Origin of the sequence: Candidatus Thiodiazotropha endoloripes (assembly GCF_001708965.1) — a bacterium.
GTDB classification, from domain to species: Bacteria; Pseudomonadota; Gammaproteobacteria; order Chromatiales; family Chromatiaceae; genus Thiodiazotropha; species Thiodiazotropha endoloripes.
Genome location: NZ_LVJW01000003.1, coordinates 1,152,289 through 1,267,631, shown reverse-complemented (window position 1 = coordinate 1,267,631; position 115,343 = coordinate 1,152,289). Strand labels below are relative to the sequence as shown.

The 115,343-nt window shown below is 50.6% G+C and carries 102 protein-coding genes and 2 tRNA genes (2 of these 104 only partly in view); 44 read left to right on the top strand and 60 right to left on the bottom strand.

The window, feature by feature from the left end:
• The 5 genes from A3193_RS05740 to nadE form a co-directional block, all read left to right on the top strand.
• Positions 1-1,153: the 3' portion of a xanthine dehydrogenase family protein molybdopterin-binding subunit gene (locus tag A3193_RS05740; RefSeq protein ID WP_069014290.1), read on the top strand. The gene continues 947 nt to the left of window position 1, outside the view; only the last 1,153 of its 2,100 coding nucleotides appear in the window; its start codon lies beyond the left edge, outside the window; its stop codon occupies positions 1,151-1,153.
• Between the two features lie 228 nt (positions 1,154-1,381).
• On the top strand, positions 1,382-3,310 hold the full coding sequence (gene asnB / locus A3193_RS05735; RefSeq protein ID WP_069005212.1) for an asparagine synthase (glutamine-hydrolyzing): 1,929 nt from the start codon (positions 1,382-1,384) through the stop codon (positions 3,308-3,310).
• Positions 3,311-3,487: 177 nt separating this feature from the next.
• Positions 3,488-3,733, top strand: a complete 246-nt coding sequence (locus A3193_RS05730) for an acyl carrier protein (RefSeq protein WP_068995575.1) — start codon at positions 3,488-3,490, stop codon at positions 3,731-3,733.
• 1 nt (position 3,734) lies between these two features.
• A complete protein-coding gene (locus A3193_RS05725; RefSeq protein WP_139116975.1) occupies positions 3,735-5,276 on the top strand; it encodes a class I adenylate-forming enzyme family protein in 1,542 nt (513 codons plus the stop codon).
• Positions 5,277-5,431: 155 nt separating this feature from the next.
• Complete coding sequence (gene nadE / locus A3193_RS05720) at positions 5,432-6,427, top strand: NAD(+) synthase (RefSeq protein WP_069005211.1); 996 nt, start codon at positions 5,432-5,434, stop codon at positions 6,425-6,427.
• Positions 6,428-6,504: 77 nt separating this feature from the next.
• Here the strand turns inward: nadE and A3193_RS05715 are convergent, their stop codons facing one another.
• The 5 genes from A3193_RS05715 to A3193_RS05695 form a co-directional block, all read right to left on the bottom strand.
• Positions 6,505-6,945: a glutaredoxin family protein gene (locus A3193_RS05715; RefSeq protein WP_139116974.1), complete on the bottom strand. Its 441-nt coding sequence runs from the start codon at positions 6,943-6,945 to the stop codon at positions 6,505-6,507.
• A gap of 168 nt (positions 6,946-7,113) precedes the next feature.
• Complete coding sequence (locus A3193_RS05710) at positions 7,114-7,998, bottom strand: AraC family transcriptional regulator (RefSeq protein ID WP_069005210.1); 885 nt, start codon at positions 7,996-7,998, stop codon at positions 7,114-7,116.
• Between the two features lie 327 nt (positions 7,999-8,325).
• Positions 8,326-9,204 (bottom strand): polysaccharide deacetylase family protein, encoded by an 879-nt coding sequence (locus A3193_RS05705; protein ID WP_069005209.1) that lies wholly within the window; start codon positions 9,202-9,204, stop codon positions 8,326-8,328.
• Positions 9,201-10,508, bottom strand: a complete 1,308-nt coding sequence (trhP, locus tag A3193_RS05700; protein WP_069005208.1) for a prephenate-dependent tRNA uridine(34) hydroxylase TrhP — start codon at positions 10,506-10,508, stop codon at positions 9,201-9,203. The genes A3193_RS05705 and trhP overlap by 4 nt, the downstream gene beginning before the upstream one ends.
• A gap of 137 nt (positions 10,509-10,645) precedes the next feature.
• The gene (locus tag A3193_RS05695) at positions 10,646-11,761 is read right to left on the bottom strand and encodes a ChaN family lipoprotein (RefSeq protein WP_069014289.1); all 1,116 of its coding nucleotides are present in this window, start codon (positions 11,759-11,761) and stop codon (positions 10,646-10,648) included.
• Positions 11,762-12,031: 270 nt separating this feature from the next.
• Here A3193_RS05695 and A3193_RS05690 point away from each other — a divergent pair, with 270 nt between their 5' ends.
• The gene (locus tag A3193_RS05690; protein WP_235614908.1) at positions 12,032-13,303 is read left to right on the top strand and encodes a TIGR03790 family protein; all 1,272 of its coding nucleotides are present in this window, start codon (positions 12,032-12,034) and stop codon (positions 13,301-13,303) included.
• 62 nt (positions 13,304-13,365) lie between these two features.
• Here A3193_RS05690 and A3193_RS05685 read toward each other — a convergent pair whose 3' ends face one another.
• Positions 13,366-14,340 carry a glycosyltransferase gene (locus A3193_RS05685; protein ID WP_141694590.1) on the bottom strand — a complete coding sequence of 325 codons (975 nt, stop codon included), beginning with the start codon at positions 14,338-14,340 and terminating at the stop codon, positions 13,366-13,368.
• A 239-nt stretch (positions 14,341-14,579) separates the two neighbouring features.
• On the opposite strand from A3193_RS05685, the gene A3193_RS05680 reads away from it, so the two are divergent.
• The gene (locus A3193_RS05680) at positions 14,580-15,446 is read left to right on the top strand and encodes a ferredoxin reductase domain-containing protein (protein WP_083218578.1); all 867 of its coding nucleotides are present in this window, start codon (positions 14,580-14,582) and stop codon (positions 15,444-15,446) included.
• On the opposite strand, the gene A3193_RS20000 is transcribed toward A3193_RS05680, so the two are convergent.
• From A3193_RS20000 to A3193_RS05600, 16 genes are all read right to left on the bottom strand, one after another.
• The gene (locus A3193_RS20000; RefSeq protein ID WP_305782005.1) at positions 15,343-15,999 is read right to left on the bottom strand and encodes a GNAT family N-acetyltransferase; all 657 of its coding nucleotides are present in this window, start codon (positions 15,997-15,999) and stop codon (positions 15,343-15,345) included. The two genes, A3193_RS05680 and A3193_RS20000, sit on opposite strands and share 104 nt — an antisense overlap.
• A gap of 43 nt (positions 16,000-16,042) precedes the next feature.
• On the bottom strand, positions 16,043-16,489 hold the full coding sequence (locus A3193_RS20355) for a hypothetical protein (protein WP_141694688.1): 447 nt from the start codon (positions 16,487-16,489) through the stop codon (positions 16,043-16,045).
• 541 nt (positions 16,490-17,030) lie between these two features.
• The gene (locus A3193_RS05665; RefSeq protein WP_069014286.1) at positions 17,031-18,140 is read right to left on the bottom strand and encodes a hypothetical protein; all 1,110 of its coding nucleotides are present in this window, start codon (positions 18,138-18,140) and stop codon (positions 17,031-17,033) included.
• Between the two features lie 360 nt (positions 18,141-18,500).
• A complete protein-coding gene (gene queC / locus A3193_RS05660) occupies positions 18,501-19,178 on the bottom strand; it encodes a 7-cyano-7-deazaguanine synthase QueC (protein WP_069014285.1) in 678 nt (225 codons plus the stop codon).
• Positions 19,175-19,816: a 7-carboxy-7-deazaguanine synthase QueE gene (gene queE, locus A3193_RS05655; protein WP_069014284.1), complete on the bottom strand. Its 642-nt coding sequence runs from the start codon at positions 19,814-19,816 to the stop codon at positions 19,175-19,177. The genes queC and queE overlap by 4 nt, the downstream gene beginning before the upstream one ends.
• Before the next feature lie 179 nt (positions 19,817-19,995).
• Complete coding sequence (gene ybgF, locus A3193_RS05650) at positions 19,996-20,811, bottom strand: tol-pal system protein YbgF (RefSeq protein ID WP_083218320.1); 816 nt, start codon at positions 20,809-20,811, stop codon at positions 19,996-19,998.
• Positions 20,812-20,825: 14 nt separating this feature from the next.
• A complete protein-coding gene (pal, locus tag A3193_RS05645; RefSeq protein WP_069005199.1) occupies positions 20,826-21,371 on the bottom strand; it encodes a peptidoglycan-associated lipoprotein Pal in 546 nt (181 codons plus the stop codon).
• A 26-nt stretch (positions 21,372-21,397) separates the two neighbouring features.
• Positions 21,398-22,690, bottom strand: coding sequence for a Tol-Pal system beta propeller repeat protein TolB (gene tolB, locus A3193_RS05640; protein ID WP_069005198.1), 1,293 nt, complete (start codon positions 22,688-22,690; stop codon positions 21,398-21,400).
• A gap of 12 nt (positions 22,691-22,702) precedes the next feature.
• Entirely contained in the window at positions 22,703-23,575 is an 873-nt protein-coding gene (gene tolA, locus A3193_RS05635) for a cell envelope integrity protein TolA (RefSeq protein ID WP_235614907.1), read from the bottom strand.
• A gap of 2 nt (positions 23,576-23,577) precedes the next feature.
• Positions 23,578-24,003: a protein TolR gene (gene tolR / locus A3193_RS05630; protein WP_068995559.1), complete on the bottom strand. Its 426-nt coding sequence runs from the start codon at positions 24,001-24,003 to the stop codon at positions 23,578-23,580.
• A 16-nt stretch (positions 24,004-24,019) separates the two neighbouring features.
• Positions 24,020-24,694, bottom strand: a complete 675-nt coding sequence (gene tolQ, locus A3193_RS05625; protein WP_069005197.1) for a protein TolQ — start codon at positions 24,692-24,694, stop codon at positions 24,020-24,022.
• Positions 24,684-25,106 carry a tol-pal system-associated acyl-CoA thioesterase gene (ybgC, locus tag A3193_RS05620; RefSeq protein WP_069005196.1) on the bottom strand — a complete coding sequence of 141 codons (423 nt, stop codon included), beginning with the start codon at positions 25,104-25,106 and terminating at the stop codon, positions 24,684-24,686. The genes tolQ and ybgC overlap by 11 nt, the downstream gene beginning before the upstream one ends.
• A gap of 112 nt (positions 25,107-25,218) precedes the next feature.
• The gene (ruvB, locus tag A3193_RS05615; RefSeq protein ID WP_139116971.1) at positions 25,219-26,271 is read right to left on the bottom strand and encodes a Holliday junction branch migration DNA helicase RuvB; all 1,053 of its coding nucleotides are present in this window, start codon (positions 26,269-26,271) and stop codon (positions 25,219-25,221) included.
• Entirely contained in the window at positions 26,268-26,876 is a 609-nt protein-coding gene (ruvA, locus tag A3193_RS05610) for a Holliday junction branch migration protein RuvA (RefSeq protein WP_069005195.1), read from the bottom strand. Before ruvA ends, ruvB begins: the two co-directional genes overlap by 4 nt.
• Complete coding sequence (ruvC, locus tag A3193_RS05605) at positions 26,873-27,385, bottom strand: crossover junction endodeoxyribonuclease RuvC (RefSeq protein ID WP_069005194.1); 513 nt, start codon at positions 27,383-27,385, stop codon at positions 26,873-26,875. Before ruvC ends, ruvA begins: the two co-directional genes overlap by 4 nt.
• Entirely contained in the window at positions 27,386-28,132 is a 747-nt protein-coding gene (locus A3193_RS05600) for a YebC/PmpR family DNA-binding transcriptional regulator (RefSeq protein WP_069014283.1), read from the bottom strand.
• A gap of 223 nt (positions 28,133-28,355) precedes the next feature.
• Between A3193_RS05600 and A3193_RS05595 the strand changes: the two genes are divergently transcribed.
• From A3193_RS05595 to murI, 9 genes are all read left to right on the top strand, one after another.
• On the top strand, positions 28,356-29,870 hold the full coding sequence (locus tag A3193_RS05595; RefSeq protein WP_069014282.1) for an HDOD domain-containing protein: 1,515 nt from the start codon (positions 28,356-28,358) through the stop codon (positions 29,868-29,870).
• A gap of 180 nt (positions 29,871-30,050) precedes the next feature.
• Complete coding sequence (locus A3193_RS05590; protein ID WP_069005191.1) at positions 30,051-30,650, top strand: TatD family nuclease-associated radical SAM protein; 600 nt, start codon at positions 30,051-30,053, stop codon at positions 30,648-30,650.
• 5 nt (positions 30,651-30,655) lie between these two features.
• Complete coding sequence (gene mnmL, locus A3193_RS05585; RefSeq protein ID WP_069014281.1) at positions 30,656-31,573, top strand: tRNA modification radical SAM protein MnmL/YtqA; 918 nt, start codon at positions 30,656-30,658, stop codon at positions 31,571-31,573.
• Positions 31,574-31,617: 44 nt separating this feature from the next.
• A complete protein-coding gene (gene ubiU / locus A3193_RS05580; RefSeq protein WP_069005189.1) occupies positions 31,618-32,613 on the top strand; it encodes a ubiquinone anaerobic biosynthesis protein UbiU in 996 nt (331 codons plus the stop codon).
• A 3-nt stretch (positions 32,614-32,616) separates the two neighbouring features.
• The gene (locus A3193_RS05575) at positions 32,617-33,498 is read left to right on the top strand and encodes a U32 family peptidase (RefSeq protein WP_069014280.1); all 882 of its coding nucleotides are present in this window, start codon (positions 32,617-32,619) and stop codon (positions 33,496-33,498) included.
• A gap of 323 nt (positions 33,499-33,821) precedes the next feature.
• On the top strand, positions 33,822-36,050 hold the full coding sequence (locus tag A3193_RS05570; RefSeq protein WP_069014279.1) for a TonB-dependent receptor plug domain-containing protein: 2,229 nt from the start codon (positions 33,822-33,824) through the stop codon (positions 36,048-36,050).
• 16 nt (positions 36,051-36,066) lie between these two features.
• A complete protein-coding gene (locus A3193_RS05565) occupies positions 36,067-37,128 on the top strand; it encodes an ABC transporter substrate-binding protein (protein ID WP_069014278.1) in 1,062 nt (353 codons plus the stop codon).
• Complete coding sequence (locus A3193_RS05560) at positions 37,115-39,856, top strand: response regulator (RefSeq protein ID WP_069014277.1); 2,742 nt, start codon at positions 37,115-37,117, stop codon at positions 39,854-39,856. Before A3193_RS05565 ends, A3193_RS05560 begins: the two co-directional genes overlap by 14 nt.
• A complete protein-coding gene (gene murI / locus A3193_RS05555) occupies positions 39,846-40,646 on the top strand; it encodes a glutamate racemase (RefSeq protein WP_069014276.1) in 801 nt (266 codons plus the stop codon). Before A3193_RS05560 ends, murI begins: the two co-directional genes overlap by 11 nt.
• A gap of 59 nt (positions 40,647-40,705) precedes the next feature.
• On the opposite strand, the gene ubiT is transcribed toward murI, so the two are convergent.
• Positions 40,706-41,197 carry a ubiquinone anaerobic biosynthesis accessory factor UbiT gene (gene ubiT / locus A3193_RS05550; RefSeq protein WP_235614906.1) on the bottom strand — a complete coding sequence of 164 codons (492 nt, stop codon included), beginning with the start codon at positions 41,195-41,197 and terminating at the stop codon, positions 40,706-40,708.
• 111 nt (positions 41,198-41,308) lie between these two features.
• On the opposite strand from ubiT, the gene A3193_RS05545 reads away from it, so the two are divergent.
• Positions 41,309-42,238 (top strand): TauD/TfdA family dioxygenase, encoded by a 930-nt coding sequence (locus A3193_RS05545; protein ID WP_069005182.1) that lies wholly within the window; start codon positions 41,309-41,311, stop codon positions 42,236-42,238.
• A 59-nt stretch (positions 42,239-42,297) separates the two neighbouring features.
• On the opposite strand, the gene purF is transcribed toward A3193_RS05545, so the two are convergent.
• The 5 genes from purF to gltX form a co-directional block, all read right to left on the bottom strand.
• Entirely contained in the window at positions 42,298-43,812 is a 1,515-nt protein-coding gene (gene purF, locus A3193_RS05540) for an amidophosphoribosyltransferase (protein ID WP_069005181.1), read from the bottom strand.
• Between the two features lie 108 nt (positions 43,813-43,920).
• The gene (locus A3193_RS05535) at positions 43,921-44,457 is read right to left on the bottom strand and encodes a CvpA family protein (protein ID WP_305782004.1); all 537 of its coding nucleotides are present in this window, start codon (positions 44,455-44,457) and stop codon (positions 43,921-43,923) included.
• A 51-nt stretch (positions 44,458-44,508) separates the two neighbouring features.
• Positions 44,509-44,584: transfer RNA gene (locus A3193_RS05530), tRNA-Ala, on the bottom strand.
• A gap of 220 nt (positions 44,585-44,804) precedes the next feature.
• On the bottom strand, positions 44,805-46,508 hold the full coding sequence (locus A3193_RS05525) for a glutamine--tRNA ligase/YqeY domain fusion protein (RefSeq protein WP_069005180.1): 1,704 nt from the start codon (positions 46,506-46,508) through the stop codon (positions 44,805-44,807).
• A gap of 58 nt (positions 46,509-46,566) precedes the next feature.
• Positions 46,567-47,979: a glutamate--tRNA ligase gene (gene gltX / locus A3193_RS05520; protein ID WP_069014275.1), complete on the bottom strand. Its 1,413-nt coding sequence runs from the start codon at positions 47,977-47,979 to the stop codon at positions 46,567-46,569.
• Positions 47,980-48,129: 150 nt separating this feature from the next.
• On the opposite strand from gltX, the gene A3193_RS05515 reads away from it, so the two are divergent.
• Positions 48,130-48,205: transfer RNA gene (locus A3193_RS05515), tRNA-Val, on the top strand.
• 75 nt (positions 48,206-48,280) lie between these two features.
• Here A3193_RS05515 and A3193_RS05510 read toward each other — a convergent pair.
• Both A3193_RS05510 and A3193_RS05505 read right to left on the bottom strand, forming a co-directional pair.
• Positions 48,281-49,060 (bottom strand): HEAT repeat domain-containing protein, encoded by a 780-nt coding sequence (locus tag A3193_RS05510; RefSeq protein WP_141694765.1) that lies wholly within the window; start codon positions 49,058-49,060, stop codon positions 48,281-48,283.
• Positions 49,061-49,104: 44 nt separating this feature from the next.
• Complete coding sequence (locus tag A3193_RS05505; protein WP_069014273.1) at positions 49,105-49,866, bottom strand: hypothetical protein; 762 nt, start codon at positions 49,864-49,866, stop codon at positions 49,105-49,107.
• Between the two features lie 159 nt (positions 49,867-50,025).
• On the opposite strand from A3193_RS05505, the gene A3193_RS05500 reads away from it, so the two are divergent.
• Both A3193_RS05500 and A3193_RS05495 read left to right on the top strand, forming a co-directional pair.
• Positions 50,026-50,271: a PepSY domain-containing protein gene (locus A3193_RS05500; protein WP_069014272.1), complete on the top strand. Its 246-nt coding sequence runs from the start codon at positions 50,026-50,028 to the stop codon at positions 50,269-50,271.
• A 509-nt stretch (positions 50,272-50,780) separates the two neighbouring features.
• On the top strand, positions 50,781-51,884 hold the full coding sequence (locus A3193_RS05495) for an alginate export family protein (protein WP_235614905.1): 1,104 nt from the start codon (positions 50,781-50,783) through the stop codon (positions 51,882-51,884).
• 50 nt (positions 51,885-51,934) lie between these two features.
• On the opposite strand, the gene A3193_RS05490 is transcribed toward A3193_RS05495, so the two are convergent.
• From A3193_RS05490 to A3193_RS05455, 8 genes are all read right to left on the bottom strand, one after another.
• Complete coding sequence (locus A3193_RS05490; RefSeq protein ID WP_141694764.1) at positions 51,935-53,314, bottom strand: ATP-binding protein; 1,380 nt, start codon at positions 53,312-53,314, stop codon at positions 51,935-51,937.
• Between the two features lie 54 nt (positions 53,315-53,368).
• Positions 53,369-54,034, bottom strand: coding sequence for a response regulator transcription factor (locus A3193_RS05485; RefSeq protein WP_069005173.1), 666 nt, complete (start codon positions 54,032-54,034; stop codon positions 53,369-53,371).
• A 324-nt stretch (positions 54,035-54,358) separates the two neighbouring features.
• Positions 54,359-55,933: a methyl-accepting chemotaxis protein gene (locus A3193_RS05480; RefSeq protein WP_069014269.1), complete on the bottom strand. Its 1,575-nt coding sequence runs from the start codon at positions 55,931-55,933 to the stop codon at positions 54,359-54,361.
• 465 nt (positions 55,934-56,398) lie between these two features.
• Entirely contained in the window at positions 56,399-57,121 is a 723-nt protein-coding gene (phbB, locus tag A3193_RS05475) for an acetoacetyl-CoA reductase (protein WP_069005171.1), read from the bottom strand.
• A gap of 377 nt (positions 57,122-57,498) precedes the next feature.
• The gene (locus tag A3193_RS05470) at positions 57,499-58,353 is read right to left on the bottom strand and encodes a MotY family protein (protein ID WP_162273689.1); all 855 of its coding nucleotides are present in this window, start codon (positions 58,351-58,353) and stop codon (positions 57,499-57,501) included.
• 297 nt (positions 58,354-58,650) lie between these two features.
• On the bottom strand, positions 58,651-59,208 hold the full coding sequence (locus tag A3193_RS05465; protein WP_069005169.1) for a hemerythrin domain-containing protein: 558 nt from the start codon (positions 59,206-59,208) through the stop codon (positions 58,651-58,653).
• Positions 59,205-60,908: a potassium channel family protein gene (locus A3193_RS05460; protein ID WP_069005168.1), complete on the bottom strand. Its 1,704-nt coding sequence runs from the start codon at positions 60,906-60,908 to the stop codon at positions 59,205-59,207. Before A3193_RS05460 ends, A3193_RS05465 begins: the two co-directional genes overlap by 4 nt.
• A gap of 12 nt (positions 60,909-60,920) precedes the next feature.
• The gene (locus A3193_RS05455) at positions 60,921-61,304 is read right to left on the bottom strand and encodes a DUF6394 family protein (RefSeq protein ID WP_069005327.1); all 384 of its coding nucleotides are present in this window, start codon (positions 61,302-61,304) and stop codon (positions 60,921-60,923) included.
• Positions 61,305-61,673: 369 nt separating this feature from the next.
• Between A3193_RS05455 and A3193_RS05450 the strand changes: the two genes are divergently transcribed.
• From A3193_RS05450 to A3193_RS05435, 4 genes are all read left to right on the top strand, one after another.
• On the top strand, positions 61,674-62,636 hold the full coding sequence (locus A3193_RS05450) for a chemotaxis protein (RefSeq protein WP_069005167.1): 963 nt from the start codon (positions 61,674-61,676) through the stop codon (positions 62,634-62,636).
• A 125-nt stretch (positions 62,637-62,761) separates the two neighbouring features.
• The gene (locus A3193_RS05445; protein ID WP_069005166.1) at positions 62,762-62,953 is read left to right on the top strand and encodes a hypothetical protein; all 192 of its coding nucleotides are present in this window, start codon (positions 62,762-62,764) and stop codon (positions 62,951-62,953) included.
• Complete coding sequence (locus A3193_RS05440) at positions 62,943-65,891, top strand: ATP-binding protein (RefSeq protein WP_069014267.1); 2,949 nt, start codon at positions 62,943-62,945, stop codon at positions 65,889-65,891. The genes A3193_RS05445 and A3193_RS05440 overlap by 11 nt, the downstream gene beginning before the upstream one ends.
• A gap of 296 nt (positions 65,892-66,187) precedes the next feature.
• A complete protein-coding gene (locus A3193_RS05435) occupies positions 66,188-67,525 on the top strand; it encodes a sigma-54-dependent transcriptional regulator (protein ID WP_069014266.1) in 1,338 nt (445 codons plus the stop codon).
• A 26-nt stretch (positions 67,526-67,551) separates the two neighbouring features.
• On the opposite strand, the gene A3193_RS05430 is transcribed toward A3193_RS05435, so the two are convergent.
• Complete coding sequence (locus A3193_RS05430; RefSeq protein WP_069014265.1) at positions 67,552-68,946, bottom strand: diguanylate cyclase; 1,395 nt, start codon at positions 68,944-68,946, stop codon at positions 67,552-67,554.
• 108 nt (positions 68,947-69,054) lie between these two features.
• Positions 69,055-69,510, bottom strand: coding sequence for a tellurite resistance TerB family protein (locus tag A3193_RS05425; RefSeq protein ID WP_069005162.1), 456 nt, complete (start codon positions 69,508-69,510; stop codon positions 69,055-69,057).
• Between the two features lie 523 nt (positions 69,511-70,033).
• Here A3193_RS05425 and A3193_RS05420 point away from each other — a divergent pair.
• The 6 genes from A3193_RS05420 (at position 70,034) to A3193_RS05390 (ending at position 77,596) form a co-directional block, all read left to right on the top strand.
• Positions 70,034-70,288 (top strand): DUF4212 domain-containing protein, encoded by a 255-nt coding sequence (locus A3193_RS05420; protein WP_068995522.1) that lies wholly within the window; start codon positions 70,034-70,036, stop codon positions 70,286-70,288.
• 16 nt (positions 70,289-70,304) lie between these two features.
• Complete coding sequence (locus tag A3193_RS05415) at positions 70,305-72,089, top strand: sodium:solute symporter family protein (RefSeq protein WP_069005161.1); 1,785 nt, start codon at positions 70,305-70,307, stop codon at positions 72,087-72,089.
• Positions 72,090-72,250: 161 nt separating this feature from the next.
• The gene (locus A3193_RS05405; RefSeq protein WP_069014264.1) at positions 72,251-74,119 is read left to right on the top strand and encodes a putative nucleotidyltransferase substrate binding domain-containing protein; all 1,869 of its coding nucleotides are present in this window, start codon (positions 72,251-72,253) and stop codon (positions 74,117-74,119) included.
• 2 nt (positions 74,120-74,121) lie between these two features.
• Positions 74,122-74,814, top strand: a complete 693-nt coding sequence (locus A3193_RS05400; RefSeq protein ID WP_069014263.1) for an exonuclease domain-containing protein — start codon at positions 74,122-74,124, stop codon at positions 74,812-74,814.
• A 177-nt stretch (positions 74,815-74,991) separates the two neighbouring features.
• Positions 74,992-76,938: an acetate--CoA ligase gene (acs, locus tag A3193_RS05395; RefSeq protein ID WP_069005157.1), complete on the top strand. Its 1,947-nt coding sequence runs from the start codon at positions 74,992-74,994 to the stop codon at positions 76,936-76,938.
• Positions 76,939-77,020: 82 nt separating this feature from the next.
• Positions 77,021-77,596 (top strand): hypothetical protein, encoded by a 576-nt coding sequence (locus tag A3193_RS05390; protein WP_069014262.1) that lies wholly within the window; start codon positions 77,021-77,023, stop codon positions 77,594-77,596.
• A gap of 589 nt (positions 77,597-78,185) precedes the next feature.
• On the opposite strand, the gene A3193_RS05380 is transcribed toward A3193_RS05390, so the two are convergent.
• Both A3193_RS05380 and A3193_RS20525 read right to left on the bottom strand, forming a co-directional pair.
• Complete coding sequence (locus tag A3193_RS05380; RefSeq protein WP_069005154.1) at positions 78,186-78,761, bottom strand: hypothetical protein; 576 nt, start codon at positions 78,759-78,761, stop codon at positions 78,186-78,188.
• Between the two features lie 170 nt (positions 78,762-78,931).
• Complete coding sequence (locus A3193_RS20525; RefSeq protein ID WP_069014261.1) at positions 78,932-79,198, bottom strand: hypothetical protein; 267 nt, start codon at positions 79,196-79,198, stop codon at positions 78,932-78,934.
• Positions 79,199-79,328: 130 nt separating this feature from the next.
• Between A3193_RS20525 and A3193_RS20520 the strand changes: the two genes are divergently transcribed.
• On the top strand, positions 79,329-79,913 hold the full coding sequence (locus A3193_RS20520) for a DUF1521 domain-containing protein (protein WP_069005152.1): 585 nt from the start codon (positions 79,329-79,331) through the stop codon (positions 79,911-79,913).
• 353 nt (positions 79,914-80,266) lie between these two features.
• Here the strand turns inward: A3193_RS20520 and A3193_RS05365 are convergent, their stop codons facing one another.
• From A3193_RS05365 to A3193_RS05350, 4 genes are all read right to left on the bottom strand, one after another.
• Complete coding sequence (locus A3193_RS05365) at positions 80,267-80,668, bottom strand: hypothetical protein (RefSeq protein WP_069005151.1); 402 nt, start codon at positions 80,666-80,668, stop codon at positions 80,267-80,269.
• Between the two features lie 208 nt (positions 80,669-80,876).
• Positions 80,877-81,335, bottom strand: coding sequence for a GNAT family N-acetyltransferase (locus tag A3193_RS05360; RefSeq protein ID WP_071933780.1), 459 nt, complete (start codon positions 81,333-81,335; stop codon positions 80,877-80,879).
• A 458-nt stretch (positions 81,336-81,793) separates the two neighbouring features.
• A complete protein-coding gene (locus A3193_RS05355) occupies positions 81,794-82,288 on the bottom strand; it encodes a protease complex subunit PrcB family protein (protein WP_069005149.1) in 495 nt (164 codons plus the stop codon).
• Positions 82,289-82,300: 12 nt separating this feature from the next.
• Positions 82,301-84,898, bottom strand: coding sequence for a S8 family serine peptidase (locus A3193_RS05350; RefSeq protein WP_069014260.1), 2,598 nt, complete (start codon positions 84,896-84,898; stop codon positions 82,301-82,303).
• A 226-nt stretch (positions 84,899-85,124) separates the two neighbouring features.
• Between A3193_RS05350 and greB the strand changes: the two genes are divergently transcribed.
• A complete protein-coding gene (greB, locus tag A3193_RS05345; protein WP_349675612.1) occupies positions 85,125-85,676 on the top strand; it encodes a transcription elongation factor GreB in 552 nt (183 codons plus the stop codon).
• A 125-nt stretch (positions 85,677-85,801) separates the two neighbouring features.
• On the opposite strand, the gene A3193_RS05340 is transcribed toward greB, so the two are convergent.
• From A3193_RS05340 to mtoX, 4 genes are all read right to left on the bottom strand, one after another.
• Positions 85,802-86,353: a TlpA disulfide reductase family protein gene (locus tag A3193_RS05340; protein WP_235614904.1), complete on the bottom strand. Its 552-nt coding sequence runs from the start codon at positions 86,351-86,353 to the stop codon at positions 85,802-85,804.
• A gap of 106 nt (positions 86,354-86,459) precedes the next feature.
• Positions 86,460-87,026: an SCO family protein gene (locus tag A3193_RS05335; protein ID WP_083218570.1), complete on the bottom strand. Its 567-nt coding sequence runs from the start codon at positions 87,024-87,026 to the stop codon at positions 86,460-86,462.
• Complete coding sequence (locus A3193_RS05330; protein WP_069014258.1) at positions 87,027-88,985, bottom strand: cytochrome c peroxidase; 1,959 nt, start codon at positions 88,983-88,985, stop codon at positions 87,027-87,029. It abuts the gene before it with no gap.
• 93 nt (positions 88,986-89,078) lie between these two features.
• A complete protein-coding gene (mtoX, locus tag A3193_RS05325) occupies positions 89,079-90,467 on the bottom strand; it encodes a methanethiol oxidase (RefSeq protein WP_069005145.1) in 1,389 nt (462 codons plus the stop codon).
• 825 nt (positions 90,468-91,292) lie between these two features.
• On the opposite strand from mtoX, the gene A3193_RS05320 reads away from it, so the two are divergent.
• Positions 91,293-91,910, top strand: coding sequence for a TetR/AcrR family transcriptional regulator (locus tag A3193_RS05320; protein ID WP_069014257.1), 618 nt, complete (start codon positions 91,293-91,295; stop codon positions 91,908-91,910).
• A 67-nt stretch (positions 91,911-91,977) separates the two neighbouring features.
• Here A3193_RS05320 and A3193_RS05315 read toward each other — a convergent pair whose 3' ends face one another.
• The gene (locus A3193_RS05315) at positions 91,978-92,973 is read right to left on the bottom strand and encodes a serine/threonine protein kinase (RefSeq protein ID WP_069005143.1); all 996 of its coding nucleotides are present in this window, start codon (positions 92,971-92,973) and stop codon (positions 91,978-91,980) included.
• Between the two features lie 89 nt (positions 92,974-93,062).
• Complete coding sequence (locus tag A3193_RS05310; RefSeq protein WP_069005324.1) at positions 93,063-93,944, bottom strand: class I SAM-dependent methyltransferase; 882 nt, start codon at positions 93,942-93,944, stop codon at positions 93,063-93,065.
• A 363-nt stretch (positions 93,945-94,307) separates the two neighbouring features.
• Between A3193_RS05310 and A3193_RS05305 the strand changes: the two genes are divergently transcribed.
• The gene (locus A3193_RS05305) at positions 94,308-94,919 is read left to right on the top strand and encodes a thiopurine S-methyltransferase (RefSeq protein ID WP_414630434.1); all 612 of its coding nucleotides are present in this window, start codon (positions 94,308-94,310) and stop codon (positions 94,917-94,919) included.
• 31 nt (positions 94,920-94,950) lie between these two features.
• Here A3193_RS05305 and A3193_RS05300 read toward each other — a convergent pair whose 3' ends face one another.
• Together A3193_RS05300 and arfB are read right to left on the bottom strand one after the other, a co-directional pair.
• Complete coding sequence (locus tag A3193_RS05300; protein WP_069014256.1) at positions 94,951-95,487, bottom strand: YaeQ family protein; 537 nt, start codon at positions 95,485-95,487, stop codon at positions 94,951-94,953.
• A 134-nt stretch (positions 95,488-95,621) separates the two neighbouring features.
• On the bottom strand, positions 95,622-96,038 hold the full coding sequence (gene arfB, locus A3193_RS05295) for an alternative ribosome rescue aminoacyl-tRNA hydrolase ArfB (protein ID WP_069005140.1): 417 nt from the start codon (positions 96,036-96,038) through the stop codon (positions 95,622-95,624).
• A 350-nt stretch (positions 96,039-96,388) separates the two neighbouring features.
• Here arfB and A3193_RS05290 point away from each other — a divergent pair, with 350 nt between their 5' ends.
• Both A3193_RS05290 and A3193_RS05285 read left to right on the top strand, forming a co-directional pair.
• Entirely contained in the window at positions 96,389-97,525 is a 1,137-nt protein-coding gene (locus A3193_RS05290; protein ID WP_235614903.1) for a PQQ-dependent sugar dehydrogenase, read from the top strand.
• Between the two features lie 234 nt (positions 97,526-97,759).
• Positions 97,760-99,931: an ATP-binding protein gene (locus A3193_RS05285; RefSeq protein WP_069014255.1), complete on the top strand. Its 2,172-nt coding sequence runs from the start codon at positions 97,760-97,762 to the stop codon at positions 99,929-99,931.
• Between the two features lie 128 nt (positions 99,932-100,059).
• Here A3193_RS05285 and A3193_RS05280 read toward each other — a convergent pair whose 3' ends face one another.
• Positions 100,060-100,692 (bottom strand): YdbL family probable chaperone protein, encoded by a 633-nt coding sequence (locus A3193_RS05280; RefSeq protein ID WP_069005138.1) that lies wholly within the window; start codon positions 100,690-100,692, stop codon positions 100,060-100,062.
• Positions 100,693-100,860: 168 nt separating this feature from the next.
• A complete protein-coding gene (locus A3193_RS05275) occupies positions 100,861-102,915 on the bottom strand; it encodes a hypothetical protein (protein WP_139116969.1) in 2,055 nt (684 codons plus the stop codon).
• Between the two features lie 529 nt (positions 102,916-103,444).
• On the opposite strand from A3193_RS05275, the gene A3193_RS05270 reads away from it, so the two are divergent.
• The 3 genes from A3193_RS05270 to A3193_RS05260 all read left to right on the top strand — a co-directional run bounded on the left by A3193_RS05270 (position 103,445) and on the right by A3193_RS05260 (position 106,789).
• On the top strand, positions 103,445-104,986 hold the full coding sequence (locus A3193_RS05270; RefSeq protein WP_141694761.1) for a hypothetical protein: 1,542 nt from the start codon (positions 103,445-103,447) through the stop codon (positions 104,984-104,986).
• Positions 104,987-105,272: 286 nt separating this feature from the next.
• Complete coding sequence (locus A3193_RS05265) at positions 105,273-106,184, top strand: sulfurtransferase (RefSeq protein ID WP_069005135.1); 912 nt, start codon at positions 105,273-105,275, stop codon at positions 106,182-106,184.
• Between the two features lie 182 nt (positions 106,185-106,366).
• Positions 106,367-106,789 carry a hypothetical protein gene (locus A3193_RS05260; protein WP_069014720.1) on the top strand — a complete coding sequence of 141 codons (423 nt, stop codon included), beginning with the start codon at positions 106,367-106,369 and terminating at the stop codon, positions 106,787-106,789.
• 122 nt (positions 106,790-106,911) lie between these two features.
• Here the strand turns inward: A3193_RS05260 and A3193_RS05255 are convergent, their stop codons facing one another.
• On the bottom strand, positions 106,912-107,301 hold the full coding sequence (locus A3193_RS05255) for a group II truncated hemoglobin (RefSeq protein WP_069014719.1): 390 nt from the start codon (positions 107,299-107,301) through the stop codon (positions 106,912-106,914).
• Between the two features lie 328 nt (positions 107,302-107,629).
• Here A3193_RS05255 and A3193_RS05250 point away from each other — a divergent pair, with 328 nt between their 5' ends.
• From A3193_RS05250 to A3193_RS05240, 3 genes are read left to right on the top strand one after another with little or no spacing between them, the layout of a single operon-like run.
• Entirely contained in the window at positions 107,630-108,556 is a 927-nt protein-coding gene (locus A3193_RS05250) for a MerR family transcriptional regulator (protein ID WP_069014253.1), read from the top strand.
• A 2-nt stretch (positions 108,557-108,558) separates the two neighbouring features.
• Complete coding sequence (locus A3193_RS05245; protein ID WP_069014252.1) at positions 108,559-110,034, top strand: cryptochrome/photolyase family protein; 1,476 nt, start codon at positions 108,559-108,561, stop codon at positions 110,032-110,034.
• Positions 110,034-110,996 (top strand): YbgA family protein, encoded by a 963-nt coding sequence (locus A3193_RS05240; protein ID WP_069005132.1) that lies wholly within the window; start codon positions 110,034-110,036, stop codon positions 110,994-110,996. Before A3193_RS05245 ends, A3193_RS05240 begins: the two co-directional genes overlap by 1 nt.
• A 628-nt stretch (positions 110,997-111,624) precedes the next feature.
• Here A3193_RS05240 and A3193_RS05235 read toward each other — a convergent pair.
• The 3 genes from A3193_RS05235 to A3193_RS05225 all read right to left on the bottom strand — a co-directional run bounded on the left by A3193_RS05235 (position 111,625) and on the right by A3193_RS05225 (position 113,433).
• The gene (locus A3193_RS05235; protein WP_069005131.1) at positions 111,625-112,131 is read right to left on the bottom strand and encodes a Crp/Fnr family transcriptional regulator; all 507 of its coding nucleotides are present in this window, start codon (positions 112,129-112,131) and stop codon (positions 111,625-111,627) included.
• Positions 112,132-112,222: 91 nt separating this feature from the next.
• Positions 112,223-112,660, bottom strand: coding sequence for a nuclear transport factor 2 family protein (locus A3193_RS05230; RefSeq protein ID WP_069005130.1), 438 nt, complete (start codon positions 112,658-112,660; stop codon positions 112,223-112,225).
• A complete protein-coding gene (locus A3193_RS05225) occupies positions 112,657-113,433 on the bottom strand; it encodes an SDR family NAD(P)-dependent oxidoreductase (protein WP_069005129.1) in 777 nt (258 codons plus the stop codon). The genes A3193_RS05230 and A3193_RS05225 overlap by 4 nt, the downstream gene beginning before the upstream one ends.
• 198 nt (positions 113,434-113,631) lie before the next feature.
• On the opposite strand from A3193_RS05225, the gene A3193_RS05220 reads away from it, so the two are divergent.
• A complete protein-coding gene (locus tag A3193_RS05220; protein WP_235614902.1) occupies positions 113,632-114,984 on the top strand; it encodes an NAD(P)/FAD-dependent oxidoreductase in 1,353 nt (450 codons plus the stop codon).
• Positions 114,985-114,988: 4 nt separating this feature from the next.
• Positions 114,989-115,343, top strand: the 5' end (the start) of a protein-coding gene (locus A3193_RS05215; RefSeq protein ID WP_069014717.1) for a DUF1365 domain-containing protein. Its footprint extends 416 nt past the window's final position; the window shows 355 of its 771 coding nt (coding positions 1-355); its start codon is at positions 114,989-114,991; its stop codon lies off the right edge, out of view.

Here is a 115,343-nt window from a genome sequence, read left to right as displayed (position 1 = left end):
TTCCGCACTGAATGCTATTACCTCGGAGTATCAACTCCCCTTCCAGGCCCATATGACTCCGGAGCCGATGAACTGCACGGTGGGGATTGAAGATGGGCAATACAGAATCTGGGCCCCGACCCAATCTCCCACCAGCGCTATGGCCACTGCAGTCAAGGCACTGAAACCGCTGATGCCGCAGGTCAGTGAGGCAGAGCTCGAGGCGAGGATTGAAATTGTAACCCCCCTGCTGGGCGGTGGATTTGGGCGACGAATCAAACAGGATTATGTGACTCAGGCGGTTAAGATCGCCCATCGTATCAAGCGGTCGGTGCAACTGATCTGGCCGCGTGAGGAAGATGTCCAGCACGATCACTATCATCCGCTGACCCAGCATCGCCTGAGTGGCCGCCTGGATGAAGCCGGCAATCCTCAGGCCTGGTACCACCTGATCACCGGTCTGCAGTCCGGTAAATATGGTGCAGACTCGCTGGCCTATGATATTCCCCATGTACGGGTAGAGTTGCTGAGACTCAACTCGCCTGTACCGATCGGCCCCTGGCGCTCTGTCTCCAATCACTACAACGCCTACGCCATTGAACACTTTTTTGATGAACTTGCCCGGGCTGGCGGGCAGAGCCCGCTGGAACTGCGCCTGAAACTGCTGATGGAACCCAGATTGAGAGCGGTTCTGCAAAGGGCAGCCGAGGCCGCCTCCTGGCATCGGCAGGATCAACAGCGACGATTGGGATGCGCTGTACACTCAAGTTTCGGTAGCCATGTAGCCGAGATCGTTGAATTGATCAGACAGGACGAGCATACGCTCAAGCTGGGTAAGATCACCTGTGTGGTCGACTGCGGTATTGCGATCAATCCGGATACCATCAAAGCTCAGCTGGAGGGTTCGGTGATCTATGCTTTGGGTGCTGCACTTAAACCGCCGATCATGTTGAAAAACGGTCGCGTCGAGCAGCACAATTTTCATGACACGCCAATCCTGAGCTTTAAGGAGACACCACCCATCGAGGTAATCATCAGCAACAGCCGGCTGGATCCAGGCGGTGTCGGTGAACCTGGGGTACCTCCACTGGCTCCGGCACTGGCCAATGCCTTGTTGTCCGCTCATGGAAAACCGGTGACCCGCATGCCGATGAAACTGAATGGTGCCTCCTAAAGCCGGAATCAGCGTTTACTGATTACATACCAGCAGTGCTTTCCACGGCCGAATAACTGCCCCTATCCTACTGATTTTGTAAAGATTGCCTCTCATATACCGGATTTAACAACTCACCCTATCGGCAACACCCTGCGGAGCATGTTAAAGTCCATGACGCAGGGCTGTCAGGCATCCTCAACAAACCACCCTGTAACACCCGATTGATAAAGGACCGAAAAAGAAACAATGTGCGGTATAGCAGGTATTCTGAATCTCACCGACGCTGCATCACCCTCCAGAGATGAACTGGAGCGCATGATCCATGCAGTCCATCACCGCGGGCCTGACGGATATGGCTTCTTTTGCCATAACCGGGTTGGTTTGGCCCATGCGCGACTTAGCATCATCGACCTGGCCGGGGGTGATCAGCCGATCCATAACGAGGATCAAACCATCCAGGTTGTCTTCAACGGTGAGATCTTCAACTACCTGGAGCTACGAGACGAGCTGGAGAAACTGGGCCACAAGTTCTATACCCATTCGGATACCGAGGTTATCGTCCACCTCTATGAACAATATGGCGACAAGTTCGTCGACTCTCTCAACGGACAATTCGCCATCGCACTTTGGGACAACAACAGACAACGATTGGTGATTGCCCGGGACCGGGCCGGCATCAGACCGCTGTTCTACACTGAAACCGCAGGCAGACTCTATTTCGCCTCAGAGGTAAAATCCCTTTTCGCACATCCGGCGATCAGTAAGCGGGTCAATCTCACCGCACTGCAGGAGGTTTTCACATTCTGGAGCGCCCTGCCGCCAAACTCCCTGTTCGACAACATACAGGTGTTGCCACCCGGCTGCATGATGGTCATCGAACAGGGTGAGATCCGCATCGATCGCTACTGGGACTGGGATTTTCCCAACGATCAGATCGATCACGACAAATCTGCCGATGAATGGGCTGAAGAGCTGCGCACACTGATGATCGACTCGGTGCGACTGCAACTGCGCTCCGATGTCCCGGTCGGCGCCTATCTGAGTGGCGGACTCGACTCCTCCGTACTGACTTCACTGATCAAAAACTACACCGACACGCCACTGCGAACCTTCTCCATCGGTTTTGAGGATGAGGAGTTCGATGAGAGTGGTTTCCAGAAGGATCTGGTGGATTACCTGGGCACACACCATACCCATGTGTTATGCAAACGCTCCGATATCGGTGAGGCTTTTCCCAGAGTCATAAGACACGCTGAAACAGCGATTGTCCGCACCGCGCCCACTCCACTGATGCTGCTCTCAGGTGCTGTGCGGGAAGCGGATTACAAGGTGGTTTTGACCGGCGAAGGAGCAGATGAGGTATTCGGCGGCTACGATATATTCAAGGAGGCCAAAGTCAGGCGCTTCTGGAGCCACGCTCCTGAATCCGAGTGGCGTCCGCTTATCCTGCAACGCCTCTACCCCTATCTCAAGCACTCACCGACTGCCAGCGGGGCTTTCACCCAGCGCTTTTTTCAGCAGGGACTGGAGCATCTGAAAAAACCTTTCTTTGCCCACATCCCCCGTTGGGCGACGACCCAACGCATCATGCAGTTCTTCTCTGATGAAGCCCGGGCAGCCGTACCTGCCGTGGGTTACTCCAACATCGAAAGGATTCTGCCGGAGGGCATTGAGCAGTGGAAACCGCTTAACCAGGATCAGTATATTGAAGCTCATACCCTGCTGGCCGGCTACCTGCTCTGCTCTCAGGGTGACCGGGTCGCAATGGCCAACTCCATCGAAGGCCGTTTCCCGTTTCTCGACCATCGGGTGATTGAGTTTGCTGCGAAACTGCCCAGCCGCTACAAAATCATGGGATTGAACGAGAAGTACATGCTCAAAAAAACCATGAAAGGCCTGATACCGGAGAGCATCAGGAGTCGCAGCAAGCAGCCCTATCGGGCGCCGGACAGCCAATCCTTTTTCAAGGATGGCAAACCCCTGGACTATGTGGAAGAGCTGTTCAGTGAATCGCGCATCAAACAGGCGGGCTATTTCAATCCCAAAGCGACCAATATGCTGCTGAAGAAGTGTGCCAGAGGCAAGGCATTGGGATTTGGCGACAATATGGCATTTGTCGGCATCCTCTCAACCATGCTGGTCGATGAGCAGTTTATTCGAGGCAATCCCGAGTAGGGATCCCGGGGAGACTTCAGTTAGCACGAGACTGTCCGATAAGGATTAGTGTTAACAGGCCCTGGTTACCAGGGTACACGTACAGGACATGCACGTGTGATTATTTAACGTTTTTTTGAGCTTTTTAATAAAGTATCATTCCGACATCAATCTATTATCAGACCTTTAGGAATTCCCATGTCAGCAGAAGCGCAGATCAGAAACTATATCCTGGAAAACTATTTGTTCACCGATGACCAATCAGCTCTGGATAGTGGGGACTCCTTCCTGGATAAGGGCATCCTCGACTCAACCGGTATTCTGGAAGTGATCTATTTTCTGGAAGATGAATTCAGTATCAAGGTCGAAGATACTGAGATGGTCCCGGAAAACCTTGATTCTGTGAATAATATCGTCGCTTTCATTGGACGTAAGAGCCAATAGAGTGACAACTGCTGCATTGCCACTGATCGATCGTTTCAAGACGATCGCAGAAAGCTACCCGGAAAAGCTTGCGATTGCGGATGCCTCCGGGCAATACAGCTACCGTCAGCTTCTGGAGCGTATTTCCCAGGTTGCCGGTTATCTGGCCGAATCCGGCCTGAACAAGGGTGACAGGGTGGCCATGGTGGTCACCAATTCGGCAAATTATGCAGCCATATTCTACGGTATCTGGGCGGCTGGCGGCGTCACAGTGGCGCTCAATACCCAGGCCAAAGCCCGGGATATCCTCAATTGGACCGGTCACTCCAATGCCAAATGGCTGTTTATCGATCAGGGGCATGGTGAACTAAGCGAGATCATCAACAAGCTCGACCAGGGCGTTGAACTTGTCGGTGTTGGAGCGTCGAAACCGGCACAATCGACACAGAGCCATACGCCCTGGACGACAATTACCCAAACCCGCAGAGCCATGCCGGAGATGGCACTCTCACCATCTGATCTGGCCTCGATCATCTACACCTCCGGAACCACTGGCAGCCCCAAAGGGGTGACGCTCAGTCACGCCAATCTCAGCGCCAATATCGAATCCATCCAGAAATATCTGCAGTTGAGCAGCGAGGACAGTATTCTCAACGTATTGCCCTTCTACTACTCCTACGGCAACTCAGTGCTGCATACCCATCTTGCGGTGGGTGGATCGCTGATTCTGGAGAACAACCTGGTCTATCCACACCGGGTCGTGGAGCGTATTGCAAACGAAGCTGTAAGCGGCTTTTCCGGGGTACCGTCCACCTTTGCCCTGCTGCTCGGTCGGGTCAACCTGAGTGACTATGATCTCAGTAATCTGAGATACCTGACCCAGGCCGGTGGCGCCATGGCCCCGGCACTCACCGATAAGCTGCTGGCCGCATTGCCCAAAACCGAGATCTTCATCATGTATGGTCAGACCGAGGCGAGTGCGCGCCTTACCTATCTGCCGCCTGCACAGATCTGTGAAAAACGGGGGTCGATCGGCATCGCCATACCCGATACCAGGATCGAGGTGCGCGACAAACAGGGCAAGGTAAACCCACCAGGGGTGACAGGCGAGATCTGTGCTTCCGGTGAAAACATCATGCAGGGCTATTGGCGCGATACGGAAAAGAGTGCCCAGGTATTGAAGGACGGCTGGCTCTATACCGGCGATCTGGCGCATACCGATGAGGATGGCTATCTCTACATCGACGGCCGCTCTTCCGACATGATCAAGAGTGGCGCCAACCGCATCAGTCCAAAAGAGATTGAAGAGGTGATACAGGAGCTCGACTGTGTCATGGAAGTCGCCGTTGTTGGGGTACCGGATGAGATGCTGGGTGAGATCATCAAGGCATTCATCGTTCCCAAGGGCGACCAGCAGACAGACAAAAAAGCGATTCAGCGACACTGCAAGCAGAACCTCGCTATCTATAAGATCCCAAAGAGCATTGAGTTTATTTCAGAGCTCCCGAAAACAGCCTCGGGAAAGATCCAGAAATTTCAGCTGCAATCTAAAGAGAAATCGTAAACAGGCAGCAGACGCCCAGGAGTTTGGGCAGCCGGTAGAGACACCGACAACCGGCAACTTGAATTTTTACGCAATTGGAAATTAGCATAACCTAACCTGTAGCGCTGTCAGTCGCATAGCGGATAGGCAAAAACAGAATCAAGGGGAGAAACAGCATGCAATCCTTTTCAGAGCGGTACGAAGCCGAGGTTCTCAATTTCGACCGTGAACAAGCCGCGGAGCATATCTGCCAAACCATACGTGAACTACTGCGCAGTAAACTCAGAAAGCGTGGTCTGGTGGTGGCCGTTTCCGGCGGCATCGACAGCTCAGTCTCCGCAGCGCTGGCCGTACGGGCGATTGGCCCAAAGAAGTGTTTCTTCATGCAACTTCCCGAGATGGATTCCGCCGAAGACACCCAATCCAGAAGCAGCCAGCTGATCGAGCACCTTGGTGTTGAGAGCACCCAACACAACATCGCAGCCACCCTGGAGGCGATCGGCTGTTACGATGCACGTGACGAAGCAATCAAAAAGACCTTTCCGGAATATACGGATGGCTGGAAAAACAAGATTGTGATCAAAGGCGGCATCGATGGCCAGGTCAACCATTTCATGCTGGTGGTACAGGATCCGTCAGGCAATCTGCAGGAGAAGCGTCTGGATCTTCGCGAGTATCTGCAGATCGTCGCCGCCACCAACTACAAACAGCGTATTCGTAAAACCATCGAATACTATCACGCAGACCGATTGAACTATGCAGTGGTCGGTACCCCCAACCGGCTCGAATATGACCAGGGCTTTTTCGTCAAGAACGGTGATGGCTCGGCCGATGTGAAACCGATCGCCCATCTCTACAAAACCCAGGTCTATGCCCTGGCGAAACACCTGGGACTGCCGGACTCGATCTGCGATGCAATTCCAACCACCGACACCTACAGCCTGCCCCAGGGCCAGGATGAATTCTACTTCGCCCTACCCTACCAGGAGATGGATAAGGCATTGTGGGCACATAACCATGGGGCCACAGCGGAGGAGCTGGCCGAAATGTTGGGGATCAGCGAAGATCAGGCGAAATTCGTCAAGCAGGACATCGATAATAAACGCAAGACCACCCACTACCTGCATGCCAAGCCCTATTTGATCGATCCAATCGCAGAGTTGGATCTGTAATAGCTGTCAGGCGTTTAATAAAGGATGGGTATTGGCTTGTTTGAGCCTGCCCATCCTCAGTTACACAGCAACATTGGCTATGGGTTGTTATAGACCTTCTCAAAGCCAGCTTCACTGAATCCATTCATCCGTCGTTTACCGACCAGAATAACCGGCACACCGGTTGCACCCATCTTTTTATACTGCCTTCTTGCCTTGCTACTCTTTTCAATATCGTATTCGGTATATTTGATCTTTTTCCGCTTGAAATATCGTTTGGCTCTCTCACAATAGCTACACCATTCCGTACTGTAGATCACCACCTTCTTTCCAAAATTGAAAATTGAGCTGTCAAAGCTGACACTTTTGATGGTATTGATCTTCAGCTTAACTTCACTGGCTTCAGCATCGGCTGGTTGTTTATCGGAGAAATGTACCTTTCCATGCTCATCGGTCCACTTGAATATCTCCGCTTCAACGGCTGCAACTGACAACAGCAGAACGGGAAGTAAAATCCAGTTTATCTTGGCTGACTTCATATACATGATGACCTATTGGAATTAACCACTATCTTGGCGAATTAGCGGCCATAAGCAATAGATCTTTGGTTTAGGACTTGAATTACCTTAGCGACATGATGCGGTTAGACCGCACCATCTTTGACCTTCACTCTGCACTGTTTTGAGATCTTCGGATCAGACGCAACCTCAAGCGCGGGTAACGATGCAGTTGATACGCGTCAACAACTCATTGGGTGGCGTATCCTTTGGATCATTAAGATACTCTTCAAAGGGTGGAAAGTCTGCCGCCTCGTAGCCACTTTGTGGCAGCCAGTGACCAAACAGCCAGTCATAGGGTTTCTCCAGCTCTGCATAGGATCCTTTGAACAGCAGGCTCACACAAGTCCCACCCGGAATCCGATTCGATTCGGGCACTTCACCAGTTTCCGGCAGATCCATCTGATCAGCAACTGAAATGGCGGCAAACGCCCTAAGCTGTTTTGACTCCACACTCTTCGGATCATCAAAATAGAGACCGATTGAACGTGTGCTGTCACTTAACAGATTGTGGCTGGAGGCATAGACAAACAACTTTTCAAAAGTTCTGCCTATCTCCATGTAGTCACCCTGATGGGAATAACCAATCAGATTGACCGGTTTGAAATCAACAATTTCAACATTGTACATGTCACGATACTCCTCTCTCGCAGTTGGCAGCATAGCCACAAAGGGTTCGTTCGCCTTACTGTGACGTCTTGCACTTCTGTACTCGGTGGGTGTTTCACCGAACTGATTTGTGAACGCACGGGTGAAAGCTTCAGGGCTGCCGTAGGTGGCGGAAGTGGCTATGCGGAGAATCGGCTTGGTTGAACTGATTAATTCAACAGCCGCACGTTGGAGGCGCAGACGCCGGATGGTTGCATTCAGGGTCTCCCTGGCCATTTCCCGATAGATGCGGTGAAAATGGTAGGGTGACATGAAGGCGACATCCGCCAGCAGGTTGATATTGAGATCATCATCCAGGTGGTCGTGGATATATTCGATCACCCGGATAACCCGTTGCCGGTAGTTCTCTGCTGTTGTCTTCTTCATGTTGTTACCTCCTGTGATTCAGCGTAATCAATCCGGTCTGATAATGTTTGCGGTTTTCAGGGTTGATGAGAGAGGTGATCGTGTTTCTGAGAAAAAGTGTTACAAACAAACACTCTTAACGTGGATACAGAATTCCTGCTTAGCCCCTCTCCCTTTACGGGAGAGGGTTTGGGGAGAGGGTGTACGCGTAGCGTTTCACCATGTTGAATTTTAACGTTATCTAACTCATCCAGCTTTAAACAACTGACTACTGAGAAATATATCGTTGATTGTTATCCCCCTCTCCCCCGGCCCCTCTCCCACAAGGGGAGATGGGGGTAGACTCGTTCATATTTGCTTAAGACTCTGGGTCGCCTGGTAGACCTCCCCTGTCATCTCATCTGACCAACCGATCAGGTGCCTGTTGAGCTGTGCTCTGTTGTGTTCATCCAGAAAGTTATGCAAAGGCTGAATCCCCTCATCCAGATTGCGCCACATCACCAACAGCTTCTCAAGAACATCAAGGTGGATGATCCCCTCCACCTCCGCATCACAGGCATAGATATGTCCATGAGGCAGAATATGCTGGCTCTCCGCATAGAGATACTCATGCACATTCTGCAGCTTGATATCTCCCCCCTGTTTGAGTAGCTCACTGATCGTAGGCAGTGTGGTTGGCAGTTGCGGGCAGCTGGATTCAATATCCTGTAGCTGCGGTAAAAAAGCACTCTTGCCCCTGACATCGCTGGCATAATCGAAGCCGAGCTCCTGTTGCAGGCGCAGCAGATAGGGGTTGGTTTGCCAGCCGGCGGACGCCATGCATTTTGGCCGATCACCAAACAGCTCAGCGTAACTGTCGACAGCCATCAGCAATTCACTGCGGGTCCAGGCTTCATCGGCATGGGCCAACCCCGCCAACCAACGGCCACGATCATGACAAAGGATGCCTGTCTCATGACCTGCAGCAGCCACTGCGCGCATCCGCTCCCCGGCCTCATCGACAATCTGAGGTGGCTTTAGCAGCAAACCGTAGAGGCGTGAGCTCAGAGGTAGATGTGGATACCAGGGCTGCTGGCTCCGATTGATCAGCCGGCCGCTTTTATCCGGACCTGTGGCAAAGAAGAAACTGGCCTTGACCTGGTACTGATCGAACAGCTCGAGCAGAGCGGGTACACCCTGAACCGCGCCAACCAGTGTGTTGACCGCAATCCTCAGCCCAAGCTTCATACGGATTCTAAATATCGGCAGAGCAGCCCGTTGGTCACCGCTTCGGCAGGTAACTTAACCCGTACCTGATAACCCCCACCAGGCGCTTCATGCATCTGGTTGCCATGTCTGTCTTCCATTCTCTCCAGCACGAAATCCCGGTTACCATCGGGTGTCATCAGCTCAAGCCGGTCTCCGACACGGATTTTGTTTTTAACATCCATTTCCACCAGACCACTCTCCAGATCGATGCCTGTTATCTCCCCGACAAACTGCTGTCGCTCAGTCTGGGAACTGCCGAATCGGTAGTTCTGCAGCTCATCAGACTCGTGCCTCTGGTAGAATCCATCGGTGTATCCCCGATTGGCCAGGCTCTCCAGATCCGCCATCAATGCAGGTTGAAACGGGCGTCCCGCCACCGCATCATCGATTGCCTTGCGATAGACCTGGGTGGTACGGGCCGTGTAGTAATGGGATTTGGTGCGACCCTCGATCTTAAGACAATCGACACCGATCTCCACCAGCCTGGCCACATGCTCAACGGCACGCAGATCCTTTGAATTCATGATATAGGTGCCATGCTCATCCTCGAACACCGGCATCTGTTCCCCGGGACGTCCTCCCTCCTCCAGATAGTAGACCTGATCAGCGTCGTTGTGTCTGGTCACGTCGGCCGGTCCGGTGCTGAGTTCAGGTCCGGCGACCGGCTGGGAGAGCTTGTAATCCCAGCGGCAGCTGTTGGTGCAGGTTCCCTGATTGGCATCACGATGATTGAAGTAGCCCGACAGCAGACAGCGCCCTGAGTAGGCGATACAGAGCGCGCCGTGGATAAACACCTCCAGCTCCATATCCGGACAGTGTTGACGAACCTCGGCCACTTCATCCAGTGACAGCTCCCGGGAGAGGATCACCCGGCTCACCCCCTGCTGCTGCCAGAATCGTACCGCCTCCCCATTCACTGTATTCGCCTGCACCGAAAGGTGAATCGGCATCTCCGGCCAACGCTCCCGGACCATCAGAATCAAGCCGGGATCTGACATGATCAAGGCATCCGGACCCATGGCGATGATCGGTTCTAGATCCTTGATGAAGGTCTTCAGCTTGGCATTGTGGGGCATCACATTGCAGGCCAGATAGAATAGGCGCTGCAATGCATGCGCCTCGGCAATCCCGGTGGCCAGGTTTTGCTCCAGAAAATCGTTGTTTCTGACCCGCAGGCTGTATCGAGGCAAACCTGCATAGACCGCATCAGCGCCATAGGCAAAAGCATAACGGGCGTTTTTAAGGGTGCCGGCTGGTGCCAGCAGTTCTGGTTGTTTAGCCATAATTGGTTTGATCAGCTTAAAGAATTTGTGAACAGGTCCAGGGCGAACAGAGTGACAATCAGAATCTGACGACTGATGGGGTTTGAGCGGTGCATTGTGGCATCAACAGGTCGGCTCATGACCGGTTCAGTGACTCCTCAGCGCAGTGTGACTTGATAGGTCTCTACAATGGTGCCCAGAATCAGCCGCTCCCTTTTGACTGACAATTTGACGACCTCACCGACCTCCCGGTCCATCAGGGCAATGCGCAGATCCGCATAGCTCTCAATCGGTTGATCATCAACGGATACCAGAAGGTCTTTCTCTTTGATACCGGCTTCCGCGGCACCGCTGTTCTCAACGAATCCATTGACACTGGGCGGTGAACTCTCCACATCCAGGAATACCCCCAGTTTACCACTGGGCGGCAGCTTATGTTGATCGGCCAGAATCAGATAATCCGCCAGCTCAGGATTCAGCTCGGGGACTGAATTCACATTCAGTACAATCGCCTGACTCGCATCGACCCGACGTGACAGACGGCTTGGGATGCCATCCCCATAGATCAGATGCCCAGCCCCGGCCAGAATCACCAGATGGCCCTGAGGATTTTCCTCGATCCACTCAGCCGCTCGTTCCGCCATCGATTCATCCCACAACAGCTGGACGTCGAGAAAACGTTCAAAGTCCCGCCCTTCCCGATGTGGGTGTGCCTCATAGATGGTTTGCAGACGTTCACGATAGCTCTCGTTATCCCGGGCGATCTCAGCCGGCAGTCTGGCCTGCTGCTCAGGGCTCAGACTCTCGATCCCCTCCCGGCTCACCTGGTCTGTGATTTCACGCTCCAGATTGAGTGCAATCATGGGAATCCCGTGCTCTCTTGCAAAGCTGAATATCGGACGATAGAGCCGATAGTCGAAGCGCCAGCGATTGAAATAGTCTGTGCCGCGGATCAGACCGGCTTCGTCAATCTCTCCGGCGATATATTGGTCCAACACGTTCTGGTAGGGTTGAAAAAAGAACTCCAGGCCGATAGCCAGGTCTGAATGCTTGGCATGCAGGCCCTTGATGATCGCCAGCTGGTTGAGATGGTGCTGATACTGGTCGTGGGTTTCACCCACATATACCACACGTTTATCCGAGACTTTTTCAATCAGTCCGGAGACATCGATCAGAGCGGACATATCGACAACAGAATCCTGGTGTTTCTCCCCGGCCAGGGATCCTGTCACCAGGCCAGTGAGAAGAATGAAAAACAGATAGTTACGCAGCACGATGATCTCCGGCAGCAGAAGGCTGTTTAAATTGTTGTCAAACCACTTTTTCAGTTGAACAATGTTGCGCCTCAGAGGATTCTATCCTACTGCTGCTCCAGTACAACTCGTGCCCGGTTCAGACGAATCGCCCAATCATAGCAAAGTAGTTGGGAAAATATGGGGATATGACCAATAAATGAACAATACGTTTCATACCCCTACCCCGCTAAAGGCAGCTTCAGAGGATTTGGCCCAGCCCTGATTCGCTTATGTAAGTCACACTCATCTATGGAAAAAAGTCAGTTTGTTATGGATATAGGTTTCGACGCAAATTATTCAACATGGAATCTGGTCGGGTTTTTCCTGCTGCTCTCCCTGTCGCTCGGCCTGTCGGCGGAAATACTCGAGATTGATCTGCCCAGACAGCGCCTAACAGCAGAACAGCTGGCTGTGGTTGTCAACGATCAGGATCCCCTCAGCCAGCGCATCGGCAACTACTATGTAGAGGCCCGGGGCATCCCTGCCGCCAACCTGCTGCATGTCAGCTTCAAGCCCGGAAAGAAAAATCTCCCGCCACAGCAATTCCAACAGATCCGGCAAAAGCTGCTGAAAATCACACCACAGAACATCCAGGCCTACGCCATCACCTGGATTGCTCCCTTCCGGGTCGGCTGCATGTCGGTTACATCCGCACTCACCTTCGGCTATGACAAGGCTTGGTGCTCAGATCACACCTGCGCCTCGACCCGACACAGCCCCTACTACGACTACCGGGGGGTGACTCCCTATAACGACCTTTCGATTCGCCCCAGTATCAGTATTGCCGCTAACAGCTTTGCCGAAGCCAAAGCCCTGATCGAACGGGGCATCGCTGCCGATGGAACCCTCCCTGAGGGGACGGCCTATCTGATGAGCACCCAGGACAAACAACGCAATGTCAGGGCCAAGGATTATCTGATGACCCGCCGTCTGATGCACAACTGGATCGATACCGTGGTGTTAAGAGGCAACACTCTGCGTGACCGCAAGGATGTGCTGTTCTATTTTACCGGTCGTACCCATATCGATGGGCTGGAGACCCTGACGTTTCTGCCGGGCGCCATTGCCGACCATCTCACCTCCACGGGCGGCGTACTCAGCGGCAGTAAGCAGATGAGCGCTCTGCGTTGGCTGGAGGCGGGTGCCACTGGCAGTTTTGGTACGGTGGTAGAGCCCTGCAATCATCTGGGCAAATTCCCCAATCCCCGACTGGTGATGGAGCACTACAGTCATGGTCAGACCCTGCTGGAGGCCTATTGGCGAAGCGTTCAACAACCCGGGGAAGGCTTGTTCATCGGCGAGCCCCTGGCTGCACCATACGATAAGGTTGTTTTCAACAAAAGCGCAACCGGTACCCGGCTCATCACCAGAAACCTCACAGCCGGTCTCTATCGGCTGAGCCACTCAACCACACCGATCGGGCCGTTTCGGCAAATTCAGCGTTTCCGGGTCAAGCCCCATCAGCAGCAGTTTAATCTGTCAGGTGGAGAGCCGGGCTACTACCGGATTGAGTCTCTGTAACTCAAATCTATGATCGATCAACCGGATCCTTAGCCTCATTGATCCGGTGACGAAACAGTCGCTCAATCCGATGCTGTGTTGGCAGAGGAATTGATAGCCTGTTTTCTCAATCCCGAGCCAAACAGACCCAGCCCCACGCCCTTCAGCACTGACTTGAGTTTTGCTGATTTCTGTTGTTCAAACATAACGATTCTGAACAGATCCATCAGTGCGGCCATGAAATCGAACAAAACAAAGCCCGGAAAGCGAAACAGGTGCTCCCGCCAGATACGGGTGCGGTTGCGATAGATGGTAAAGCGGCGTCTGGCAGAGTGGTTCCAGGCAAAGAAATGTCGGCCGAGGAAGTGGTGTTTGGTCTGTTCTCCAAGATTGTGCCGCAATACAGCATCCCGGACGGCAACGATTCTGTATCCAGCCTCAATGGCTCTCAGACAGAAATCCACATCCAGATAGTCGATGTCGAAGGACTCCCGGATCATACCGATCTCATCAAACAGTTTCGCCTTGATCAGGCTGCCGGAACTGATGGCAATGAAGATGTTCTGCAACACAGGCTGGCCGGTAAATCCGACCTTGGCAAACCTGGGCCAATGGTATTTTCCACCAGGGGCCGTGACAAACAGAGCCTCTCTGTTAACACTCTGTTCCAGGTATTTGGGAACAACAATCCCGGTACCAGGACCGGTTTGATAATCCTGGCTTGCACGAACGAGTTGCTCAACCATTTGTGGATCGGCACTGCTGTCATCGTCCATCAGCAGCACCCAGTCAGCATCCTCGTCAAGTGCACGTCTTATCCCCAGGTTCTGCGCTTTCGCCAACCCCAGATTGTGCCCATTCTGAATCAGAATAATCTGCTCTGGGTGAGCTTGTGCAATCGCATTGACCCGGTTTTGCGCATCCGTCTCGGTACTGTTATCGACAATCACCACCAAGGCGAGCTGCAACAGGTAGCTCTGCAGCGACGCTTCGAAACTATGATCGATATTGAAGGTAACCGTGACAGCGACTATTTTTGAAGCAGAAGATTCAGACATCAGACTATTATCGCTGATCTTGGTAAGCTGAGTCACATTGGAATTTCTGGTGCAAGGATTTCACTCAGTTAGCAGGCTTTTGCTTGCCGATTTGCTTACTGGGCTTATAAATAGATGAAGTTTAAAAAACCAATGCTGAAGCACTGGAGAGCGGCGATTATTACAACTATAATGCTAGTCTGAGACAATACCAATACAACCTAATCCATTGATAAACCTAGAATTCTGAGAGAGTGAAAATGCCTGAAAGCACAGACGATATGCATCTGGAAAGCAGTTGTGATGCTGTCATCAAATCGAGCACCAGAATCAGCCCCGAATCAGCGGACGAGGTCCGCCAACTGGTATTGCAGATCGACGACCCGACCTTTCGCTATGCAGCCGGTCAATCCATTGGAGTACTGGTCCCAGGTCCTCATGCCTTCGGCAATGAATATCACCACCGCCGCTACTCGATTGCCAATCCGATCCAGACCGGCAACAGCGAAGCCCTCGAACTGGAAATCCTGGTGAGACGCTGTTTCTACCTGGATGAGATCTCCGGTGAGCAGTATCCGGGTATTGCCTCCAACTATCTTTGTGACGCGAAAATCGGTGACAAACTGAAGATTACCGGTCCATTCCGCAGCCCCTTCAAGATCCCGGCAAACAAAAGCAGCAATCTCCTGATGATCGGTACCGGTACCGGTATTGCCCCGTTCCGTGCTTTTGTCCGTCAGATCTACGATCAGCACGGCAGCTGGGATGGTCAGGTACGCCTCTTCTACGGTGATAACGGCGGCATGAATCTGCTCTATATGAACGATGAGAAAAAAGATCTCGGTCAATACTATGACGACGAGACCTTCAAGGCATTCAGCGCGCTGACCGACAGACCCCTGACCGGTGTGGAATCGGGCCTGCAGGACAGCCTGACCGACAATGCGGAAGAGTGTAAAAAACTGATCACCGATCCCAATACCTATGTCTTTCTGGGTGGCCAGGAGAAAGCCGCCGAGGTCTTCAACAAGGTGATGGAGGAGACCTTTGGATCGGCGGATGCCTGGAATCAGCAGAAGCAGTCATTGATCGAGAAGGACCGCTGGGCGGAACTGCTCTATCACTGAGAGACCTGCCAGGCCGCTTTAGAAATGCGGTAGAGACAATGTTGTCGTAAATGATGCCGGGGGGTATCGCCGGATGTTCAAACGTCTCGGTGCTATCCCCCATCCCCAATCGCTCCATGACCCGTCGTGATCGACGATTTTCCACGCTGGTAAAAGAGACCACTTCCTCTAAACTCAATTGATCGAAAGCCACCTGCAGAGCGGCCCTGCCCCCCTCTGTGGCATAGCCATTTCCCCAGTGGGATTGGGCCAGTCTCCAACCGATCTCGACACAGGGTGAAAAAGGCAGATCAGCTCTGGGTATGTGAAGTCCGAGAAAACCGATGAATGCACAGCTACTCTTGAGCTCGACCGCCCAGAATCCCCAGCCTCGCTGTTGAATCAGTTGCTGGCAGCGTTGGGCTAAATCATCGCTCTGCTTACGACTCAAGGTATCTGGAAAATGGCTCATGACTTCGGGATCGGCATTGAGCTGGGCAAAGGGTTCCAGATCCGTGCTACGCCACTGCCTGAGAAACAGACGTTGAGTGGAAATCTCAATTGGATTTACCATGTTATTCCAAGTCTCTTCCTCAGACTGCTATTGTTAACAGGCCCTAGTTGAAAATGTGGCACTCATCTTCTGTTGACTGCCACTCAAATATTTTATTGATACTCTGATAGAGAGAAAGAAGCAGCAAAACATACCAGACTTCTTTACCTGAATTTTGAGGCAGATTGTCCGGTATCTCTGAGGATAGAATCTTTTCTCTGTGTCGATAGCCCTGTATCCAGAGCACGATGGTTGGAACAACAGCAAATCCCATAAAATACATTAATGTGGTCAGGCCATAACATACGACCAGACTACCCTGAAATGTAGTATTTATGATGGCAAAGGTACAACTGACCGCCAAGCTGAAAACAACAAGCGAACCGAACAAGATAAAGACAAGAAAACGAAACGGATGGGGATGCCTTGCTGCATGATAGTAGTGTCGGATATCTCCTAAATAGTGGTACCGACGGATACGTTCTAGATAGTTTTTAATGACCTGACACATACTACACTCCAATAAGACTAATAATTGAACTGCCGTGATACCAGACGCTTGCTTTGACTCTCAATCGCTGATAACTATCAATCAATTAGTATTCTTACAATCTGATAGATAGATAGAAAAAGTAGTATGTACCAAATCTCACTACCCGAATTCTGAGGAAGATTGTCCGGAATCTCTGAGGATAGTATTTTCTCCCGGTGTCGATAACCCTGTATCCAGAGCACGATGGTCGGAACAACTGCAAACCCTATCAGATACATGAATGCAGTCAGGCCATAAAAATAGATCGGATTACCCTCAAACGTATTATTCACGATGGCCAGGGTACTATAAATTGCCAGGCTGAAAACGACCAAGGATCCAAACAAAAGAAAAGCAAGGAAACGAAATGGATGGGGATGCCTTGCCGCATTATAGTAGTGCCTGAGATACCCTAAATAGTGGTATTTACGGAAGCGTTCAAAATACTCTCTAACGATGTGACTCATACATCATTCCAATCACATTTGCAGACAGGCTAATCCTAATCAATTGCTGCATTTTAAGGCCGTACACTTCGATCATTTTCACCAAACAGATCATTATGATATCCGCTTGCTGTTTGTTGGATATCGTTTACCAGTTGTGAGCTGAATTCGACAGTTGAATCGACGATATCCAGACCTACCTCGATCCCGGATTGCACAACAGGAGCGACAGAGTTATCGACAAAATCATCAAACTGCTTATCAGCGCCCACCTTTTGATACATTTCATCTGCCACAAAACCAGCAGCTAATCCAGTGGCAACAGCTCCAGGACCAGTATATGAAGTTAACCCACCTGCGACTGTACCAACCACACCACCAACGACTGCATTGTCTACGGTTTTCACGGCGCCAACTATGCCTGCAGTTATCTGCTCTGCAGTCGTTGCATTTTCATCCAGTTTGGCCACTTCCGATATAGAACCTATGACAGGCCCAGCAACTGTACCAACAATACCGGCCTTTTTAGCGACCGACTCTGCCATATCGATGCTCTTTGAGGCTTTGTTGAGATCGTTGGTCAGTTTGTTCCCGATGACTGATTTGTCACTCAGCACCTGATTTCTGGCAGCCAGGGTTTTATCCACATCATACTCAACTGCATCCGGGTGCAGCGCCCCCTTCAGACCGCCAGGCCTGTTCGCTTCGCGCAGTGTCTCGGCTTGTGTCATTTGCACCGGATCTTTGCTCGCCTCGAGGCGGCCGATCGCTTGCTCCACAGGTTGCTGGATCACATTTTGTTTTAGGCCGACGGCCACTGCAGTGACTGTGGAGGTGCTGACCGTTGTCAGTGTACCGGCAATACTTGCTGCCGTATCAATCTTACTGTGGTCAACCTCTGCCGGCTTGGCTTGAGTTGGTGTTGCCTGGTGTTCTGCTAGTGCTTCTGCGGTTGTCGGAGACCCGAGAGCCGAGCCCAGTGCGGTTTGCGAACCCTTCAGGCCATCTTCTGTGGTCGGGCTGCCAGCAAGCTGTTCACCGGTCGTCATGGAGTCGGATAGGGAGGCACCGCCCGACAGGTCTCCGCCCATTGATGAGTTGGAATCCGATCCGCCGATATCCGATCCACCACCCATAGAACCGGCTGAATCACCACCACCTACACCACCTGCTGAATCGGTCATAACCATTAACTCCCTTTACTGTCAGTCCCAAGGCATTGCTATCCGAGTCAGTTGTTTAAAATGTCAACTGCTCTGTGTGCTCAATATAGCAACTGCACATCACCATTTAACACTAGTGATTACCCTAGCGCCTGCGACCTCGATCAACAATTCTCATCCCTTGCGACCACTTCATCAAGGGATAAAAACTAAAACATGGTTGAATTGATTTGGAGCGCCGGCATGGCTGATTCAAGTTCATCGAACGGATGCCTGCATCCTGTTGGAAGCGGATGAATAGATCGACCACAGCGGGCCTGATCAAGGGTCTCGCAATTTGTGTTGATACAGGTTCTTTTGCGAAGTGATTGAAACCGCAATTCAGCTTTTGCAGTATCGTGTGGGATCGGCAATCCCGGCTTCCTCAAATCCCCGCGCTCTCAAGCGGCAGGAGTCGCAACTGCCACAAGCCTCTCCCTGCTCATTCGCCTGGTAGCAGGATACGGTCAGACTGTAGTCGAGTCCCAGCTTGATCCCCTGCTGAATGATCTCGCCTTTGGTCAGATCGATCAAAGGTGTGTGGATTATAAAAGCCTTGCCTTCCACGCCAGCCTTGGTTGCCAGATTGGCCAACTGTTCGAAGGCGCGGATAAATTCAGGTCGGCAGTCGGGATAACCGGAATAGTCCACCGCATTGACGCCAATGAAGATCTCCTGGGCATCAAGCACTTCCGCCCAACCCAGGGCCAGTGAGAGGAAGACGGTATTTCTTGCCGGCACATAGGTCACCGGGATGCCATCAGCGAGTTGCTCTGGAACCTCGATGGAGGTATCGGTCAATGCCGAACCACCGATTGAATCGAGCCCGATGGACATCACCTTGTGATCGGCAGCTCCGAGCGAGCTGGCAATATTGGCTGCGGCACTCAGTTCAGCGGCATGGCGCTGACCATAGGCCATGCTCAGTGCATAGCACTCATAACCCTGACTTCGGGCGATCGCCAGCACAGTGGCGGAGTCGAGACCACCTGAGAGTAAAACTACGGCTTTCTTATTCATCGCCCTGGTTGATCATCCCATAACAGTTTGTGGAGTTGCATTTGAAACCTGACATTCAATCTATCCTGCAGAATCCACTCCGCCAGTTGAGTTGGATTCTGTTTACCATGTACGGGTGAGAAGAGGATTTCACACCTGCTTTCCAGCTCATGATCCTTCAGCATCGCCCTGCTCCACTCATAGTCATCCCTGTCACTGATGACAAATTTGAGCTGATCACCCTCTCTCAAACAGTCCAGATTGGTGAGGCGGTTTTTGCTCACTTCACCGGAACCCGGCGTCTTAAGATCGATGACCCGCACCACTCTTGGATCAACCGTGCTGATATCCAATGCACCACTGGTCTCCAGTGAGACCTCATATCCAGCATCACAGAGTCGGCTCATCAGTTCCGTGCATGCCGCCTGGGCCAGTGGCTCGCCACCGGTGACGCAGACCCGATTGATCCGTAGATTCGAGAGTTGCTGCAGTATCGATTCGATCGGCATTTTTTCGCCACCACTGAAGGCATATTCAGTATCACAGTAGACGCAGCGCAGAGGGCAGCCGGTCAAACGGATGAAAACGGTCGGCAAGCCGACCGTGTTTGACTCCCCCTGCAGGGAAACAAAGATCTCAGTGATACGTAATTGTGACATTTCCAGGTTGAGCCAAATGGGTTTGAGAGATGATCGACCGGTAGGATGGATAGATTTTTTTAACAGTTGGTGGTGATAAATGCAAAAAGGGTGCGGAGAACCGCACCCTATGGATCGAACCACGCATCAATTCAGCGATTAGCGAGTAAAGGTTGAATCAATCAGAGAGCTGACCTGTCTCAGCGCCCCTCTTTTGTGATTCGTTGAATCCGCTTTTCAGCAAGTCGGGCCTCGGTGGTGGCAGGATAGTTCAACTGAAGTTCACGCAGTACCTTTTTCGCTTCATCCCACTGCTTTTTCTCGTAATGGATATACCCCATCTTCAGCATCGCACCGGGAACCTTCGGACTCTGGGCATACCTTTCCCTCACCTTGGTGAACTCTGCCAGGGCGGTATCGAAATCCCGGTTCACATAACTCGCTTCCGCCAGCCAGTACTGGGCATTATCCTCATAACTGCCACCGGAGTAATCTTTGAGAAATGCGCTAAAGGCGGTAATCGACTCCGGGTAGCGCCCCTGCTTCAACAGATTGAATGCCTCCTGGTAGACCATCTCCTCCTGTTGAGGATCCGGGGGTGTTACCACGGAGCTGGTTGACTCAATCGATGCGATCGGCGGCTCACCACTCTGCTGGTTTGCAGTGGGTAGTGCTGATACCGGAGGTGGTGCGGAAACCGGTGGGGGTGTAACCGCGCCGCCAGATTGAAAGCGTGACAACCGCTGATCGATGTCCAGGTAGAGATCCCGTTGCCGGCGGCTCATGGCGTCCATGGTGTGTTTCTGCAACTCCACATCGCCACGCAACTGCTGTACCTCTCTCTGTAACTGCTGCAGTTGCAGCACCAGATCCGCCAGACTCTGATTTTGCAGCATCCGCTCAATCCGCTGCAGACGCTGTTCCATGTTTGGACCATTCTCTGCTGCCAGAATCGGAGTGCTAACCCCCAGCCCGATCGCCAGGCTGATTATCGCCAGTCTGAAGCGTGAGTTCATGAACCTCTCCCCAATCAGTAGACCAATTCAACACGTCGATTGAGAGCCATTGCCTCATCGGTGTTTTCGAAGGCAGATGGTCTCTCTTCACCATAACTGACGACCACCATCTGGTTATCCGCCACGCCTTGAGCCATCATCAGGCTGCGTACCGAGTTGGCCCGGTTTTCACCCAGACCAAGATTGTATTCACGGGTTCCCCGCTCATCCGCATGACCTTCCAGGCGGACAACGGCCTGTGGATTGGCGGCGAGATAGTCTGCATGAGCCTGGATCACTTCCAGGTAGTCAGATCGCACAACACTCTGGTCGTAGTCAAAATAGATCACTCGGGTAGCCAGCAGGCTGTTGGGATTCTCAAGTGGATCGCCGTACCACTCTTCGCCCTGTGAGGCAGCAGAGGTGGACGCTTCACTGCCTTCTGCTCCCATTTCGCTTGCAGCGCCGGTGGATTGCTCAGAGACCTCGGCCCCGCCTTCAGTGGTTGGGGTGGAGGAACAGCCGATCATCAACAGCAGAGAGAGTGTGATGGTGGCAGATAGTGACAGCACTTTTTTCATGGAAGTTCTCCTAATTCACTCGTGCATTATTTTTTAAAAGGTGACCAATCCGGTTCGCGTACATCCCCTTCCTGCAAGGCAAGACGCTGTCTGACCCGCCCATCGGTCGAGACTGCAGCGAGTACGCCACGGCGTCCAGCTTTGGCGCCGTAGATAATCATACTGCCATTGGGTGCAAAGCTGGGTGACTCATCCAGTCTCCCCTGACTCAAGACCTGCATTACGCCGGTTTTGAGATCCTGCACCGCAATCCGATAGTTACCCTCGTCCTGGGTGACAAAGGTCAGCAGTTTTCCATCGGGTGAGAACGAAGCCCGGGCATTGTAACTGTTTTCAAAGGTAACACGTTGCGCCTTGCCGCCAAAAGCGGATACCCGGTAGATCTGGGGTTTGCCTCCGCGATCCGAGGTAAACACCAGACTCTTACCGTCCGGAGACCAGGCAGGCTCGGTGTCGATCGAGTAGTGACGGGTGATCTGCTGCAGCTTGCGGCTGCGCATATCGAAGATATAGATATCCGGATTGCCTCCCTTCGACAGGGTAAGGGCCAGTTTGCGGCCATCCGGGGACCAGGCTGGCGCCCCGTTGATGCCTTTGAAGGAGGTGACTTTCTGACGCTTGCCGGTGTAGACACCCTGAACATAGACCGCCGACTGTCCTCCTTCGAAAGAGACATAGGCGATTTTCATCCCGTCCGGGGACCAGGCCGGTGACATCAGAGGCTCGCTGGAGTTGACGATGGTCTCCGGATTATGACCATCCGCGTCCGCAACATTCAGACCGATCCGGCTCTTGCCATCAGCCAGCCGGGTTGAGGTGATGTAGGCGACCCGGGTGGAAAATGCACCGGGAATTCCCAACAGATTCTCATAGATGATATCGGCAATCCGGTGAGCTGTACTGCGCAGGTTGGATGCCGTGGTGGGGATGCTGTAACCGGTGAGTTGTTGACCCCGATAGACATCGAGTAGTTGAAACTGAACCTGATAGGTTCCCGCTCCGGTGGACTCCACCTGACCGACCACCAGATTCTCCACACCCAGTGCCCGCCAGTCTTTGAATTCCACTTCACGATCGGAGGTGGGACGGGAGAGCATATCAGCCCGCGGGATGGTCTTGAAACGTCCGCTCCGCTGCAGATCCGCATTGATCACCTCAGCCAGATCCACCGCCGGCTGTCCCCTGCCCGGCATACCGAAAGGTACCACAGCAATCGGCAGCGCACCTTCCACACCTTCGGTTATCTCGATGGTCAATTCGGCTTTCACCACGGAATGACAAGCCAAAAACACCAGCAACATCAAAACTATTTTTTTCATATTAACAATTAGTTATTTATTCGGCTTAAAGTTTAATCTTAATGAGCGGAACGATTCAAACAGAGCACCACTGGGTACCGGAAGCGGCGCCGCCTTGTAGACCGCAGCCTCAACCGAACGATCGAAAGCCGCATTACCACTGCTGCGGACAATGCTGACTCCGCCGGGTACCACATCCCCACCGGGTATCAGCCTGACCTGCACCACACACGAGAGTCCTTCCGTGTTTTGGGCCGGTTTCAGCCAGTTACGCTCAATCTGCTGCTTGATAACCGCACCATAACGATCGATTTCACGACTGTTCTGCTCAGCGGCGATCTGCGCCTGAAGCGCCCTTTCCCGTTCAGCCTGAGCACGACGCATCGCTTCTGCTTCCGCCTTGCGCTTGGCCTCGGCTTTGCGTTTTGCCTCGGCTTCTGCTTTGCGTTTCGCCTCAGCTTTCCGTTTCGCTTCTGCTTCCGCCTTACGCTTGGCTTCTGCCTTTCGTTTGGCTTCCGCTTTTCGTTTGGCCTCCGCCTTACGCTTGGCTTCCGCTTTTCGCTTTGCCTCTGCTTTCCGTTTGGCTTCCGCCTCACGTTTCTGTTTAGCTTTCTGTTCAGCGACCCGTTTCTTTTCAAGCGCCTGCTGACGTTTCTTCTCTTCAGCCTGACGCCGCTTTTTCTCCTGCTGCTGTTTCTTCAGCTGCTGAGCCTTTTTCTCCTCGGCCTTTTTCTCATTGATCTTGTCCAGATCGATGGTGTGCGCCTGTACCACATTGGCCTGGGAGGCAATCGGTTTCGGTTTTTTCTCCCAATCGACGCCAAACACCAGAAAGAATACGATCACAAAATGCAGCAACAGTGCCAGCATCACCGAAAATGGATTGCGTTTGAGCACCCCTAACACGACTACTTCTCCGGTGATTCAGTAACCAGACCTACACTTGGTGCACCCCCTGCCTGAAGCAGCACCATCGCTTCCACAACCCGACCATAGGGTACGCCTCTGTCACCACGTACCATGATCGGGGTCTTGGGTTTGTACTTGAGTACAGCCCGCACCCGCTCGACCAGGGCATCCTCTTCCACCGGTTGATCCTTATCCTCACCAATGTCGATAAAAAGGTCCCCTGCCTGATTTACCGTCACCACCAGGGGCTCGTCCACTTCACTGGAGAGGGGTTCCGCATCGGCCTGGGGCAGCTCCACCTGTACCCCCTGGGTCAGTAGTGGTGCCGTGATCATAAAAATAACCAGCAGCACCAGCATAACATCAATGTAGGGGACCACATTGATCTCAGACATCGGACGACGACGATTTTTGCTGCGACTCATCTGTTCATAAACCCGATCAGGATACAGCCTGCCGTTGCAGGATGGTTGCAAACTCTTCCACGAAGTCGTCGTAACGGTTGTTCAGGCGTTCCACATCGTTGGAGTAGCGGTTATAGGCGATGACGGCAGGAATCGCGGCAAACAGACCGATCGCTGTGGCGATCAGGGCCTCTGCGATACCCGGGGCGACCAGCGCCAGGGTGGCCTGCTTGACGTTACCCAGCGCGGTAAATGAGTTCATGATTCCCCAGACGGTACCGAAGAGTCCCACATAGGGGCTGGTGGAACCGATGGTTGCCAGGGTTGAAAGATGACTCTCCAGGCGATCGACCTCCCGGTTCAAAGAGACCCGCATCGAGCGTTGCGCCCCCTGCACCATAGCCATCGGGTCCTTGTGCCCCTTGGTGCGCAGGCGGGCAAATTCACGAAACCCGGCCCGAAACACCGAGGCCATGCCCGATTCATCATCGGTTTCACGCTCCAGCTGGCGGTAGAGTTCCGCCAGGTCACCACCCGACCAGAAACGGCTTTCGAATTCATCCGCATCTTTCATGGCACTCTTCAGCACCCGCATGCGATCGAAGATCATGCTCCAGGAGCTGAGTGAGGCAAACACCAGCAAGGCGATGACGAACTGTACGACCGGGCTGGCGTTCAGAATCAGATGGGTAATGGAGAGGTCAGTCGACATCCGCAATCTCCAGCAAAATATGTTTTGGAATAGGTGTTGGGCGCATCGTCTTCATATTCACACAAGCAATCTTGATCTCTCCCTGGCAAAGTAGGTGTGTATCCTGAGCGCGCACCACCTCCTGGTAGAAAGTCAGGCTGGCTCGCCCCTTCCGTGAAACAGTGGCAGAGACCTCCAGCGCATCGTTAAAGCGGGCGGGATGATGGTATCCCACATCGACATGACGAACTGCGAAGATGATCCCGTCTTTCTGCAGTAACTCGTCTTGCTCGAAGCCTTTACTCCGCAACCATTCGGTTCGGGCCCGCTCCATGAATTTCAGGTAGTTGGCGTAATAGACCACACCACCGGCATCGGTATCTTCGTAGTAGACCCTGACCGGCCAGAGAAATCGATTTTGACTGCTGTTCATACCCCAAGACCGTTATTCGACCGATTACGCTGCCGAAACTAACCTACTATGATTGTGTGATGTTATCCGAGTTCCCTGATCAATCCGTATTCGCTATTCATGTGAACAGCCCCTAAAACAGGTCATCCTCAGATGGCATCTTATCCCCGGACCTGGGGGTCAAGCCAAAATGCAGATAGGCCGCCTGTGTGGCGACTCTACCCCTTGGCGTTCGCATCATAAACCCCTGCTGTATCAGATAGGGCTCGAGTACATCCTCAATCGTGCCCTTCTCCTCACCGATTGCCGCAGCCAGATTATCAACCCCTACCGGTCCGCCATCAAACTTCTCAATGACTGCCAGCAGCAGTCGACGATCCATGCTGTCGAATCCATTACTGTCCACCTTGAGCATCTTCAACGCCTTGTCTGCAAGCTCTGCCGAAATATGACCATCCCCTTTGACCTGGGCATAGTCGCGAACTCTTCTCAACAGACGGTTGGCGATTCTGGGGGTTCCCCGCGAGCGTCGAGCAACTTCCCCGGAACCTGGAGCGTCGATACCGATATTCAGGATTCCCGCAGATCGACTGACGATTCGTGCCAGATCCTCAGCATCATAGAACTCCAGGCGTTGTACGATCCCGAAACGGTCCCGCAGCGGTGAGGTCAGCAGTCCCGCCCTGGTGGTTGCACCGACCAGGGTGAAGGGAGGCAGATCGAGCTTGATGGAACGGGCGGCAGGGCCTTCACCGATCATGATATCGAGCTGAAAATCCTCCATCGCCGGATAGAGCACCTCTTCCACCACCGGACTGAGGCGATGAATCTCATCGACAAACAGCACATCATGGGGTTCCAGATTGGTCAACAGGGCAGCCAGGTCCCCGGGTTTCTCAAGTACCGGCCCGGATGTCTGTCGAAGATTGACCCCCATTTCGTTGGCGATGATATGCGCTAAAGTGGTCTTGCCCAATCCGGGGGGACCAAAAATCAGTACGTGATCGAGGGCCTCTTCGCGCCCCCTTGCCGCAGTTATGAAGATCTCCATCTGCTCACAGACAGCCGCCTGCCCCACATAGTCGGACAACTGTTTGGGCCGGATGGCCCGCTCCAGTAGATCATCATCTCCTGTCGCCGCACCATCGATCAGTCTGGGTTCTTCGTTCACCGGTGATCCTGTCATTTTTTAGCCGCACCCTGAAGGGCCGCCCTGATAAGTGCTTCACTGTCCATATCCTGCTGTTCCACACTTTTAACCATACGGCTGGCATCCTGTGGTTTGTATCCAAGTGCCACCAGTGCCGACACGGCATCCGCATTGGCTGAGGCGGGCTGATCCGCTGTCACGGATTGAGTCCCTGAACCGGAGACACTGAAAGCGGACAATTTCGCTAATCGGTCACGCATTTCGATGATCAGCCGCTCGGCAGTCTTTTTACCGATACCCGGCAGTTTGACCAGTGCAGCGACATCCTCGAACTCGACACAGCGGGCAAACTCATCGGCACTCATGCCGGAGAGAATCGTCAATGCCATCTTGGCTCCCACACCATTTACTTTCAGAAGGTTACGAAACAAAGTTCGCTCTGTTTCATTACTGAAGCCATACAGTACATGGGCATCTTCCCGAACGATCAAATGGGTCAGCAAGGTGACCTTCTGACCGATTTCCGGGAGTGAGAATATGGTCGAAAGTGGCGCTTCGATTTCATATCCGACACCACCCACATCCAGCAACAGATGGGGTGCCTGCTTAGCGGCGAGTTCGCCTCTTAGACGACCGATCACGGCTGAAAACCTCTCATACCATTGTTACGCTTTGCATATCCAATCCTGCTACTGTGGGCATGGCTCAATGCCACTGCCAAGGCATCTGCTGCGTCGGCCTGTGGCTTTTTCTGCAGCTTCAGCAACATCTGCACCATGTGTTGGACCTGGGTTTTTTCAGCCCGACCGGTGCCCACGACAGCCTGCTTGATACCTCTGGGTGAGTATTCCGCCACCGATAGTCCCTGATTGACCGCAGCACAGATCGCCGCGCCTCTGGCCTGGCCCAGTTTGAGTGCCGATGAAGGATTCTTCGAAACGAAGACCTGCTCAATCGCCATCACTTCAGGTTGGTACTCGTTGATCACTTCACTGATGCCGGTAAATATCTGTCCCAGTCTGGGCGCCAGGGCTTCGCCCTCCAGGCGTAACACACCATGAAACAGATGGGTGGTGTGTACACCATCGGATTCGATCAATCCAAACCCGGTAATCCGGGAACCCGGATCAATGCCGATTATCCTTAGCATTCAGCCAACTGCATCGAGAATTTCGTCTGAAATCTCTGCATTGGTGTAGACATTCTGCACATCGTCGAGATCTTCAAGCATATCGATCATGCGCAGCAGTTTGTCCGCATCCCCCTCATCCAGCTCCGCCTGGGTCGAAGCCACATAGGTAACCTCATCATTTTCCGGTTCTAATCCCGCCTGAATCAGGGCATCCTTCACCTCGGAGAAACTCTCCGGTGTGGCGATCACATCGATGGAGCCGTCACCATTGGTGACCACATCCTCAGCGCCGGCCTCAAGCGCCGCATCCATAACCTGTTCTTCATCGGAGCCGCTTGCAAAACTGATGATGCCCTGTTTGGTGAACAGATAGGCGACCGATCCATCCGTTCCAAGGTTACCACCCAGCTTGCTGAATGCGTGACGTACTTCAGAGGCTGTGCGATTGCGATTGTCGGTCATACAATCCACCATGACGGCCGTACCACCGGGCCCATAACCTTCATAGCGAATCTCATCGTAGTTCTCGCCATCGCTGCCGCCGGCACCCCGTTTGATCGCACGTTCAATGGTATCTTTGGGCATGTTGGCGCCAAGGCCCTTGTCCATTGCCAGACGCAATCGGGGATTGGCATTGGGATCACCGCCCCCCATGCGGGCAGCGACTGTGATCTCACGGATCAATTTGGTCCAGATCTTGCCGCGCTTTTTATCATTTGCAGCCTTTTTATGCTTGATATTGGCCCACTTACTGTGTCCTGCCATACAAACCTCTCAATACCGAATATTCAAACCGGTTAGTTTAACACCCCCCCGTTCCCGCAGAAACCAAGTAATTTCCCCTACCGGCCGAGAGGCGGATTGGGTGTTGTAGTGCCAATCAGACCTTGCCAGCGCACCACATAGGTTTTATCTTGGAGCGATAAACGATTAACCCAGGGGTGTTTCTGAATGCAGAAAACCTCATCAACCATAATACTTGCAGGCTATGTCCCAGACCGTTGAAGAGTGGGTACGGCAGATCTCGTCCGAATCCATCCCCGTCATGCAGCGCACCCTGACCCAGGTCAGAGACCTACTCAACAAATCCAGCGTTAACCATACCCGGCTTTCGGAAGTGATCTCGCGAGATCCGGGATTCAGCCTGTATGTGATGCAAAAGCTCAGTCAGCTTCCCAATCAACCCAAGGAGCCGATCACCCGAATCACACTGGCGATCCCGATGCTGGGGATGGAGTTGATCGAACAGGCCAGTAAAACCCTGCCTTCCCTCGAGGATAAACTGAAAGGTCCCCCAAGACGCGGTCTCTACAATTGCTACAGTCGGGCGGCTCATGCAGCACTTTATGTCCGCAGTCTGGCCAAGATGCGTAATCTGCCGGACACGGATGGACTCTATACCGGGGCCCTGCTGCACGATATCGGCGAGATGGCCCTGTGGTCTGTGGTTCCGGATGAGATGCAGCGTGTGCAAAACAAAATTCTCAGCGGGGATGACCGGGAGAGTGTTGCCAAAGCCGAGTTGGGCTGCACATTCGAGACACTCAATATCCACTTGAGCGAACGCTGGCAACTGCCGGATCTGATCAAAGAGTCACAGGGTATCTCCAACAGTTTTCTGCCCAAACCCCTCTCGGTGATGCTCTCCTCTGCAATCGCCCGGGAAACCAGCCTGGGTTGGCAGCGGGAAAAGACCTTAGGGGATATGGAACTGCTGGCCGAGTTCCTGGAAATCCCCCAGGAAAATGCCATTTCAGCGCTACACCGATTGGCCGCAGAGGCCGCGCGGGATCTGCATGCCCTCCCCCTGCCACTGCCGGGCTTCTATATCATCAGCGGCGATCCGAAGCCCGTCACAAAGTCTGCCAGTAGAAAAGCGGAACAACCGACCAAGCACACACCCCCGTCCCAAAAGGCTGCGCTGGAAAAACCTCAACCGGCGCCAGATCAGAAGACACAACCCAGCACCAGCAAATCGCCCCCTGAAACAGAAACACCTGCAGTGAAACAGCAAAAACCCGCAGCTGTCAGCGACACGCCACCGGCACAAAAGAGCAACCCATTACAGGAGATGCTCAACAGCGCCCTGCAACAGATGCACGAGGATCTTGGCCTGAGCCGCACCATGTTTGCCATGCTTACACCCGATCGCGCCATGATCAGATCCCGCCTGGTCATAGAGTCAGAACAGCAGCTGTCCCTGAAAGGCTTTGCGCTTGACACAAAAAAACCTAGTTTATTCAAGATATTATTAAACAAACCTCAAGCTGTTATTCTGAATAAGGATAATGCTGAAAAATACCTTCCCATGATCCCCCAAGAGGCAAAAGAACAGATCAACACCAGTGGATTCGTCTCCATGTCGATCTTCATCCGTAACAAACCGGTGGGACTTTTTTACGCGGATAACGGCTTAAGTGGGCCAGGGGTAACTCGCCAGCAGTTCGAAAACTTCAAGGTAATCTGCCAGAAAATGATGAAAACAATGGGTGGCGGCAAATAAGCACTGCACGATTACCGCTGAACGCCGCCCTTAGAACCGATTACTCAATCAGATCTGATTACGTACCAATAATCTGCTTGTACTGAGTTTTTTATCTCAGTGATTGTCTTGACCAAAGTCATTGTTTCGCTCATTTCAAACGCTAGGATAGCCTCTCTAAACTCACTCTATGAGAGCATCGTGCAACAGCAGATCAGCTACCAAATCGGCAACAATCTCTATCTCAGCATTACCGACCGCTGCACCCTTGAGTGTGCTTTCTGCCCAAAGACCCAGGGTGACATGACGGTACAGGGTTATGACCTGACCATTCACCACCGCCCTACTGCCGAAGAGGTGATCACATCCATTGGCGATGTCTCCAAATATGATGAGATTGTCTTTTGTGGCTATGGCGAACCCACACTCAGGCTCAATGTACTGCTGGAGGTTGCTCGCTATGTCAAACAGCACGGCGGACGTGTGCGGGTCAATACGGATGGACTCTGCAACCTGGTGCACAAACAAGATACCCTGCCTGAACTGGCGCAATGCGTCGATGCCCTGTCGGTCTCGTTGAATGCGCAAAACAGTGAGATTTACGATCTACACTGCCGCCCCAACCTGCCTGGCTCCTATCAGGCTATGCTGGCATTTCTTGATCGGGCAACAAAATATATCCCTGATGTGACCGCCACAGCGATCGATGGCCTGGATGGGGTCGATATCGAAGCCTGTGAAGGTATCGCAAGACAACTGAAAGTGAAATTTCGTCGCCGCGAACTCAATGTAGTGGGTTGATTCGCATGACCACCCTGGCTGAACAACTCCCCACATTCGGGCAATATCTGCTCAATCGCTATGGGGAGAGAGTGCACAAAATTGCGCTTGATACAGCGTTCACATGCCCTAACAGAGACGGTACCAAAGGGCTTGGTGGTTGCACTTTCTGTAATAATGTCTCATTCAGCCCCAATGGCCGTCGTCCCAAACCGATCAGTGAACAGTTGCAAGCCGGCCGGGAGGTTATTCGAAAGCGTACCGGGGCGAATAAATATCTTGCTTATTTTCAAGCATATACCAATACCTACGACTCTCTCGATCGGTTGGCGGAGCGTTATGATGAGGCGCTTGCCGAGCAGGATGTCATCGGACTCTCGATCGGAACCCGGCCTGACTGCGTTCCCGACGGGGTATTGGAACTACTCTCCGGTTATAAGACACAAGGCTATGAGATCTGGCTGGAACTGGGTCTGCAATCCGCTTTTGATGAGACCCTGGAACAGGTCAACCGGGGACATGGGTTCGCCGAATACCAGGATGCGGTACTCAGAGCAAGAAGCCGGGGCATCAAGGTCTGCACCCATTTGATTGCCGGCCTGCCCGGTGAAACTTCCCAGCATAACCGGGAGAGTCTGCGGCGGGTCACAGCGCTCGGTACAGACGGCCTCAAGCTGCACCCGCTACATGTGGTCAAAGGAACCCGGCTGGCAAACAGTTGGCGAAACGGCGAATACACCCCTTTGACGATGAACGACTATATCCAGATCGCTGCCGATCTGGTGGAACAGGCGCCTGACAACATCGTCTGGCACAGACTGACCGGCACCGCTTCCGAAACAATTCTGCTGACACCCGCCTGGTGTGCATTCAAATGGCAGGTGTTAAATGGAATCGCCCGGGAACTGCAACGTCGCCGCCAGAGTTGCCGAAACGTTGCCTGAACTGATATGAATTGCTCGCCGGATTATTAACTATGAGAAGCAATATGGAACTGGTCTGCCCTGCCGGCAATCTGCCCTCTCTGAAAGCTGCCGTCGATAACGGCGCTGACGCGGTCTACTTTGGGCTGCAAAATGATACCAACGCCCGCCATTTTCCCGGGCTCAACTTTAATCTGAAACGGGCCCGTGAAGGGATCAGTTATGCAAAATCCCGTGGTAAACGGGTCTTCATGGCGATCAACACCTTTCCAAGGCCTGAGGGCTGGGAGCGTTGGTGTCAGGCGGTGGACAGCGCTGCGTCACTCGGTGTTGATGCCCTGATCTGCGCCGACATCGGTATCCTGGGGTATGCCCATCGCACCTATCCCGACCTCAACCTGCACCTTTCCGTTCAAGCCTCGAGTACCAACTATGAAGCGCTGGCATTTTATGCCGACTCATTTGGCATCAAGCGGGCTGTTCTGCCTCGGGTGTTATCACTCAGCCAGGTCAGGCAGGTAATCGAAAACAGCCAGGTCGAGATAGAGATTTTCGGCTTTGGCAGCCTCTGTGTGATGGTTGAGGGCCGCTGCATACTCTCCTCTTATGTTACCGGCGAATCACCCAACACCCACGGTGCCTGCTCCCCGGCACAATTTGTTGAATATCGGGAGACAAGTGAGGGACTGGAATCCCGCCTAAACGGTATCCTCACCGACCGCTACGGCCGGGATGAACAGGCCGGTTATCCTACGATATGCAAAGGTCGTTTTGCCGTAGGTGACAACACTTACTACGCCATCGAGGAGCCCACCTCCCTGAATACACTGGAACTCCTGCCTCAACTCTATGAGTCCGGAGTCAGAGCGATCAAAATCGAAGGCCGACAGCGGGCGCCGGCCTATGTTGCCCAGGTTGCCAAAATCTGGCGTGCCGCCATCGATGCCTGTCAGCGTGACCCGCAAGGCTATCAGCCACAAGCCGCCTGGCAGAGTGCCCTCGACCAGGTTTCAGAAGGAAATTCAACCACCCTTGGCCCCTATTACAGACCCTGGCAATAATCCATGAGCACCAATCCCAAGTTGTCACTCGGACCCATTCTGTTCTACTGGTCAAGAGATGAGATCTACCAGTTCTATGAGCAGGCGGCAGAAATGCCGGTGGACATCATCTACCTGGGTGAAACCGTCTGTTCCAAGCGCCGCAGCCTGAAGACCCAGGAGTGGATCGACATCGCAACCAAGCTGAGTGAGCAGAGCGACAAACAGATCGTGCTCTCCACGCTGGCACTGCTCGAGGCAGAATCCGAACTGAAGACCCTCAGAAAGATCTGTGAAAATGGCCGCTTTACCGTGGAAGCCAACGACATCGGTGCCGTACAGATCCTGCATCAAAGACATTTGCCTTTCACTACCGGCCCCAGCATAAATATCTACAATGCGGAAACCCTGAAACATCTTGCCGCGAAGGGGCTCATCCGCTGGGTGATGCCGCTTGAACTGGGTAGGGAGACGTTGCAGCAAATGCAACTGCAACGACCGGCAGGCGTAGAGACGGAAATTTTCTGTTACGGTCGGATGCCACTCACCCTGTCCGCCCGTTGCTTCACCGCCCGCTCTCACAACCTGCCAAAGGATGACTGCCAATATAAATGTATCGACTACCCAGACGGCAGACTCCTCTCAACCCAGGATGGAGAGCCCTTACTGGCTTTGAATGGCATTCAAACCGTCTCAGCAAAGAGCTGTAACCTGCTCCAGGAACTGGCTGATATGAAGCAGCTGCAGGTCGATATTCTGCGCATCAGCCCGCAATACAGACACACTGATAAAATTGCAGATGCCTATGCACAAGCATTGGCAGGAAATCAATCCGAAGATCTGCAGAAATATATCCCGTTGGGGAGCTGCGACGGGTACTGGCACGGTAAAAGCGGCAACATTTAGTCCCAGCTAATCCCATTTAAGCATCCTGCGATTTCACTTTGATGTGAACCAAATCTGGGTTGTGCACTTGGATCAAGCCTATTTTATTGATTTCAGATAGTATTTAGATTCTGCCCAAACTCCTATAAATCATTGTAATATTGATATTCTGCCTGCTTGGTAGCAGCAGGTTTCAGCAGCATGATTTAATTACGATTGTAAAAAAGCCATTCAATGTGGCTCAGTGCAAAGCAGCGCCATCAACAAAAATAGATTTATGAATCAATGACATTCTATACTGGCGTTGATCAACCGGAGCGAGTCGTCACTCATGGATGAAATATATGAATCAGTCCATACAAGGTCTTCGTATGCATAATCGAGAACATCACAAACCTCTCCTCCTGTCTCTTTTCTATACAGGTGCCATTCTTTCATCCTCTAGCCTCTATGGAGACAATCATCTCGATAATTTCTCAGAAGATTACTTCTATGATGAGCTACCCGTGGTCCTCTCGGCAACCCGGCTGAGTCAGTCACAGTCCGATACGCCAACAGCGATGACGGTGATCGATAGGAAAATGATCCAAGCCAGCACGGCACTGAATATCCCTGACCTGTTGAGATTAGTCCCCGGCTTCACAGTTGGGTTCTACGCAGGCTCAAGGGCGACTGTTACCTACCATGGACATGCAGATGAATACGCCAGAGACATGCAGGTACTGATCAATGGTCGCTCAATCTATGACCCTGTTTATGGCGGTATACCCTGGTCAGAGATCCCATTAAGTCTTGATGAGATATTGAGAATTGAAGTGATTCGAGGACCCAATGCTGCAGCTTACGGATCCAATTCCTATGCTGGTGTAATCAATATTGTTACTGATCGAAACAGAGACATGTTGGGTACCATGATCTCATCTACCATTGGATATGGTAAGACCCGATATATCGATGCAAAGCACTCCGCCACAGAAGGCAAACTGGATTACAGCCTCTCTGCCAGTTACAAAGAGGATGAAGGTTTTGATAATCGAGAAGATGCCGGTCGAACAAAATGGCTGAAGCTTGCCGGTGATTACCATTTCAACGAACACAACAGCCTAAATGCTGAAGTTGCCGCCGTGAATGGTGATTATGATGAGAAGTTTTCCAATCCGCTCCAGGAAAACAGAATATTGGAAACAAAATACAACTACCAACAACTGACTTGGGATCATATTGTCTCTGAAAGCAACAAGCTCAGCGTTCAGTTCTACCACAACTACTACGAAGTAGATGATGTTAATTACACGCCTACAATTTCAGAGCAGATCATATCGATTGACGAGTTTCAGGAATTCGATGAGGAGCTGAGACCTGATGTATTTGCCGCCTTCATCTCTAACGGACTTTACGATTTTGATTCACTGTTGCAAGCGTTAAACTTGACTGACTCACCACTAATCTTCTCCTGGATTGGGCTTGAATCTCATCGTTACGATTTAGAGGTTGAACACACCCTCGAACCATTTGATGATTTGCGGATTGCCTGGGGTGTCGGGGCACGTCATGACAGCGGCAAGAGCCGTTGGCTGTTTCAAAACGATGAGACTGTTTCAAGGGATCTATACAGACTGTTTATTAATAGTGAGTGGTATGCCGCTGATGACATCGTAGTCAATGCCGGAACTATGCTGGAAAAGTTTGAAGGCAAGCGTAGAGTCCTTTCGCCAAGATTGGGTATCAATTATCACTTAACACCAGAAAACACTCTGAGAATCAGTGGCTCCAGGGCTTACCGGATGCCAACCTTGTTTGAGGACAATGTCAATCTCTCGCTCTATCATGCATCCGATGAGGATCCCCTGAACACCTGGATAATCAGTACTGAAGATCTTGACCCGCAAAAAATTGATCGTATAGAGGTAGGCTACTTCGGACATTTCACAGACTACGGTTTAAATTTTGATATTTGCCTGTTGCACGAGGAATATAGCGACATTATCGACCAGTACGTCAATTTTGACATACCCGACCCGGACAGGGGTATCACGGACCCAATTGACTTAGCTATACTCAATCAATTTAACAGCTTTTATCAAAGAGGTGCGTTTACCTACACAAACTTCGGAAAAGTTGAGGTTAATGGCATCGAATTTGAAATGGATTTCAGACCGACTAACAGAGATTTGGTGTTTCTTGGATTCAGTTATCTCAACGTAAGCGGTAATGAGATTAAGCGTCTTAAAGACGGTGTCTACAGCTATCGGGAGAATGCTGACGTAAAAATACCCCAGCGTACATTCAGTCTATTGGCTAGTCACGCCTTCGATGACGGGGTTACCATGAGCCTGGGCTACTATTTCACAGACGAGATGCAGTGGCCTGGAGAGGGAGATTCGGTGCCAAATTACAGTCGCCTGGACGTAAAATTCAACAAGCGACTAAAATTACAACAAAGCAAACTGGATGTTGCCCTGATTCTGCAGAATATTCATGGGAAAAATATCGATTTTTACAACAGCGATAGGCATGAAGAGTACAACATCTGGGAAAGACGGGCATACGTTCAGGCTAAATTAAACTACTAGTATCAGCTAGTTTTTTATGAGAAATTCAGGGAAAATTTTTTCTCAATCGAGCTGCAACAGCGGTCTCTATCGCTATGCCCTGAGTATTTTTGCCAATCACAATTTTAAGAGAATACCAACACAACACTCTCTACTTGTTGGTTCTCTACTATTTTTATTTTCATTTATACCTGCGCCAGTAATTCCGCAGGATGAGGGAAATAATATTTTAATATTGCTCAGTGACAACAAGGATGTCTATCTAGATGTTGCCACGACAATCACGAACTCGACGATCAAATATTGTCGAAATCAAAAGCTCGAATGCCAGAACAGTAATTACGACATCGTTCACATCTCAAACTATGACCATCAATCTCATAGGAATTACCGCGTTATTGTGACACTGGGAACACATGCCGCATTAGCCTTAGGAAAAAGCTCTAACAATATAACCATCATCTCTGCTCTGATTCCCAAAAACAACGTTTTGATAGAGGAGAGTCTCGGAGCCAATTCAAACCAACATTTCATCTACATTGATCAGCCTCTTAGCCATAGCCTGGCTTTAATCAAGACATTATCCAGTCGATTTAAGGAAATTGGCGTTGTAGTCGACAGTAAAGACCTTGGCACTGTGGAATCACTACAACATGCCGCAATGAAATTAGATCTCAATTTACAAACCGAAAAGGTCTCATCCAGCGAGTATGTGGGAACAGCACTAAACAGTATACTCGAAAAAATCGATATCTTTCTTGCGACACCTGATACAAAAATCCACAACAGGTCTACGGTTTCGAATATTTTGCTTTCGACCTACAGACAGAGAATTCCGTTGATAGGATTCTCTTCTGCTTATGTCAAAGCAGGCGCGTTGGCTTCAGTCTACTCATCACCTGAGGATCTCGCTTATCAGGTGAGGGATAATATCGTTGCTGAGTTCAGTTTGCAGACAATTCCGAAGGAACAACAGATGGGCAAGTATTTTTCAGTACTTTTCAACACCGATGTTGCCCGCTCCTTAGGCTTTCCTATCAAGTCTGAATCAAAACTGAAATCACGAATGATGGATTATATAGAACATGATTTTGACTAAACTCAGATCACTGAAATTTCAGGCTTTGATGATTGGCCTATTGCCGGCCTTTATTTTGGCGCTGATGTTGACGATCTACCTGATCAGCACACAGCTGGAGCAGTTAAACGAACTCTTCAACGAGCGCGGTGAATCGATCGCCAATCAATCTGCGGCTATCAGTGTATATGGCATATTTACCCGAGATAAAACCATTCTTGAGATGAGCCTGAGACCGGTATTTCTCCAGGATGATGTTCACAGTATCAAGGTTTTCGACGCCTCAGGTGCACTGCTCTCCCACATGAACAAGAAGGTGATTGAAAAGAGCAGCAACTTAACCCAGTTCAGCGCGCCAGCAATCTATATCATTGAAAATATTGAAATCACCGATTACCCGGACCAACTGCAGGAGAACAGCACTGAAACCACCAAGAGTATGGGTAATGTTATCCTTACCTTAAGTAAAACCAGGCTTAACCAAAACAAAACCAGCATCATAAGAAATACCATTATCATGCTGGTAGTGGGCCTGGTTATTACCGCTTTCTTCTCACTTGCACTCAGTCGCTCGGTAATTAATCCAATTGCCCGTTTGACCCAGGCCGTTTCACGTATGCGTGACGGCGACCTGTCTGCACGTGTACCTGAGATATCAAAAGGTGAAATCCGCAGCCTTGAGGAAGGCTTCAATGCGATGACAAGCCGGATTCTGCATTCTCACGAAACCATGCAGCAACAGATCAACCAGGCCACCGCAGAGCTTACTGAGACCATGGAAGCGATTGAAATACAGAATGTGGAACTGGATCTGGCAAAGAAACGCGCGCTCTCCGCGAGCAAGGCAAAATCTGAATTTCTGGCTAACATGAGCCATGAAATCCGCACACCGATGAATGGCGTACTGGGTTTTACCAATCTATTGCTGAAGACCGACTTATCTCAACAGCAGCGCGATCTGGTCAGCACAATATCCAAATCCGCGATTAACCTGCTTGACATCATCAATGAAATCCTCGACTACTCAAAACTGGAATATGGCAAGCTTGAACCGGAAACCGCTCCCTTCAATGTAAGAGAGTGCTTTGAGGATCCTACCGTTCTGCTTTCACCATCGGCTCATGACAAAGGACTCGAACTGGTATTGTTGGTCTATTCAGATGTACCGAAAATTCTGATCGGAGACGAGCCAAGAATACGTCAAATCCTGGTCAACCTGATCAGTAATGCAATTAAATTCACACATCAAGGTGAAGTTGTTATCCGCGTAATGATAGACGCTGAAACCAACAGTCGATGTATTTTGAAGTTTTCCATTACCGATACTGGAATAGGAATCGACAATAAAGCACAAAACATGCTGTTCGAATCATTTCAACAGGCTGACTCATCCACCAGTCGAATGTATGGCGGCACAGGCCTTGGACTGAGTATTTGTAAAAAACTGGCTCAATCGATGAATGGTGACATTGAACTGTTCAGCAGCCTTGGCAAAGGCTCTAATTTCATCGTCTCAATTCCTTTGCCAAAACCCAGCAGCAGCCTAAACAATGAACAAGCATTTGGCTTTCATAAACGTGCCTTTTTGATCGACAACCATAGACTCTCCTATCTGGCTCTCAAACATACCTTGGAGTCCTATCAGATAGAGGTGATCGACGGGCAGTTTCCCATAGACTGCACAGCTGACATTCAACTGATTGTACTTGGCTTTTCACATACGGAAATCACCTCAGGTATTGCGGAATTTGAAATTCAACGCCTGAAATCCCACTGTAAGATACCAATACTGACCTTTCTCAGTGCTTCGGAAAGAACCGTTATTGAACAGTTTCAGTCATTGAGTAATGACACCTATCTATCAAAACCATTCAGCACCAGTAAACTTGAAGAGAGCCTGAGGACCATTTTTGCCACCAAAGCGCGGCAACCGGACTTTCTCACTAAACAGAGTGCAGACACCACTCAACCTAGCCTGGAAAACTATAATATTCTTGTAGTCGATGATAACGACATCAACCTCAAACTGATCAGTACGTTAATGAGAGGCAAAGGCGCAATCGTTACAGAGGCCTATGATGGTTTAAGTGCCATATCGAAAACACAAAACAACCGCTACGATTTGATATTGATGGATATTCATATGCCGAAGATGAAAGGTACTGAGGCGGCTGAGATCATTCGGCGAAATGAGCAGGATTCGAGCCACACCCCGATTATTGCATTGACCGCAGACGCTGTACCTGCGACTCGAAACCAGATAGCTGAGTCCGGCATGGATGGATATCTGCTGAAACCGATTGATGAACCCCAAATGTGGTCTGTGATCAATACGATATTTTCACAGGATTCCAGCGACTCAATGATCGTATCTCAGCAGCAAACATCCGAGTCTGTTATGTCGTTCAGTGAACTTCCGGTCAGGGATATGGATAAACTGCTGGCAATAACCGGTGGTGACCAAAGACTTGCCGATGAAATGTTCAAGCAACTCTGCCTGGAACTGCCTCAGCAACTTTTAACCATCAAAAAACTCATCGATCAATCTGACTGGAACAACCTCAAAGAACTTGCCCACAAAATCCATGGTTCCACCTCTTCTTGTGGCGTACCGGCACTCGACTATAGAGTTAAAGAGTTTGAAAAGATCTGTAAACAGGAGAATACCGATCAACTCCTTGCCAGTTATATACAGTTGGAGCATGAGATTGAAAGGCTAATGAAATACGAGGTTGGTGATGCCGTCTGATGCAGCGATTGGGATTTTCGATTCAGGCATCGGCGGTTTATCCGTACTGGAACATGTCCGCTCGCTTCTGCCGAATGAGAATCTGGTCTATGTCTCAGACCGGGCTCACCTGCCCTATGGTGAGAAAGACAAGGATTACATTCTTCATAGAAGCCGGGTAATCACACAATTCTTGATTTCACAAAATGTAAAAGCGGTTGTTATCGCCTGCAATACCGCAACAGCGGCAGCCGTCAAGGATCTTCGAGAGACGTACAGGTTACCGATTATCGGCATGGAACCAGGTGTGAAACCGGCTATATCACTGAGTAAAAGTGGCATGGTTGGCGTATTGGCCACCCATGGCACGCTTAACAGTCATAAGTTTAAAGCCCTGCTTCAGCAACATTCCGATGGATCTGAAATCATCATCTGTCCCTGTCATGGCTGGGTAGAAGCCATTGAACGGAATGGACACGATCACCAGACAACACGGCAGATTGTCTCTCAACAGTTGCAACCGATTCTTGAGCGTGGTGTCGATACCCTGGTGCTGGGCTGCACTCACTACCCTTTCGTGAAACAGATGATTGCCGATGAAGCCGGAGCCGGCATATCCATCATCGATACCGGACCTGCTGTTGCCAAACAACTCCAACGGCAGTTGTCCGCACACGATCTGTTGACTGAGGAAGCTAAGCCCGGCCGTGAAGCGTACTGGTGCAGCGCCCCTCCCGAGCAGACTCAGAAAAGGATAGAGCGCCTACTGAAGGTTCCGGTCCAAGTGCAATTACTGCCTGAACTGGACTAGGGCCAGTAATCCGAACGCGGAAAGTTAAGAACCCGCCCTTCAGGCAGGTTGCCGTCGTTTCAAAGCACCCGCTCGTAGAGCTGCAACCCCCGCTCCACCATCGCTCTGAATTCCCGGGGTATGGGCAGCTCTTCAGGCTCAACAGCCGCCAGCATATTCTTGAGATGAACCCCCAAGCCGGTATCCCCATCCATCACCAGGTGACGTTGAAAAAACAGTGTATCGGGATCTTCCCTGCCTGCGATCAACAACAGGTAATCGTAAACAGAACCGGAAATCGTCAAGTCGGCCGGCTGGCCTCCTGCTTCTGTGAGTCTGCCATTCTGCATGGTCAAGGCGTAACGCAACGCTGCATCACTGACCTTGATCTGTACCACCCTTGCTTCGAGAAAATCGAGCTCGCCCTCAGCCAGCTGTATGCGGAATACCCGATTGAGTAAGGCACTCAATATCAAACCATGGGCTTTAACTGGCAAAATCTTCAACGGCAGTGTCAAAGCTTTTGGCATCAATGGGCGTCTGGATACGGCATACATGGCAAAGAGCCTCATCAGTAAAAAATTGATCTTTTCCTTAAACAGGCCAATGGGATTAATGTTAGCAGGCCTGGGCTAACCGCAGTATCATATCAGTACTTCATTGAATGTGCGAAAATCCAGACCATGCCAAGCCAAGCATTATCACCCTTTAATCCTGATAATTCAGATAGCTATGCAGCCTGGCGGGATGCAAAACTGAGGCACTACCCGAGCTCGCTGGAAGCGCTGATCGTGGAGATCGGTGACCCCCGCAACCTCACACAGGCGGAGCATGACAGAATCCAGCAGCTTTGCCGCAAGTCGAACATGGCAATCTGGGCAGGGCTTTCCGGTCATGATGCAGACAAACAGATCATTCGGCAGCTGGGGAGTCGATTCGGCCTGCAGCGATTGGATCACAATATGTGTGCCGACAATGACGCCATCACCTCATTGACAGTGCAGTCTGATGCCCTGCATAGAGGCTATATCCCTTATTCCGATCGCCCCATCGCCTGGCACACTGATGGCTACTACAACGATCTGCAACACCAGATCCACGGACTGCTGCTGCATTGTGTAAATCCTGCCGCAACGGGTGGAGAGAACGACCTGCTGGACCATGAGATCGTGTTCATTCGTATCATGGATGAAAACCCGGACTACATCCGGGCATTGATGCATCCGCAGGCGATGACGATACCAGCCAATGTGGTTGATGGCGAAGAGATCAGGCCAGCCCGAAGCGGCCCTGTCTTCGCCATCTATCCCGATGGTCATCTGCACATGCGTTATACGGATCGAAGTCGCAGTATCGCCTGGCGTGAGGATGCCTGTTTGAGTGAAGCGGTCAGTTTCCTGAAATCGATCCTGCACACTCCGTCGGAGTGGCACTTCAGGGGAAAACTGATGGCGGGTCAGGGATTGATCTGTAATAACGTGCTACATACCAGAAGCGGTTTCGAGGATGGGGAGACTCCCCGACTGATCTACCGGGCACGCTATTTCGACCGACTCCATGGCTGTGAACCCAGGTTGAGTAATAGCGCGCAACGGAACGCGGGTACCGGCTAGGGCCTGTCCACACGAATCCAATACGCCCTGCTGGGGGGCACAGATACTTTGATCACTACTCAGCTATCGTTGTGAAGATCGATGACACTTTTGTCCGCCATCTCACTCTGGGATTTGGCCCCATCGTTACGCAACAGTTCCAGCTGCTCCAGATAGGTGTCACTCACATCCCCGGTGACATAGTCACCATTGAATACCGACGTATCAAATCGATCGATATCGGTTTTGCCTTTCTTCATCACCGCATCGATCAGATCCTGTAGATCCTGATAGATCATGCGATCAGCCCCAATGAGCCCCTCCACCTCCTCAATGGTACGGTTGTGTGCTACCAGTTCACTTGCAGAGGGCATATCGATGCCATACACATTGGGGTAGATCACCGGTGGTGCGGCAGAGGCAAAATAGACCTTTTTGGCCCCGGCGTCCCTTGCCATCTGCACAATCTGTTGAGATGTGGTGCCACGCACCACGGAATCATCCACCAGCAGAACATTCTTGCCTTTGAATTCCAGATCGATGGCATTAAGTTTCTGTCTGACCGACTTTTTACGCACAGTCTGCCCAGGCATGATAAAGGTACGGCCGATATAGCGGTTTTTGATGAAACCCTCCGTATAGCGCACCTTCAACTCATTGGCCAGGGTCAATGCGGCCGTTCGGCTGGTATCCGGAATTGGTATCACCACATCCACATCGTGATCCGGCCACTCCCTGAGTATTTTCTTGGCCAGTTTTTTGCCCATTCTGGAACGGGCTTTGTGTACAAACACATTGTCGATTATGGAATCGGGACGGGCAAAGTAGACGAACTCAAAGATGCAGGGGGATTTCACCGTATTGGCAGCGCACTGCTGGGCGTAGAACTGCCCCCCCTTGCTGATGAAGATCGCTTCGCCCGGTTCCAGATCCCGTACCCGTTCGAAACCCAAGGCATCCAGGGCAACACTTTCAGAAGCGATCATGTACTCCGTACCCTGATCCGTTTCCCGCTTGCCATAGACAATCGGACGTATTGCGTAGGGATCGCGAAAGCCGATCAAGCCGACACCGGGAATCATCGCAACCGCTGCATATCCACCCCGACAGCGGCGATGCACTCCGGCAACCGCTTTGAAAATGTCTTCAGGCGCAATCCGCAGTTTATTCTGCATCTGCAGTTCATGAGCGAAGATGTTGAGCAGGATCTCGGAATCTGACGAGGTATTGATATGACGCAGATCCTCGACGAACAGATCCCTTGTCAACTCCTTGGCATTGGTGAGATTGCCGTTGTGTGCCAGGGTAATCCCATAGGGTGAATTGACGTAGAAGGGCTGAGCTTCTGCTGAGGAGGCACATCCGGCGGTGGGGTATCGGGCATGCCCAAGTCCCATATTGCCTTTCAGCCGCAGCATATGACGGGTATGAAACACATCACGGGCCAATCCGTTTGCCTTGCGCAAATAGAGCTTGCCCTTATGGCAGGTCACGATACCTGCAGCATCCTGACCTCTATGTTGTAGCACCAATAATGCATCATAAAGGGATTGATTGACCGGTGTCTTACCGACAATACCCACGATACCGCACATATTCAGTTCTCCAGGGTCTGCATGGGAGCCAGCGATGGCCGGGACAGTTTATTGAGTCCTTGGCCTGCGCAAATTCCCAAACTATTCATTTCGACCAATCCCTGTCACTCAATAGTGGAAGTTATCAGCAATGTCGCTGGGCAGAAAGCCTTTCAACCAGAGCGCCATATCCTGAAAATAGGGAATCAGGCGGGATTCACTCCACCATGGATCATTCGGAAACGGTGTCAGACCGGCCAACAGGACCAGAATTGCCACCATGACCGCACCACGGGCCACTCCGAAAAAAATACCGATCATCCGATCTGTGCCACTCAACCCGGTTGAGGCGACCAGCACCTTCATGAAGTGGTTGATAATCGCACCGAGGATCAGAATACCGATCAGAATAAGCCCAAAAGCCACACCAAGCCGTATCGAGGGCACATCGATCCAGGGAGTCAGTTCCACGGCGAGAGGACGAAAGAATAGCCAGGCGATTGTGAATGCGGCGATCCAGGTGGCGAGAGACAACGCCTCCTGCACAAAACCTCTGATTAGGCTGATGATAGCCGAGAGTGCAATGATGGCGATAATCAGAATGTCGATCCAGAGCATACCGCTACCCCGTCGGGCAATCGAGAGATGACCTTGGGAGGCCAGCATAACCCTGAAAAAGATAGCCCGGAATGAATCCGGGCCAATCTTAATCAAATTTGGTGGAGCCAGGCGGGATCGAACCGCCGACCTCAACACTGCCAGTGTTGCGCTCTCCCAGCTGAGCTATGGCCCCGGAAAGCCGGGCATATTAGGGGATTATCTCCCGCTTGTCCACTGATTTTTTTCACATCTTCAGCGGATATTTCAATGCAAATCCCTGTCAATCAACCGACAAGGGTTTCTGCCGCTTCTCAAGCTGTGATCAACCTTAGTACGGGGCAAAATCTCTCTACCAACCCTATCTCGCTCAGAACCTGCCTGAAACCATAACTGTGAGCAATCTGGTCAGGCGATTATTTACCGCCGCCTTTTTCAATTTTTGCCCAGGAATCCCGCAGGGTGATCACCCGATTGAAGACCATCGGCTGGCGACCCGCTTCAACACTGTCGAGTATGAAATAGCCTTCCCGCTCAAACTGATAGGCCTGTTCGACCTCTGCATCGACCAGTGCAGGCTCGAAATAGCACTCTGTCAGGGTGCGCAATGAATCGGGATTCAGGTTATCGGTAAAGCGACCACCCTCTTCAACCTTATCGGCATTCGCCTGCTTGAAGAGTCGGTCATAGAGTCGAACCTCACCCTTCACGCCATGTTTGGCAGAGACCCAGTGTATAACCCCGCGAACCTTACGCCCTTCGGGATTTTTCCCAAGAGTATCAGGGTCATAGCTACAGCGAATCTCAACAATGTCACCCTGATTGTTTTTCACCACCTCTTCGCATTTGATCACATAGGCATTTCTCAATCGCACCTCGCCGCCGGTTACCAGACGCTTGAACTTCTTGTTCGCCTGTTCACGGAAATCGGCCTGATCGATGATGATCTCCCGACTGAAGGGGATCTGACGAACCCCCATCGACTCATCCTTGGGATGGTTGGCGGCTTCCAGCATCTCCTGCTGATCGTCCGGATAGTTCTCGATCACCAGTTTCAGTGGATGCATCACGGCCATACGCCTGGGCGCTCGGGCATCCAGATCCTCACGGATGCAGGTCTCCAGCATGCCAATCTCGACCAGACCGTCGGATTTGGTGATGCCAATGCGTCGACAGAACTCGCGGATCGAGGCCGCGCTGTACCCCCGGCGCTTCATCCCGGCGATTGTCGGCATGCGTGGGTCATCCCAGCCCTCCACAAAGCCCTCGTCCACCAGCTGAGTCAGCTTACGCTTACTCAATACCGTGTATTCAAGATTGAGTCGTGAGAACTCGATCTGCTGGGGATGAGATGGGATGGTGATGTTATCCAGGACCCAGTCATAAAGGGGACGATGATCCTCAAACTCCAGGGTACAAAGGGAGTGGGTAATCCCCTCGAGGGCATCTGAAACCGGATGGGTGTAGTCATACATGGGATAGATACACCAGGCTTCGCCTGTCTGGTGATGAATCACCCCGTGGCGGATCCGGTAAAGGGTCGGATCCCGCATATTCATATTCGGCGAAGCCATGTCGATCTTGGCCCGGAGCACCCGCTCTCCATCAGCAAAATCACCGGCTTTCATACGCGCAAACAGATCCAGGTTCTCCTCCACGGAGCGACTGCGATAGGGACTCTCCTGGCCTGGTTCCTTCAGTGTTCCCCGGTAGGCACGCATCTGCTCCCCGTCCAGATCACAGACATAGGCCTTGCCAGCTTTGATCAGCTCCACCGCGAAATCGTAGAGTTGTTGAAAATAGTCTGAGGCATAGAAGAGACGCTCCTGCCAGTCGTATCCCAGCCAGCGGACATCCTGCTGAATGCTTTCGACAAACTCCATATTCTCCTTGTGCGGATTGGTATCATCGAAGCGCAGATTGCAAAGCCCCTCGTAATCCCTGGCAATGCCGAAATTAAGCACAATCGACTTGGCATGACCGATGTGCAGATAACCGTTGGGCTCCGGTGGAAAACGGGTGTGTACCCGACCATCGTGCTTGCCCTGCTCGATATCCTGGTCGATGATCTGTCGAATGAAGTTCGTCGGTGTGTTGTCGCTCTGATCCAATTCGCTCATTACTCTGGCTTCTTGAAAGTGTTTTCTCTTCAAAATTCAGCTTTGGTGGCGCCTTTGCCTAGCCTGCAGCCGCTTCACGCTGGGTAATATAGTCGAGAGCTTTATCGATGCGTCTCAGACAGGCCTCTTGGCCAACCAGGTAGAGGGTTGTGTCGATGCCTGGCGATGCTGCCCGGCCTACCACCGCCACCCTGAGTGGCTGGGCAACCTTCCCCATCTTCAGTTCCAGCGCCTCTGAGACCTGCTCCACGATCCCATGCAGGGCCTCTTCCTGCCAATCTTCCAATTCGGACAGGGCATCGCGCATCCGTTGCAGAGGCTCTCTGGCCACACCTCTCAGATGTTTCTTGGCGGCCTTCTCTTCGAACTCATCGTAATCCTGATAGCAGAAGGCACTCATTTCCGCCATCTCTACCAGGGTCCGTGCCCGCTCCTGGTGCGCCTCTGCGACCTTTGTCAGGTCAGGACCCTGAGCGGGATCGATGCCCAGATCCCCCATATGGGGACTCAGCAGATGGGCGATGCGCTTCGCATCATCCTGCTTGATGTAGTGCTGATTCAACCACAGCAACTTATCGGTATTGAAACTGGATGCCGCCTTGTTGACCCCATCGATATCAAACAACTCTATCATCTCATCGATGGAAAAGATCTCCTGATCCCCATGGGACCACCCAAGGCGCACCAGATAGTTGAGCAGTGCCTCAGGCAGGTAGCCATCCTCCCGATACTGCATCACGCTGACCGCGCCATGACGTTTCGAGAGCCGTGCGCCATCATCCCCCAATATCATCGGTACATGCCCATATTTCGGAGGCTCAGCGTTGAGCGCCTTGAGGATATTGATCTGTCTGGGGGTATTGTTCAGGTGGTCGTCACCGCGGATCACATGGCTGATCTGCATATCGAGATCATCCACCACCACCGTCAGATTGTAGGTAGGGGAACCGTCGGTACGACGGATGATGAGATCGTCCAGCTCCTCATTGTTGAAACTGACCCGACCGCGGATCAGGTCATCGACCAGCACCACACCACTATCCGGATTGCGAAAGCGGATTACGTGGGGCTCATCGGGACTGACATCATGGTTGCGGCAATGGCCATCGTATCTGGGCTTCTCTTTACGATTCATCGCCGCTTCCCGCAGGTCATCAAGCCGCTCACGGCTGCAGTTACAGCGATAGGCCAGCCCCTTCGACAGCAGCTCTTCAATCACCTCATGATAGCGATCGAACCGTTTGGTCTGATAAAAAGGGCCTTCGTCATACTCCAGCCCCAGCCAGGTCATCCCTTCCAGAATGGCATTCACCGACTCAGCGGTGGAACGCTCAAGGTCCGTGTCCTCGATACGCAGGACGAATTTCCCCCCATGCTTACGCGCATAGAGCCAGGAAAACAGTGCGGTGCGGGCACCGCCCACATGAAGATAGCCGGTTGGGCTGGGGGCAAATCGAGTACGAACAGTCATGATCCGGTGAATTCATCCAGTTGCAGCAAATCGGAAATTCTAACAGACCAGGAGTGAATCGTAAGCTTAATCAGTGGAGAATGCTGATTTTGTATAATTTTTGGACAATTGACGTAAAGTGGCTGTAGATCTAGAATGCGTTTCCACTTCGGGCGCATAGCTCAGCTGGGAGAGCGCTGCAGTCACATTGCAGAGGTCACAGGTTCGATCCCTGTTGTGCCCACCAACTATTTCCAAGGTGAATTCAGCCTGTCTCACCGATACAACATCAGGCCAGTCGTGTGTTTTTCTGTAGACGCCTTCAATAGTCGGCTGCCATTTCTTTCAAAATCTCAGCCGCACTCCAACGTACCCTTTCATCAGTATCATTCAGCTGGTTCTCAAGGTAGTGTATTGATGCTGTGTTACCAATTTCACCCAGTGCTGCCACGACGTTAATTCGAATCTCCGCACTGCTGTCAGACAACAGTGGTGCCAACAGATAAATACCTTGTTCATTTTCAACATCTGCGATGGCCCATACAGCCGTTATTCTCACCTGATTGTCAGAATCATAGAGTGCAGGCTCGAGATAGCCAATCTCAGTATCGTGACCCAGCATCGCGAGTGACTCAACAGCGGCCACTCTGATGCGCGGGTCAGGATCATATAGGGCTTGCATAAGATCTGTGATGGCATCATGAATCTTATATTCGCCAATTGCATAAACTGAAGCGAGACGCCGGATTGGATCACTATGGCTTAATAAGTATTTTAACTCATCAATCGTATGATCATCAGGTCTCTTTTCTTCTTCCAGTATCTCTATCGATTCATAATCAACGCCAACCATTTTTTCTGTAGGATACCGGCTGATGATAGTCGATGAGTCAGATGCTTTAGTAGTGGAACCAGTTTGCAAATGAGTTATTTCTGATAAAACAGTTTTCTCTACAGTGGTCAAAATAATATCTTGTTCTGTAGTCTGATCAGATCCAACTTCGACTTTGTTATCCTGAGAATTGTACAACCAAGAAGCAGCACCAAGTGAAAACAATATCAGCAACAGAGTTTGAGTTACATTCATTGTGGTTTGGCTCACCTAGTAACACCCTCCCTGACGGGAGGGGTTCGGATTAATAATAACTATTCAACAATAAAGCAGCTTTCAACAGCGGATTTATTCCCACTCTCCGCCCTGACAAGAATCTCAAACTTATATTCACCCTCCTCTGACAGTGTGAAGAAATTCATATCGGATACGGTCCACTGTGTCAGATCACCTGGAATGATACTGGTTGATTTGTAGTCGGTATCATCGATCTCGATAACAACCTCGTAGTAACGCACCTCAACATTACCACCCTTTCCCAGCCAGGCATGTGAATCAACTACAGGAGCCCAGGCCAGGGTTACAGGCGCAGTCACAACAGGTAACAGATCTGCGTCACAATCCTCAGCCGCGGGCACTCCATTGATGGTTACATTATTAGGTGCAGCGGGAATGACATGAGACAGAAAGACCTCGTTTTCTCGTTCCTCCCCATCCAGAGTGATACCCTCTATCTCATAGATACCTTCCGGGAATCTTTTAAAGAAATCCGTAGGGTCCAACTCATCAAATGTCGGTTCAGCACTCTCGAAAAAGAGCTCTGTGATTCCCTGTCGTTTGAGGCGTCCATTAGCCCGTACCGACATCATGCGACGATCGTATGGATCCTCAATTTGAAGGCGTTTCCACTCATCACCGTCAACCTTGCCGTGAATACCCAAATCACCGTCGGTGTCGTTTAACTCGAAAAAAAGCTCTGCTTCATCAAATGGTACATCATCACCGGCAATAGTGTGAGTTGACGCTAGAATAATGCCTGCAGTAACAAGATATAGGGGTAGTGTTACTTGCTTCATCTGATATTCTCCTCTGTTGTTAATTGATATTTTCATGCTCCATGCATAAGATATTTTCTACTCTCGGTCTGAAGTTAGGCTGATGGAAAACTGAAATTTGACTGAATTTAATTATCTTTCGTGTCGATACTGTCAAAACCTTTTGTTAGGAAGCCGTATATGAAAATTACCCCCCTGCTTTTCATTGGACTTGTATTTTTTACCAGCCACGCTTTGGCAATCAGTAAAAGCGATGTAAGAAAGATCGTCGAGGCAGCCTATCCTGGTGCGAGAATTACTGAAGTTGAAAAAGAGACCTATAAGGGAAAGAGGATCTATGAAGTCGACTTTGTACACGATGGCAAAAGACTTGAAGCCATCATTGAGCTCGACGGTACGATACTCAAGGTCGATATCGATGATTGAAAAGGTATTGACCCGGTAACCAAGCATGCCTGGTCAAACAGAGAGAGCAATAGCTGCCCAAACCGCTGATCAATGTGTTGATCAGCAGCATTTTTTGTTTTTATAAAAGATTGTTTTTGTTATGCTCTATCTATACGAATAACACCCTCATACAATAATAATCAAATAGCTGGCGATCCAATACCAGCTAGAGACACAGGCCTGCCAGCCACATAGTTCCTGGAGAGTTTAATTCATCTATCTGAAGATAACCTGAGGAATGAGCATTGCGGCGACTACTTCCGTACACGATTTTTACCTGCCTTTTTCATCTATCATCAGCGTCGGCCGAAAATGGTGGCCAGCTTTACAGTGACATTGAAATTGGCATTGAATTCAACGTATTAGATGGATTAAGTCTCGGCGCAGACAACCTGAACAATAAACTTGTAGAGCAGGATAGGGAAATCGAGTTCGACTTGGAATACCGCCATGATGATCAGCTCAGTCTATTTTTCACTGGCGCGTTGATGGATGAAAGCGAAATCATAAAAAGCGCAGACATTAAAACCAACCACTCAGGGTTGGAGTTCAGAGAGCTCGGCATTGCCTACTTGTTCGGTGATGTCATTGATTCTGAATTAAAACTTGGTCGTGTTGAATATGAGAGTATCAGCCACTGGTGGTCCTGGTGGGATGACGAACTGGATATCATCAGTCTCCAGATGTGGTATGAAGACCTCGAGGCATTTGTTGCCATAGCTGAACAGCAGGCGGTGGAGTCCACAGATGAAGATTTTATCGATCCTGAAATGGATGAGATTCAACGGCTTGTGCTGAGTATGAGTTGGGAAATCTTGGATGGACAGATTCTGAACTTTTATTACCTCAAACAGAGTGATAACTCTTCGGCATATCACATCGGCGACACTGAGGAGTATTCAAGAATCGATGAAGAGGATGCAGACCTGACCTGGAAGGGACTCAGTTATGTTGCAGATATCGAACTTCAGTTGATTGGAGAGATTGATTTGGAACTGCACTACTCTGAGATACAGGGCAGATCGACACTCTATGAGTTAGAGGAACTCTCTGCAGATGTTGTCGAAGTCAGCGAAAAGATGCATGAGGATGTTGATGCATCTGCCAGCGGCTACTTGCTGCGCTGGACGCCCTACCTATATGACCAGTTATCTTTGATAATCGCCGGCGCCAGAGGGTCTGGTGATGCAAATCTGGATGACCGGGATAACAGATCATACCGCCAGACAGGACTGCAAGGTGACTCTGAATCCTATGGTGAACTGTTTCAGCCGGAATTATCCAACCTTAAAGTCGACATGATCGGCCTACAATGGCGGTTTGCTGAGGATATGTCAGTAGAATTGATGCGCTTTGACTACAGGCAGGAGGTGTTGTCCGATGAGATACGCAATGCCAGTATTGAAGTGGAGCCTTCCGGAAACAGTCGAAATCTGGGTACCGAGCTGGATCTTATCCTTAGCGTAGAGCATGAAGAGACCCTAGAGCTGTTTTTCACTTACGCCAAATTCAAGCCTGGCAGAGCATTTGCTGATTACCCTGAAAAAAATCTTGATTATGTCGGTATCGACTTTGTCTATAAATTTCACTAGTTACTGTTATTTAGTTTATGCCTCAGGTGCTGCAACTTACCAGTGAGCCGTTATTCCACTACCAGCGGTACTCCAGAGATCGTAATCATAAAAATACTCTGGTTATCAAGATCCAGACTGATATCAAGTTTCAGAATTCTGGCCAATGCATAGACCAATGTCAGCCCCAGGCCAGAATGACTGGTTTCACCTTGTGATTTATTCTTACGCCAGAAACGATCTTTCATGTGTACGATATCCTCTGGCCTCAAGTCTGTCGCCCTATTCTTGACCTTGATAACCAAGTTCTCACTCTGAATTTCCACGCTCAATTCGATCTCCGCCTCTTCTGGACTGTAGCTGATCGCATTGACAAAAATATTACTCAGTATCATCGAAAATTTTTCACGATCTGTGGAGATGATCAGACACTCAGGAATATGTTTCACCAGTTTCTTGCCAAAACCATAATCATTAATCGCCATCTGCCAAACTGAGTCACAAATGTCTGACAGTTTGATCTCTTCGGGATCACTCTGTAATAGGCCAGCGTCCGATCTTGCCAATTCGAGCATTGTGATGACAACCTTCTCCATCTGGTTGGATATATCCCCCACATCCTTGAAGAACTTGATGAGTTGCTGCCTGTCATCCGGCATCATCTGCGCAACTTCTGAAAGGCTTCTCAGTTCAGAAAGTGGAGTACGTAACTCATGAGCAACATTGGATGAAAAGCGCTTCTCCCGCTCAAAGGCAGATTGCAGTCTCTGCAGAAGATGATTCAACTGGTCTACAATTGGTGTAATCTCAAGACTTTGATTACCTGGTTGACGCAGTCGCGCACTCAAGCTCGATTCATCGATTTCACTCACCTGCCTGGCCAATGTCGAAAGTGGCAATAGCCCTCTACCCACCAGATGCCAGACCAGCAGTGCAGTTGCCAGAAGCACGATAACGACAATACTGAAAATGGTCACTCCAATAGCGAATAGTGTATCGTCAAGTTTTTTTCGCTCTCGGGCATAGACCAAAGAGATCGGTTTTGGCTCTGGAATTACAACGATTTCCTCCTCATCATCCATCTCGACACGAGGCATAAAATTGATCTCTATCAGACGGCCTGCACGGCCGTCCGGCAGAGTAAGATCAGCAAAATGGTGTTTTCCCAGGGCAATTCCTGTCAATAGCAGATCTGAGTCCATAAGCGACGGGGATTTAATCAATAAATCACGGCCAAGTTCCCAAAGCTGATAGTAGTGTGCATGTTCCCCCAGTTCGAACTCACTCATCACACCATCTTCGGAAAAATCGAATTCCAGACCCTCTTCATCAAGCTCGGTCAGGGAAATCAACGCATTGGCTTTATCATACAAGGCACTGTCATAAACCTTGATCACATGCTGTGAGATACGAAAATAGAGAAATACCGCGGTGAGCGTCAAAATCAACACCAAGGTACCGATAATTGTAAGATTTAGCCTGCTGCGGATCGATTTCACGGGAATCTATTCAACCAAATAACCGAAACCGCGTCTTGTTTTCACAAGCCCTGGCGCACCGGATGCCTTCAGACGCTTTCTTAACGAACTGATATGGGCTTCAACCGCATTTCGCGTTACGTAGCTGGCGGCATCGTATAGCTGATCAATGAGTTGATCATGAGAAAATACCCGCCCTCTCCTGTGGGCAAGATAGTCGAGTAATTTAAACTCATGCGGCGTAAGATTGACCACCCTTTCATTGAATCTTACCAGGCGCGACACTGTATCTATTTTGACACCAGATATATCAAGTACAGGATTCTTTATGCCGGAGTGTCGCCTGTTCAGTGCGCGAAGACGGGAAACCAGTTCATCGAATGAAAAAGGCTTTACCATATAGTCATCCGCACCAAGATCCAGGCCGCGTATCCGATCTTCCGTTTGGTCATTCGCTGACAGGATCAGCACCTGATTGTTTTTGCCCTCATTACGCATGGTTGAAAGCACATTCAAACCATCGATCTTAGGCAACACTAAATCGAGTATGATCGTGTCATATTGATTATGTCTTATGTATGTCAGCGCCTGTTCACCATCAAATGCCTGATCCACAGAAAATCCATGCCTTTTGAGGCCGGCAGATAGTGAACGCTGCAGACGTACGGAATCTTCTACCAATAGTATTTTCACAATCGTGATCTTGGGTCAGATTTATAACACAAGCTGCTTTTGACTCTGAATACTCAGATAGGCAAGCACCCTGTATCTGAGTCTAGCGTAACAAACTGATATTTTGCTGAATATTGCGGAGAATCGATGAAATGGCCAGATGGCCAGAATGGAATCCGGCTCAGTTCCGAGCTGAGTCCATTCTCATTACATCACGACAGTTCTCAGTACAGTAACAGAGAAGTTGCTGTATGAGCCACAGACCAGACGATTTACTTCATCTGTTTCCAAAGCGATGACTGAGATTGCAACTGGGCCAAGAAGGGCAAATCCAGACCAGTAAGATCAACCTTTATGCATGAACTGCCCCACCAGATGACTGAGCTGTTCAATGGTACCCAGGGTCTCACGGGTCTTTTCATCAACCTGTTTTGCATCAACCGCAGTGCTGTCGGCCACCTGACTGATGTTAAGTACATTTTTATTCATCTCTTCAGCCACAGTGCTCTGCTCTTCCGAGGCGGTTTCAATCTGTGTATTCATCTCGGTGATCGTATCGATTGCACCAGAGATCGCTTCCAGGGCCTCCCCCGCCTTGGCAGCCAGATCGACACTCGATTCCGCTTTCTCACGATTTTTGTCCATCGCGCCAACCGCCTCTTTACTGCCATTCTGCAGCAGCTCAATCATCTCCTCGATCTCTCTGGCAGATTCCGTGGTGCGACTCGCCAGGGTTCGGACCTCATCGGCCACAACAGCAAATCCACGACCGTTCTCACCGGCCCTCGCCGCCTCGATGGCTGCATTCAGGGCAAGCAGATTGGTCTGTTCCGCAATTCCCTTGATCACTTCCAGAATCTTGGCGATCTCTTCACTGTGGGTGGAGAGTTTCTGGATCACCTCTGAGGTATGCTGAATATCTACCGCCAGGACATTGATCGCTTTGATCGTCTTTTCCACAACCTGCTTGCCACTACCTGCCTGTTTCTGGCCGATACGGGTTGAGTCGGCCGCCGCCGAGGCATTCGCGGCGATCTCCTGTACCGTGGCAGCCATCTCGGTCATGGCGGTCGCAACCTGAGTCAGCTCATTCTGTTGAGTATCCATCCCCTGACGGGTCTGTTGTGAGGTTTGCACATTGATATCGGCCACTGTATGCATTTTCTGGGTGGCATCGGTCATCCGCCCGACAATCGCATTGATCTGCGATTCATACATCTTCAATGCCAGCTCCACCTGTGCGGTCTCATCATCTGATCCGGTATAGATATGTCGCATAACCGGTTGATCAACAACCTCCTGGGTTCGTTGCACCAGTTTCCTGAAACCTCCAAGCAAAGACCAGTTGATTGCAATCGAGAGCAATGCAGTAACCAGCAGCCCAAGTGGACTGAAGGCGTTCAAGCCCGGCACCAACATGGTCAACAGCACCGGAATCAGTGCCAACAGATTTCCAACAATCAGTTTGTTGGTCAAAGAGAGGCGGGAGAGCAAACCCTGTTTGAAGGCTTTTCCATCGAGCAGCGCTTTGTAGATCGGTTTGGCGCGGTCCACCCAATCGGATTTTGCCCGGTAGCGCACCGACTGATACTCCACCACGGCACCATCTTTGAGAATCGGCATAACGAAGGCATCGATCCAGTAATGATCCCCGTTCTTACATCGGTTCTTGACAATTCCCATCCACGGTTTACCCGCTTTGATCTTTGTCCACAGCTCCTCAAAGGCGGCGGGCGGCATGTCCGGATGCCGGATGATGTTGTGATTCTTACCAATCAGCTCATCACTCTGAAATCCACTGATATCAACAAAATCCTGGTTGATATAGGTGATACTGCCCTTGAGGTCCGTGGTCGATAAAATAATTTGATCATTGCGGACATCAACATTTCGATCGGTGACTGGAGTATTGATTTTCATGGCGTGCCAATTCTTGATGTTATGGTTTGGAGTCCAATTTACTATTTAAGGAACCTCTGAATAAGTCTGGACCGAACAGATTGTCGATCAAAATGTGCCGATTCAAGGCTCAGATCGCACGTAATAGCCCGCTATTGCGAAAATCTGCAACGCAGAAGCGGTGCATTTTGGCGACAAGATGTCGCTTCAGACTTATTCAGAGATTCCTTAAAACTGTACTCTTAAACATAGCGGCAAAAATTACCGATCCTTGATCTGGGATGGCTGGTGAAAACAGCAGATTATGTAGGCTTTTTTTAACAAATAGGGTGTTCAAAAAATCACCCGGCGTCTGCGGACACAGGGTCCCACAAAACGGATGATTAAAGCACCGTCATGCTCAGGCATCCAGGATGAACGACATCCTGGGCCCGTGTTGGAAGATAGACCCAATTGTCAGGATTTCATACGACAGACAACAAGGCCTCAATACATATGCTGCCCGCCATTCACCGATAACGTGGATCCGGTTATGAAGCTGGCCTCATCGGCAACCAGAAACAGCACTGAGCGGGCAATATCCTCCGGCTCACCCAAGCGGCCAACTGGAATCGTCTTGATAATCTTCGCCAGTACATCCTCCGGCACCGCCCTGACCATATCGGTTGAAACATAACCTGGCGCCACCGCGTTGACGGTTATGCCCTTGGCTGCCCCCTCTTTTGCCAGTGCCTTGGTAAAGCCATGAATACCAGACTTTGCGGCGGCATAGTTCACCTGCCCATACTGTCCGGCCTGTCCGTTGACCGAACCAACGTTGACGATGCGTCCAAATCCCCGTTCGCGCATGCCGTTGATCACTGCATGACAGGTATTGAAACAGGAGGCAAGATTGGTCTGGATCACCTTGTCCCAGTTTTCAAAAGACATTTTGTGCATGGTTGCATCACGGGTAATGCCCGCATTGTTGATCAGCACATCGACTGGCCCGAGGTCCTGTTCGATCTGTTGAATCCCCGCTGCAACCGCCTCATAGTCACTGACATCGAACTTATAGGCATGAATACCGGTAGCTTGGGTAAAGGCCTCTGCCGCCTTGTCATTACCCGCATAATTTGCAGCCACAGTATAACCAGCCTCTTTCAGTGCCAGGCTGATCGCCTCTCCAATACCCCGGGTACCACCAGTCACGAGTGCAACACGTGCCATAAGTCTGTCTCCTCAAATTTTGTGATTATCGTTGTTCAGATATATAGGTCACCCTGCACATGGTGTGCCGGAAGTACAAATACTCCCCTGATCAGGTTATTAATTGTTTGAACAAGCCTGTATGGGCCTGTTTTAACGAATCCAATCGACCCTGCTGCCTCCGAAAATGCGCATGTCAATGCGCGAGGTTAGAAGTTTGGTTATGTGAAAAGGACGGCGAGCAGTGCAATTTCTGGCACAACTCCAAGGGCTGATTGGATTCGTATCAACTGGCCCTAGCCATGATTCTAGTCAAGAAGCATGACCAAAGCTACGCAGCACGGTTTGGCTTGATTAAACCTGAATAGAATCAAGGTTGAAGGATCTGACTCCTCTGATCACCTGTCACCACGGGTGAGACTGATTTTTGCTCGCCTGTTGGCCGCCCTCGCCCGCTCACTCCGTTTCGGGATTGCCGGTCTGGATTCGCCGTAATGGCGCTTGCGAATAATGCCTGCATCGACACCTTTGGAGACCAGATAGTTGGAGACTGTTGCCGCTCTTCTGGCCGAGAGCTTCTTGTTGTAGCGGCGACTCCCCTGATCATCCGCATGGCCGGCTACGGTGATACCCACCAGTTTTTCATCCGCCAGGATATATTTAACCAGGCGATCCAGCCGCTGTTTTGCCTTTTTGTCCAGATCGTGGACATCCAGGGCAAACAGTACGGTTGACTCCTTCAATGTCTCGAAGCCCTCGGTTGAGAGTTGGCTGAGGCACTGTTTAAACTCCCGATAGGGTTTCTGGAACTTCACTGGTGACAGCCGCACATGCACCTGCCGGCGACTGTCGTCCCAATCGAGAAAGTCAAAACTGCCGACCTGTCCCTTGGAGAGTGAGGTCAACAACCAACCGGCCGGTTTGCGTCCCAATCGGATGGGTCGCATACCGGTGTGGATCACCAGATGCTGCTGCAGATCATCCGGTAAGTGATGCTCCCAGGCGGGAGAGACCTCCCTTAAGGTCCCTTCCAGTTTTTCGGGAATCGGTTGGAAACTGTTGATTCGAAAAAACAGGTCGTCACCGGCAATACGGCGGAAGATGGCCTGACCGAACTGAGGTACTTTGTGGCGCAGTTCACAGCTGATATCAGACCCGGCAAATACCCATTCTGATTCATGCAGTCCTGCCATATAGATCTGCGACTCCAATGGCATGGCACCAGACAGGGCCAAATCAGGCCTACCAAGCATCAGCAAGATACCTAGTAGAAAAACCCCCCGTCCTTTTGATTGCAGAGAAGCCAACATCGTCCGACCAACGTAGATATGGATTGAAATTTGCCGATCAAAAATAATCCGCTATTTGAGTTACCTATCGGCCAACCCGTCTGGATTCTTTATTGTGGAAAGCCACAACCCCGGCACTCTTTCTGATCAATCAGGTAGAAATAATCCAATCAGCCCTTTGGATTTCCCCAATGGCATCGAAACGGAAGCTATGCCGGAGATATTCGGCTGAAACCCTCCATTGGCTACTGATTCGGATTGCTACTCATCCTCATGGGCCTTCAGATAGTCGATCAGACTGCGAAAGCGATTGTAATCCTCTCGATGGAATACCGGATCTTCACCATGAGTGATCTCCGCTTCGAGCTTTTGCCAATCCTTCTCACTCAAGGCCTCATCTACCAGAGGGAATACCTCCTCCTCTTCCAGGTCGATATGCTGGCGTTGCAAGGCTACGAACTCCCGTCCCTGTGTCTCGACTTCATCACGAAGCAACACTTCACCCTGCATCGCTCCCTCCAGCGTGGTTCGGAAACGACTGGCCAGCCCCAGCAGGCTGACATGTTCACGACAGACCCGTTCATAGAGGGCAGCATGGGGCTGCATCGATTTTTTCTTGAAGGCGACCGCATTGATCTGGTCTTCGGTAGGATGATGCGACTGTTCGGCATAGTGCTCGATGTAATCCAACATCTCTATCTTCAGATCGAAGTTCGATTCGTGGCCAGCAGCCAGTGCGTCGAGTTCTGCAGAGAGCAGGTCGAGTAGACGAGCGAGATTGATGTGGTCCCGATGCAGTTTTTCTAGTAGTTGACTCATGTCACCTCTCTTTTTTGCAGTCTTCGCCAGATCCAGCCCTGTGGTCTGGTCTCACCCGTTAGAATATAGTTCAAGGCGTTTTCATTTTGCAGGGTCCATTCCATCCTGTGTTTAGCCGACACCCTACCACAGAATAGAAAATGGTCATCTTTTTGCACAACCAGATCCTCACCCGGCAGTAAGGTATAATCATTGTGCCTCAAGAACATCAGAGGAATACAGGGTAATGGACTGGTTCGATCCCGGGGGTCGGTGGTCAACTCTCCCAAGGTCAGGTTCCGTCCCTCCCGAACATATTGACATACCGCATGGGTATCCTGTTCTGTGAAAGCAACTTCCCAGACATCCGGAGCATGCTCGGTAACCAATGCTGAGATACGACTGATCAATTGACAGGCCCACTCGTCATCCTGGTGCATCGCCAACTTGACGAACTGATGCTGCATCGGAACACCCAACAACACCCGAATTCTGTTGGCGATGATCTCACTCGGCAACATCACCATATCAGCACCCACCGCATGTATCACCGGGTCATTGTATTTACGATTCTGCCGCAGTATCACAAACAGATCCGGATTCAACTCTCGTGCGGTCATGATAATCGAAAGATTGTTGGCATCGTTGTCGGTGCCGGCCACCAGTCCTACGGCACGCTCGATACTTGCTTCCATCAAGGTATCGGCCTCTGTTCCCCTGCCGACCACCAGCTGTGTCTGCGGGGTACCGGTCTGGCTGGGTTCAGCCTCGATCACCACCACCTCGAGATCCTCTTTGACCAGTTTATCGTATACCGCTTTACCGAAACGACCATACCCGCAAATTACCCACAATCCTTTTTTTGGCGGATGAATCGGATCACTGAGCAGGTCATTAAACCCCAACGAGAGCCAGTCCTGCATCAGGCTGAGACAGGGTGCCTGGATTGCCGTCGCCAGATAGAGTGCGAACGCATCAAAGGGATCGATGATGTAGTCGGTGCCGAATGAGGCCATATTCTTTTCAATATCGTGGGAGTCGGCCCGGCAGATCACCTCGATATCGGGATGCAGCAGTTTGGCGGTAATCGCAATCTTCAGATTGGTCTCATTGGAGTTGGTCAATGCCACCACACCCTCACACAGGGGGTGTTTCAGACCAGCCTCCAGCAGATGCTCCGGTAGACGCGCATCCGCACACAAACCGGGTACATACTCACGCAGGTTCTCCAGCTTCAGCAGATTCACTCTTTCCTGCAGAATATCGATTACGACCGCATGCTGACTACGATCGGTCAATGCCTTAACCAGCGCCTCCCCGGTTTGCCCATAACCAGATACCAGATAAAAAGGCTCCCTCAATCTACTGATTTTTCTTGCAAATCTTCGTTCTGTCAGTGCCTTCTGGAAGGTTTCATCCTTGAGCAGAGCCAACACGGTACCGATGGAATAGAGCCAGACAACCACCGTGAAAAAGATCGACAGAGTGACCCACAAGCGCTGAGCTGCAGTGAATGGATAGGGCAATTCGCCAAATCCGATGGTACTGGACATATAACTGACAAAATAGAAGGCGTGCAAAAAATCCATGTAGTAGACATTGCCATCACCATCCCGGCCGGGAATCAGTACCAGGCCCAGCACCGCCACTGAATAAGCCAGTACCAGGGTCAGCAGTGGCGCCCGCATGCGCCGAAAGATCAGAAAGATGATGTTGTTCATCGTTTGCCGGCGTCAGCGACGTAGCATCACCGTTTCAATGATCAACAGAACCACTGAAACCACATTAGCCAGCATGGCGCCACCGGAGAGGGAAACGATGCTGGCCATGGTAACGGTTGTCAGTCCGGTTTCAGTGACATGTACCGCGACAGTCCACACCAAAGCCGCGGCGAAAAGCTGTAGCAGCGCAACCAGACTGGTGGCCAGCAGCACAGCCCCCATCTGGGTGCGGTCGCCGAATTTGAGAACGGTGGCAACCAGGTTTACCACGACCACGGCGAACAGTTCATAGACATGGTGATGGTCCGGATTGTCCAGTTCACCGACAAAAAAACCGAAATTGAGGGTCAGGGCAAGTACAATAAAAAAACCAAACAGTACCTTTTCCGGATTCACACGCATTCTCCTCTAAATAGCTGATTGCCGGTTTGCATTCGGGCCTGGCCCTGGAATCATCAATGTATCTTGATCTTAATCCGGCAAAACAGCTGCATTCACTGATCTTGGGGTAAAATATAGCCTTTTTCCAGTTATTTATCTTGAGTTATTAACCGAAATCATAAGAATTTTCCAAGCAGCCACATTGGAATTTGAGATTCTCTCATACCGACACAACCATCAACTCACCCGGATTGGCCTGTGGAAGCGGCTGCGACTAAAGCTTTGCCCAAATCGACCGCTACAAACATCAGTCGGGAAGAGTCGTTTTGGCGTGCTCAAATTACCCACAATCCTGAAATGCGACAAAATTCTGAGTAACTAAAAATGTCCAATTTTATTAAATCTGTAGACGACCGCACACGCCTTGCCGGTACAAATCGTTTAGAGGTTCTCCTTTTCAGCCTTGGAAAGGATGTCAGAACAGGTCGTGAAGAGACCTACGGTGTGAATGTATTCAAGGTACGCGAAGTGATGCTCGTGCCGGAGATTACCCACGCGCCGGACATGCCGGCTTCGGTGGAAGGCATGGTCAGTTTGCGCGGTAATATGATTCCAGTCATCAACCTGCCTGACTTCTGCGGAATACAGACTGAAGAGAAGCCGGGTATTCTGATCGTCACTGAATACAACAAAAATGTTCAGGGCTTTCTGGTGCATGCCGTGGATACCATCGAACGTCTGGCCTGGGAGGATGTGAAAGTCCCTCCACCGATGATGGCCCAGCAGCATGGTGGCCTGGTTACCGCAGTGACAGAACTGAAAGATAGTCGCCTGGTTATGATCATGGACGTGGAGATGGTGCTGAGCCAGACCTCAGGATTTGGTCAGGGTTCGGATATCTTCGATGGCATCAAACAGGTCGAGGACAGCGATGTCACCCTGCTGTTTGCAGATGATTCAGCGGTGGCCCGGGATCAGATCATGCGTACCCTCGATCATATGGGCATGAAATACATCAGCACCTCAAATGGCGCTGAAGCCTGGAATAAGCTCAAGGAGATTGCCGAACGAGCCAGCGCAACCGATCACAGGCCGAGTGACTTTGTGCAGATCATCCTCACCGATGTTGAAATGCCTGAAATGGATGGCTATGTACTGACCAAAAAGATCAAGGAGGATGCCCGCTTCAGCGACATTCCAATCATCATGCACTCCTCACTCTCCGCCGATGCCAACATGGCCTTGGGTAAAGGGGTTGGTGCCGATGCCTATGTACCTAAATTTGAACCCAATGAGCTCTCTGCAAAACTCCACGAAATGGTCGATAACATCAACGGCCAAAAATAGTCCAAACCGGGGGACGCCTTGAGTGGGGCGCCCCTCTATTTGCATTTCCGTCTCAATCACCTAAAAGAGCCCCCGCTGCGCAGAAGATAGTTGTTACCTTAAGTAACAACTGCTAGGCTTCTTTAATGCCTGAGACACCCCCGGATCGACAGATTGACAGAACCCTGGCACTTGTTCTGCTGATCATTCTGCTCTTCTCCACTCCAGTAATGATGTGGTGGACCTCTCCTGGTCGTCACTGGTACCTGCCCTACCTGCTCTGGTTGGCCGTCATCTTTTTCATCGCCTGGGTAAACCGACGACGCCATGAACCATGAACTCTGGCTACTGTTCGGCATCAGCGTTGTCTATCTGGCAATCCTGTTTCTCATCGCGTTTGCCGCGGACAGTGGCAGAATTCCTGAACGGTTTATCAGGCACCCCAGCATCTATGTGCTGTCACTCGGTGTCTATGCCACCTCCTGGACCTACTATGGCAGCGTCAGTTTTGCAGAGACTCAGGGCTATCTGTTTTTAACCATCTATCTTGGAGTGACTCTGGCATTCGCCCTCACCCCGATTCTGTTTCAGCCGATTCTTCGTCTGACCCGAGAGTATCAGCTGACCTCGCTGGCGGATCTGTTCGCTTTCCGTTATCGCTCCCAGCTTGCCGGCATACTGGTCACCCTGTTCATGCTGTTGGGCACTCTGCCCTACATCGCGCTGCAGATCCGCGCGGTCACCGATTCACTTCAGGTTGCCAGCCAGACCGTCGCGCCACGAATTCTGGCTCTGATCTTCTGCAGTACATTGGTGCTGTTCGCCATACTTTTCGGTGCAAGACACAGCACCAGCCGGGAGAAACATCGGGGACTTGTACTGGCCATCGCGTTTGAATCGATGGTCAAACTGGTCGCCATGCTGGTGATTGGAGCGACCGCCCTGTTTGGCGTATTTGGTGGTTTTGGCGGATTGGAACAGTGGTTGGCCGACCACCCGGAAGCTCTGGATAAACTCTATGCACCGGTGAGAGAGGGTCCCTGGGCAACTCTCATACTGCTGGCATTTGCTGCAGCGTTTCTATTGCCCCGCCAGTTTCACATGCTGTTTACCGAGAACCTTGAACCCAAGGCACTGCGCACAGCCAGCTGGGCATTCCCACTTTTTCTGCTGCTGATCAATCTGCCGATCCCGATCATTCTCTGGGCTGGCAAGGCGATCGAGCTGCCGATCCATCCCGATTTTTTCGCTCTTGGCATCAGTCTGGAACAGGGTCCAAGCTGGTTACCGGTGCTGGCCTTCATCGGTGGGGTATCATCAGCCAGTGCGATGATGATCATCACCACCCTGGCCCTCTCATCGATGACCCTGAATCACATTCTGTTGCCGACCAATTTCCCCGATCCGGCGGTCAATCTATACCGCTGGCTGCTACTCGGCCGGCGCCTGTTGATCGCACTGATCATTATGGCCGGATACGGTTTTTATATCCTGCTGGAAAAACATCAGGGGCTGGTGCAACTCGGCCTGATCTCCTTTGTTGCGGTCGCCCAGTTCCTGCCCGGTGTTGTGGGTCTGCTCTACTGGCGCCGGGCCACCCGGATGGGATTCATCCTTGGGTTACTGGCCGGAATTGCCATCTGGTCTGCCACCCTGCTTCTCCCCCTGCTGGAAAACTCCGGTTTTATACGCACCGAATTCGATATACCCGGATTGAGACTCGCATCGGGTATGGACCAGTGGGAGTTTGCCACCTTCTGGTCTCTGGCCTTGAATACCCTATTGTTCGTCTTCGGCTCTCTGCTCAGTAAACAGTCACTTGGAGAGAAAGAGGCCGCTAACGCCTGCTGCAGTGAATCCCTGGTGCCTATGGGCGGTATGGTAAGCGCCGGCTCAACCGCCCAATTCACCAAGCAGCTTGCCCAGATGCTGGGACATGAAGCGGCCCAACGGGAGGTGGAGCAAGCCCTGCGCGATCTCAGTCTTACCCGCTCGGAGACCCGACCTTCCCAATTGCGGCGCTTGCGCGAGCGAATTGAACGAAATCTCTCCGGACTGCTCGGCCCTCAGCTGGCACATATGATCATCAACCGCCGACTGCAACTCGATATCCATACCCAAACCGCATTGGCGGATTCGATGCGTTTCATCGAGGATCAACTGGAGCACTCCCGCACCCGGCTTCGCGGTCTGAGTGCGGATCTGGATAACCTGCGCCGCTACCACAGACAGATCCTGCTCGATCTACCCCTTGGAGTCTGCACCATCGACAGGCTGCGTACGGTCACCATCTGGAATCTGGCCATGGAAGTGATGACTGGGGTAAATGCACGGGATGCAATCGGTGTCTCACTGCACCGTCTGCCTGAACCCTGGGGACATCTGCTGGGTGGTTTTGCCTCCGCGGCGGATGAGCATATTCACCACCTGGAAGTAACCCATGGCAACAAGAGCCGCTGGTTCAATCTGCATAAAGCCGCCATCCCGGCGCCGCTGCCGATGGACCATCCGGTAGAGGAAGCTCGCACCAGCCAGGTCATGCTGATGGAGGATCTGACCGACCTGGAGACCCTGGAAGCTGAGCTGGCACACAGTGAACGACTCGCCTCCATCGGCCGACTGGCTGCCGGTGTGGCGCATGAGATTGGTAATCCGGTAACCGGTATCGCTTCATTGGCACAAAATCTTCGCCATGAAGATGATCCTGAATTAATCAAAGAGAGTATCAACGAGATTCTCAACCAAACTCAACGAATCACCGACATCGTTAAAACACTGATGAACTTCAGCCGCAGCGGTGGGCTTGGCGCGGACACTCAAAGCTTCATTGTGCACAATGTTGTCGAGGAGGCGATCAGGCTGGTCAAACTCACCCATGATGGACGCCAGGTCCGCTTTATCAATAACTGTGACTCAGAGTGGTCGATCGAGGGGGATCGCCAGGCAATCTCCCAGGTATTGGTCAACTTGCTGACCAATGCCTGTCATGCCTCCACCTCCGGATCATCAGTGGAGATCAAAGCCGATGAGATCGGAGACCTGATCAGACTGCAGGTCGTCGATCAGGGTGTAGGCATATCGGAGGAGAATCTGGGTTATCTGTTCGAGCCCTTTTTCACCACCAAGGCACCGGGAGAAGGAACCGGTCTCGGATTGGCGATTGCCTATAAAATCGTCTCTGATCATAAAGGTGCAATCACCATCGATTCAGAACAGGGAGAGGGTACCCGGGTGATCATGGACCTGCCCAGGAACTTTCATGACAAAGTGGTTTAGGGCCTGTTAACACTAATCCAATGCACCCTGTTGCGCCTGAAAAAGCGCCAATCAAGGCGCGAGGAGCGTAGTTTGGTTGTTCCAAATGAGCGACGAGCAACGCCGAGTGGCGCTTTTTCAAGAGCAACCCGAAGTGCTGGGACTGTTTTTGCACCCAGCGGCGTTATCATTCGCTCATGTAGAATAACTACACTACGCTCATTCTGCCTTGCTGGACACAAAACAGACCCAGCAGGGCGTATTGGATTGGTGTTAACAGGCCCTAACACAACAGACCACAGAGCTCGGATGACCCCATGAACCAAATATTGATTGTTGAAGATGAATCCGTTATCCGCCGGGCCGTGAAACGCTTGCTGGAACGCAACGACTATGTGGTAGTCGAGGCCGGATCGGTGGAGGAAGCCAGGCAACTGCCACTGAAGAACTTTGACCTGATCATCAGCGATGTCCGCTTACCAGGCGCCCCCGGTACGGAAATCATCGATATCGCCACACCCACACCGGTATTGATCATGACCAGTTATGCGAGTATCCGCTCAGCAGTGGATGCCATGAAGCTCGGCGCCATCGACTATATCGCCAAGCCTTTCGATCACGATGAACTGTTGATGGTGGTTGAGCGGGTGATAAAACAAGACCGCCAGCTTCGGCAACAGGAAGTACTCAAATCGGAAGTGGAAAAGAGCTATCCGGTCCGAGGAATGATCGGAGAGTGCTCGGCGATGGTCGATGTATTCCGACGCATAGACAAAGTGGCGCCAACCGACGCCACGGTATTGATTCTCGGTGAATCGGGAACCGGGAAAGAGCTGGTTGCCCGGGCACTGCACGAGCGAAGCCACCGCAGCCAATCTCCATTTGTGGTATTCAACTGCGCCGCTTTGCCGGAACATCAGGTGGAGGCGGAGTTGTTCGGCCAGCAGGACGAGCGACAGAACGGACGCGGTGGACTCCTGGCAAAAGCCCAGGGCGGTACCCTGTTCATGGATCAGGTTGGCGAACTATCGATGGCCGCTCAAGCCAGACTGTTAAGGGTACTCCAGGGAGATGAATACGCCCCCCGCCAGGAGGGCGACCAAAACAGTTCAGATATACGCATCATTGCCGCCACCCATCAGGATGTCAGAAAACTTGTGCAGCAGCAGAGTTTTCGCAGTGATCTCTATTTTCGCCTGCGGGTCGTAGAGATGGCTCTACCACCCCTTCGTGAACGGGGTAATGACATCAAGGCGCTGGCCAAATACCTGTTGAATAAATCCAGTAAGCAGCTCAATCGTCCTGCCTTGAGCATGAGCCGCAGTGCCCTGGAAGCGATTCGACGCTACCACTGGCCCGGTAATGTCAGAGAACTTGCCAACACCATCGAAAGAGCAGTCATCCTCTGTGAAGGCGAGAGTATCACTCCGGAACTGCTGGCAATCGACCATCACATCACCAGTGGTCAGCATAAACTGGAGAATATAAACGACAATCTCTCTCTTGAAGAGTACTTCAGACACTTCGTGCTGGATAACCAGGATCATATGACAGAGACGGAACTGGCGAAAAAGCTGGGCATCAGCCGCAAAGCTCTGTGGGAAAGGCGTCAGCGTTTCGGTATACCCAGAGAGAAGAAAGGCAGGAAAAACTGAGTCGGTAGTCAACCGACCCAATCATGTTAGGACTGTTTCTTGATCAATTTGATCCAGTTCGAGCTCTGCATCAGGTGGCGCTGTTTACTCTGCAGATTGATCCCATGATTTGACTGCGCAAATCTCAGCAGCTCTTCATTACTCTCTGCATCCTTGGGATAAACTGAGGATCCGATGCTCAGCTGGGGTGACAGATTCTGACCATTGACCAGCAGGGATTGACTCAGGCCGGCGCGGATCTTCTCGGAGATATGGATGGCAGATTTTTCCTGCTTGATATGCGATAGCAGCACGACAAACTCACTCCCATCGACACGCGCCAGAATGTCCCCTTTACGAATCAGTTTTTTGAGTCTGGTTGCCATATTCTGCAGATAGCTATCCCCTACCGAGTGTCCATAGGCCTCATTCACCTGTTTCAAGTCCACAACCACAATATTCAGCAGACAGAGCATACCCGCCTCCTGCTTGGCCTGTGTCAGTGCGAAATTGAGATAATCATCGAACAGTACCCGGTTGGGCAACCCAGTCAGATTGTCATGGAACTCCTGATATTTGTTCAGCTCTTCCAGCTTGTTGTACTGAGTGATATCCCTGGCAACCCCGTAGGTACCGAAGAAAACCTTTTTCTCACCACTGCGTGAATAGAGCCTCTTCGATTGCAATGCCACCAGAATACTCTTTGACTTGACCTCATTCTGCCCGCCCGGACGGTCATAGCAACGTAATCGTAATTCGACCTCGGGAAAGCGATCAGGACTGCTGCGCCGCTCCTCGAACACATGATGGATACGATCCACCTGATCCGATTCCACCAGCGAACTCCAGTGCTGACCGAGAATCTTCTCTTTAGGATAACCGGTAACTTTGGTGAAAACACTGTTCACCATACGGAACTTACCCTTGGTGTCGAGCAGAAACTGTATATTCGGGGCAACATCGAACATCATCCGGTGCAAAGTGGACTGAATTTCAGTTTTCTTTTTGACCCGATTCAGCTTTTCGTCTTTAACCTGTTTACGCAGACTCTCATCAATTGCCTTCAGCAGTTCAACCGGGGTTACCGGTTTACGAATGAAGTGATCGGCGCCCTTTTTCAGGGAGTTGATGGCGTCATCAAGGGAGGGGTCACCGGAAATGGTGATGATACGGGTATGCAGGCTGCGCTTGCGCACAAACTCCATCACCCGAAAACCATCGGCAACCGGCATATGCAGATCGAGCAGAACCAGATCGAAGCGACGCGTCACCAGCAGTCCGGCTGCTTTGGCACCGTCCGACGCCGTAGCGACTTCGTAGCCCCAGCTTTCAACCAAGGTGGCAAGGCTTTCAGCATGCCGTGCTTCATCATCTACGATCAACACACACCCTTTTTTAGTGGATGTCCCCTTTTGACCGCCGGATTCACTCAGATTAGACATAGCTTTACATCTTCAGTGTGTTCTTATTCATTGAGGAATATACCATGAACTGGCTCAATAGATGGGAAAGGGAGTCACCAAACTGCCAGGAACCGGTAAAAAAAACCGTCAATCAGACATAACCCGATGTTTTGCTGAGATAAAGTCTCCGTGTGAGACATGGATTAAATCGGCCAGTCGCCGGATCACATGCTCTTCATAGTGGTGCAGCTGCCGGTCGGCGAACGCGACCCGCCATAAGCTCTCAATGACCTGAATCTTCTGTTCATAGCTGTAGTTTTTGTTGATCAGGCTAGTGAACTGAAAATAGTCTGTTGAGTGACGATGCTCCTGTTCAGCGAGATCCATCAGCGTCTGAGCCTCTTCAAACTCAAGCCCGAATTGATATTTGATGCCATTGAGAATGGCCGACTTCTCTTCTGGCGCCCGTTCAAAGTCGGACTCGGCAATCTCAATCAGCAAAACCGCCACCGCCAATCTGAGTTGTGCCTGAGTCTCCCCGGCAGCGGCTTCTGCCTCCGGCAGTAGATGCAAATTAAAATATTCTAAAACACTTTTCAGCATAAACTTTCACCTGAAACTGCTTAGCGAAGCGGCTTTGCAGACAGCTGGGATTAATATCAGCAGGAACAAATAGATATCTCATTCATCATGTCTGTTTACCAGGACTTTTTCGAGACCGGGGCTTGAATGGCTCATGCAGCTTGCAACATGGTGCAGGAAAAACGCTAAAAAAAGCGGGTTATCCAGGCAAAAAAAAATTTTTCTTACCAATGGAAACGTAACACGATCCTATTGGTAACGCACACCCTCCACAATGCTACCTAAGGTAACACTTATGCTGCCATGCAGCATAAGAAAACTAGAGTTAACCTATTGTTTTATTTGACTTTATAAACATCAGCGCCACAAAATAGTGCAATGTGTAACCCTTTTTTCTGCGGTAACACACAAGTGGGTGTCAATCCCACCGTCTCGCTTCAGGTGGTTGGTTAAGCGTACAACGGTACGACAGGACGTCGAGTGGGATCACAGACACTTCATTAAATGACAAATACTTGATTAATTACGGCGGAGTGATCATGACATGAACAAAACTGCTGAACAGTATTGGAAAGCCAATATTCGCCTGGTATCCATATTATTGGTGATTTGGTTTGCCTGCTCGTTTCTTTTCGGCATCATTTTGGTTGAGCCTCTCAATACCATCAAAATTGGTGGTGTAGGGTTGGGTTTCTGGTTTGCCCAGAACGGCTCGATTTATACCTTCCTGGTGCTGATCTATGTCTATACAAAGCGTATGAACGCTCTGGATGTCGAATTCGACGTCCATGAGGATTAACGGGGGTAACTGATTCATGGATCTGCAAACATTAACTTATATCGTAGTGGGCTTTACCTTTGCCCTCTACATCGGCATCGCCTTCTGGGCACGTGCCGGAACAACCGGTGAATTCTATGCGGCTGGTCGTGGTGTACATCCCGTTGCCAACGGTATGGCCACCGCTGCTGACTGGATGTCCGCTGCGTCATTCATCTCCATGGCCGGCCTGATTGCTTTCAACGGCTATGGTGCCTCCGTCTTCCTTATGGGTTGGACAGGTGGTTACGTACTGCTGGCACTGCTGCTGGCACCCTACCTGCGTAAGTTTGGTAAGTTCACCGTGCCTGAGTTCATCGGTGATCGTTACTACTCACGTACTGCCCGAATCGTGGCGGTTATCTGCTTGATTCTGGCATCGGTAACCTACGTAATCGGTCAGATGAAGGGTATCGGTGTAGCCTTCTCCCGCTTTCTGGAGACTGATTACGACACCGGTCTGTTCATCGGCATGGGTATCGTATTCATCTATGCGGTTATGGGTGGTATGAAAGGTATCACCTACACCCAGATCGCACAGTACTGCGTACTGATCTTCGCCTACACCGTACCGGCCGTGTTCGTCTCTCTGAACATCACCGGTAACCCGATCCCTCAGTTGGGTATTGGTAGCGCCATGGCAGACGGTTCCGGCACCTTCATGCTGGATAAGCTGGATCAGGTGGTAACCGACCTAGGCTTCAAGGAGTACACGACCCAGGTAATGGGTAGCAAACTCAACATGTTTGTCTACACCCTCTCCCTGATGATCGGTACCGCTGGCCTGCCTCACGTAATCATCCGTTTCTTCACCGTACCCAAGGTTAAGGACGCTCGTTCTTCAGCCGGTTGGGCGCTGGTCTTCATCGCCATCCTCTACACCACTGCACCTGCAGTAGGTTCCATGGCTCGTCTGAACCTGATGAATACCATTCAGACTGGTGAAGTCGGTAGTGTTGAAGGCAACATCGAAATCGCCAACGTTCCTCAGTGGATGCTGAACTGGGAGAAGACCGGTCTGCTGCAGTGGGAAGACAAGAACGGCGACGGTCGTATCCAGTACTACAACGACAAGAATGCCGAGTTTGTCGCCAAGGCTGAAGCCTGGGGCTGGAAAGGCAATGAGATGACCAAGGTTGACCGTGACATCATGGTACTGGCCAACCCGGAAATCGCGAAACTGCCTAACTGGGTTATCGCTCTGGTTGTTGCCGGTGGTCTGGCGGCTGCGCTCTCTACCGCTGCCGGTCTGCTGCTGGCGATCGCCTCCTCCATCTCTCATGACCTTCTGAAGGGTGTTTTCATGCCCGATATCTCAGAAAAGAACGAGCTGATGGCTGGACGTATCGCCATGGCAGGTGCCATCGGTCTGGCGGGTTACTTCGGTCTTCATCCACCGGATTTCGCAGCCGGCACCGTGGCCATCGCCTTCGGTCTGGCGGCCAGCTCCATCTTCCCTGTGCTGATGATGGGTATCTTCTATAAGAAGATGAACCGCGCAGGTGCGATCTGGGGCATGATCTCCGGTATCGGTGTCACCATGCTCTATGTGTTCCAGCACAAAGGCATCATGTTCGTACCTGGTACTTCCTTCCTGGGTGACATGGGCCCCAACTGGTTCCTGGGCATCTCCCCGAACGCCTTTGGTGCGGTAGGTGCTGTGGTCAACTTTGCGGTTGCCGCCATGGTATCCAAGGTCACTGCTCCCCCACCGGAACACATCCAGCATCTGGTTGAGGACATTCGTGTGCCTAAAGGCGCAGGTGCCGCTTCTGATCACTAAGATCTAAAGCCAAATCTGCAAATCGGCCCCGCTTCGGCGGGGCCTTTTCATCATCAAGGTAAAGAATCTCAACGTATTGGCTTCTGATTCTCTGCGGGCCTGTTAATATAGCCCCAATACGTTGATATTTTTTTGTAAACAAAACTATTTGAGTCAAAGCCATGGAAATCGAACTGATCGAGATACGTGACTTTCTGGCTGAACGCCCACCCTTCAATGCCCTCACCGAGGAACAGCTCGATCTGTTGCCCAAACAGCTCGAGATCCGTTACCTTCGCCGCAACAGCGCTTTTCCACCCGAAGGCACGAACAGCAACCATCTCTATATCCTGCGCAGCGGTGCGGTGGAACTGCACGATGAAGATGACAACCTGGTTGAGAAACTGGGTGAAGGCGGTATCTACACGACCCAGTGCCAGTTAATCGATATCAGCCGGGCCTCCCAGGGAGTTGCAACAGAGGATACCCTGCTCTACGTGATGTCCTGCAAGACCTTGCAGGCCCTGCGGGATGCCGAGCCATCGTTTAACGAACACTTCAGCGAATCGATGCGCGACCGTCTGAAACAGGCGGTCAACACCCTGAAGGTCAGCAACAACAACAATCCCATGGAGATTCTGACCGGTGAGATTCAGGATCTGCTGAAAAAAGCGCCAGTCACTGCCGATGTGGAGAGCAGCATTCGTGAAATCGCCCTGGTGATGAGTGCAAAGAATATCTCCTCCATGATGCTGATGAAGGATGAACAGCTTGTTGGTATGATCACTGACCGGGATCTGCGTAAACGCTGTGTCGCCGCCGGTGTCTCCCCTGATGCCCCAGTCAGCGCGATTATGACATCCGATCTTAAAACGGTTCAGGAAGACACCCTGATCATCCAGGCTCTGATGATCATGACCAAATTGCGAGTACACCATCTCCCTGTAATGCGCGGAGACAAGGTGGTGGGCATGGTGACCGCAACAGATCTGGCCAGACACCAGTCGACCAACTCGGCCTTCTTCGCAGCCGATATACGCAAGGCGGAAAGCCTGGATAATCTGGCGAGCATAAGTGAGCGCCTGCCGGAACTTCAGTACCAGCTGGCCTCCTCCAGCGCTACCGCCCTGCATATCGGTGATGCCATCTCCTCCCTGACCGATTCGATAACCAGCAGGTTGATTGAACTGGCGCAAATGGAACTCGGACCTGCCCCCGTACCCTACGTCTGGCTAAGCGGCGGCTCTCAGGCTCGCAGGGAGCAGACGTCACACTCAGATCAGGACAACGCCCTGTTGATCTCCGATGAGATGAAGCCGGAGCATGCAGACTATTTCGAACAATTGGCCAAGCGGGTATGCGATGGATTGAACGCCTGCGGATATATCTACTGTCCGGGTGATGCCATGGCAATGAACCCGAAATGGCGTCAGACACTGCAGATCTGGAAGAAGTATTTCAATACCTGGATCAACAAACCTGAACCGATGGCACTGATGCTTTCAAGTATCTTCTTCGATCTCCGTCCGGTACATGGGGAATTCGAGCTTTTTGAAGAGCTGCAGTCTGAGATATTGGGCAAAACCCGGGGTAACGGCATATTTACCGCCTATATGGCCGCGAATGCCTTGCAGCATCGTCCACCCCTCGGTTTTTTTCGTACTTTCGTATTGATCCATGGCGGCGATCACGATGACACCTTCGATATCAAACACAGGGGGATTGTCCCGATCACCGATATCGCCCGAGTGTTTGCCCTCGACCGGGGGCTGCCTCAGGTCAACACAACCAATCGGCTTCGGGCCGCAGCCGAAACCTCGATTCTCAGTCAGGAGATGGGTGAGAACCTGATTGATGCGTTGGAGTTCATCGCCAGCATGCGAATCAATCATCAGGCAGAACAGATCGGCAATGGGATCGATGCTGACAACTACATGTCTCCGGACGAACTATCAGATCTGGAACGCAGACATCTCAAAGACGCCTTCCGGGTCATACAGGATATGCAGGAGACCCTGGAAAACCGCTACCAGGGGGGTCGATTCCGATAATCATGTTAAGTCGATTCCTCAGCAAAGAGTCTCAACGTAAACGGGCCCTGAAGAAGGCCGACGGTGGCGTGTATCATGACTACCTGTCTACACCGATGGTCGATAAGAACACAGTTTGTGAAGATCTGGTTATCGTTTCACTCGATCTCGAAACTACAGGACTCGATCCGAAAAAGGATAAGATTCTCAGCTATGGATTTGTCGAAGTCAGCCACATGACTGTCAGACTGGCCCACTCAAGCCATCAGCTGATCTCCATCGAAGAAGAGATCCCTGAGGAGTCGGCGGTAATCCATCAGATCACCGATGACCAGGCAGCCACCGGCATCCCACTGGAAGAGGCGATGCCGATCCTACTCCGTCAATTGGCGGGTAAGGTGATGCTGGTCCACTACGCCTCGATTGAACAGAATTTTCTCGATGCGGCCTGCCGTAAACTCTATGGGGCACCATTTGTGATCCCGATCATTGACACCCTTGTATTGGCAAGACGGCTTTTTGAGCGACGAAATCACACCTTTCAACCGGGGAACCTTCGTCTGTTCAACCTGAGGCCTCAGTACAATTTACCGAATTACAAGGCACACAATGCCTTAAGTGATGCTGTTGCCACAGCTGAGCTGTTTCTTGCTATGGCGACAGATATGTTTCCTAATCCCAGTCAATGCCAACTGAGACGTTTTATAACGCAATGACAAGGAATAGAATAAGGGGTTGAGCAAAAAGCAATAAATAGGGTTTTTAACGATCATCACTGAACCCTAGCGTGCTTGATATAAAGCAATGCCTAATAACCACAAGCATTGTTTAAATAACAAGCTGAAGCCTAACCCGGCAGTTGATAACGAAAAACCACCATTGAGGAGAATTCAATGTCTGAAAACAAGGTCTACCCCGTCCCGGCTGATTTTGCAGCCCAGGCCAACGTTAACGATGCCCAGTATCAAGAGATGTACCAACGTTCCATCAGCGATCCAGAAGGATTCTGGTCTGAACAGGCTGATCAGTACATCAGCTGGTTCAAGAAGTGGGATAAAGCGCTGGATTGGAGTTTTGGCAAAGACGATTTGCATATTGAGTGGTTCAAAGGTGCAAAACTCAACGTCTCATACAACTGTCTTGATCGCCACCTGGAAAGCCGGGGGGACCAGGTTGCGATCATCTGGGAAGGTGACAACCCGGATGAGTCCCGCAACATCACCTACCGTGAACTGCACCAGGAAGTTTGTAAGTTCTCCAATGTCCTGAAGTCACGTGGCGTCAATAAAGGGGACCGGGTCTCCCTCTATCTGCCGATGATTCCGGAAGCGGCGGTTGCGATGCTGGCCTGTACCCGTATCGGTGCGGTGCACTCCATTGTCTTCGGTGGCTTCTCTCCCGATGCACTGCGTGACCGAATCCTCGACTCCGACTGTAAAGTGGTGATCACCTCCGACCAATCGATGCGCGGTGGTAAGAAAGTGCCATTGAAGGCCAATGCGGATAAATCTATTGCCCAATGCCCCAATGTTCACACCAGTATCGTTGTGCAGCGTGGTGGCGATCCGGTTGAATGGGATAGTGATCGTGATGTCTGGTATCACGAGGCGATGGCCGATGCCTCTGATGACTGTCCGGCTGAAGAGATGGATGCGGATGATCCGCTGTTCATCCTCTACACCTCAGGCTCCACCGGCAAGCCGAAAGGCGTGCTGCACACCACCGGTGGCTATCTGCTGCAGGCAGCCATGACCCACAAGCTAGTATTCGACTATAAGGATGGTGAGGTCTACTGGTGTACCGCCGATGTGGGCTGGGTGACCGGTCATACCTACATCGTCTATGGCCCGTTGACCAATGGTGCCACCACCCTGATGTTCGAAGGCATCCCGACCTATCCGGATATCTCACGCTTCTGGCAGGTCTGCGACAAGCACAATGTTTCAACCTTCTATACCGCACCGACCGCCATCCGCTCTCTGATGGGTGCCGGTGAAGAGCCGGTGAAGAAGACCAAACGCTCAAGCCTGCGCCTGCTCGGCACCGTTGGCGAGCCGATCAACCCCGAGGCCTGGGAGTGGTACTACCGGGTGGTCGGTGATGAACGCTGCCCGATCGTTGACACCTGGTGGCAGACCGAAACCGGAGCCCACATGCTGACCCCTCTGCCTGGCGCAACACCGCTGAAGCCAGGATCTGCCACGCGTCCATTCTTTGGTGTCGAGCCCGTATTGCTGGATGACCAGGGTAATGAAATCGAAGGCAATCCGGCCGAAGGCAACCTGGCCATCAAGCAACCATGGCCTTCCATGATGCGTACCGTATATGGTGACCACAAGCGTTTCTTCGAAACCTACTTTGCCATGTATCCGGGGTACTACTTCACTGGTGACGGCGCCCGTCGTGATGAAGACGGCTATTACTGGATCACCGGACGTGTGGATGACGTGCTCAATGTATCCGGCCACCGTTTGGGTACTGCGGAAATTGAATCTGCTCTTGTGTTACATGATTCAGTTGCTGAAGCAGCGGTTGTCGGTTATCCCCATGACCTGACTGGCCAGGGCATCTATGCCTATGTCACCCTGATGGCTGGTACAGAGGGGACAGATGAACTGAAAACCGAACTGGTGAAGCTGGTCCGCTCTGAAATCGGTCCGATCGCCAAGGTCAATTTGATTCAGTGGTCACCCGGATTGCCGAAAACCCGCTCCGGTAAAATCATGCGTCGTATTCTGCGCAAGATTGCCGCCAATGAGTTGGATACCCTGGGGGATACCTCAACCCTGGCGGATCCCAGTGTGGTCGATAATCTGATCGACAACCGAGAGAACCGATAGTCCGGCATCCCTGACTGAGGGCGGTGTTGATCACCGCCCTCTTCACCCATCACGCTTCAACGATCTCGGAAACAGCCATCAGATGAATTTTAAAGTGCCGACTCTTTATAAACGCCTGCTGGCATTCGTAGCAGTGATCGGACCGATTTTCTGGTTGGTTTTCACCGAAGACGGACAACGCCGAACCGATACGGTGGTATTGACCCTTTGGGGTGAGGATGAGATCAAACTGAATCTTCAGGCTCTGGATAACCAGGTCACCGAAGAGGAGTTCATGAAAGTCTTTCCCGACATCGAGTGGCAGTGTCAGGATCAGGTAAGTCCCTTTGGCAATCGCCTTTGTGCTTCAAAAATCGGTGTCTTCAACGGTATTCCGGCCCACTATGTGACTGTCTTTTTCCATGACAAATGGGTCAATGGCGTAAAAATCGGATATCGTAAAAACTACCACACCCAGCTCAAGACCCAGCTCTGGCATCAGATGGGCAGCCCCATTGCAGAAGGTTCGGATCAACCACAAGTGAAACGAGGCCCCGACAGCGTACTGCACTGGTCAACCAACACGGGTCATGTGATCCTTAAAGAGGAGCTGGCAGAGAATGAGGAACCCTCATTGATGTGGTTACCCTTCTCAATGCTACCCAACAGCTCTTCTTAATTTCTCAGTCTTTAACCGCACCCTAGCAACCGTATACCTGATCGTATTGGCTATTCATGATCGTAAATCACCATTACGACTCGCTTTGAGAGAAGACATATATGTCCACAGATGAGTCCATTCATATGAAAGCGGACGCAGACATGATGGATATGCGAAGTGCATTGATCAGGACCCTCCCAGCTCCAATGCAATTTGCCGTGCAGTCGAGAAATCACTCTCGCCACTATCCAGCTTTTGGATAGCTTCCAACTTGATCTGCTTTGTCGGCAGCTTAGATAACCGGCAGGATTTCAGGCACTCACACCTAATGGCCGGTTAATTCTTAGTATTTATTGAATTGAGATGTTTGATGGTATCTCTGGTCAACCAGATAAAAAAACCGATGCAAACGGCACTCAACATGGCATACAGCCAAAACTGAATCTCAAACCATTGATAGTGGGGCTCGAGTTGTTCAAAAGCTGTCTGCCAGGCATTGAACAGGGATAACTGCGCAAAATAGATTCCCAGGACAAGTGAGCCCAAAGCCATGATGGCTCTCAAAAAGAATCGGGGATGTTGAGCTGGCCCGGATGACATTCGGCTGTTACTTCATCGGTATTTGAGGACCGGTCCTACAACGGTTGACCACACTGTAGGCATAACTCTGACAATTATTGTGTAAGCCGAAACCGCCTTGGGATTGGTTGAGCTCATTATCAAGAATTCCATTCACACAGGATTCATCGACATTATTCATTGCCATACAATACTCTGGCATATCCTGGGAGTGGTCGATCACATAGGTTTCGGTAGCGTAGGGACTCTCATAGACTTCACCGGGCAGTGCATCGGGATTTCCACCAAGTCCCACATCCCTGGTATCTGTCCGCACCCAACAGTGTTCCACAAGGCCCATGGCAATCTGAGCGGGACGGCAACAGATCTGTACATTGTCCTGCTTCGGAGAGTGTTTAACAGAGTTACTCACTTCCTCCGCCGCCGCCATAGTGTCTGAAGGCTGCCCGAGTGCGCGATCCAATTCGGTAGGGGTGGATTTCAAACGATCTTCGGTCGTCATACCATCCAGCGCTTGGGTAGATTGGGACGGCTCTGCGCCACGACTGTTTCCATCGCCTGACTGACCGACGCCACCGGAAGCACCTGATATACCTTCAGTCATAACCGTTTACCTTTCCCTGATTTATGAATACCGACTGTACTCAAAATCTCTGTTAATCAAAAAACTAACACTTGCATTGCGATTTCGCTACTAGGGATAACGCGTACTAGGGACATTCCCAGCTTGTTGAGATTGGCTTCGGATGAATAATGAGTTTGGAGTTTTAAATATCAATTACAAAGGAGTGTCAGCATGTCGTCTTTACCCCCGATGAATGGACTCGCAAGCGCCGGGTTAAGCGCACTATCGGACAAGCAGGGCTCGATGAACTTCTCACTGCCCTCACTATTCAAAATACGTTGCGGCAGAACCCCCTTGCCCAAGCCCCATATGCCGCAACTGCCGGCTTGCATGCCAGGACCAAAGCCACCCTGTCCGTCCGGAGGAGAGCTGCCTTTTCCACCAATGCCTGGACCACCCATACCTCCCCCTTTCATACCTTGTCCTCCAGGACCCACACCGCCGACTCCCTGTCCGCCTGAACCGGCTCCTCCAGAGCCTGGTCCTGAGCCATGTCCTCCTGAGCCATGCCCTCCTGAGACATGTCCAAGCGACCAGGAATGGACTGTGACTCAGCCGTGTGACGGTAAGGCGACCATCGGCCTTGGCGACAAATATGAGCTGGTCCTGAATGAGAACAAATCACAGATCGTCGTTCGCAACAAAGAGACCGGGGAAGAGACCAACATTTGGGGTGATCCCCATGTGGATTGGAATGGTGACGGCAAAACCGACGTGAATTTCTGGGAAAAAACCACCTTTCAACTGGAAGATGGCACCAAGATCACCATCGACACAGAGAAATTCAAAAACAACGACATGTTTGTTGCCAATGACATTACTATCACCAAAGGCGACAAAGTGATCCAGGTAACCGGCCTGAGTCAGAATGAAAAGGGTGATATGCAGATTCACCAGAGTGACCGGGGTGGGCAGTTGATGGATCTGTTGGTCACGGATGGTTTTGTGGTTCAGGAAAATGCCGACGGAGAAGGTTGGATCAATCCAGAAACCGGCGAGATGGCCACTCAAGAGGATTTCAATATCACCAAACCGGGTGCAGAGAAACCCTATGAGTTCAGCCAGGAGTTCGGCCGTGCCCTGGGGCTGTTCCTGAACACAGGTCTCATGAATTGGAACTGGGATCGCTGATCTCAGACAATCTGTAGAGCTGACACCCCCCTGCTACGGCAGGGGGCGTATAGATAATCCCATACCACCAGAATCGCCAGTTCTGAAACTCACAATTTGGATCCAAAATCTTCAGTTAGGTTGTGATTTCAATACTGGCAGGTATGACCTTCATCTGTTGGAAGTTCCCGGCTCCTGACAGATGCCAGGATGGTCAAGAGTTTTCCCCATATTCCCGTTTGCCTTTGGCGAGTGTTTGCGGTGATCGGCCTCTCTTTGAGGCCATTAGCAGACTGACCTCAACAAGCGATAAGGTGTGATCCCGCTACAGCCGTAAGCGCACAGGACATCAGGAGCAGTTATTCTCGGGTGTCTTAAATGAGACTTCTAGCGTCGAGAGAATTATCAAATCCGTTCAGTGATTCAGCTAGAAACAGTTTGAAATGTCTCATGATCTGTTTGGGTATACGTTGCTCAGCGGTTAATCTCAGATCATGCAGTTCCTGCATGATTCTGGCATCACTTTGCGTTCTGGCTTTGTCTATGAGGTTGTGCACAACCTGATCGAAAATCAAACCTGGGCGATCCTTGACCACACCGTAAATCGCAATCAGCGTAATCTGCTCTTCCAATCCCAACTTGCTGTGATTATCAAGAATTGCCAGCATCTGCGCTGTGACACAATCGATCTGCAGCGGGTCGAGTGAGACATTCTCAACCCACAGTGCAGCTGGATGGGGGGCATCCAAGCCCGCAATAGCGTTCTTCGATAGCATAGTTTTACCCGTCTACCTAAAATCCTTTGTAATCTGCATCGAAACGGTCAGGAGCCAATCAATTTTCGGGTATTGATAGGAGCTCCCTGAGCCCAACAAACACAGTGCTTCCTTGTCCTGCAATTATCCTAAACTCACACACTTTACGCAACTGCTAACCCGGTGATGAAAAGTGAATTATTGTATTGCCGGGTTAATAGTCGAACCGCTACTTACGACGAAGTACATTTAAATTGATCTCCTGCCATCCCTGTTTTTTATAGAAATCGAGGGCTAATCGATTATCCCGGTCAGCAACCAGTTGAACTCTTTTTACCCCCCGGTTCTCCAGCCACTGGTTAATATGGGATAACAGTAACTCTCCAATACCCTGACCGCGATGGTCGGTGTCGACTACGAGATCCTCCAACCAAGCAACCAACCCTCCCTCAGCAGTGGATACGACCAGCTGCAGGGTCGCCATCGCGACAACCCCCTGATTATCATTTCTGACAACAAAGATCTCTGCTGATTCAGACTCCTGCAGCAGTTCCAAACCCCGTCTTTGTTTATCCGGATCCACATTGAAATCCGCTTCAATTGAAAACAGCTGTCTCAGCAGATCGACCATTTTGTCAAAGTCACTCCTCTCTACGGAAGAGATGGTAAAACGGCTGTTACTGCTCATATGTCATGCCCTTTTGCTCAGCTGTCTCTATTAAAAGCTATTCCTGATATCAGATACAAGGTGACTTGATCAATCCGTCACTCCGAACAATCTCAATCCATTCATCTCTCATCGCTGGATTGGTCAACAGAACTGGGAGATCATAAAGAGAATTCATCAAAGCTTCTGTACTCCTATTGACAGTAGACCAAGAGTCACAATAGGGCATTCATCAATGCGAGTTTACAAGCCAGGCTGAGATTGCCCTGACTCTTGAAAAACAATCCATTTATTTCCGGTTGAAAACGGATAATCTGCAGGTATCTTCGGGAAAAGCACAGGGGGGTGTGAGTAATCGGTAGCGGGGAGTGAAAACCACCAAGCATTTATCGACCCGGTAAAAAGTGAGATTACCGGGTCGATAAGCTGTCAGCTTGATGTCAGCATCAATGGCTGTTTGATAAGTTCAGTTTATCGCGCTAAGGCAGATCCAGGCTGTGTTTCAGATTACCCTCTTCATCAACCACTGCCAGACGAGTGTAATCACCTTTGGCAACTTTCAGATAGAGACATGGAAAGGTAATCATCTGCACCTGTGCCATGCCAGGCTCCGGCTTACTCCACTGCAGCGCCAAAGTTGCCGTCTGTTCCTCAATCGCCAACTTGTCAGAGAGCAGTTTCAAAGCATAACCACCACTAGGCTGCTGTCCCATATCGACCCGGACCAGCCAGCTCTCTTCCGCGTCAGATTTGCCCTCCTCGCCAGGCTTGAGGGACTTATCACTCATCACCACGCCGCCGCCGACGTTTTTGATGATCCCCTCCTTGACCAGCTGCATACCGGCCGCCTGGTTATTGGAGCAGACAACACCGTCTTTGACGACGGAAACTGAATTATCCTGGGTATTGCATGCGGTCATAGTGATACAAAGGGCTGACAGCCCCAGCCATTTCAATGTGTTAAAACGTTTCATTTTTTATCCCTCTCAGTCCTGACGTGGGTAAACCATCAGCTCTTGAACACTCTCTTCCGCAGACAGAGCGTTGGAAGTCGGTGTCTGATACTCGTAGGTAGCTGAAAAATCCAGCCCATTTTGTGCCCCGGACCCAACAGTAATGACATTGGGTTGGGAGAGAGTGGGATAGGCACCACAGGACTCACCGTTATCACAGATCAGATTATCCATATCCATATCTGATCCGGCAACAATGTAGTAGTCACCTGAACTCACATTACTGAAACTGTAACTACCACTGCCTGTATTGGTATTCACTTCATCCTGTTGAACAGGCTGACTGGTTGCATTGTCGACCAGCAGTACATAGTGTCGACCGGCGTCACCGGAAATCGAACTATCCAATACCTGCATGATCACATTCACATCGACGCTGGAGGTTCCGGCACTCACCTGGATGGTACCTGTATAGGTTGCCGGTGAGAGGCCACTGCGGTCGACACTGACGGTGTAACTGCCGATACCCGAACCATTCACCTGATTTGCCGCAACCGACAACCAGGAGATGTTTTCAGTGATCTGGACAGTACCGACAGAACCGCCAATCTCTTCCACAAACAGAGAGGTGGACTGCAGTGAATTGGAGAAGTTGAGGCTCTGCGGATTGACACTCAATGAGGGATCAGTGGGTGTGTTACCACCACCCCGCTGTTGTGCGGCCACCACGGCTTTGTAGGCATCGATCAGACCATGTCCGTAAAGGTCGTCCCGGCCACTGTTGCCGATGTCGTTCGTCAGCTCCCCTGAGGAGAGCATGCTGTCGAACTCGGCCGGTGTCAGACCAGCGTAGACAGATTTCATCAATGCGGCTACACCCGCCACATGAGGTGCCGCCATCGAGGTGCCCTGGTAGAAGTTGTAGGTGAAGCTGGTGCCGCCCTGGGAGTCATCACCCAGGGTACTGAGCACACCGTCAGATCTACCGTCACCATCCACGTCAGCCTGAGTGTTACCGCCAGGGGCAGCCACATCGATCTCAGTACCGTAATTCGAATAGGGAGCCCGGGTACGACTCTGATCAACCGAGCTTACCGAGACCACACCGGTGTAGGATGCGGGATAGGCGAGTTGTGAGGTGTTTTCATTACCTGCTGCGGCAATCACGATAACACCGGCATTGCGTGCCGCGGTAATCGCATCAAAACTGGCCTGGTCGGGCGAAGCGCCACCCAGACTCATGTTGATGACATCCGCTCTTTGGCTCGGTGTTGTACCGGATGCATTGGACAGGCCGGCTGAGAAGAGAATGCCCTCGATGATATCGCTACTGAAACCACCCTGCTTGCCCAGCACACGGATCGGCATGATTCGCACATTCCAGGCCACACCGGCAACACCTGTGGAGTTGTTACTTCTGGCGGCTACGGTTCCGGCTACGTGGGTACCATGAAAACTGGACACCCCGTTCTGGATCTCGTCACCCGCATCGTCCGGATTGGCATCGATGCCGTCCCCGTCGTTTGCATTCCCGGCATCGGAAATGAAGTCATAACCGGCCACCAGCTGCTGACTTAAATCAGGATGGTTCAACAACACGCCGGTATCGATGACCGAGACGATGACGCTGGTATCACCGGTGGTAATGTCCCAGGCCTGTGGCAGATTGATCTGATTGTAGTGCCACTGCAGACTGTAATACTCGTCATTCGGTGTCGCCGAGGCGTGATAGATGTAGTTGGGCTGAGCATAGACCACGTCGCTTCGCTGGTTGAGCTCTTTGATCGCCATGATGGTATCCAGCTTCAGCTGAGCTTCGCTGTCCATCTGAGCATAAATGCCAGGACGGGCAGCCGCACTACTGACGAACTGATCATTCAGAGTCAGTCGCTGAATGCCGATCTCATTCTCCGGGGATTGGCTGAAGCTGTAATGGCTGAGGCCGGTATCCAGAGCTTTCGCCTGGGCGGAAGCACTATCAAACTTGACCAGTACCTCACCGGGTACAAAATCATCGGTGATGCTCATGCCGCCTTGTGGAAGGATTGAAGAGGAGGTCAAACCAATGGACAAGAGATAGTTTGAGGCTCCACTGTAGGCGTGCACGATGACATAGTACTGTCCATCGGATGGCACCACGATGGTTTCGAATTTTGATGTACCGATTGAACTGGCGACTGGATTGGTCAGATCGTTCACATCAAACAGGTAGAGATCCAAGTCGACACCACCCACATCGATATCACCGATATTCAGCACCAGGGTCTGGCCCGATGTCAGATTGACCAGGTAGTAATCATCCGGATCTCCGGAAGCTCTCAGATTACCGGCAGCGCCTGTCCCGGCCACATTGACATAACCACCGATATTGACAGGGTTGGGTACGGACTGTGCATTGTTCGCCGGCTGATTGGCGACGGGCGTGGTTTGATCATCATTGACATCACTGTCGGTTACCACATAGCCAGGAACTGATATCAGACCGCTGATACTGCCGCTGGTACTACCACCATCGCCACTATCACCTCCGTCGTCATCATCCGAACCACCGCCACCACCACCGCATGCTGCAATGATCCCGGAAACCAGCAGGGTTAGAAATATTTTTGACAGTTTTTCTGTGAGTTTCATCTTTGCCACGCCAATTGTCCCCTTGTTATATAAATCCGTTATGATTTGTATCTGGCTGATTTTAGAGTATTCAAACTTCATTTCAATGGTGAATATGTCACCTTGATCCCATGAATTGGTGATTGTGCAATACTAGTGTTTGTTAACAACATTCCAAGTAAGGATGATTGGTTTTGTATTAACAGGCCCTGAATGAAGTTAATTTGAAGAATTGGATTCTTATTCTTTGGCCAGTAACAAATTCTTAACAGTCACACTCTCAGTCAAACAGACCATGGGAAGATACAGACCACCTGCTCCACCGAAATCACCCTATATCACCCGACAGGGATATGAAAGCCTGAAAACTGAACAGCAGGGATTGTGGCTGCGACGCCGGGACGTGACCAAAGCCTTGGCGGCAGCTGCAGCCGAAGGTGACCGGTCAGAAAATGCAGAGTACATCTACCGTAAGAAAGAGCTTCGTGAGATCGACCGCAGAATCCGCTATCTGCAGAAACGACTGCCCAGTCTCAAAGTTGTCAATCAACCCCCGGCCAATTCAGAACAGGTCTTCTTTGCCGCCTGGGTTCAACTCGAATCAGAGAATGGTGAGGAACAGGAGTATCGTATCGTCGGGCCAGACGAAATCGATCGTCACCCCAGTTATATCAGCCTCGACTCGCCACTGGCGCAAGCGCTTTTGAAACGCATCCTTGACGATCAGGTTGTTGTGGAGACACCGGCCGGGGTAACCAAATACTGGATCACCGATGTACGATATGAGACGCCTGATTAGGGCCTGATCGCCCGCCCTGGTTGAAGACCCTGGATACTCAGGGAAATAGAACAGGATCTTGATTAACCTTCACAAACGCTGTGGATAATGCGGGACAGTAAAGAATCGGAAAATTTAAGCGACACTCAATAACCAGACTGTAGTGATTCGATGAGTTCAATCAGAACCGGTTGGTCCCATTCACGCTCACCAACCACCTGGTAGATGATCTGCCCCCGCTTGTTCAGTACCAAAGTGGTGGGCAGAGCTCTGACTCGCCATCGCTGACTGATACGACCACGTTCGTCCATCAGTACTTCGAAATCGATGGGATAATCACGCAGAAAAGCGTTGATCGCCTCCCGGTCCTCCCCCAGATTGATTGCCAGCATCGCCATCCCACTGGATTTCAGGCGCTCCCAGGCTCGGTTCATGGAGGGCAGCTCGGCACGGCACGGGGTACACCAGCTGGCCCAGAAGTTGACTACCACCACCTGGCCCCGGTAGTCCCGCAGCTGCTTATACTCACCATCAAGATTCAGCAACCTGAACGGCAGTGCCGGTATCGGTGCAACCGGAGAAAGGCGATGCTCAGCTGCCTCCAAGCGATTATGGGAGGATATGTTCAGCAGCAAAAAAAACAGGATCGACCAAGTCAAACCGGAAACAGCGCTGCCGAGGAGACATACCGGGTTCACCGGATACATCCAGCGCCTGAAAACCGGTCAACCTGACTGGTCGAGCCTTCGGGAAGAACAGAACGAATGTTCATTTTTAACAATTCCCTGGGACACATAATCTTGATCAACCATCCTCTGACAACATGCCCCGCACCACATCCATGATGTGTTCAACCGGCATACCATAGGGAATTACCGCCGCCAGCTCCCCCATCTGATCAATCAGGTAGAGATTGGCCGAGTGATCGATGCTGTACCCTCCCCCGGCTTTCTCATTGCGTTGATACTTCACCCGGTATTGTCGTGCCACCTGATCCACCGCTATTTCACTACCGGTCAAAGCAACGATTTCACGATTGAAATAGCCCACATAATCACGCAGCACAGCCGGGGTATCGCGAGCCGGGTCCAGAGAGACGAAAAGCCCCTGAAGCCGATCCGACTCGCTCTTCAGCGTATCGAATACCACCGCGAGTTTGGCCAGTTCCGTGGGGCAGATGTCCGGACAATAGGTATAGCCGAAAGAGAGCAGTACCAGTTTGCCCTGAAGCTGACTCAATCGAAAGGTGTCGTTGTTATGATCCGTAAGTGTGAAATCCCCACCGATCTCTTCCGTACCGGCTGATGCCATGGTCACAGACAGAATGGTGAACAGCAGCACCAGCCAGAGCTTTTTGTCGGCCCGCATCATTCAGCGTAGTTCCACTTCGCTGCCATGCACCCAGCTGGGATCCCCTTCCCCCACATCCCCTATGGGAGCGTCAAATGCATCCGCAACCAGGGTGTCCACATTACTGCCGGTCAGAGATCGCATGAAATCAACCAGATCCGATTTCTCCTGGGATGAAAGACCGAGCGGTCTGATCAATGGATCGAGTAGCTCATTGGGCACCCCACCCTGATCATAGAAATCGACTACCTCGTGCAGAGTGCTGAGCGAACCGTTATGCATATAGGGAGCGGTAAGATCCACGTTACGCAGACTGGGGGTTTTGTACTTCCAGCGATCATGAGGATTCTGAGTCACCTCATAGCGACCCACATCCGTGGGTGGTTTCTCTCCCACCTGATCGATGATCGCACGATCGATATCGATGGTAATCCCTGGGGCAACTGTCACCTGCTGTTTGTCCGGGAAAATCCTCATCGACTCGCGATAACCGATTCCGGTATTGTGCAGTTGATCATCCATGAACAGAGCACTCTGTACTCCGATTGAGTGGCAGGCGACACACCCAGCCTTACCGGTAAAAATCCCAAACCCCCGCTTTGCCGATTTGGAGAGCGATGCTTCATCGCCCGCATAACGCCAACGATCAAATGGGGAGTCAGCGGAAACCAGAGCACGCTGGTAACTGGCCAGCGCCATACCCAGTGTCTCCATCGATACACCTCTGCCATCGAAAGCCGCTTCGAACAGACCATGGTAGTCATCGATCTGACGGATTTTGTTGAGCACATAACCGATCGATGGATTGGCCATTTCATTGTTCGCCAACAAAGGCCCCCAGGCCTGCTGTTCAAGAGTCTCCTCCCGACCATCATGGAACAGCAGATTGCTGTAGGCTGAGTTGTAGACCGAGGGAGAGTTGCGTCTTACCGAACGCCCTTCGATGCCCACTGCCATGGCCAGTTCATTACTGGTAAATCCCTGTTCCGGCACATGACACATGGCACAGGAGAAAGTATCGTTGAGCGAAAGCCTGCGATCGTAAAACAGCTTTCGGCCCAAATCGATCTTCTCCCGGGACAATGGATTGTCAGCCGGTATCGGGATTGCCGGCAGTCCCAATGGGGGATTGTTGGCGATTGCCAGCAGATCCGCCTTTTCACCCTTTCTCAACGCCAAATCCTGTGAATCGGTGACGTAACTGCTGAGTTCATATCCCAGTTTGTTATCTCCCGGCTTCGAGAGCTGGGAAGTTTGCTGCGAAACCATTGCAAGCTTGATGGTCTCACCCCGCCTCTGCTCTTGTTGAAGTATTGTCTTTAAATCGTTGATGATCAGATCATGATGCAGGAAATCGACACTGTAAATGTTACGAATTTTCTTTTCTGGGTCGATGAGGAATACTCTGAGCACATGACTGTATCCCACATTCATCCTGCCACTGCTATCGGTCTCACGTAAGATCACCTGATTATAGGATTTCAGAATCGGTTCCAGGTTCTGATGTGAGGCAGTGGTGACAAACTGCCACTCACCAGCACTTCCTGCATAGCGAAAGTTATTGCCATATAGCTCCATTACCGATGGAGTATCGACTTCCGGATCAAAACTGAGACTCATCAATTTCAGCCTGCCGGCCAGCTCTTGATCCCGTTTCATGGCCGATTTGACCTTGTAAAAGACGTGAGAAGTCAGTGGGCAGCCGTTAACATCACTGCAAGTGCTGTAGATAAATGCCAGCAACACATACTTGTCATTGAAAAGCTCATACAGTGTTCGCCGTTCTCCCTCGGCAATCAGAACCTCACCATTCGATGCCTCACCTAAAGGTGGCAGCTGGTAACTGCCTACCTCAGGCAGCTTGTAAGTCAATTCACCATAACCAGGTGCGGAGATGATCGAAGGGTTGATTGAATCGGCGTCAACCGTTGATACGACGATTGCCGCAAACAGAAAAGTTTTGATAAATCGAAAAACCATACATGCTCCCAGGCGCTGACAATCCCGGCTCACAGACTTGTAACCGGGATTGTCATTTGCGGATCCCAGTCAGAGATCCGCATCGGACAGAGACTACTTGCCTGTGTTATCCAGACCGGCTACAGAGATCTGCCTATCCTCTGGTCTGACCTGACCATACAGGGAGTAGGCACCGAATCGCATCTGATGTGCCCGACCGAGTTTGAGCGCCTTGAAATCGATGGCGAACTTCTCAACCAGTTGTTCTCCATTCCACACGTAGCTCTTGAAGTACTGCTCATTGTCCTCACCCTTCTTGTCCCAGTTGGCCAGCAATGAAGAGGTGTAGTAGATACGGGTGCTGTCCCAACTGGATGAGGCCATGTTGACCTGTCGGCCGATCACCTTCTCATAGACCTGTTTCGGTTTATGGGGGTTGGTCATATCGAACAGCCGGGTCTTACCATCCATGAATGTGTTGACCCAGAGGCGACTGTCATCCGAGCTGATAGAGATATCCACCGGCAGAGGTACCTTCGAGGCATCACCGACATCGGCAACCGCTTCAGCCTGCCATTCACCCTGTTGATCCTCATAGATCAGCCAGATCTTGGAAGTCAAAGCCGTCGTGGTTACACACCAGTTGTGGTCGGGCTGCCAGGCACAGCGGATCTCCAGTGGCGCTCCGGGCACATCAAAAACCTTTTTAGGTATTTTACTGTGCAGATCCCAAAGCACCACGGTATTACCGAAACGCTTCATCGCCTCCTTATCCTGCAACATTTTGCCGAAATCCATCATGTAGTTGGACCAGCCGGTGAAAGAGGAGGTAAGCATGATGTTACGGCGAGGCAATACCCGAACATCGTAGTTGTAGCCATCGGCATACTTACCGGATTTTTCCGCACCGCGCAGATTCTGATCGGTTGGCATCCAATGGGTGGCGATATACTCGCCCTCATTGGTGTACTCAACCAACGCGGTACGACCACCGTGATCCTTATTGTTTGAAAGCCCCGTGATCATGATACGACCAGGCAATGCATAGGTCGTGTGAGGACCGACTACACCACCACTCTTCTCGACAAAGTCAGTGACGACTTTATGCAGCTTGGGTTTCGCCGGGTCGGTGTGTACATCGAAGATGAAAAGTTTGTTGGTATCGAGACCGCCTGCCCATAGATAGTGACGATCGTCGGTAAAACCTGAATGGTGCGCTTCATTGCGTCCGCCAACGGAAAGTGAATCGACCACTTTGCCGTAGTTTGCCGATTTGGGATTGACATCGACGGTTACCAGTTTGTCCTGACCATCTCCCATGCCTTCAATACCCAGCGTCCAGACATAGACAAAATCTTCCTGGCCGACAATCTTGGCCATGTAGGGTGACTGGCAGGTCTCATCGGCCTGCAGGGGAAGTGTGGCACCGAACAGGGTGGTGCCAATCGCCAGGACGGATGCCAGGGCAATGGATTTGGCAGGCTTATTTTTGAACAGCCTCATGATTTAAACCTCCTAGTGGTAATCTTTTTTACTGCTATTCAGCCTTACCTCAGCCCTGCCAACGCAGATGGCCAAACCCGGATTGACTGAAAATCCAGTCCGGGTGGGTACTACTCATAAAACTTGATTGCCAAAGATCCCTAGGCACAGGAGCCGTTCGACCCTCCGTAGTCCTGCTGCGATACAGCTGGCAGTGAGGTAAGCGGCTAAAAAGAAAATAGAATGAATATTCATTCTTGTCAAATTTTTTACTATGCTAGGGTGGTGTAAGGGTGGAAATGCCGGTTTGCAGCTTGGCCGTTTTCCCAGGGATACACCCCGGTTATAAGGCCTGACAAGAAAGGAACGGTATTCCCATTTTAAGCGCCACAACACTAAATTCAAGCCATTCACATGGTAACCGGAGGACTGCCCGGATCCAGACAATCCTCTGTATCAGGCGAGGCGAATGGCGGGCGCAGCACGACGGGACACCACGGAGAGATCTGTTTGAGACCCTTCGAGGAGTGATTTTATACCTTGGGCAACACTGGATATAATTGATCACAAATTGAATTTGACAGGACCGGAGAAGGCGAATCCAATTGGGCCTGTTGAGTCTGAAAAACGCCAATCAGGGCGTGAGGAGATAAGTTTGGCTGTTCCGTATGAACGACGAGCAATCCAGTCTGGTAGGCTTGCAGACGACGCCCCGTTAATTTCGGGAGCCGGGGTAATTTTTTCCCACTACGGCGCTACCATTCGCTCACTCCGCCTTGCTGAAGGAAACGACGGTTTCAACAGGGCTGATTGGATTCACGTTAATCGGCCCTTGCAGGTACCCACATGCTCCATTTGAAAAAAGCCGCGACGCAAGATCTACCAGTCTACGACCGCATCCTCAGTACTGCCCTCGATCTGTTTGTCGAACGTGGTTATCACAATGTATCGATTCATGACATTCAGAAGCTGGCGAATGTCAGTATCGGCTCGATCTACAACCATTTCGGGGGAAAGGAAGGGGTCGCGAAAGCCCTCTACTACCACTTGATCAGAGAGATGGAAGAGCTGGTTGCTGATGTAATCAACGAAAATCTGAGCTTTCGCGAGAGCTGTAATCGAATTATTTCACTGCTATTCGAGTATACCGAGAGCAAGCGCAATATCGTCGCCTATGTACTGCATGCCAAACACCAGGAGTTTCTGCCGGATGAGCCCCCGATCTGCAGCTCCACCCCATTTAAGACCATGCGCAATATCGTACAGCGGGGAATGGAATCCGGCGAGATCCGCGAAGGTGATCCCTGGGTGGTCGCCTCTGGTATCTTTGGCGGTGCCATACGTTTGATTCATCTGCGACTGGATGGGGTATTGAATGTCCCTCTACCTGAGCTTTACGATGAGTTGATCGATTGTATGTGGCATGGCATGGAGCCCATATCCATACAAGAAAGCGTGGCTTGAGTAGGCGATCAATCGACTCCAGGGTCAAATCCTGCAAATACCCACAAGACGCTGCCCTGTTGCCTGCTCAGCTATAGACGAGTGGCGGTTCATCCATTTTGGCAAGCTGTTCACGAAGCGTGAGGATATGGTCCTCCCAAAATCTCACTGAATCAAACCAGGGAAAGGCCGCTGGAAATGCCGGATCATCCCAGCGTTTGGCAAGCCAGCCCGCATAGTGGACAAGCCTCAGGCTGCGTAACGCCTCCAACAGATGGAGCTCGGTTGGATTGAAATCATAGAACTGGGTGTAACCGTCCAGTAAATCGGCCAGACGCTCGGTCATATAGCGTCGATCTCCAGAGAGAAACATCCACAGATCCTGCATGGCGGGCCCAGTTCTGGCGTCATCAAAATCGACGATCTGTGGTCCATCATCCCGCCAGAGAATATTTCCCGGATGGCAATCCCCATGCAGTCGGATGGTATTGAAGGAGCCCGCACGGTCATAGCAGGATTCGATTCGCAGTTGCAGATCTTTGACGATCGTCTGATAGGCGCTCAGCAGATGTTGCGGCAGAAAATCGTGCTCCAGCAGATAGTGACTGGGTTGCAATAAATAGTGCTCGATGTCGATCTCGGGGCGATGGTTGAATGTTTCAGATGCGCCCAGCATATGAATCCTGCCGATGAATCGCCCCAGCTGTTCCAGATGTGACGGATCATCCAGTTCCGGTGGGCGACCACCTCGACAGGGATAGAGGGCGAATCTGAGCCCTTGATGGTGGTGAAGTGTATCCCCGTTTTCATCAGCTGCCGGCGCGATTACAGGAATCTCCTGATCTGCCAGCGCCAGGGTGAATTCATGCTCCTCCAGGATGGCATCATCACTCCAACGACTGGGACGATAGAACTTCGCAACCACTGCAGGCCCCTCTTCCATAGCGACCTGATAAACCCGGTTTTCATAACTGTTCAGCGCCAGAAACTGTCCACTGCAGACAACCCCGGTCGACTCGATGGCATCGAGCATGGTATCCGGCGTCAGGGAGGCAAAAGCGTGTTGAAATTCAGACTCTCTCATCAACACGATTCTAATTGGAGATCGCCCTGAGAGACAATGACCGCGAACTGCCCCTAGAGCATGTTATCACTGACCAATCAGCCCAGTTGTTACCGTTTGCGTGCCAGAATATAGCGAATTGGCATGCCAACATCATCCAGTTCCAGGTCAAAACCATGCTTATCGAACAGCCCCTGTAAATCACAATTGTGCCAGGTGTTGAGAAAAGGCTCGTGAATCGATTTGGCGAACCAGCTGAAATAGAGCCCTTTCAGACCAAAGCGGCGGGTCATCTCCCAATATCCGCTATAGGCCTGGACCGGAGATGGCTCACCGATGGCCAGCAGACTGCCCGGCTCGAGTATCCGGTTGATCTCCTTCAGACTCAGCTCGAAGTACTTGATTGGCATTTCATGGAACAGAAAACCCGCAGTAGCCCCTTCAAAGCGTCGGTCAGGAAATCCCGTCTCTTCAATTATGCCCTGAACAAACTTGATATTGGGGTACTCATCAGCACCATGTTTGAGCAGATAGGGTGAAGGGTCTATGCCCCAGACATCTTCAACACCCAGTGCTTCCAACTCAGCCGCGACACCGCCACCGGAACAGCCGATATCGAGAACCCGACTGGCACCTTTGAATTCCGCAGCCAGACGTTTTCTGAGTTTTTTGATTTCACCCAACATGAAACGGTCGAAATTATTGATATAACGCCGTGTCATCGCCTTCGAGTAGTTGCCGTTGGGAAAATTGTGGAATTCCCGAAGCACATACTTGGGTATCATATCCCGTCCGGGCATGCCTTCAGGAAGCTCAACTGTGGGGCGCTTTTTAGCGGCTATCAGCCTGAGCAGGGACCAGAATCCCCTCAAACTACTGAAATTAGATAGATCAGGCCAGGCATCCGGTATCTCCATGCTCCGCCAATCCGGAACTACTGGATCCTGATTGCCACCGGGGCCCAAGTCACCAAATGATTTATCAACACTCATGCCCATCTTCAAAGATCTCCCTATCTCTATTCTCCGCAACCCTGTGGCTTGCACATCTTGTGAGCCAAAAACCCTAAAAACAGACAGTATTATACCAACCCGGATCGATTTCAAGCAATTTCCCTTGCTATTTTTTGATCAAAAAAAAGCAAATCAGATAACAAGTTAGGTGACTCTGAACCCGGTTTTTCAGAATATGTCAGATTGATTATGCTTGCCAACTTGTGCAAACAAAAACATACTCCCAGGCAAGCAAGGTGACGATCAGCAGGACGATAGATGAGCAAATCCACCACTGAACTCAGAGCTCCCAATGAGAACTGGCTGCAACGCTGGAAAGATAACAATATCGGTTGGCATCATGTGGAGTTCAATCAACATCTACTGAATTACTGGCACTCGCTCTATCTCCCGGCTGGCTCGCTGGTGCTGGCACCACTCTGCGGCAAGAGCAGAGATATGTTCTGGCTGGCTGAACAGGGTTACCGAATTCGTGGGATTGAGCTGAGCCGATTGGCAATAAGCCAATTCTTCGATGAACACAATCTCAAGCCTACTGTTGAGCAGCATGACTATTTTGAGCAGTGGCGTCAGGGACCGTTCGAGCTTTTATGTGGTGATATCTTCGACCTGGCTCAGCAGGATAATTCGGATGTTGATGCTGTCTATGACAGGGCGTCATTAATTGCACTCAATCCTCAACAACGAAAACAGTTTGCCCGCCTGATCATTGATCTGCTACCCGGTCATGCCAAGATTCTTCTGGTCACTCTGGAGTACCCTCAGGATGAGATGAGCGGTCCACCCTATAGTGTGGGCGAAGCAGAGATCCGGGAGCTGTTTGGACAAAACTTCACCATCAACCTGCTGCATCACCTCGATCTACTACAGAATACAGATCGCTACCAACACCACGGGGTCAGCCAGATGGTGGAAAAGATCTATCTGTTGAAGCCTGCTGGAAATCCCAAATAGCCAACGACCCGCTTCGTCTCCTGGCAGACGCCTACTGCCACGGTTGCAGCTCGATCAGCAAGGTTGTTTGATCGTTGCCAAGCCATAGCTGGCCCTCCTGGATGGTGGAGTGCAGCCGCATATTCCGCTCAGCGAGATTTTCCAGCTGATCCATATCCTCAAGGGTTAGATTGATCACACTCAAATTCCCGAAGCGACTGACTGTTTGCTGCATCTGCTCCCACCAGATTGAGGCACTACGCTCCGCATATGGATAGACCAGCACACGTTTGGACCTGCCACAGGCCCGTCTCAACCGCTTTTCATCCGGTTGACCCAACTCAATCCAGAGCTCGATCTCATCACTCAGACTCTTCAGCCAAAGATCGGGTTCGTCTTCGGTGCTGATTCCTTTGGTGAAGCTGAGTTGCGGATTGGCATTCAAGGCGAAAACCGCCAGTCGCATCATCATACGCTGATTGGTTTCCGATGGGTGTCTCGCCAGTGTCAGGCTATAGGTGTCGTAGTGCTGCTCATCCATATTGGATACTTGCAGTTCCGCTTTGAAGACTGTTGATTTAAGTGCCACTTTTACTGCCGTCCTATCTCTGGAGAGGTTGTATTCTGTTGAAGCCCGAACAACATGCAATGTTACCAGCTCTGGAGGCGATATTTTGAGTTGAAACAGTGATATTGCTCAGTTGACAGGCTAGAGGTTGACTCTCAATCCGTTACCTTCCGCCTCAACGCCTTCTGCTTGCCACGCCTGTTCTTAGCATCCAGGCGGCGGCGTACTGATGCCTTTGTTGGCCGGGTCTTGAAGCGTTTTTTTGGTGAAACCATTGCGCTGCTGATCATAGACTGCAGCCGTTGCAGTGCATCCCGACGGTTCTTCTCCTGATCCCGGTAACGTTGAGCCTTGATAACCACCACCCCATCACGGTTGATCCGGCTGTCAGCACGGGCCAGCAGCCGTTGCTTTATGGGCAGAGGCAGGGATGAGGCCTTGATATCGAAACGCAGATGAATTGCAGAGGCAACTTTGTTGACATTCTGACCGCCCGACCCCTGGGCATGTATCGCACTCCACTGAATCTCAGTGTGTGGAATTTCTATCTTGTCGCTGACCGAAAATGCCATTGAATTATCAAGCTAAATGTTGATGGATACCGTGCAACCATCTTAAATCTATTTCAGGGGATCCACAATTTAGCTGTAGTGACGACACAACAGGCAGTCGGTGAACCGATGTTTGGATTGAATCGGTGGGATTTATTCGCAATCGATCCACACTGCTTAACAAATAATGTGAAACAGGCTCTAAACTAATTCAAATAAGCAGACTCGAAGTTAATACCGGATAACGATGGCATTCAAGGCAAGGCCTGATTATCGATCATACCGCCAAAACCCAAAACTGGTTTTCTGGACCCTGGTATTTGCTGGTCAGATGAAAACAGAATTATTCAAAGGTATCTAAGATGTATCATATGAACGTCGCAATGGCAGGCTCCATATCTTTGCTGTTATTTGCTTGTACGGCTCAGCCCCTATTGGCAGACAAGCCCATCGAGACAGAAAAACAGACCATCGGTTATGAGATCGTGACAGATCAACTATCCCACCCCTGGGCAATGGTTTTCATGCCGGATGGTGCCATGCTGATCACGGAGAAAAACGGCAAATTGCGTTACCTGGATGCAGCAGGCAACCTCGATCCCATACCAATTCAAGGACTACCCGAAATCCGCGCCCATGGTCAGGGAGGATTGCTGGATGTAACCCTACACCCGGATTTCGAAAGCAATCGTTATATCTACATCTCATACGCTGAGCGTACTGGCAACCGCTACGGCACCACTGTGATGCGAGGTAAGCTGAAAAATCATACCTTGGAAGAGTCAGAAGTAATATTTCGTTTATCGAATAAAACCAAATCCCGCCACCACTTCGGCTCCAGGCTGGTCTTCGACAACCAGGGATTTCTGTTCATCACACTAGGAGACCGAGGTGACGGTCCGCGGGCACAAGATCTTACCGACCATGCAGGATCCCTGATCAGACTGCATGATGATGGCCGCATTCCCCAGGACAATCCATTTAAAGATAACAGTAAGGCTAAACCCGAGATCTACAGTTATGGTCACAGGAATATCCAAGGCGCCGCTTTGCACCCTGCTAGCGGATCGCTGTGGACGCATGAACATGGCCCCCAGGGCGGGGATGAAATCAACATCCCTGAAGCTGGACGAAACTATGGATGGCCGATCATCACCTATGGTGTCAACTATGTGATCGGCACAAAAATCGGCGAAGGCACTCACAAGGTTGGTATGGAACAACCTGTGCACACCTGGATTCCCTCCATTGCCCCGTCAGGCATGAGCTTCTACACAGGCGAACAGTTTCCGCAGTGGAAAGGCAATCTGTTTGTTGGCTCTTTGAAATTCCAGCAGCTGGTGAGACTAGAGATCGACAACAACAAAATCACTCATGAAGAACGTCTGTTGACTGATAAGCTGGGCAGAATAAGGGATGTACGCCAGGGACCGGACGGTATGCTCTATCTGCTGACAGATGAACGCAAGGGTAAATTGGTGAAGATCTTTCCTAAGAACACGCTCTGAAAAGCAGCTGTCTGGTCATCAGATTGTCAAACAAGAACCTAATTCCCGGTACGTTCAGTAAGCAATAGGTTAAACTATCGATAACGAATGAAATTTCTAAGTTAACAGGCGATTTCCACAATAATACTCTGAATGCTGCATAATCTATAATTCTACCTGGAATAATGACGATCTTTCAGGAATTTTATACAGTCAACCACCTGACTATTAACGGATTAAAACACCTATCTGAAAATGAGTGAAAAGCCTGAGGCCTATCGCCCGACACAACCAAAACCGCAACGTGAAGTGGGATCAGACGATCTAACCCGTCATGAATATCACCAGGGGCTCGTTCGGCTGTTGTTCATCAGTCTCTTCACTTCCTACATGTTTGCGGTCAATTTATACAATCCGGAGAGTGACAAGGTAATTCAACTCCACCTCTACATGGGGTTGAGTTATACACTCTTCTCCCTACTCCATCTGTTGAGCTTTCGGGTTCTTAACAATCCCTCTGCTATCCGCAGAGGCATAACGCTGCTCGGAGATAATGGGATCGTTTTTTACGGTCTGCTGACTATGGGAGAGTACAGTCCGCCACTGTTTGCCATCATGCTCTTGATAACCATTGGCTATGGTGTTCGGTTTGGCCTCAAATACCTCTATGCCGCGACGATTCTTTCCAATATTGGATTTCTGTTTGCCATCCAGACTGCCGACTACTGGTCGGCCGCTCCCCTGTTGAGTTACAGCCTGCTGATCACCAACATATTAATACCGGTATTTGTATCCTATCTGCTGAAGCACTTGACAACCGCCAAACTGGAGGCCCAATCAGCCAATGAGGCCAAATCGAGATTTTTGGCCAACATGAGTCACGAGATACGTACGCCATTAACCGGCATTATTGGCTTGAGCGATCTGATGCTGAGAGAGGAGCATAGTGTAGCCACGCACAAGAATATCAATGCCATTCACAGTGCTTCCAACCACCTTCTGTCGATAGTGAATGATGTTTTAGATTTCTCAAAAATTGAAGCTGGTTTTTTGAACATTGATAATAAGGCCTTTGACCTGCATGCCCTGATCAATCAGGTCAGTAACCACTATCGGCCTTCCGCCATGGGAAAAGGTCTGGATTTCCGTATCGATCTCTCTTCCAGCGTTCCCTTCTATCTACTCGGTGATGAAACCAGGTTACGTCAGGTTCTGATGAATCTCTTGAGTAATGCGGTGAAATTCACCGATCAGGGTGAGATTGCGCTGCAGATAAGTCTGGAGAAGCGAAAACAGAACAGTGTCAGCATCCTGTTTGAAGTATTGGATACCGGAATCGGGATCACTCCGGACAAGCAGAAACAGGTCTTCAACCGCTTCTCACAACTCGATAACTCCGACGCCAGAAATGTCAGCGGGACCGGCCTGGGAACGACCATTGCCTATGACCTTGTCAAGCTGATGGGAGGCGAGCTCGCCTTTTACAGCATGCCTGATAAGGGCAGTCGGTTCTTTTTCAAACTTCAGTATGAAGTAATGCCCTATACAGACCAGCAGCAGTTCAAAGAGCGTGAGGTCATCACCATCACACAAAGCAGTGAAATATCAAAGCTGGTGGAAGAGGTACTATTTGATTGGAATGTCTCCCATCGCCTGATTGACGAGAAACCGGATATCATTCATGTGCTTTACCACAAACCGGTAAAGTATCAACCGCTGCTGGTCATTCTGGACGAGAGCTGCCTCCTACATCGTGGTCAGGATTTCTATCAACAGTTACTCTCTGACCCGGGAATCTGCAGTAATACCATCGTCATTCGTACACAAGCACATCAGGCAGACGAAATCATCAGGCAGAACCCTGTCGGCGCAGTTGTCGATACCCCTTTTGATTCCGATGCATTACGCAATACACTGCACTACATGTTGACCAGATCAAATTACATCAATGTTGGTGGGACGTTAACCATCCCCTATCAGGATGCGGGTAAAAACAAACACATTTTGATTGGTGAAGATACCTCTATCAACAGATATCTGCTCGAAGAAATTTTGGTACGTAGCGGATATAAGGTGACGATGTGTGAAACCGGCGAATATTCATTGCGTCAGTTACGTCAAAACCCCTTTGATCTGGCAATACTCGACATGCAAATGCCATCAGTCACCGGAGTGGACATCATAAAACATATTCGCAATGAAAAAGGGCAGAACCACGCCATTCCCATCATGATTCTTACAGCCAATGCAACCGATGAAGCAAGACAGCAATGCCTTGAGGCCGGTGCCGATCTGTTTATGACCAAACCTTTCGAAACCTTGGAACTGTTGAGAACAGTTGAGATGTATCTGGCGCCACCATCCGATGCAACCAATCGTGAAACGAGTGACTACATCCAGGATCTTGAAAATCCAGCGGCCAATTAGGGCCTGTTAACACTAACCCAATAGGCCCTAGTTTCGCTCCAACACTCAATCATGGCAGATGGGCGAAAAGGTTAGCGATCTAAGGACCGGCTCAGCACTGATTGATTGTAAATGCGAAGCAAAATGTATCACTCACTTCGCTGCCATTTCCCCTTGCTGTTCTGATACCAATATCCCTTAGGAGCCTCTTCAATCCACACACGAGCAAAAATATCACGAATACTCTGCTCCCACTCCGGGTGACCATTGGCACGGGCAATCTCTGTATAGAGCGAATTCCGGTCTCCGTTTTCATCGGCCACCAGCTTCTTCACCCGGTTTCTATCCTTCAGGGGAATCTTTTTCAAATCACGTATTTTAATCAGACCTTTATTGGTAAAACCCAAGGCGCCGGATCGATAAAAACCGGTCAGTCTGGCCTGTCGTTTAGACATGGATGCACGCAACTTGCGGATCGAGGGTGATGAGATATCGATGTTGGGTTGTTCCGCATGAGCAGGCGGTATGACAAAATTCACTATCGCTTCAGCCGCGGATGTCAATTTTGTAGTGTTGAATTGATAGAAGGATTGGTCATCATCCAGTTTCGTTTCGGGTTGGCTCTCCTGAGGTTGATCAGGATTGGCTTCATCACCCAACACATCTCGAACAATTACCCTGGCAGCCTCTTCAGCAGCTGCGGCTGGAAAATAGATATTAATGGTTACACAGGCTGCCAGGCTCAATGCGATCAATAGATAGCCAAAAAAAGATCGCAACATAACTGTTCGCTTTATCATAAGTCTGTATATCCTCATCACATAGTTTATTCTGATCGTTCAGGCATTCCGGCAGATGTTAAAACTGGTCTGCTGGCGCTCCTCTATTCCGGTATTGGACGGAGCGACGAAAAGTGACTTAATCCGAAATTGCTTGTGGCAAAGAGCAGGCTACTGCACCTTCATCCCTTCGACACGGATATTTTTCAGACGTTCAACCAATGTCTTCCAGGCTACACGTCGATTGCGAGCTATCACATCGATTCTCGGTAAACCGGCCCCTTTCACCAGATAGTAGCCCCCGTTAGGATGGTCGATACCACCCAACTCGGCAAGATCCCCATCAAGATTGGCTTGTAACTCTATTCGATTGTAGCGAAACTCTTTGAAAATACCCAAGAATGTATTCTGTAGACTGCCACCCATTCCATTCCCGATGGATGTAAGATTATCCACTGCCCGCTGACTGATCCGATGTGGCAGGTCATCATCCTCTGGCGAGTTGAATTGAGCCTGAAACGCCACTGGCTCCCAATTCAAAAGATGTAACCCGTTAATCCACCCCTCCAGGCCTCCCTCGATATGACCAAACGAGAAGGTACGGGTTATCTGTTCCAGATCCAGTCCATTCATATCAGCTGATGCAAAAAGCTCCGGAACCCGGCCCAAAGGCTGTTTGATTTTCAATTCTTCAACCTTGACCTGTCCGCCAAACACATCCACCTGCAACGCACCATCAAAATCCAGGGATTCATCCAGATAGTGCATCCTCGGCAGTTTACCATTCAGCTCACCACTCAGGGTTGGCCAATCGAAAGCTGTAGAGAGCTCCTCTAAAGAGAGATTGATAACTTCAGCGCCAGTCTCCCATTCGGGGCTACCTTGAAACAAATTTTTCGCCTCCAGTCGATCTATGGTGATATGACCACCGAGCAGTTGGATATCGAGAGGCTTTAGTAAGCTGATACCATTCGGCAAAGCCTGCAGATTGACACTAAGTGGGCCATGGGGAATTTGATAGAGATGTCCCGTTTTTACATTGAATTGGCTGGTTTGTGCAATTTCACGATTTGACCAGGCCAATAAACCATGCAGATCATTCAGCGCGAACACACCCCGCAAATCGTCCACATCGATCGACTTAAGCTCAGACCTGAACCGCACAACCTCACCATCAACAAGTTCAATCTCTCCTTCTATTCCACCAGTAATCTCCAGCTCATCGGCCATACTGCCGATCACCATCGGTTGGATGACAGTTTGATAGAGCTGATCCAAATGGTCGGTCCCAAACTGGATGTTTGCGCGCTGGACAGCCAATTCTGTCAGATCAATCTGGGCACTCCCCTTCAAATCTACAGTAGGCAGCCATTGTAAATCAGCTTGCTTCAATTGCAGTTGGTTCAGCGCTGTTATCCAATCCCCTTTGAGTTTCAGATGAAGGGGGGCATCAGTTAGGTCAATATAATAAGGATCAGAGTAGTACTGACCTTGATCGAGCAGCAATCGGGCGGATCCAAACCATCCCCTATTTCGCTTCTCGGTTTGAATATGCACTTTTCCTGAGCCGTCCTCCGCCACTTGAAGGCCTTCCTCATCAGCATAATTGAGTTGTTTGATTTCAACGCTGACATCAGCCTGCTGTAGTGTCGATGTGGAGCCGGATAGTTTGGCTTTGACCGATATACTGGCTGAAACATCCCACGACTGCGGAACTACTTCCCTTGGGAGTAGCGCCCTGAGCTTATCAAAATTCAGTTCCGACCCATTCAGATTCAACTGCCAGTTAGGTTTTGTCATCTTCAGATCAAAACTCACCCCTCCTTGGGCAATAATCAATCCATCCAGCTTGATCTCAATATGCTCTGAATCGATATAGTTCAATTCCACATTCGCCTGCTGACCACCATAAGGGGATTCTGCAATCGATAAATATCCTTGTGGGCAGAAATAGCTGTGGTTAACCTGCTGCACTTCTGCACAACGAAAATCAATCCCCTTGACGGAACCAACCAGTGCCTGATGATTGAATTCAGAGAGAGTCAACTGTAAACCAAGCCCCTCTGCAGTCTGATGCAGATTAAGATGTATCCCCTCTGCAGACCATTCATCGGAACTTAAATTATCAGTCCGTATCGAAAAGTCACTCAACGAAACAGCTGTCCGGGAGATACACAGCAGATACAACCCAAACACCAGGTAAGCGAGTTTTTTTAAGTTATTCAAACCTGTCTGCCGGGATGATCGATTGCTGATACGGAGCCTCACTTTATGAAACTGGTATTTACCCACAGGTTGTATCCTGAATTAATCAGAGGTTCCTTTATACTACGCCATATGTTTACCCAGAAATCTGTCTCGATCATTTTAATATTATTGTTCATTGTGGGGATTGCCTCTTGGTCAAAACTCAGGTTCGTCGACCCGGAAGATCACCAGGAACAGCGCTGGCGTATCGACCAGTATCCTGGCTTCAAGCAGAACCAAACCCATAATCCTGGGCCTCAATCTCGGGCGTTAGGAATCAATCGGGGATAATACTCCCCCTAATCTATTTCGACCGCTCAAAACTTCAAAAGATTTTTCCTATTAATAACAGTAGGTTATCTATGTTTTTATGATCAAACGGAAAGCCATAAACAAAACTAATTATATTTGTATATTACTATTTGCTAATTTAGTCGACCGAGGGGATTCTTATTCTTATAAAATGCGCTAGTACGCCCCACGCGCATCGCAATTCGAGGGCTACACCATGTCCAATTCAAAACACGCTATTGAACCATCTAACGTGGCTGAAGATTCACCGGACAGCACTTCCCAGAAAAAACTCATATCGCTGGAATCCGGCAGCAACACCGCCTCGCTTCCCAATGAACTCAATCGAAAAATCGGCATGATCGATGCCGACCTCGATAATCTGAGAAGTGAATTGAGCAGTGCCAATAAAGGCGTAAAATCGAAACTTCTTGATCTGAGTGAAAAAGGCAGTGATTTGACGAGCAAAGTTTCGGAAGCCTATCAACAACTCGGTGATCTGGATGACGCCTACAAATCACTCTCCGGCAAGTCGACCCAAATCAGTAGAGAGATCAGATCGGTTACCAAGCAACTGACCCAGGTCAGTGAAAAAACCGAATCAGAAATGGGGACATTGAATGAAGGTCTCCTGACCCTGATCGAGCGGACAGATGAGCTCTCAAAAAAATCCAAGTTAACCACCAAAGCGCTCAATAAAAGTATTAAAGACAATGCAAAATTGTTGCATGAACTGGAAGGAGAGCTGCTCAACGAAATCAATACCCTGGCAACTGATACTCAGCAACGGGATGATGCGCTCGATAACAAAACCGATGTAATCAGCCAGGACCTGGTTAAGGCTGAAGAGGAGATTAAATCCAGTCAGGCCCGCCTGTTAAAGATGCAGGAAGTGGATCAGGCATTGGAGAAACGTATTGCTCACCTCGATACCACGGCGCAAGAACTGACAAACAAAAGTCGTGAGCTCTCCCGCTCCACAACGATTCTGAACAACAGAACATCCGAACTTGCCACTGCCATCGAAGAGCTCAGAAGTCAGACCGCACAGCACACTGAGCAAATATCCGATCTGCAGGATCGTACAGGACAGACGGCCAGGGCACTCTACAGTCTGATCATGGTTGAGAAAAAGCATTTCCGTTTGCTTGGCAGTGCCATTGGCTTGTTGTTGGTCGCGCTGTTGGGCTACTACCTCTACAACCAGTCAAACTGGACAGCTGAACAGCAGCAGAACCTGCAACTGCAGAGTGGTGTTACTGAGAACAGCCAGCAACTGTCAGTGAATGAGAACCTGTTACTCCAGCTTGGCGATAAATCCCTGCAGAATGACAAAGTCATGCAGCAGGAGATTGAAACACTCAACCAGCAGATATCCCATATTGGCGATCAGGTTGATACCCTCGATGGCCGAGTCAACAACATCCGGCCGAACAGATCCGTCGGTAAAGGCGGGGTCATCCACAGTGGCCAGTGGCTCGCACAACAACCCGCTGAAAACTACACCATTCACATCGCAACTGTGACTGACAAACAACAACTCTACAAACTGGCGGAGCGCTACAGCAAACAGCTAAAGGATGAGCTTGCCTACATTCCTGTTACCGTTAACCAATCCAAGCAGTTTGCCCTGATTTATGGTAACTACGCCAGTCGTCAGGAGGCTGAAAGCAGATTGAACGGATTACCCAGATACATTGAGCGGAAAAAACCCTCTCTGCATACCATGAAACAGGTTCAGTCCTATCTGATCAACTAGGGCCTGTTAACACGAATCATTAACGACAGATGGGTCCGGATATCGGGCCCATCTTCCCGCTTTCCAGTTCCGCTTCTCACTCGGTCAATCCGCCTGTTGAAAACGTTTTTTCCAGAACGGACAGTTATTCTAGCTGTAAAAACAGTCGACAATCTCTGCAAACGGATCCCAGTATCACTTAATGTGATTGAATAAACCGGTGATTCAGCTAAAGTATTTGTGATCGACAATCATAATAATCAGCTTGAACAAACCTGCATAAAAATCAATACCTTTGAGTGATACGATGAAACACCCTTTACTGTTCTCTCTCCTATTTCTGATCTCAACCTGCGTTTTTGCCGAAGCGGAATTTCTGGTAGATTCGGACTGGTTATCCGAGCACATCGACGATGACAATCTGGTCATTCTCGAAGTCCGCTATCATCCACATCGCTACCATACAGTGGGACATATTCCTGGTGCGATTCAGGTACAGCGATTCAAGGATCTTGGAGACAACCAGGGCTATCCATTGATGCGTTTTCCCTCTAAAGATCAGTTCCAGTCCACCTTACGTCAATGGGGCGTCAATGATGACTCCACCCTGATCCTCTATGACGACTCAAACACCGCTCTGACAACACGTCTCTTCTACCTGCTTGAACTCTACGGCTTCAATACTGAACAGGTAAAGATTCTCAATGGTGGCACTGTGGATTGGAGTGCCTTCGAGGAGATGACAACAGACCCCACGCCACAACCAAAGCCCGGCAGCGTCACCCTGAAAGCGGCCAATCCTAAGCTGTTTGTCGAATGGACAGATGTCTATGACAACATCGTATCGAGTCGTGACCCGAATTTTGTCCTGCTCGATGCCAGACCACGGGAGATGTATACCGGGAAGGTGGTCAAACACTCGATATCCGCCGGACATATTCCCGGCGCAATCAACATCGTCAGTCTGGATGGCACAAGTGCACAAAAGTGGCGTGACGATGAAGCCATTGCCTCACTCTATAAAGAGATCGCCAAAGACAAGACAATTTATGTCTACTGTCACGACGGCTTTCGTATGAGCCTCACCTATTTGCAACTCAAACATCTCGGATATACCGATGTGCGACTCTACAATGGCGGATGGTCACACTGGGGCAACCGCTTGACCTTGCCTGTTGTTGAAGGTGAAGAACCATACAGCGGTGATTTTGCCCTGTAGAAGATAGGGATTTCCGAGCGCCTGACGATCAACTGCACAGCTCATTTTTAACCACCGTTCCTGTTGCCTCTAAATTCCAGGGCCATGACGATTGCCAGGAGAGATAAGTCACGGCCCATGAGGATTGTCATTGAGCCTCACGAGCAGGATTCAATATGCTGTCGATTTTCAGGAGCAATACCATGAGTCTTGACCGCGGCACCAGGATCTATGCCGGCATATTGGGCAGTCTGGTAGGTTTGAGCCTGTTGGCCTGGCTGCTAACCCTAGACTTCAGACTTGCAGAGATCGATGAGATGCTCAAGCAGGATAAGCAAATTGCAGCCTATCCTTACAGGTTCAAAGCATTGGAGATCAAAGGAACGACGGCGATACTCTCCACCCCCAGAACCAGTGCTGTACCAGCGGTGAAATTTCTCAGTATGATTTTTCCCCGTTTGAGTCGTAAAAGCGAACAGGATCCCGCTGTGATTGCGGCACAGAAACAGCTGGGAAAAATCCAGGGAAAAGTGCGCGAACTGGTCCTCAGCAGGCAAGATATCGAGCGGGTCAGCTGGCGTATAGACAGAGCCTGGTATGCCCAGAAAGGTGTTCTGATCGATTGAGGAGCTTTTTTTCGAAGAAATCTTGAATGGCGTTGTGCAGCTTCAACCCTTGCCATTGAAACAGACCATCAGTTTCCAACGCGATGGCTGAGCATTGGCATATCCATGCTCTGGTAAGAAACTCAATCTTCCCGGTTACGCATGAAATCCGCTGTTTTAAAAAAAGCCTGAAGCAACTCCTCCTGCAGTGACTCATCCAGTGACATCTGCTGCATGGCTCTCTTCATACATTGCATCCATTGGTCCCGCTCTTCGATGCCGATACTGAAGGGAAGATGACGCGCTCTGAGCCTTGGATGACCATACTTATCAGTATACAGAGATGGTCCACCCAACCAGCCTGAGAGAAACATAAACAACTTCTCCCGAGAGACCTTGAGACTTTTTGCATGCAGCTGGCGTAATTCAGTCAGTTCGTCCTGATCATCCATCAGGTCATAGAAGCGATCGACCAGTTCACGTACCGATTTTTCGCCCCCGAGTCTTTCATAATGTGTTGCCGCAGGTTGCATGATCTTCGATACCCGATAATAAAGCCGAACAGTGAATATCAATCTGATCGATTGAGTCGGCAAATAAAACAGAATTGGTACCCTGCCTCAAGCAGAATAATCAATCGATGAAAATATTATTTCCTCTTTTAACACCTTTACCACACTGATTTCACAAAAAAACTCAGCGATTTTCAGCACTATCACCGAACTTGCCCTGGAGCTCTGACTGGAGCTGAATGGTAATAAAAGCCACTCAATCACAGGGTAATTCTTAAAGTACAAATTTCTGAATATTATTGTACACTATGTATAAGTTTTAACTTTTCGATCAGGTTCATGCAGGTTCATGAAAGAACAACCCTCAAATAAAAACGGTTTTTACCCGATTCGTAAGGTCTCCGAGCTGACCGGCATCAATCCAGTAACGCTGCGTGCCTGGGAAAGACGCTATGGTCTGATTAAACCGGAGAGAACACCCAAGGGACATCGTCTCTATACCGATGAACATATCCAGCTGATCCGGCGGATCATGGACTTTATCGATCAGGGTATCTCGATCGGTCAGGTCAAGAACCGGCTCTCAGGCAATGGCGCCCACCTGCAAGGTGTGGATTCAACCCAGGTGAAAGAGAGTGATGTATGGGAAACCTATCGCAGCAGGATGCTGCAGGCGATTGCCGAATTCGATGAGAACGCCCTTGATGGCAACTACAATGAGGCGCTCTCTCTCTATCCAATCGAGCTGGTAACCCGTCTGCTGTTACAACCCATGCTCCACGAGCTGCACCAAAGGCGTAGCAGTCAGCCTTTGGCAGAGGTGGAAAGCCGCTTCTTTCATACCTACCTGCGCAACAAACTCGGCGCACGCTTTCATCACCAGTCCACTCAAACCCGGGGCAGACGACTGCTGGGGGCCTGTCTGCCGAACGAATACAGTGAAGTGGAACTTCTGCTGTTCAGCCTGAAAGCGATGACCCAGGGATACAGACCTGTTTTATTGGGTCCGGATTTGAGTCTGGAACTTCTGCCAATGACCATCAACCGCTCCCACAGTGAAGCCTTGCTCCTTTTCGGCAGCTTGGAACCACCGATGGCTCTGTTGCAGAGTCACCTGCCTGCTTTGGTGCAGAAGGTGAACGAGCCGGTATTTGTCGGCGGTGCCATCACACAGACCCATCAAGCGGAGATTTTACAAGCGGGCGCAATACCACTGGCGGTGGACTTGGCTGCGGCAGTGGTTCAAATAGATGACAGATTGACAATAGGTCGCTGATCATGACCCGGTCCATCCTCTGGTTCAGACGGGATCTGAGGTTGACCGACCACCCTGCTCTGCTGGCTGCTATCCGTGATGCGAAACATCTACTGCCGATCTATATCCATGCACCAGACGAGGATCAACCCTGGCGTCCTGGTGCAGCATCCAACTGGTGGCTGCATAACAGCCTGATAGCCCTGGATAGGGATCTACGCAAGCTGGGATCCGGATTGATCATCGCCAAAGGATCGAGCCGTCTGGTGATACGCAAGTTGGCAATGAAACATCGATGCCAACATCTGTTTTTCACCCATATACCCGAGCCTGCATCGATAGAACGGGATGCCCGGGTCTGCCGCGAGCTAACCAAAGCCGGTGTCAGCTGTCATCAGTTTCACGCCTCACAGCTGTCGGACGGTAACTCGATCCGACGACTCGATGGAGGCAGTTACCGGGTCTTTACACCCTTCTGGCGGGCGCTGCAGAAACAGGGCATGTTAAACCGGTCTCCCCATCCAGCACCAAAATCCCTGCCTCCGCAACCTGATCAGGTAGACTCCCTGGACATAGACAGACTGAAACTCCTGCCAAGCACTCCCTGGCATCGAGGGTTTGACGATCACTGGCAGCCCGGTGAAGTGGGGGCATTGAAGAAGCTGCATGGATTTCTGCAACAGAGGGTCAGTGGTTATCATACCGGCAGGGACAGGCCTGACCTATCTGAGACATCCCGTCTATCTGCCCATCTTCATTTCGGCGAGATCAGCCCGGTACAGATAGCCAACGGCATAACGGCACGATTTGGCGGTACACCGGTACATGCCAACAATGACGGAGCCAGTCAATATCTCCGCCAATTGGCTTGGCGTGAATTTGCCATCGATCTATTGAAAAACAACCCCAACACCGACCGATTACCCTTCGATTCCCGGTTTACTGACTACCCTTGGCGCTCAGACAAGCAAGCCAAAAACCTGCTTCAACAATGGCAGCGGGGACAAACCGGTATACCCATTGTGGATGCGGGTATGCGGGAACTGTGGCAAACCGGCTGGATGCACAACCGGGTGCGCATGATTGTCGCTTCCCTACTGAGTAAAAATATGGGCATACACTGGTTAGAAGGTGCACGTTGGTTTTGGGATACGCTGATTGATGCAGACCTGGCCAATAACAGCCTGGGATGGCAATGGAGTGCTGGCTGTGGTGCAGACGCAGCACCCTACTTCCGCATTTTCAACCCGGTAAGACAGGCAGAACGCTTCGATCCCAGTGGTGACTACATCAAACATTGGTTGCCGGAATTGTCAGCTTTGCCCACTAAGCGTCTGTATGCACCCTGGATGGCAAAAACGAGCGAGCTGTTCAAGGCGGGGATAAAGCTGGGCAATACCTATCCAATTCCCATAGTCGACTTGCAGAGTTCGAGAAAAGAGGCACTGAAACGCTGGGAGATTGTCAAGCGTCACTCCAACAAAGCTGGTACTAAGTGATGAACCAATCTGATACAACAAAACCGATCATCGGTCTCAGTGCCTGTCTGTTGGGACACCAGGTGCGCTATGACGGTGGCCACAAACGAGATCGATTTATTGCCGAGATACTTCAGGAACATGTCGAGTATCATCCACTCTGCCCGGAGACCGGCATTGGCCTGGGAGTACCCCGCCCGACGATCAGACTGATCGGTGATCCAGACAAACCCCGCCTGGTTGGAGTCGCGGATCCAAGTCAGGATTTTACCCGGCAGATGCAGAGATACACCCTGCAGCAAACCGAAAGGCTGGACCATTTGTGTGGCTATATTCTGAAAAAGAACTCCCCGAGCTGCGGCATGTCTCGGGTTAAGGTGTTTTCAGAACAGGGCACCCACGCAGAGCGTAAAGGCAGCGGGATCTTCGCCAAGCTTTTAATGGAAAAACTTCCCTACTTGCCGGTAGAAGAAGAGGGCCGACTCAACGATCCGGTACTGCGGGAGAACTTCATCAACCGCATCTTTGTCTACCATCGCTGGCAACTACTTCGACAGCAGGGCTTATCTGCCGCAAAACTGATCGATTTTCACACCAACCATAAATATCTGGTGATGGCACACTCTCAAGCCGCTTACCAGAGACTGGGACGACTGCTCTCAAATCTTGCCGATGAGGAGCTGGACCAGATCGCTGCCACCTACATTGAAGCCTTGATGCAGACCCTAAAACGTCGGGTCACCCGCAGCCGTCATGTCAATGTGCTGCAACATATTATGGGTTACTTAAAAAAACGCATCAACACGGATGACAAGAGTGAGCTTGTCTCCTGTATAGAGGCCTATCGACGCATGGAAACCCCATTGGTGGTGCCAATGACACTGCTGAAACACTATTTTCGATTACACCCGGACAACTACATGTCCAGACAGATCTATCTGCAACCCCACCCTGAGAAACTTGGTCTGCGTAATTTGATCTAGGATCCCAGTTTGTGGTTTGCCATGAAGTGAGAGTGATAGGTCAGAATTGGAAGCCAATCACCACAGTTCTCGCTAGGGCCTGTTAACACGAATCAAATTAATCGATAGAAGGCGATCTATTCTGCTCATCACGGGATCACGAAAAGTGAACGAATCACTGCTTCTCATGGGCCATTTCACGATCAGAGCTGGTAACCATTGAGGATCGAAAGCGTCGGGATACTTTACACAGCGTTAGTATTATCTAAGCACTTAAATCTCAGGTGATTGATTATAAGAGAATTATTTTAATGGCATTCTAATTGCACAATGATACTGGGGCATTCCAATCAAAAATCTTTCGTGTTGCCAAGCAGTTTCAGATGAACCGCTTTATAAAATTACTGCTATTGATTGTTTTTATCAGCTCTACTGCAATTCATGCGAGTATTCTGGTTTATTGCCTGTAGATGGTTCATCTCAACTCTCCAGGTTGCTGCTTGAAGAGAGCCTCTCTCTGACTGCGTCTGACACAGTTTTGCTCACAAGCGAAGTGACAAATCCTTGTTCAAGCCCCTATCAGATGGAGAACGGTTGTATGACCTTTTTCCGTTACGAGAGTAATAACCAGTTGCTCCAGCCACTCTCTCTACTGTTGATGGCACTGGGCCTGATCGGCTTGGCCTTGGTCACCCGCATCAAGTGAAAAACGGTTTATGAACAGGCGGTGATCCGCCTCACTTAACCGTCGACAGACCTCGCGTCCAAGATTCATATAGATCATCAGATACTGCTCATGATCGAGACCGTAGAGTTCTGCCAGTTGCGCCGCCTTGATCTGGATCGCCTGACAACTCTCCAGTGCCTGAACTGCGGCACTGCGGGGCTTGCAATCCATCAGGGCCATTTCACCAAAGCAGTCACCTGTTTCCAGGGTTCTGAGCATATAGAGCCGCTCCTGCCAGGTTCGGTAAACCGCCACCCTTCCCTGCTCCAGGATATAGATTGAGTTATCCAGGTCTCCCTCCTGAAAAAAATATTGCTCTTTTTCTACCTCTATGATGGAAGCCTTGTTGATTAACAGATCCAAGGTGCTCTCACTGACACCACCAAAGATCGGCATACCCTGTAGCATGGAAACTCTTGATTGGTGCATTGGCCGCCCCACTGGTCTTCAGGATTATTGTTGGCACTGTTTTAATTCTAGTTGGAATTGATCAAACTATAAGTACCAATCCCCCTCCCGTTTAAACGGCCTGCAGGTAGCGCTTACGAATCCAACTCAGCAAGCCACCAAGCAGCGGGAGTTTTTCATAGATATATTCAGCTGAATCCCAATAGTCGATATGTTCAATTACCTCACCCAGAGGATTGAATCTAACCTGACTGATACCAACGATGATACGGCTCTTACTGCTACCCTTCATGGTGTAGTGAAACTTCCAGTGCATAAAACCCTGATATCCACTGCCGCAACGGTCACCGACTTCAAACTGACAGGAGTCGCAAACATTGAACATATGCCGGAATACCCGCTTTACTGATTCGATGCCCGTAACATCATTAAACGGATCCTTGAAATGAACCTGATGATTGAACACTTGATCAAACTGTTCAAGCTTGGCTTTGTCCAGCGTTTCAAAAAGATCGCTGTATCGAGACAACCATTGTCCAATCTCACTCATTTGAGCAATCTCCGCATCAGTGCAAAATAGACTCTGTAAGGCATCCAACTGAGTGCTTTCATAATCCATGAAAATGTGGCAGGAAAGCGGATTTCAAAACGGTTTGACATAAGCTGATCTTTAATCTCATTGGCAGCCATTGCCGGGGTAATCAAAAACGGCATTTTGAAATCGTTCTTATGCGTAAGATCTGTAGCCACAAATCCAGGGTTGATCAAGCGGATACGAATTCCCAACTGTGACAGCTCCGGCTGTAAAGACTCAGCCAGATTGATCAATGCAGCCTTAGTGGCGCTGTAGGGCGCAGCACCAGGCAATCCACAATATCCGGATAGACTGGCTGTTATCAGAATCTGTCCCTGAGCACGTTCTTTCATACCAGGTAACAGCGCTGCCAGACAGTTGACCACACCGAGATAGTTGACATCGTTGAGCCTGTGGAACAGCAGTGGGTCGAAATCATTCAATCTCATTGGTGAGTAATCACCCGCATTCAGAAATGCATAATCTATTCTTCCGTACTCTCGCTCGATCTCGCCAATCGCACCACTGACGGATTGAGCATCGGTTACATCCAGCGCTATCTGCCGTATCGGCTGTTTACCTCCGGATTCTAAGGTTTTGATCAACTTCTCCCGATTACGGCCGGAAATCACTACAGTCCAATCCATGTCACTCAAAGCGTGAGCGAGAGATCTACCGATACCGCTACCACCCCCGGTGATCCAGGCTACGGGAGCTGTACTCTGTTCATCGTTTAAGGGATGCACCATAAATCATACCTTTTGTATCAGTTTTGACAGCCACATCTTAAATTCCCACCTAAGTTCTATCGTATTGTTTTTTATTACTTTATCTACTTATCACATGAATAAACCCAAAATATACATTGTCATTGTACAATTATTATAGTTGTTATTTGTACATCTTTGTACAAATATTACAGATAAATCGATCTGTGGGAATTTACTGTGAAACAAAACGATATAAAACGAATCGGGATTGTGGGTAGTGGTATAGCAGGCTTGAGTGCAGCCTGGCTGCTTAAAAACAGATATCAGGTGGATCTGTATGAACAGAACGATTATGTAGGCGGTCACACGCACACGATCGAGGTGTTGGAAGGGAGTGGCATGATTCCAATTGACACAGGCTTCATTGTCTACAACGAACCCAACTACCCCCTGCTTACAGCGTTGCTGGATTCCCTCGATGTTGAAACCCAAAACACTGATATGTCGTTTGCCGTTTCAATCGATTCCGGCTCTCTGGAATATGCCGGTGACAACCTGAAGAAGCTGTTTGCCCAGAGACAAAATCTGTTTGATTTTCAGTTTTTATCAATGATCAAAGAGATAGTACGTTTCAATAACCAGTGTCAGAACCACCTTCACCAAGGTGACTACAGTATCAGTCTTGGGGATTTTCTCGACCTGAATGGTTACAACCATCAGTTTCGCTATAACTACCTGCTGCCAATGGCTGCGGCAATATGGTCATGCCCGACCAGTACGATGCTCTCATTTCCATTCAGCAGCTTCGCTCAGTTTTTCAAAAATCATGGTTTGGTCAAACTCAAGAATCGACCACAGTGGAAAACATTGGTAGGCGGTAGCTGGCAGTATGTAAAGGTAATGGCTAACTCATTGGGTAGCCGCATTAAAATCAATCAATCTGTGGCTTCGGTAAGACGTACATCCAGTGGTGTGGAAATCACTACGAAATCGGGTCACAAAGAAAGCTACGACGCTCTGATTATCGCCAGCCATGCCGACCAGGCCGTTGCACTGATCGAGAATCCTAATCCACTCGAAGCGGATTGTTTGGGTAAATTCAGATATCAGGACAACACAGTCTATCTGCATACCGATAGAGGACTGATGCCCAGATTACGTGATGTCTGGTCCTCCTGGAACTATATCGCTGATGATGAGCTTGAAACACAAGAGCGAGCTGTCTCTGTCAGTTACTGGATGAACCGATTGCAACGCCTGAAAGCTGAAAAAGACTATTTTGTCTCATTGAATCCGCTTCAGCCTCCCCAGGAAGAGCAACTGATCGAGAAGATGGTCTATCAACATCCTGTATTCGATCATGGCGCCATGTGGGCACAACAGCAGCTGAATGAGATTCAAGGAAAACAGAGAATTTGGTATTGCGGTAGTTACCTTGGCTACGGTTTTCATGAAGATGCCTTGAGATCCTCTGTTGAAGTCGCTGCCAGTCTGGGAGTTGAGGTGCCATGGTTGAAGCAGACTCAGGCAATCACTCTGCAACCCGACATGGATCAGCTCGCATCGTTGGCCAGAAGCGTGGGTGTCTGATCTGATGTGTGACCGACAGAGTAGAATCTACTTAACCCAAGTGATGCATCAACGGTTTTTTCCTGTGAACTACCTTTTTTCATACCCGGTATTCAGTCTGCTTATCGACCTCAACCGGATTGATGAGGAGTGCCGGAGTTTGTCACTGCTCTCACTCGACCGTTTCAATCTTCTCTCCTTTAATCGAAAGGATCATGGACCGAGGGATGGCAGTTGTTTAAAGAATTGGGCAACACAACTGCTGGCTTCCCAGAATATCGATATCGGAAATGGCTCCATTAAGCTGCTCTGTTTTCCACGTATATTGGGTTATGCATTCAACCCAATCTCGATATGGTACTGCTACCACAGTGACGGCA

Bases quoted from the DNA above. Each gene is read 5' to 3' on its own strand.
- asnB (WP_069005212.1), top strand. From the start codon at position 1,382: ATGTGCGGTATAGCAGGTATTCTGAATCTCACCGACGCTGCATCACCC.
- A3193_RS05730 (WP_068995575.1), top strand. From the start codon at position 3,488: ATGTCAGCAGAAGCGCAGATCAGAAACTATATCCTGGAAAACTATTTG.
- nadE (WP_069005211.1), top strand. From the start codon at position 5,432: ATGCAATCCTTTTCAGAGCGGTACGAAGCCGAGGTTCTCAATTTCGAC.
- A3193_RS05715 (WP_139116974.1), bottom strand. From the start codon at position 6,945: ATGAAGTCAGCCAAGATAAACTGGATTTTACTTCCCGTTCTGCTGTTG.
- A3193_RS05710 (WP_069005210.1), bottom strand. From the start codon at position 7,998: ATGAAGAAGACAACAGCAGAGAACTACCGGCAACGGGTTATCCGGGTG.
- A3193_RS05705 (WP_069005209.1), bottom strand. From the start codon at position 9,204: ATGAAGCTTGGGCTGAGGATTGCGGTCAACACACTGGTTGGCGCGGTT.
- trhP (WP_069005208.1), bottom strand. From the start codon at position 10,508: ATGGCTAAACAACCAGAACTGCTGGCACCAGCCGGCACCCTTAAAAAC.
- A3193_RS05690 (WP_235614908.1), top strand. From the start codon at position 12,032: ATGGAAAAAAGTCAGTTTGTTATGGATATAGGTTTCGACGCAAATTAT.
- A3193_RS05685 (WP_141694590.1), bottom strand. From the start codon at position 14,340: ATGTCTGAATCTTCTGCTTCAAAAATAGTCGCTGTCACGGTTACCTTC.
- A3193_RS05680 (WP_083218578.1), top strand. From the start codon at position 14,580: ATGCCTGAAAGCACAGACGATATGCATCTGGAAAGCAGTTGTGATGCT.
- A3193_RS20000 (WP_305782005.1), bottom strand. From the start codon at position 15,999: ATGGTAAATCCAATTGAGATTTCCACTCAACGTCTGTTTCTCAGGCAG.
- A3193_RS20355 (WP_141694688.1), bottom strand. From the start codon at position 16,489: ATGTGTCAGGTCATTAAAAACTATCTAGAACGTATCCGTCGGTACCAC.
- A3193_RS05665 (WP_069014286.1), bottom strand. From the start codon at position 18,140: ATGACCGATTCAGCAGGTGGTGTAGGTGGTGGTGATTCAGCCGGTTCT.
- queC (WP_069014285.1), bottom strand. From the start codon at position 19,178: ATGAATAAGAAAGCCGTAGTTTTACTCTCAGGTGGTCTCGACTCCGCC.
- queE (WP_069014284.1), bottom strand. From the start codon at position 19,816: ATGTCACAATTACGTATCACTGAGATCTTTGTTTCCCTGCAGGGGGAG.
- ybgF (WP_083218320.1), bottom strand. From the start codon at position 20,811: ATGAACTCACGCTTCAGACTGGCGATAATCAGCCTGGCGATCGGGCTG.
- pal (WP_069005199.1), bottom strand. From the start codon at position 21,371: ATGAAAAAAGTGCTGTCACTATCTGCCACCATCACACTCTCTCTGCTG.
- tolB (WP_069005198.1), bottom strand. From the start codon at position 22,690: ATGAAAAAAATAGTTTTGATGTTGCTGGTGTTTTTGGCTTGTCATTCC.
- tolR (WP_068995559.1), bottom strand. From the start codon at position 24,003: ATGAGTCGCAGCAAAAATCGTCGTCGTCCGATGTCTGAGATCAATGTG.
- tolQ (WP_069005197.1), bottom strand. From the start codon at position 24,694: ATGTCGACTGACCTCTCCATTACCCATCTGATTCTGAACGCCAGCCCG.
- ybgC (WP_069005196.1), bottom strand. From the start codon at position 25,106: ATGAACAGCAGTCAAAATCGATTTCTCTGGCCGGTCAGGGTCTACTAC.
- ruvB (WP_139116971.1), bottom strand. From the start codon at position 26,271: ATGACAGGATCACCGGTGAACGAAGAACCCAGACTGATCGATGGTGCG.
- ruvC (WP_069005194.1), bottom strand. From the start codon at position 27,385: ATGCTAAGGATAATCGGCATTGATCCGGGTTCCCGGATTACCGGGTTT.
- A3193_RS05600 (WP_069014283.1), bottom strand. From the start codon at position 28,132: ATGGCAGGACACAGTAAGTGGGCCAATATCAAGCATAAAAAGGCTGCA.
- A3193_RS05595 (WP_069014282.1), top strand. From the start codon at position 28,356: ATGTCCCAGACCGTTGAAGAGTGGGTACGGCAGATCTCGTCCGAATCC.
- mnmL (WP_069014281.1), top strand. From the start codon at position 30,656: ATGACCACCCTGGCTGAACAACTCCCCACATTCGGGCAATATCTGCTC.
- ubiU (WP_069005189.1), top strand. From the start codon at position 31,618: ATGGAACTGGTCTGCCCTGCCGGCAATCTGCCCTCTCTGAAAGCTGCC.
- A3193_RS05575 (WP_069014280.1), top strand. From the start codon at position 32,617: ATGAGCACCAATCCCAAGTTGTCACTCGGACCCATTCTGTTCTACTGG.
- A3193_RS05570 (WP_069014279.1), top strand. From the start codon at position 33,822: ATGAATCAGTCCATACAAGGTCTTCGTATGCATAATCGAGAACATCAC.
- A3193_RS05565 (WP_069014278.1), top strand. From the start codon at position 36,067: ATGAGAAATTCAGGGAAAATTTTTTCTCAATCGAGCTGCAACAGCGGT.
- A3193_RS05560 (WP_069014277.1), top strand. From the start codon at position 37,115: ATGATTTTGACTAAACTCAGATCACTGAAATTTCAGGCTTTGATGATT.
- murI (WP_069014276.1), top strand. From the start codon at position 39,846: ATGCCGTCTGATGCAGCGATTGGGATTTTCGATTCAGGCATCGGCGGT.
- ubiT (WP_235614906.1), bottom strand. From the start codon at position 41,197: ATGAGGCTCTTTGCCATGTATGCCGTATCCAGACGCCCATTGATGCCA.
- A3193_RS05545 (WP_069005182.1), top strand. From the start codon at position 41,309: ATGCCAAGCCAAGCATTATCACCCTTTAATCCTGATAATTCAGATAGC.
- purF (WP_069005181.1), bottom strand. From the start codon at position 43,812: ATGTGCGGTATCGTGGGTATTGTCGGTAAGACACCGGTCAATCAATCC.
- A3193_RS05535 (WP_305782004.1), bottom strand. From the start codon at position 44,457: ATGCTGGCCTCCCAAGGTCATCTCTCGATTGCCCGACGGGGTAGCGGT.
- A3193_RS05525 (WP_069005180.1), bottom strand. From the start codon at position 46,508: ATGAGCGAATTGGATCAGAGCGACAACACACCGACGAACTTCATTCGA.
- gltX (WP_069014275.1), bottom strand. From the start codon at position 47,979: ATGACTGTTCGTACTCGATTTGCCCCCAGCCCAACCGGCTATCTTCAT.
- A3193_RS05505 (WP_069014273.1), bottom strand. From the start codon at position 49,866: ATGAAGCAAGTAACACTACCCCTATATCTTGTTACTGCAGGCATTATT.
- A3193_RS05500 (WP_069014272.1), top strand. From the start codon at position 50,026: ATGAAAATTACCCCCCTGCTTTTCATTGGACTTGTATTTTTTACCAGC.
- A3193_RS05495 (WP_235614905.1), top strand. From the start codon at position 50,781: ATGGATGAAAGCGAAATCATAAAAAGCGCAGACATTAAAACCAACCAC.
- A3193_RS05480 (WP_069014269.1), bottom strand. From the start codon at position 55,933: ATGAAAATCAATACTCCAGTCACCGATCGAAATGTTGATGTCCGCAAT.
- phbB (WP_069005171.1), bottom strand. From the start codon at position 57,121: ATGGCACGTGTTGCACTCGTGACTGGTGGTACCCGGGGTATTGGAGAG.
- A3193_RS05470 (WP_162273689.1), bottom strand. From the start codon at position 58,353: ATGCTTGGTAGGCCTGATTTGGCCCTGTCTGGTGCCATGCCATTGGAG.
- A3193_RS05465 (WP_069005169.1), bottom strand. From the start codon at position 59,208: ATGAGTCAACTACTAGAAAAACTGCATCGGGACCACATCAATCTCGCT.
- A3193_RS05460 (WP_069005168.1), bottom strand. From the start codon at position 60,908: ATGAACAACATCATCTTTCTGATCTTTCGGCGCATGCGGGCGCCACTG.
- A3193_RS05450 (WP_069005167.1), top strand. From the start codon at position 61,674: ATGTCCAATTTTATTAAATCTGTAGACGACCGCACACGCCTTGCCGGT.
- A3193_RS05445 (WP_069005166.1), top strand. From the start codon at position 62,762: ATGCCTGAGACACCCCCGGATCGACAGATTGACAGAACCCTGGCACTT.
- A3193_RS05440 (WP_069014267.1), top strand. From the start codon at position 62,943: ATGAACCATGAACTCTGGCTACTGTTCGGCATCAGCGTTGTCTATCTG.
- A3193_RS05435 (WP_069014266.1), top strand. From the start codon at position 66,188: ATGAACCAAATATTGATTGTTGAAGATGAATCCGTTATCCGCCGGGCC.
- A3193_RS05430 (WP_069014265.1), bottom strand. From the start codon at position 68,946: ATGTCTAATCTGAGTGAATCCGGCGGTCAAAAGGGGACATCCACTAAA.
- A3193_RS05425 (WP_069005162.1), bottom strand. From the start codon at position 69,510: ATGCTGAAAAGTGTTTTAGAATATTTTAATTTGCATCTACTGCCGGAG.
- A3193_RS05420 (WP_068995522.1), top strand. From the start codon at position 70,034: ATGAACAAAACTGCTGAACAGTATTGGAAAGCCAATATTCGCCTGGTA.
- A3193_RS05415 (WP_069005161.1), top strand. From the start codon at position 70,305: ATGGATCTGCAAACATTAACTTATATCGTAGTGGGCTTTACCTTTGCC.
- A3193_RS05405 (WP_069014264.1), top strand. From the start codon at position 72,251: ATGGAAATCGAACTGATCGAGATACGTGACTTTCTGGCTGAACGCCCA.
- A3193_RS05400 (WP_069014263.1), top strand. From the start codon at position 74,122: ATGTTAAGTCGATTCCTCAGCAAAGAGTCTCAACGTAAACGGGCCCTG.
- acs (WP_069005157.1), top strand. From the start codon at position 74,992: ATGTCTGAAAACAAGGTCTACCCCGTCCCGGCTGATTTTGCAGCCCAG.
- A3193_RS05390 (WP_069014262.1), top strand. From the start codon at position 77,021: ATGAATTTTAAAGTGCCGACTCTTTATAAACGCCTGCTGGCATTCGTA.
- A3193_RS05380 (WP_069005154.1), bottom strand. From the start codon at position 78,761: ATGACTGAAGGTATATCAGGTGCTTCCGGTGGCGTCGGTCAGTCAGGC.
- A3193_RS20525 (WP_069014261.1), bottom strand. From the start codon at position 79,198: ATGAAAGGGGGAGGTATGGGTGGTCCAGGCATTGGTGGAAAAGGCAGC.
- A3193_RS05365 (WP_069005151.1), bottom strand. From the start codon at position 80,668: ATGCTATCGAAGAACGCTATTGCGGGCTTGGATGCCCCCCATCCAGCT.
- A3193_RS05360 (WP_071933780.1), bottom strand. From the start codon at position 81,335: ATGAGCAGTAACAGCCGTTTTACCATCTCTTCCGTAGAGAGGAGTGAC.
- A3193_RS05355 (WP_069005149.1), bottom strand. From the start codon at position 82,288: ATGAAACGTTTTAACACATTGAAATGGCTGGGGCTGTCAGCCCTTTGT.
- A3193_RS05350 (WP_069014260.1), bottom strand. From the start codon at position 84,898: ATGAAACTCACAGAAAAACTGTCAAAAATATTTCTAACCCTGCTGGTT.
- A3193_RS05335 (WP_083218570.1), bottom strand. From the start codon at position 87,026: ATGATGCGGGCCGACAAAAAGCTCTGGCTGGTGCTGCTGTTCACCATT.
- A3193_RS05330 (WP_069014258.1), bottom strand. From the start codon at position 88,985: ATGGTTTTTCGATTTATCAAAACTTTTCTGTTTGCGGCAATCGTCGTA.
- mtoX (WP_069005145.1), bottom strand. From the start codon at position 90,467: ATGAGGCTGTTCAAAAATAAGCCTGCCAAATCCATTGCCCTGGCATCC.
- A3193_RS05320 (WP_069014257.1), top strand. From the start codon at position 91,293: ATGCTCCATTTGAAAAAAGCCGCGACGCAAGATCTACCAGTCTACGAC.
- A3193_RS05315 (WP_069005143.1), bottom strand. From the start codon at position 92,973: ATGAGAGAGTCTGAATTTCAACACGCTTTTGCCTCCCTGACGCCGGAT.
- A3193_RS05310 (WP_069005324.1), bottom strand. From the start codon at position 93,944: ATGAGTGTTGATAAATCATTTGGTGACTTGGGCCCCGGTGGCAATCAG.
- arfB (WP_069005140.1), bottom strand. From the start codon at position 96,038: ATGGCATTTTCGGTCAGCGACAAGATAGAAATTCCACACACTGAGATT.
- A3193_RS05290 (WP_235614903.1), top strand. From the start codon at position 96,389: ATGAACGTCGCAATGGCAGGCTCCATATCTTTGCTGTTATTTGCTTGT.
- A3193_RS05285 (WP_069014255.1), top strand. From the start codon at position 97,760: ATGAGTGAAAAGCCTGAGGCCTATCGCCCGACACAACCAAAACCGCAA.
- A3193_RS05280 (WP_069005138.1), bottom strand. From the start codon at position 100,692: ATGTTGCGATCTTTTTTTGGCTATCTATTGATCGCATTGAGCCTGGCA.
- A3193_RS05270 (WP_141694761.1), top strand. From the start codon at position 103,445: ATGTCCAATTCAAAACACGCTATTGAACCATCTAACGTGGCTGAAGAT.
- A3193_RS05265 (WP_069005135.1), top strand. From the start codon at position 105,273: ATGAAACACCCTTTACTGTTCTCTCTCCTATTTCTGATCTCAACCTGC.
- A3193_RS05260 (WP_069014720.1), top strand. From the start codon at position 106,367: ATGAGTCTTGACCGCGGCACCAGGATCTATGCCGGCATATTGGGCAGT.
- A3193_RS05255 (WP_069014719.1), bottom strand. From the start codon at position 107,301: ATGCAACCTGCGGCAACACATTATGAAAGACTCGGGGGCGAAAAATCG.
- A3193_RS05250 (WP_069014253.1), top strand. From the start codon at position 107,630: ATGAAAGAACAACCCTCAAATAAAAACGGTTTTTACCCGATTCGTAAG.
- A3193_RS05245 (WP_069014252.1), top strand. From the start codon at position 108,559: ATGACCCGGTCCATCCTCTGGTTCAGACGGGATCTGAGGTTGACCGAC.
- A3193_RS05240 (WP_069005132.1), top strand. From the start codon at position 110,034: ATGAACCAATCTGATACAACAAAACCGATCATCGGTCTCAGTGCCTGT.
- A3193_RS05235 (WP_069005131.1), bottom strand. From the start codon at position 112,131: ATGCACCAATCAAGAGTTTCCATGCTACAGGGTATGCCGATCTTTGGT.
- A3193_RS05230 (WP_069005130.1), bottom strand. From the start codon at position 112,660: ATGAGTGAGATTGGACAATGGTTGTCTCGATACAGCGATCTTTTTGAA.
- A3193_RS05225 (WP_069005129.1), bottom strand. From the start codon at position 113,433: ATGGTGCATCCCTTAAACGATGAACAGAGTACAGCTCCCGTAGCCTGG.